Origin of the sequence: Allobosea sp. UNC402CLCol, assembly GCF_000745475.1 — a bacterium.
Classification (GTDB): Bacteria; Pseudomonadota; Alphaproteobacteria; order Rhizobiales; family Beijerinckiaceae; genus Allobosea; species Allobosea spartocytisi.
Genome location: NZ_JQJJ01000015.1, coordinates 57,672 through 171,547, shown reverse-complemented (window position 1 = coordinate 171,547; position 113,876 = coordinate 57,672). Strand labels below are relative to the sequence as shown.

Annotated in this window: 97 protein-coding genes and 10 pseudogenes (2 of these 107 cut by a window edge); 53 read left to right on the top strand and 54 right to left on the bottom strand. The window is 63.4% G+C overall.

Annotated elements, in window-relative coordinates:
• From GY40_RS20875 to GY40_RS20860, 5 genes are all read left to right on the top strand, one after another.
• On the top strand, positions 1–710 hold the 3' portion of the coding sequence (locus GY40_RS20875; protein WP_051988358.1) for a DSD1 family PLP-dependent enzyme. The gene continues 448 nt to the left of window position 1, outside the view; only the last 710 of its 1,158 coding nucleotides appear in the window; its start codon lies beyond the left edge, outside the window; its stop codon occupies positions 708–710.
• A 118-nt stretch (positions 711–828) separates the two neighbouring features.
• Positions 829–1,032 carry a hypothetical protein gene (locus GY40_RS27730; protein WP_156116026.1) on the top strand — a complete coding sequence of 68 codons (204 nt, stop codon included), beginning with the start codon at positions 829–831 and terminating at the stop codon, positions 1,030–1,032.
• Positions 1,033–1,236: 204 nt separating this feature from the next.
• Positions 1,237–3,039: a malto-oligosyltrehalose trehalohydrolase gene (treZ, locus tag GY40_RS20870; RefSeq protein ID WP_038366392.1), complete on the top strand. Its 1,803-nt coding sequence runs from the start codon at positions 1,237–1,239 to the stop codon at positions 3,037–3,039.
• Positions 3,036–6,995 (top strand): malto-oligosyltrehalose synthase, encoded by a 3,960-nt coding sequence (gene treY / locus GY40_RS20865; protein ID WP_038366389.1) that lies wholly within the window; start codon positions 3,036–3,038, stop codon positions 6,993–6,995. The genes treZ and treY overlap by 4 nt, the downstream gene beginning before the upstream one ends.
• A gap of 482 nt (positions 6,996–7,477) precedes the next feature.
• Complete coding sequence (locus tag GY40_RS20860; protein WP_051988357.1) at positions 7,478–8,083, top strand: Clp protease/crotonase-like domain-containing protein; 606 nt, start codon at positions 7,478–7,480, stop codon at positions 8,081–8,083.
• A 137-nt stretch (positions 8,084–8,220) separates the two neighbouring features.
• On the opposite strand, the gene GY40_RS20855 is transcribed toward GY40_RS20860, so the two are convergent.
• The 10 genes and pseudogenes from GY40_RS20855 to GY40_RS20825 all read right to left on the bottom strand — a co-directional run bounded on the left by GY40_RS20855 (position 8,221) and on the right by GY40_RS20825 (position 15,608).
• Positions 8,221–8,709 carry a hypothetical protein gene (locus tag GY40_RS20855; RefSeq protein WP_051988356.1) on the bottom strand — a complete coding sequence of 163 codons (489 nt, stop codon included), beginning with the start codon at positions 8,707–8,709 and terminating at the stop codon, positions 8,221–8,223.
• Between the two features lie 73 nt (positions 8,710–8,782).
• Positions 8,783–8,893 (bottom strand): annotated as a pseudogene (locus GY40_RS28355) (KGG domain-containing protein); the annotation flags it as partial.
• Between the two features lie 34 nt (positions 8,894–8,927).
• A pseudogene (locus GY40_RS28350) lies at positions 8,928–9,001 on the bottom strand (KGG domain-containing protein); the annotation flags it as partial.
• Between the two features lie 115 nt (positions 9,002–9,116).
• Entirely contained in the window at positions 9,117–9,437 is a 321-nt protein-coding gene (locus GY40_RS20845; protein WP_038366380.1) for a hypothetical protein, read from the bottom strand.
• 178 nt (positions 9,438–9,615) lie between these two features.
• Positions 9,616–9,771 (bottom strand): annotated as a pseudogene (locus GY40_RS27725) (transposase); the annotation flags it as partial.
• Positions 9,772–9,967: 196 nt separating this feature from the next.
• The gene (locus tag GY40_RS26720; RefSeq protein ID WP_051988355.1) at positions 9,968–12,475 is read right to left on the bottom strand and encodes a rhomboid family intramembrane serine protease; all 2,508 of its coding nucleotides are present in this window, start codon (positions 12,473–12,475) and stop codon (positions 9,968–9,970) included.
• A 354-nt stretch (positions 12,476–12,829) separates the two neighbouring features.
• A complete protein-coding gene (locus GY40_RS20835) occupies positions 12,830–14,149 on the bottom strand; it encodes an ATP-binding protein (protein WP_038366377.1) in 1,320 nt (439 codons plus the stop codon).
• Positions 14,146–14,886 (bottom strand): response regulator, encoded by a 741-nt coding sequence (locus GY40_RS20830; RefSeq protein WP_038366373.1) that lies wholly within the window; start codon positions 14,884–14,886, stop codon positions 14,146–14,148. Before GY40_RS20830 ends, GY40_RS20835 begins: the two co-directional genes overlap by 4 nt.
• A 138-nt stretch (positions 14,887–15,024) precedes the next feature.
• Positions 15,025–15,168 carry a hypothetical protein gene (locus tag GY40_RS27720; protein ID WP_156116025.1) on the bottom strand — a complete coding sequence of 48 codons (144 nt, stop codon included), beginning with the start codon at positions 15,166–15,168 and terminating at the stop codon, positions 15,025–15,027.
• Positions 15,169–15,194: 26 nt separating this feature from the next.
• Entirely contained in the window at positions 15,195–15,608 is a 414-nt protein-coding gene (locus GY40_RS20825) for an organic hydroperoxide resistance protein (protein WP_038366572.1), read from the bottom strand.
• A gap of 296 nt (positions 15,609–15,904) precedes the next feature.
• Between GY40_RS20825 and GY40_RS20820 the strand changes: the two genes are divergently transcribed.
• A complete protein-coding gene (locus GY40_RS20820) occupies positions 15,905–16,957 on the top strand; it encodes an alpha/beta fold hydrolase (RefSeq protein ID WP_038366370.1) in 1,053 nt (350 codons plus the stop codon).
• Between the two features lie 84 nt (positions 16,958–17,041).
• On the opposite strand, the gene GY40_RS20815 is transcribed toward GY40_RS20820, so the two are convergent.
• Positions 17,042–18,805: a cytochrome c biogenesis protein DipZ gene (locus GY40_RS20815; RefSeq protein ID WP_038366367.1), complete on the bottom strand. Its 1,764-nt coding sequence runs from the start codon at positions 18,803–18,805 to the stop codon at positions 17,042–17,044.
• 48 nt (positions 18,806–18,853) lie between these two features.
• Positions 18,854–19,270 (bottom strand): annotated as a pseudogene (locus tag GY40_RS27255) (uracil-DNA glycosylase family protein); the annotation flags it as partial.
• A gap of 107 nt (positions 19,271–19,377) precedes the next feature.
• On the opposite strand from GY40_RS27255, the gene GY40_RS28035 reads away from it, so the two are divergent.
• Positions 19,378–19,665, top strand: coding sequence for a hypothetical protein (locus GY40_RS28035; protein WP_197062794.1), 288 nt, complete (start codon positions 19,378–19,380; stop codon positions 19,663–19,665).
• Positions 19,666–19,692: 27 nt separating this feature from the next.
• Here GY40_RS28035 and GY40_RS20805 read toward each other — a convergent pair whose 3' ends face one another.
• Positions 19,693–21,060, bottom strand: a complete 1,368-nt coding sequence (locus GY40_RS20805) for a cytochrome P450 (RefSeq protein WP_038366362.1) — start codon at positions 21,058–21,060, stop codon at positions 19,693–19,695.
• Positions 21,061–21,157: 97 nt separating this feature from the next.
• On the opposite strand from GY40_RS20805, the gene GY40_RS20800 reads away from it, so the two are divergent.
• The 4 genes and pseudogenes from GY40_RS20800 to GY40_RS27715 form a co-directional block, all read left to right on the top strand.
• A complete protein-coding gene (locus GY40_RS20800) occupies positions 21,158–21,844 on the top strand; it encodes a TetR/AcrR family transcriptional regulator (protein WP_051988354.1) in 687 nt (228 codons plus the stop codon).
• 233 nt (positions 21,845–22,077) lie between these two features.
• Entirely contained in the window at positions 22,078–22,260 is a 183-nt protein-coding gene (locus GY40_RS20795; protein ID WP_038366568.1) for a hypothetical protein, read from the top strand.
• A 173-nt stretch (positions 22,261–22,433) separates the two neighbouring features.
• Positions 22,434–23,426 carry a DUF3991 domain-containing protein gene (locus GY40_RS20790; protein WP_349236411.1) on the top strand — a complete coding sequence of 331 codons (993 nt, stop codon included), beginning with the start codon at positions 22,434–22,436 and terminating at the stop codon, positions 23,424–23,426.
• 108 nt (positions 23,427–23,534) lie between these two features.
• Positions 23,535–23,654 (top strand): annotated as a pseudogene (locus GY40_RS27715) (DUF1419 domain-containing protein); the annotation flags it as partial.
• A 236-nt stretch (positions 23,655–23,890) separates the two neighbouring features.
• Here the strand turns inward: GY40_RS27715 and GY40_RS20785 are convergent.
• Positions 23,891–24,181, bottom strand: a complete 291-nt coding sequence (locus tag GY40_RS20785) for a HigA family addiction module antitoxin (protein WP_038366359.1) — start codon at positions 24,179–24,181, stop codon at positions 23,891–23,893.
• A 41-nt stretch (positions 24,182–24,222) separates the two neighbouring features.
• The gene (locus GY40_RS20780; protein WP_038366566.1) at positions 24,223–24,501 is read right to left on the bottom strand and encodes a type II toxin-antitoxin system RelE/ParE family toxin; all 279 of its coding nucleotides are present in this window, start codon (positions 24,499–24,501) and stop codon (positions 24,223–24,225) included.
• A 74-nt stretch (positions 24,502–24,575) separates the two neighbouring features.
• Here GY40_RS20780 and GY40_RS20775 point away from each other — a divergent pair, with 74 nt between their 5' ends.
• Entirely contained in the window at positions 24,576–24,776 is a 201-nt protein-coding gene (locus tag GY40_RS20775) for a hypothetical protein (RefSeq protein ID WP_038366356.1), read from the top strand.
• Between the two features lie 51 nt (positions 24,777–24,827).
• Here the strand turns inward: GY40_RS20775 and GY40_RS20770 are convergent, their stop codons facing one another.
• Together GY40_RS20770 and GY40_RS20765 are read right to left on the bottom strand one after the other, a co-directional pair.
• Positions 24,828–25,331, bottom strand: coding sequence for an RES family NAD+ phosphorylase (locus GY40_RS20770; RefSeq protein ID WP_038366353.1), 504 nt, complete (start codon positions 25,329–25,331; stop codon positions 24,828–24,830).
• A gap of 8 nt (positions 25,332–25,339) precedes the next feature.
• A complete protein-coding gene (locus GY40_RS20765) occupies positions 25,340–25,690 on the bottom strand; it encodes an antitoxin Xre/MbcA/ParS toxin-binding domain-containing protein (RefSeq protein ID WP_038366564.1) in 351 nt (116 codons plus the stop codon).
• Between the two features lie 332 nt (positions 25,691–26,022).
• On the opposite strand from GY40_RS20765, the gene GY40_RS20760 reads away from it, so the two are divergent.
• The 3 genes from GY40_RS20760 to GY40_RS20750 all read left to right on the top strand — a co-directional run bounded on the left by GY40_RS20760 (position 26,023) and on the right by GY40_RS20750 (position 30,168).
• Positions 26,023–27,687, top strand: a complete 1,665-nt coding sequence (locus GY40_RS20760; RefSeq protein WP_038366352.1) for a ParB N-terminal domain-containing protein — start codon at positions 26,023–26,025, stop codon at positions 27,685–27,687.
• A gap of 649 nt (positions 27,688–28,336) precedes the next feature.
• A complete protein-coding gene (locus tag GY40_RS20755; protein ID WP_038366350.1) occupies positions 28,337–28,918 on the top strand; it encodes a hypothetical protein in 582 nt (193 codons plus the stop codon).
• 326 nt (positions 28,919–29,244) lie between these two features.
• Positions 29,245–30,168: an ArdC family protein gene (locus GY40_RS20750; protein ID WP_038366562.1), complete on the top strand. Its 924-nt coding sequence runs from the start codon at positions 29,245–29,247 to the stop codon at positions 30,166–30,168.
• Positions 30,169–30,202: 34 nt separating this feature from the next.
• Here GY40_RS20750 and GY40_RS20745 read toward each other — a convergent pair whose 3' ends face one another.
• Positions 30,203–31,402, bottom strand: a complete 1,200-nt coding sequence (locus GY40_RS20745) for a DUF1173 domain-containing protein (protein ID WP_038366348.1) — start codon at positions 31,400–31,402, stop codon at positions 30,203–30,205.
• Positions 31,403–32,144: 742 nt separating this feature from the next.
• On the opposite strand from GY40_RS20745, the gene GY40_RS20740 reads away from it, so the two are divergent.
• Positions 32,145–32,456, top strand: coding sequence for a DUF736 domain-containing protein (locus tag GY40_RS20740; RefSeq protein WP_038366346.1), 312 nt, complete (start codon positions 32,145–32,147; stop codon positions 32,454–32,456).
• A gap of 398 nt (positions 32,457–32,854) precedes the next feature.
• Positions 32,855–33,019 carry a hypothetical protein gene (locus GY40_RS28030; protein WP_197062793.1) on the top strand — a complete coding sequence of 55 codons (165 nt, stop codon included), beginning with the start codon at positions 32,855–32,857 and terminating at the stop codon, positions 33,017–33,019.
• 33 nt (positions 33,020–33,052) lie between these two features.
• Here the strand turns inward: GY40_RS28030 and GY40_RS20735 are convergent, their stop codons facing one another.
• From GY40_RS20735 to GY40_RS20715, 4 genes are all read right to left on the bottom strand, one after another.
• Positions 33,053–33,331: an HU family DNA-binding protein gene (locus tag GY40_RS20735; RefSeq protein ID WP_038366345.1), complete on the bottom strand. Its 279-nt coding sequence runs from the start codon at positions 33,329–33,331 to the stop codon at positions 33,053–33,055.
• 440 nt (positions 33,332–33,771) lie between these two features.
• Positions 33,772–34,140: a helix-turn-helix domain-containing protein gene (locus GY40_RS20725; protein WP_038366341.1), complete on the bottom strand. Its 369-nt coding sequence runs from the start codon at positions 34,138–34,140 to the stop codon at positions 33,772–33,774.
• 177 nt (positions 34,141–34,317) lie between these two features.
• Positions 34,318–34,623 (bottom strand): hypothetical protein, encoded by a 306-nt coding sequence (locus GY40_RS20720; RefSeq protein ID WP_349236410.1) that lies wholly within the window; start codon positions 34,621–34,623, stop codon positions 34,318–34,320.
• A gap of 112 nt (positions 34,624–34,735) precedes the next feature.
• Entirely contained in the window at positions 34,736–35,437 is a 702-nt protein-coding gene (locus tag GY40_RS20715) for a ParA family protein (protein WP_038366336.1), read from the bottom strand.
• Between the two features lie 602 nt (positions 35,438–36,039).
• Between GY40_RS20715 and GY40_RS20710 the strand changes: the two genes are divergently transcribed.
• Together GY40_RS20710 and GY40_RS20705 are read left to right on the top strand one after the other, a co-directional pair.
• Positions 36,040–36,516, top strand: a complete 477-nt coding sequence (locus GY40_RS20710; protein ID WP_248311239.1) for a hypothetical protein — start codon at positions 36,040–36,042, stop codon at positions 36,514–36,516.
• Positions 36,517–36,857: 341 nt separating this feature from the next.
• Entirely contained in the window at positions 36,858–38,825 is a 1,968-nt protein-coding gene (locus tag GY40_RS20705; protein ID WP_349236409.1) for a relaxase/mobilization nuclease domain-containing protein, read from the top strand.
• A 16-nt stretch (positions 38,826–38,841) separates the two neighbouring features.
• Here the strand turns inward: GY40_RS20705 and GY40_RS20700 are convergent, their stop codons facing one another.
• The 3 genes and pseudogenes from GY40_RS20700 to GY40_RS20690 form a co-directional block, all read right to left on the bottom strand.
• Entirely contained in the window at positions 38,842–39,576 is a 735-nt protein-coding gene (locus tag GY40_RS20700; RefSeq protein ID WP_248311238.1) for a helix-turn-helix transcriptional regulator, read from the bottom strand.
• 341 nt (positions 39,577–39,917) lie between these two features.
• A pseudogene (locus GY40_RS20695) lies at positions 39,918–40,220 on the bottom strand (IS110 family transposase); the annotation flags it as partial.
• A gap of 260 nt (positions 40,221–40,480) precedes the next feature.
• A complete protein-coding gene (locus GY40_RS20690; protein ID WP_156116024.1) occupies positions 40,481–40,657 on the bottom strand; it encodes a hypothetical protein in 177 nt (58 codons plus the stop codon).
• A 466-nt stretch (positions 40,658–41,123) separates the two neighbouring features.
• Between GY40_RS20690 and GY40_RS20685 the strand changes: the two genes are divergently transcribed.
• A complete protein-coding gene (locus GY40_RS20685) occupies positions 41,124–41,378 on the top strand; it encodes a hypothetical protein (protein WP_133565031.1) in 255 nt (84 codons plus the stop codon).
• A 255-nt stretch (positions 41,379–41,633) separates the two neighbouring features.
• On the opposite strand, the gene GY40_RS20680 is transcribed toward GY40_RS20685, so the two are convergent.
• Positions 41,634–43,190 (bottom strand): ISL3 family transposase, encoded by a 1,557-nt coding sequence (locus tag GY40_RS20680; RefSeq protein WP_038366321.1) that lies wholly within the window; start codon positions 43,188–43,190, stop codon positions 41,634–41,636.
• A 111-nt stretch (positions 43,191–43,301) separates the two neighbouring features.
• Positions 43,302–43,526: pseudogene (locus GY40_RS20675) on the bottom strand (transposase); the annotation flags it as partial.
• Between GY40_RS20675 and GY40_RS20670 the strand changes: the two are divergent.
• Positions 43,462–43,908, top strand: a pseudogene (locus tag GY40_RS20670) (NAD(P)H-dependent oxidoreductase); the annotation flags it as partial. The pseudogenes GY40_RS20675 and GY40_RS20670 sit on opposite strands and share 65 nt — an antisense overlap.
• Before the next feature lie 44 nt (positions 43,909–43,952).
• Here GY40_RS20670 and GY40_RS20665 read toward each other — a convergent pair.
• On the bottom strand, positions 43,953–44,897 hold the full coding sequence (locus GY40_RS20665; protein WP_038366315.1) for a cation diffusion facilitator family transporter: 945 nt from the start codon (positions 44,895–44,897) through the stop codon (positions 43,953–43,955).
• 335 nt (positions 44,898–45,232) lie between these two features.
• On the opposite strand from GY40_RS20665, the gene GY40_RS20660 reads away from it, so the two are divergent.
• The gene (locus GY40_RS20660; RefSeq protein WP_038366313.1) at positions 45,233–47,329 is read left to right on the top strand and encodes a catalase; all 2,097 of its coding nucleotides are present in this window, start codon (positions 45,233–45,235) and stop codon (positions 47,327–47,329) included.
• A 216-nt stretch (positions 47,330–47,545) separates the two neighbouring features.
• On the opposite strand, the gene GY40_RS20655 is transcribed toward GY40_RS20660, so the two are convergent.
• Positions 47,546–48,073, bottom strand: coding sequence for a DNA-3-methyladenine glycosylase (locus tag GY40_RS20655; RefSeq protein WP_038366311.1), 528 nt, complete (start codon positions 48,071–48,073; stop codon positions 47,546–47,548).
• Positions 48,074–48,401: 328 nt separating this feature from the next.
• Here GY40_RS20655 and GY40_RS20650 point away from each other — a divergent pair, with 328 nt between their 5' ends.
• Positions 48,402–48,695, top strand: coding sequence for a helix-turn-helix domain-containing protein (locus tag GY40_RS20650; RefSeq protein ID WP_038366308.1), 294 nt, complete (start codon positions 48,402–48,404; stop codon positions 48,693–48,695).
• A 10-nt stretch (positions 48,696–48,705) separates the two neighbouring features.
• Positions 48,706–48,795: pseudogene (locus tag GY40_RS28025) on the top strand (integrase); the annotation flags it as partial.
• 115 nt (positions 48,796–48,910) lie between these two features.
• Here the strand turns inward: GY40_RS28025 and GY40_RS28345 are convergent.
• Entirely contained in the window at positions 48,911–49,435 is a 525-nt protein-coding gene (locus GY40_RS28345; protein WP_248311237.1) for a hypothetical protein, read from the bottom strand.
• Between the two features lie 130 nt (positions 49,436–49,565).
• Positions 49,566–49,814, bottom strand: coding sequence for a helix-turn-helix transcriptional regulator (locus tag GY40_RS27240; RefSeq protein ID WP_038366305.1), 249 nt, complete (start codon positions 49,812–49,814; stop codon positions 49,566–49,568).
• Positions 49,815–50,005: 191 nt separating this feature from the next.
• Here GY40_RS27240 and GY40_RS20635 point away from each other — a divergent pair, with 191 nt between their 5' ends.
• From GY40_RS20635 to GY40_RS20610, 6 genes are read left to right on the top strand one after another with little or no spacing between them, the layout of a single operon-like run.
• Entirely contained in the window at positions 50,006–50,551 is a 546-nt protein-coding gene (locus GY40_RS20635; protein ID WP_051988350.1) for a hypothetical protein, read from the top strand.
• 1 nt (position 50,552) lies between these two features.
• Positions 50,553–51,425, top strand: coding sequence for an ectoine/hydroxyectoine ABC transporter substrate-binding protein EhuB (gene ehuB, locus GY40_RS20630; RefSeq protein WP_038366302.1), 873 nt, complete (start codon positions 50,553–50,555; stop codon positions 51,423–51,425).
• Positions 51,426–51,433: 8 nt separating this feature from the next.
• Positions 51,434–52,093, top strand: a complete 660-nt coding sequence (locus GY40_RS20625) for an amino acid ABC transporter permease (protein WP_038366546.1) — start codon at positions 51,434–51,436, stop codon at positions 52,091–52,093.
• Positions 52,056–52,742: an ectoine/hydroxyectoine ABC transporter permease subunit EhuD gene (ehuD, locus tag GY40_RS20620; protein ID WP_349236412.1), complete on the top strand. Its 687-nt coding sequence runs from the start codon at positions 52,056–52,058 to the stop codon at positions 52,740–52,742. The genes GY40_RS20625 and ehuD overlap by 38 nt, the downstream gene beginning before the upstream one ends.
• 23 nt (positions 52,743–52,765) lie before the next feature.
• Positions 52,766–53,515 (top strand): amino acid ABC transporter ATP-binding protein, encoded by a 750-nt coding sequence (locus GY40_RS20615; RefSeq protein ID WP_038366543.1) that lies wholly within the window; start codon positions 52,766–52,768, stop codon positions 53,513–53,515.
• Positions 53,516–53,525: 10 nt separating this feature from the next.
• Entirely contained in the window at positions 53,526–54,539 is a 1,014-nt protein-coding gene (locus tag GY40_RS20610; protein WP_038366297.1) for a succinylglutamate desuccinylase/aspartoacylase family protein, read from the top strand.
• Here the strand turns inward: GY40_RS20610 and GY40_RS20605 are convergent.
• From GY40_RS20605 to GY40_RS27235, 4 genes are all read right to left on the bottom strand, one after another.
• Positions 54,506–55,030, bottom strand: a complete 525-nt coding sequence (locus tag GY40_RS20605) for a GNAT family N-acetyltransferase (RefSeq protein ID WP_038366294.1) — start codon at positions 55,028–55,030, stop codon at positions 54,506–54,508. The genes GY40_RS20610 and GY40_RS20605 overlap by 34 nt on opposite strands.
• A 237-nt stretch (positions 55,031–55,267) precedes the next feature.
• Positions 55,268–55,891, bottom strand: coding sequence for an acyl-homoserine-lactone synthase (locus tag GY40_RS20600; protein WP_038366292.1), 624 nt, complete (start codon positions 55,889–55,891; stop codon positions 55,268–55,270).
• A 72-nt stretch (positions 55,892–55,963) separates the two neighbouring features.
• Positions 55,964–56,689: a LuxR family transcriptional regulator gene (locus tag GY40_RS20595; protein ID WP_038366289.1), complete on the bottom strand. Its 726-nt coding sequence runs from the start codon at positions 56,687–56,689 to the stop codon at positions 55,964–55,966.
• Positions 56,690–56,837: 148 nt separating this feature from the next.
• Entirely contained in the window at positions 56,838–57,104 is a 267-nt protein-coding gene (locus tag GY40_RS27235; protein ID WP_081925570.1) for a helix-turn-helix domain-containing protein, read from the bottom strand.
• A 125-nt stretch (positions 57,105–57,229) separates the two neighbouring features.
• Here GY40_RS27235 and GY40_RS20590 point away from each other — a divergent pair, with 125 nt between their 5' ends.
• On the top strand, positions 57,230–58,600 hold the full coding sequence (locus GY40_RS20590) for a threonine synthase (RefSeq protein ID WP_081925569.1): 1,371 nt from the start codon (positions 57,230–57,232) through the stop codon (positions 58,598–58,600).
• Between the two features lie 11 nt (positions 58,601–58,611).
• Here GY40_RS20590 and GY40_RS20585 read toward each other — a convergent pair whose 3' ends face one another.
• Both GY40_RS20585 and GY40_RS20580 read right to left on the bottom strand, forming a co-directional pair.
• Positions 58,612–59,616, bottom strand: coding sequence for a PLP-dependent cysteine synthase family protein (locus GY40_RS20585; RefSeq protein ID WP_248311236.1), 1,005 nt, complete (start codon positions 59,614–59,616; stop codon positions 58,612–58,614).
• Between the two features lie 41 nt (positions 59,617–59,657).
• Positions 59,658–60,596: a GHMP family kinase ATP-binding protein gene (locus GY40_RS20580; RefSeq protein ID WP_038366283.1), complete on the bottom strand. Its 939-nt coding sequence runs from the start codon at positions 60,594–60,596 to the stop codon at positions 59,658–59,660.
• Positions 60,597–61,197: 601 nt separating this feature from the next.
• Between GY40_RS20580 and GY40_RS20575 the strand changes: the two genes are divergently transcribed.
• From GY40_RS20575 to GY40_RS20555, 5 genes are all read left to right on the top strand, one after another.
• Positions 61,198–61,590, top strand: coding sequence for a toxin-activating lysine-acyltransferase (locus tag GY40_RS20575; RefSeq protein ID WP_156116023.1), 393 nt, complete (start codon positions 61,198–61,200; stop codon positions 61,588–61,590).
• A gap of 983 nt (positions 61,591–62,573) precedes the next feature.
• Positions 62,574–69,812: a hypothetical protein gene (locus GY40_RS28510; RefSeq protein WP_282568294.1), complete on the top strand. Its 7,239-nt coding sequence runs from the start codon at positions 62,574–62,576 to the stop codon at positions 69,810–69,812.
• Between the two features lie 73 nt (positions 69,813–69,885).
• On the top strand, positions 69,886–71,622 hold the full coding sequence (locus GY40_RS20565; protein ID WP_248311235.1) for a type I secretion system permease/ATPase: 1,737 nt from the start codon (positions 69,886–69,888) through the stop codon (positions 71,620–71,622).
• Positions 71,619–72,938 carry an HlyD family type I secretion periplasmic adaptor subunit gene (locus tag GY40_RS20560; RefSeq protein WP_038366280.1) on the top strand — a complete coding sequence of 440 codons (1,320 nt, stop codon included), beginning with the start codon at positions 71,619–71,621 and terminating at the stop codon, positions 72,936–72,938. The genes GY40_RS20565 and GY40_RS20560 overlap by 4 nt, the downstream gene beginning before the upstream one ends.
• Before the next feature lie 274 nt (positions 72,939–73,212).
• Positions 73,213–74,334 carry a hypothetical protein gene (locus GY40_RS20555; RefSeq protein WP_038366278.1) on the top strand — a complete coding sequence of 374 codons (1,122 nt, stop codon included), beginning with the start codon at positions 73,213–73,215 and terminating at the stop codon, positions 74,332–74,334.
• A 166-nt stretch (positions 74,335–74,500) separates the two neighbouring features.
• Here GY40_RS20555 and GY40_RS20550 read toward each other — a convergent pair whose 3' ends face one another.
• Positions 74,501–76,744, bottom strand: coding sequence for an AAA family ATPase (locus GY40_RS20550; RefSeq protein WP_038366275.1), 2,244 nt, complete (start codon positions 76,742–76,744; stop codon positions 74,501–74,503).
• A 279-nt stretch (positions 76,745–77,023) separates the two neighbouring features.
• Between GY40_RS20550 and GY40_RS20545 the strand changes: the two genes are divergently transcribed.
• Together GY40_RS20545 and GY40_RS20540 are read left to right on the top strand one after the other, a co-directional pair.
• Positions 77,024–77,926, top strand: coding sequence for a hypothetical protein (locus GY40_RS20545; RefSeq protein WP_156116021.1), 903 nt, complete (start codon positions 77,024–77,026; stop codon positions 77,924–77,926).
• A 218-nt stretch (positions 77,927–78,144) separates the two neighbouring features.
• On the top strand, positions 78,145–78,486 hold the full coding sequence (locus GY40_RS20540) for a hypothetical protein (protein WP_156116020.1): 342 nt from the start codon (positions 78,145–78,147) through the stop codon (positions 78,484–78,486).
• A gap of 244 nt (positions 78,487–78,730) precedes the next feature.
• Here the strand turns inward: GY40_RS20540 and GY40_RS20535 are convergent, their stop codons facing one another.
• From GY40_RS20535 to GY40_RS20480, 12 genes are all read right to left on the bottom strand, one after another.
• The gene (locus GY40_RS20535) at positions 78,731–80,233 is read right to left on the bottom strand and encodes a tripartite tricarboxylate transporter permease (RefSeq protein WP_038366266.1); all 1,503 of its coding nucleotides are present in this window, start codon (positions 80,231–80,233) and stop codon (positions 78,731–78,733) included.
• A 1-nt stretch (position 80,234) separates the two neighbouring features.
• Positions 80,235–80,690, bottom strand: a complete 456-nt coding sequence (locus GY40_RS20530; RefSeq protein WP_038366264.1) for a tripartite tricarboxylate transporter TctB family protein — start codon at positions 80,688–80,690, stop codon at positions 80,235–80,237.
• 151 nt (positions 80,691–80,841) lie between these two features.
• Positions 80,842–81,810: a Bug family tripartite tricarboxylate transporter substrate binding protein gene (locus GY40_RS20525; protein ID WP_038366262.1), complete on the bottom strand. Its 969-nt coding sequence runs from the start codon at positions 81,808–81,810 to the stop codon at positions 80,842–80,844.
• 62 nt (positions 81,811–81,872) lie between these two features.
• The gene (locus tag GY40_RS20520; RefSeq protein WP_038366260.1) at positions 81,873–82,763 is read right to left on the bottom strand and encodes an ABC transporter permease; all 891 of its coding nucleotides are present in this window, start codon (positions 82,761–82,763) and stop codon (positions 81,873–81,875) included.
• Complete coding sequence (locus tag GY40_RS20515) at positions 82,756–83,574, bottom strand: ABC transporter ATP-binding protein (RefSeq protein WP_248311234.1); 819 nt, start codon at positions 83,572–83,574, stop codon at positions 82,756–82,758. Before GY40_RS20515 ends, GY40_RS20520 begins: the two co-directional genes overlap by 8 nt.
• Positions 83,574–84,578 carry an ABC transporter substrate-binding protein gene (locus GY40_RS20510; protein WP_038366259.1) on the bottom strand — a complete coding sequence of 335 codons (1,005 nt, stop codon included), beginning with the start codon at positions 84,576–84,578 and terminating at the stop codon, positions 83,574–83,576. Before GY40_RS20510 ends, GY40_RS20515 begins: the two co-directional genes overlap by 1 nt.
• A gap of 47 nt (positions 84,579–84,625) precedes the next feature.
• Entirely contained in the window at positions 84,626–85,633 is a 1,008-nt protein-coding gene (locus GY40_RS20505; protein WP_038366257.1) for an ABC transporter substrate-binding protein, read from the bottom strand.
• A 43-nt stretch (positions 85,634–85,676) separates the two neighbouring features.
• Complete coding sequence (locus tag GY40_RS20500; RefSeq protein ID WP_038366255.1) at positions 85,677–86,651, bottom strand: hydroxyacid dehydrogenase; 975 nt, start codon at positions 86,649–86,651, stop codon at positions 85,677–85,679.
• A 201-nt stretch (positions 86,652–86,852) separates the two neighbouring features.
• Positions 86,853–87,566 carry an IclR family transcriptional regulator gene (locus GY40_RS20495; protein ID WP_038366253.1) on the bottom strand — a complete coding sequence of 238 codons (714 nt, stop codon included), beginning with the start codon at positions 87,564–87,566 and terminating at the stop codon, positions 86,853–86,855.
• A 43-nt stretch (positions 87,567–87,609) separates the two neighbouring features.
• Positions 87,610–88,533: an SMP-30/gluconolactonase/LRE family protein gene (locus tag GY40_RS20490; protein WP_038366251.1), complete on the bottom strand. Its 924-nt coding sequence runs from the start codon at positions 88,531–88,533 to the stop codon at positions 87,610–87,612.
• On the bottom strand, positions 88,530–89,576 hold the full coding sequence (locus GY40_RS20485) for an amidohydrolase family protein (protein ID WP_038366248.1): 1,047 nt from the start codon (positions 89,574–89,576) through the stop codon (positions 88,530–88,532). Before GY40_RS20485 ends, GY40_RS20490 begins: the two co-directional genes overlap by 4 nt.
• A 6-nt stretch (positions 89,577–89,582) precedes the next feature.
• Positions 89,583–90,257 carry an RraA family protein gene (locus GY40_RS20480; protein WP_038366246.1) on the bottom strand — a complete coding sequence of 225 codons (675 nt, stop codon included), beginning with the start codon at positions 90,255–90,257 and terminating at the stop codon, positions 89,583–89,585.
• A 179-nt stretch (positions 90,258–90,436) separates the two neighbouring features.
• On the opposite strand from GY40_RS20480, the gene GY40_RS20475 reads away from it, so the two are divergent.
• Together GY40_RS20475 and GY40_RS20470 are read left to right on the top strand one after the other, a co-directional pair.
• On the top strand, positions 90,437–91,393 hold the full coding sequence (locus GY40_RS20475; protein ID WP_197062792.1) for an ABC transporter substrate-binding protein: 957 nt from the start codon (positions 90,437–90,439) through the stop codon (positions 91,391–91,393).
• Positions 91,394–91,636: 243 nt separating this feature from the next.
• On the top strand, positions 91,637–93,178 hold the full coding sequence (locus tag GY40_RS20470) for an ABC transporter substrate-binding protein (protein WP_038366240.1): 1,542 nt from the start codon (positions 91,637–91,639) through the stop codon (positions 93,176–93,178).
• On the opposite strand, the gene GY40_RS20465 is transcribed toward GY40_RS20470, so the two are convergent.
• Positions 93,168–94,082: a LysR substrate-binding domain-containing protein gene (locus tag GY40_RS20465; protein WP_038366237.1), complete on the bottom strand. Its 915-nt coding sequence runs from the start codon at positions 94,080–94,082 to the stop codon at positions 93,168–93,170. The genes GY40_RS20470 and GY40_RS20465 overlap by 11 nt on opposite strands.
• A 101-nt stretch (positions 94,083–94,183) precedes the next feature.
• On the opposite strand from GY40_RS20465, the gene GY40_RS20460 reads away from it, so the two are divergent.
• The 5 genes from GY40_RS20460 (at position 94,184) to GY40_RS20440 (ending at position 102,566) form a co-directional block, all read left to right on the top strand.
• Positions 94,184–95,122: an ABC transporter permease gene (locus tag GY40_RS20460; RefSeq protein WP_038366234.1), complete on the top strand. Its 939-nt coding sequence runs from the start codon at positions 94,184–94,186 to the stop codon at positions 95,120–95,122.
• Positions 95,123–95,124: 2 nt separating this feature from the next.
• Positions 95,125–95,985, top strand: coding sequence for an ABC transporter permease (locus GY40_RS20455; protein ID WP_051988346.1), 861 nt, complete (start codon positions 95,125–95,127; stop codon positions 95,983–95,985).
• Positions 95,986–96,018: 33 nt separating this feature from the next.
• Positions 96,019–97,080 (top strand): hypothetical protein, encoded by a 1,062-nt coding sequence (locus tag GY40_RS20450; protein WP_038366231.1) that lies wholly within the window; start codon positions 96,019–96,021, stop codon positions 97,078–97,080.
• Positions 97,081–97,339: 259 nt separating this feature from the next.
• Positions 97,340–99,172, top strand: a complete 1,833-nt coding sequence (locus GY40_RS20445; RefSeq protein ID WP_051988345.1) for a methyl-accepting chemotaxis protein — start codon at positions 97,340–97,342, stop codon at positions 99,170–99,172.
• Between the two features lie 871 nt (positions 99,173–100,043).
• Positions 100,044–102,566, top strand: a complete 2,523-nt coding sequence (locus GY40_RS20440) for a methyl-accepting chemotaxis protein (RefSeq protein WP_113253503.1) — start codon at positions 100,044–100,046, stop codon at positions 102,564–102,566.
• Positions 102,567–102,800: 234 nt separating this feature from the next.
• Here GY40_RS20440 and GY40_RS20435 read toward each other — a convergent pair.
• The 3 genes and pseudogenes from GY40_RS20435 to GY40_RS20425 form a co-directional block, all read right to left on the bottom strand.
• Positions 102,801–103,129 (bottom strand): annotated as a pseudogene (locus GY40_RS20435) (type 1 glutamine amidotransferase domain-containing protein); the annotation flags it as partial.
• A 131-nt stretch (positions 103,130–103,260) separates the two neighbouring features.
• Positions 103,261–103,617, bottom strand: a complete 357-nt coding sequence (locus GY40_RS20430) for a hypothetical protein (RefSeq protein ID WP_038366225.1) — start codon at positions 103,615–103,617, stop codon at positions 103,261–103,263.
• Positions 103,607–104,635 (bottom strand): sugar-binding transcriptional regulator, encoded by a 1,029-nt coding sequence (locus GY40_RS20425; RefSeq protein ID WP_248311233.1) that lies wholly within the window; start codon positions 104,633–104,635, stop codon positions 103,607–103,609. Before GY40_RS20425 ends, GY40_RS20430 begins: the two co-directional genes overlap by 11 nt.
• Before the next feature lie 153 nt (positions 104,636–104,788).
• Here GY40_RS20425 and GY40_RS20420 point away from each other — a divergent pair, with 153 nt between their 5' ends.
• The 8 genes from GY40_RS20420 to GY40_RS20385 form a co-directional block, all read left to right on the top strand.
• Complete coding sequence (locus GY40_RS20420; protein WP_051988342.1) at positions 104,789–106,150, top strand: NAD(P)H-dependent oxidoreductase; 1,362 nt, start codon at positions 104,789–104,791, stop codon at positions 106,148–106,150.
• Complete coding sequence (locus tag GY40_RS20415) at positions 106,147–107,148, top strand: thiamine pyrophosphate-dependent dehydrogenase E1 component subunit alpha (RefSeq protein WP_038366223.1); 1,002 nt, start codon at positions 106,147–106,149, stop codon at positions 107,146–107,148. Before GY40_RS20420 ends, GY40_RS20415 begins: the two co-directional genes overlap by 4 nt.
• The gene (locus GY40_RS20410; RefSeq protein WP_038366220.1) at positions 107,138–108,160 is read left to right on the top strand and encodes an alpha-ketoacid dehydrogenase subunit beta; all 1,023 of its coding nucleotides are present in this window, start codon (positions 107,138–107,140) and stop codon (positions 108,158–108,160) included. Before GY40_RS20415 ends, GY40_RS20410 begins: the two co-directional genes overlap by 11 nt.
• Positions 108,160–109,395, top strand: coding sequence for a dihydrolipoamide acetyltransferase family protein (locus GY40_RS20405; RefSeq protein WP_038366217.1), 1,236 nt, complete (start codon positions 108,160–108,162; stop codon positions 109,393–109,395). The genes GY40_RS20410 and GY40_RS20405 overlap by 1 nt, the downstream gene beginning before the upstream one ends.
• A 116-nt stretch (positions 109,396–109,511) precedes the next feature.
• The gene (locus GY40_RS20400) at positions 109,512–110,510 is read left to right on the top strand and encodes an ABC transporter substrate-binding protein (protein ID WP_051988341.1); all 999 of its coding nucleotides are present in this window, start codon (positions 109,512–109,514) and stop codon (positions 110,508–110,510) included.
• A 16-nt stretch (positions 110,511–110,526) separates the two neighbouring features.
• Complete coding sequence (locus GY40_RS20395) at positions 110,527–112,239, top strand: ABC transporter permease (protein WP_051988340.1); 1,713 nt, start codon at positions 110,527–110,529, stop codon at positions 112,237–112,239.
• On the top strand, positions 112,227–113,318 hold the full coding sequence (locus GY40_RS20390) for an ABC transporter ATP-binding protein (protein WP_038366214.1): 1,092 nt from the start codon (positions 112,227–112,229) through the stop codon (positions 113,316–113,318). The genes GY40_RS20395 and GY40_RS20390 overlap by 13 nt, the downstream gene beginning before the upstream one ends.
• Positions 113,319–113,328: 10 nt before the next feature.
• Positions 113,329–113,876, top strand: the 5' end (the start) of a protein-coding gene (locus GY40_RS20385) for an MBL fold metallo-hydrolase (RefSeq protein ID WP_038366211.1). It continues 601 nt past the right edge of the window; the window shows 548 of its 1,149 coding nt (coding positions 1–548); its start codon is at positions 113,329–113,331; its stop codon lies off the right edge, out of view.

Genomic DNA, 113,876 nt, shown 5'->3' with positions numbered 1-113,876 from the left:
TGGTCGATCTCGATGTCGGGCTGAGGCGCAGCGGCGTCGCGACGCCGGCCGAGGCGGTCGAGCTGGCGAGGCTCGTTTCCGGGCTGGACGGGTTGCGCTATCGCGGCGTCCAGGCCTATCAGGGCCGCGTCCAGCATATCGACGACTTCGCCGCGCGCCGCATCGCCAACCAGGAGATTGGCCGGCTGCTCGCCGCCATGATCGAGGCGTTACGCGTGGCCGGCTTCGCGCCGGAGATCGTCTCGGGCGGCGGCACCGGCAGCCATCTCCTCGACGGCGAGGACCGGTTGCTAACCGAGATCCAGGCCGGCTCCTACGTCTTCATGGACGAGGCCTATGACAGCGTCGACATGCATGGCCGGGGCGGGCCGGAATTCAAGCCGGCGCTGCGCATCGCCGTCACCGTGATCGGGCACAGCTCGCTCGGCTTCGCCATCACCGATGGCGGCAGCAAGAGCTTTGCGCTCGACGGCCCGCCGCCCCGTGTCTTCCGGATTGGCGAGCTGGTTGGGCGGATCGAATGGTGCGGCGACGAATTCGGCCGCGTCCTTCCGTCGGAAGGACAATCTGCGTTGCCGATTGGTACGGTGGTCGAATGCACGGTCCCGCATTGCGATCCGACGATCAACCTGCACGACATCCTGCATGTCGTGCGCGGCGCCGATCTCGTGGCGCAATGGCCGGTCGAGGCGCGGGGCCGCGCTGATTAAGCGGCGCGTCAAATAGGCTGCGAAGCGAGAAACGCGCCAGAAGCGGAACTTGGATCTCCGCCAGAAAGCGGACCTTCGCTGCTCAGCGGCGTCAGGACCGGAATCAACCTCAGCCGACATGGCGTTTCTCGAGCTATGTCAGGTTCGCACCGATCCAAGTTTCTACGTCCGTAACCGGGATGCCGTTTCGCTCATTGAACGTCCCGGCCTTTTCCTAAGTGTAGCCGCGCCCCATGGCGAAGGCCGCACGGTATTGCACCTTCGCGCCAAATCCGATGCGCTCACCGCGGTGAATGCCAGTTCGATTTCCGGAACGGTCTGATCCGCCCAACTCACGACAAAAGCCGCGGCTCGCCTGCTCATGATGGTGTCACAACTGTTTCCGGGCCGGTGACTGACCTGAGCCCTCGGCCAACCATGTCGCTTCCTGAAGGTCCCAATTGTACGGTCACGGCATTTCGGAAAGCCATGGAAACTCATTGGCTGCCGAAATCGTTGACCGGTCGCCTGCGACCTGGGACACGACATGCGACGATCTCACGAAATGCCTTTCGGCCCCCGCGTTCTGCGGAACGGAGTAGAATTCCGCCTTTGGGCGCCGTCCGCTCCCAAGGTGCGCCTCTGGACGCCGCAGGGCGAGTTCGACATGGAGGAAGCCGAAGGAGGTTGGCACCGGCACGTCCTCCAAGGAGCCGCGGCAGGCCAGCGATATCGATTTCGCGTGCGGGAGGATCTGCTCGTGCCCGACCCGGCATCGCGGTTCCAGCCCGAAGATGTCGAGGGACCGAGCCTGGTTGTCGATCCGGAGGCCTACGGCTGGGCGGACGGCGATTGGAAGGGGCGCCCCTGGGAAGAGGCGGTGATCTACGAAGCTCACATGGGCAGCGTTACGCCCGAAGGAACCTTCGCCGCGTTTGCCGAAAAGCTTGAACTGTTGCGCGATCTTGGATTCACCGCGATCGAGCTGATGCCGCTCGCGGATTTCCCGGGCAAGCGGAACTGGGGTTACGACGGCGTGCTCCATTTCGCGCCGGATCACGCCTACGGAACGCCGGACGATCTCAAGGCGCTGGTGGACCGGGCCCATGGCCTTGGACTCATGATGATCCTCGATGTCGTCTACAACCACTTCGGACCGTCCGGAAACTACCTGCCGGCCTACGCTGGCGCATTCTTTACGGACAGGCACCAGACGCTGTGGGGCGCCGGCATCAACTATGACGGCCTCGGCGCAGAGACCGTCCGCGATTTCTTCGTCCACAACGCGCTCTACTGGCTGGAGGAGTACCATTTCGATGGCCTCCGCTTCGACGCCGTGCATGCCATCGCGGATGACAGCAGCAAGCATTTTATCGCCGAACTCGCGGAGAGGATAAGGTCGGCCTCAGGCCAACGGCAGGTCCATCTCATCCTGGAGAATGCCGATAACGGGGCCAGATGGCTCGGCCGCGCCAGGGGGGTACCTAGCCTGCACACCGCGCAGTGGGCCGACGACCTGCACCACGCTTGGCATCGCCTGCTGACCGGCGAGTATGATGGATATTACGCCGATTACGCCGATCCGATCGCTCACCTTGGACGCTGCCTCGCGGAAGGCTTCGCCTATCAGGGCGAGATGTCGGTCCATGAGGGCAAGCCGCGCGGCGAGCCCTCCGCCCACCTCCCTCCGTCGGCCTTTGTCGCGTTTCTCCAGAACCATGACCAGATCGGCAACCGGGCCTTCGGAGAGCGGCTTGGCCATCTTGCCGATCCGAACAGGCTGGCGTTGGCACGCGCCTGTTTGCTGCTTAGCCCGCAGATCCCGCTCCTCTTCATGGGCGAGGAGTGGGGCGCGAGCGCTCCTTTCCAGTACTTTGTGGATTTTCCGGACGAGGAACTTTCCAAGGCCGTCCGAGAGGGGCGCCGGCGTGAGTTCGGAAGCTTCGGGCGCTTCAAGGACGAGACGGCACAGGAGCGCATTCCTGACCCAACGGCATCCGATACCCTGCAGGTCTCCTCGCTCGACTGGAGCGAGGCCAGCCGCAGGCCCCATAGCGAAGCGCTAGCCCGGACGCGCGACCTTCTGCGCATCCGCCGCGAGGTGGTCGTGCCGTTGACCAAGAGCGCTTTCGAAGGTGCGCGATGGTCAAGACCTACACCGGACGTGCTTGAGGTGACCTGGCATTTTGCTGGCGGCAGTCTGCGGTTCATCGCCAATTTCGGGAGCGATTCCTTCGCATACGACGTTGCGCAGGGCGAGCATCCGATCTGGCCGGGCGAAAACGCGCACCATGCGGCGGCTATCGGACTGCCGCCCTGGACTGGGGTGATGCTGGCGAGGGTGCTATGAGTTCGCACGATGCGAGACTTGCAAAACTGGCTGATCTGGCCGGAATCGCAACATCCTACATCGACGCCGCGGGCGCCCGTGTCGAGACCCCGCTACAGGCGCGCCGGGCGGTGCTGCGTGGACTCGGCATCGAAGTCGATACGGAAGCGCGAGCGCGCGAAGCCTTAGCCTGCTTCGAGCGGCGGCGGGCATCACCCTTGTCGCCGTTTTGCGTCGTGAGCACAGGCCTAACCGCGCGGGTGCCGTGGTTTGGCCAGGAGGTGCCGGATACGATCGATTCCGTGCTGACCGACGAGACCGGCGGCGCTCGTGCGGGCAGGGGACGCATCCAGTCGGATCGCTCCGGGCGGCATCTGGTCCTGCCGGCGCTGCCGACCGGCTACTGGCAATTGCGTGTCGCTTCGGGTGCCACCGCATGCGAGAGCCTGCTCATCAGCGCGCCGGCGCCGCCGCGATGCTATGAGCCCACATCGGTGACCGGCGGGGCCAAGCGATGGGGCGTGACGGCGCAGGTCTATTCGCTCCGCTCGCCGGACAATTTCGGGATTGGCGGCTACGGCGACCTCTCCGACCTGGCGGAGGGTGCGGCAGAACTGGGCGCCGATTTTCTGGGGTTGAATCCGGTCCATGCGTTATTCACTGCGGAGCTCACGAAAATCTCTCCTTACTCCCCGTCCTCGCGACGCTTCCTCGACGCACAACTGCTGGAACCGAGCCGAATCCCCAAGGTTGCCGAAAGTGGGGCGCCGGCGCTGTGGGGGGAGGCTGAGGCGCAGGCCTCAATTGCCACGTTGCGCGACGCCGTGCTCGTTGACTGTGCGGGCAGCTGGCGGGCCAAGCTGCCGCTTCTGGAATCCGTTTGGCGAGCCGGGGATCGCGATTTCGCAGAGTTCCAGGCCGCTGCCGGAAAAGACCTGGTGATGCACGCGACCTTCGAGGCGCTGTCGGAGCATTTCGCCGCTGCTGGGGCGTCCTCGGTCGGCGAATGGCCCGACGCCTTCCGCGACGCGGAGAGCGAAGCCGTCGACCAGTTTACGACATCGCATCGCGACAGGATCGATTTCCACGCCTGGCTGCAATGGCAGGCGGGCCGCCAGCTTGGCGACGCCCAACATGCGGCCCGGAAAGCGGGGATGGGGATCGGGCTGTTCCGCGACCTTGCCGACGAAGGCCGGACCGGCCGGCGACATGGCGGAATGGCGCTGGCGGCGCCGCCCCCGCGGGCCACATATCGCCTGCAGTTCCATGCCGGATTCACGTTCGACGACGCGATACCGATCCTGCCCTATCTGGATCGGCTGGGGATCAGCCATGTCTATGCGTCCCCGATCCAGAAGGCCCGGCCTGGCTCGACACATGGCTACGACATCGTCGACCACGCCGAGATCAACCCAGAACTCGGCGGCATGGACGGCTTTCTGCGCTTCTCCGACGCGCTGAAGAGGCATGGCCTCGGTCTGCTGCTCGATATCGTTCCCAACCACATGGGGATCGGCGGCGAGGACAACGCGTGGTGGCTGTCGGTGATCGAGTGGGGCCGGCTCTCCCCGCACGCGATCGCCTTCGACATCGACTGGGACAGGCTGGGAGCGGACGGAAAGCTGATCCTGCCGTTCCTCGCGAAACGATATGGCGAAGCCTTGGAGGAAGGCGAACTCGGGCTGACGTTCGATGCCGAGCAGGGCGGCTTCAGCATACGCCATTTCGAGCATCGTTTTCCCGTCAACCCGCTCACCTACCCGATCGTACTGGATCGCATCCTTATGGCGGTCGATGTGTCGGAACCATCTTTCCGCGAGGTGCTGGCGATCTCGGCGCGTCTCAGATTTCTCTTCGAGAGTGAACGGTCCATCGCCCCTGAGGCACTGATTGAGGAGTGCGAAGCTCTCAAACGCCGGCTATCCGCGGCGTTTACCGTATCGGACGCCCTCGGCCAAGCGGTCGCGCGAGCCCTGGAACTCATCAACGGCACTTGCGGCATCGAGGAAAGCTTCGACACGCTGCACCGGCTACTGGAGCTGCAGAGCTACCGATTGGCCTATTGGCGCGTCGCAGCAAGCGAGATCAACTACCGACGCTTTTTCGACATCAACACGTTGGCCGGCGTTCGCGTTGAAGAGCCTGCAGTCTTCGACAGGACGCACGGCCTGATCCTCGATCTCGTCGCGGCGGGCCGCGTTCAAGGGCTGCGCATCGACCACATTGATGGGCTGGCTGATCCCGAGGGCTACCTACGGGCCCTGCAGGCGCGAGTGGGGCCGGGCTTCTATGTCGTCGCGGAGAAGATCCTTGGGCATGGCGAAAGGCTGCGGGGTTGGCCGATGTCCGGCACAACCGGCTACGATGTGCTGAATCTGCTCGATGGTGCGCTGGTCGACCAGTCCGCCGCCACGGCCATAGAGGAGGCCTACGCGCAAGCCGCCGGCCCGCAGCAGGCGTATGGAGACGCTCTGCGGGGGGCAAAGCGCGAAGTATTGGAAGGCAGCTTTGCGAGCGAGCTCGAAGTCGTCGCCTCCGACCTCGCTCGGATCGCCGCGTGCGACAGGCGCACGCGAGACTACACGATCAACGCCATGCGCCGGGCGCTTACGGAGATCATCGTCGAGTTCCCGGTTTATCGGAGCTATGTCGGCATCGAAGCCTCGCCCGACGATAGGGAGTTGATCGAAGAGACTGTTGCGGCATCGGTCGCCCGTAGTGCGCTGCCAGACCATACTGTTCACGCTTTCATCGCGGAGACGCTCCTCGGCGATCGTCAAGCCAAAGGGGATAGTCTCCTCGCAGATCACATCGGTCGATTTAGACGTCGCTTCCAGCAGCTGACAGGGCCGGTGACTGCCAAAAGCGTCGAGGACACGCTTTTCTATCGGCGTGTGCCACTGCTTGCCTTGAACGAGGTCGGCGGGGAGCCCAGCGCCTTTGGATTCTCTGCCGAAGCGTTCCATGCCGCAAACATCAAACGCCAGAAGTCATGGCCGAATGCGATGATCGCCACCGCGACACACGACACAAAGCGTGGCGAGGATGCACGCGCGCGCCTCCTGGCGCTCAGCGAGATGCCGTCGGAGTGGACGCAGGCGGCCAACGATTGGCAGTCGATCAGCAGCAAACGCGGTTCAGCGGCCGGCCCCGACCCGAATGATCGGCACCTGATCCTTCAGCAGCTGCTCGCCGCATGGCCGATGGAGCTTCTCGATCAGGATGATCAGGACGAACTCGATGCATTCCGGGATAGAATGCAAGGATGGGCTGAGAAAGCACTTCGCGAAGCGAAGCGACATACGAGCTGGACCAATCCACGAATCGAATATGAGGCGGCTGCGAAAGAATTGATCGGCGCCGCCTTGGCGCCGGGCAGCCCGTTTCTTCAACGTTTCCGCGCGCTGGCTCAGGAGATGGCATCGCGCGGAATGGTGAAGAGCCTTGCCCGCACTGTCCTCAAGCTGACTTTGCCGGGCGTGCCCGATTTCTATCAAGGGACCGAATTCTGGGACCTGTCGCTTGTCGACCCCGACAATCGCCGTCCGGTCGACTACGCCGGTGCGCAAAGTGCGATCGCCGAGTCCGGCGACGTCGGAGACCTGATGGCGACCTGGCGGGACGGTCGCGTGAAGCAGCGCATCGTGCAAGCGCTATTGACGGACCGCCGCGAGGTACCCCGGCTTTACGCTGAGGGAGTGTACCGGCCCCTGGTTATCGAGGGCCATGCGGAGAACACGGTTCTGGCATTCGAGCGCCGCCACGGGCCGCAGCGCTTGGTCGTCATCGTGATGCGGCTCGGTGGCGGACGGTTCGACGAAGCACAAGCTCATCGTGCGCAATTGATCGCGACGCTGCCGATGCTCGAAGGTTCATGGCGAGACGTGCTCTGGGGCAACGAGCGGAAGTTCCACCGCCAGGGCGCGACCCTTGGCGAGGCTTTGGGCGAGTTGCCGGTCGCGGTTCTGCGCGGCTAACATCGACACCGATCACTCGCCATCGTCGTGAGGCTGCTTTGTGCGCGACCGCTTCGTTTTAGCGGGCTTGGATCAGAAGACAGAGAGCGCCGTTTCTCCTGCGCTCACCCCTGATGAGCACAGCTGCTCGGCCAACTTGCTGCCCAGCGTGTCGCGGCCGAGCAGCCAATTAAGGGCACGAAATGGAATGCCAAGTCTTTCGATGCGCGACCGGAAAACTGTTCGTGGTGGCCGAGAAGAAAAGGCTTCCGTCGAGCGGCGAACCTTACACTCGTTTGCGAACCGTCAGCATTATGCCCGACGGGGCCCATGCTTGAATCGGATTCGGCAACGATTCTTGAGACAAAACTGGGTTCTTGATCCGCCCCGAGAGCGGCCAGAACCGCCTGGGAACGAAAGCTTCACATCGTGCCAATGCTGTCGCATGGAACCGCCGAGTGGAGCGTCGAGTTTGGTCGCACCGACATTGCTAAGGTTTGACTATGAGCCTGCCATCGAACTCGAATGATGCCCAATCCGATCTTTTCCGACCATTGCAGCCGCGTGATTTCCTGAACCCGCCAATCCTGCTGGCGGGTACCGTGGATAACGTCATGTACGCGTTCTTTCGAGACCGACTTATGACGTCGCCATTGGAAGGTTTGGTCGTAATCGAACTCAGTACCTTGGGCGGGGACCCCGAGGTTGCGCGCATGATGGGAGAGGATATCCGGTTCCACAGCGAGCAGGAGCCGAACCGGCGCTTCGTCTTGCTCGGAAAGGCTGCGATCTACTCCGCGGGTGCGACCTTCATGAGCTTCTTCGCCCGCCCTAACCGGTACCTTACACGCGGCACGCGGCTTATGATCCACGAGCGCAAACTACAAGCCAACGTGATGCTGGATGGCCCGCTAACGGCGTGCATTGCGAATTTGAAAGCCAAGCTCAACGAAATCGAGCATTCAATTCAGATTCAGAACGAAGGCTTCGAAAACCTCATCGCCGGATCATCGGTGACCATGGAGCAGGTGCTGAAGCGCGCACCAGAAAACTGGTATATCGAAGCGAACGAAGCTCAAAGCCTCGGGCTTATTGAAGGCGTCATATAGTACCTGATCATGGACCGATCGACAGGCGTCAGGCCGTGAGCCGCGGCGCTGTCGCCAGCCAACGCCCCCAGCGCTTTGTCGTCGAACCGTCTCGGCCAGGACTAGTTCCCCGGACGCTTTGCGGCCGAGAATGGGCGTCAGGACACGACCCTGGCGAGGTCGGCCTGAGGATCCTCACCCGCTTCGACAGGCATTGCGGCATCCATGATCCGCGTTGCCAGCGCGATGTCGGGCTCCTCTACACGCACAGAGACCACAGACCGACCCAGCGCGTGTTCGCTGGCGTGACGTTCGGCGTCATTCGCTGGTACACCGGCATCGACCAGCGCGCCCATAACGCCTCCTGCCAATGCGCCGGTCACCGCGCCCGACAGGAACCAGCCGGTCGCAATGATCGGTCCGACGCCCGGAATGGTCAGGGCGCCCAAGCCAAGCGCGAGCCCCGTTGCCGCACCAGCAGCGCCTCCGACTCCCGCCGCTGCAGCCGTATTGTCGTCTCCGCCGGCTTGCTGTCCGAGAAGGCCGATCCTCTCTAGCTGAATGCCAGCCTCGGCCAAGCGGACCGCGACATTCCGTGCATCTTCGAACGTCTTATAGGTTCTGGTAATCGTCTGGACTTGAAGCATGCTGGCCTCCCTGCTGCGAAAAGGGCGAGCCCCGAAGGACCCGCCCACCCAATTCGCACTACGACGGTGACTAGTGCTGGCCGCCCTTGCGACCTGCTTCCGACGCGCGCCCGCGATCATTGGCAAAGTTGCCCGATCCGCCACGCTCGGTGCCGTGCGATCCGCTCTGGGGGCGATCGCTGATCGACGCGGACTGCTGCCCGCGTTCGTTCTGGTGGCTGTGCTCGCCTCCCTTCTTGCCCGCGTCGCGGGCCCTGTCGGGGTTGTTGGCGAAGCCTTGGTTATGAGTCATCACTCGCTCCATAGGTTGCTCTCCGAAGAGCCGGAGAATCTCGGTGTGAGGTGAGTTGACCGACTGACCGGTCTTAGAATGAACGACCCAGACGCAGGGCTGTTCCAACTTCTTTTCAGTGGTTAGCTCTGTGCTCGGCATTGCGCTTTCGCGTCGCCGCCGCCTTCTTTGCCGATGCCGATCGATCGGCGGCGCTGCGCTCTGCAGAAGCATTACCGCCCTTCTCGCCGCCCCTGTGCGCGGCGGGATGGCCGGTTTCCTTCCCCCGCCCGGATCCGCCCGCCTTCTTCCCACCGCCATCATCCTTGTTGACGGTCGCCCACGCCCGCCGCTCGGCCTCCTTCTCGGAAACTCCGCGCTTCTCGTAGCCCTCGGCGATGTGGTCGGCCTTGCGCTCCTGCTTGTCGGTGTATTTGGATTTATCACCCCGTGGCATGCCTGCCTCCACAGTTTGGGTGGTTAAACCCTGCGAACAGCAGACAACGGCAAAGGTTCCAGCCTACCGCAGGCTCTGCGATTGTCGCTGGAGGCTTGCCTCCGCGCTTGGCAGCGGCACCGAAGATGCCCTCCTCGCGCAGCTGCACATAGCCTTTCGGCCAAGCCTTGCATTTGGCTCTGAGGCGCCGGATCTCGACCCTTCCCATCCCGGAAAACTGCTTCTTCCAGCGGTGGACGCCTATCTTCCGGCAGTTCTCCGCCACCGTCGTGCCGTTCTTCGCCTGCCGAAGGGCAAAGGCGATTTGCTCATTCGTGCATCGATCGCGTGGCATGGCATCTGTCCTCTAGGAGGCTCAGAGTGCCCAAAAATTGCACGACAACAGGATCCGTTTCCAGGGTCAGGACCACAGGGTTCAAATGCTTACTTCACGGAGGAACACCTTTCAGGGGCGGCCAGAAGCACGCTGAACCTGATACCGTTCTCAGTGTGAGCTTGCCCTTCAAGCTGAGAGACGCTGCTTTACGCACCTAGTCGATCTTCTTGGAGAGCTCCACGCCAGCCCCAACCCACTCATAATACCTTTTTGGGCAAATCTCTCGCGCAGCGCGGAAGTTCGTGGCAGCTTCGGCAGGGTCATGTGCGAGAAGATTTTCGCCGATATAGAAGTTGGCTTCGCACCGTTGGTTTTGATCGCGGACGGCATCCTTGCTCGCTGCAAGTGACCGCAGGGCTGCCACATCGATTTCACTGCGAAGATAGCGCATCACGGGACCAGGCCATTTGGCCAGGTCGAGTTGCTGCGCAACCAGATCGATGCGAGGGCCCAGACCCGCCCGCAGTGACGCCAGATGAACCCAGATTGCCGCGTAATGGTCTTTGGGATCGAGTTCCCGCGCCTTCTCCAGCTCGACCAATGCCCTCTCATAACGGCCGTCGAGATAAGAGAACCAGCCGCGCTGCCGATGGGCACTGAAACTTTTCGGATCGTGGAGCAGCGCGATGCTGCTGAAATTGATCGCAGCAGCCTGGTCACCGGTCGCCGACATCACAAACGCAAGTGCTATCCAGCCGGGCACGTTTCCAGGTAAGGCTGCTAAAAGCTTCTGCAAGTCATCCTTGGCGGCAGACCATTCTCCAAGCCCTTGCTCGGCGTCAGCGCGCAGATAGAGCAGTTCGGGATCGAGCGGGAGTTGGAAGGCCAATGCCTCGGTCAGCTTCAGCTTGGCTTCAACGAAATCATAGGCCGCTATGCGGGATCGTCCGACAGCCTTCAGCGCATTACGGTAAATCGTCAGCGCGAAGGTCTGGTCATTCCGCCTCAGCGCCGCGGCTGTGACTTTTACCCCCTGAAGCGCGCGATCTCTTGCAGAAACATCCGAGCCGGCGGCCAGGGCCAGCGCCATCTGCACTCTCGGATCACGTGGATAGCGTCTTGCGAGCTCGTTCGCCCGGGCCCCCCATTCCGCGTCGCTCTTCGGCATGACTTGCGCAGGCACGAGAAGACGATCCAGCGAGAAGTCGCCAAATCCTGCACTTGGGATCGATGCGGCTGTGGCAGCAGAGGCGAGAACAGCAGCCCCGACGGCGAATCTCCCGAGTGCTGGAAGGCGGTCCGATCTGTAAAAGAGCATAAAAATCGCGCCAACGGCGCTTCCTGCCAAGGCGCCGCCCAGATGCGAAGCATGATCTGAACCTAAATCCGGAAGCCCACTGCCTTGAGCCAGGGAGCCTCCGAGAACCACGATGCTGACAGCTTGCAACCAAAGCCGACGCGGTCCCTCAGCCAGCCGAAACGAGAGGATCAAGCCGGCGGCCATGAGGCCGAGGATGGCTCCCGAGGCTCCCATGCTCATCGTGTTGGGCAGGTTTTGCATGATCGAGAGGCCGGCTCCCGCTAGGCCGCTCAGCAGAAAAATCGCAACGAACCACGCAGCGCCGATGATGGGCTCCAGCAAGACCCCGACCGCAAGGAGCGCGACGAGGTTGGTGGCGAGATGGTTCAGGCTCCAATGCAGGAATGAGGACGTCGCGAGCCTGTACCACTGCCCGCCTTGGGCGGTTGCCTCATAGGACACGCCGCCGAACAGACCTCCTGTCTGCCAATCGACCGAAAAGCCCTGCACCCGCCCGGCCAAACGCGCATTTACGAGCTCCGCCGCGAATATCAGCACCAGCAACAGCGCCAACCCCAACGCGGCCTTAGAGGTGATTGCTGAAGTTCTCAATGAAAATGGGACGCTCTTCGTTGATGGCGGCTCTGTCGACCGTGCCTCGACAGACTGCGGATCGACGACCATCACGACGCGCGTCCTAGCCGCCTGATCGTAAAAGCTGTCACGCCGTTTGAAGATCGCGATCACTGCGGCAACGAGTGCGATCGTCGGCAGCCAGCCGGCGATACTCAACAGCCCCATCATGACATCGCTCGGTTTTAAGAAGCCCAGCCAAGCCGCGCAGACTGCAACGGCGGCGAAGCCGACTGCTGGCAATCCAGCCGCGGCGAACAGCAGATATCGTATGGTCAGGTCTTTGCCGCTCGCGATCTCAGGAACCTCAAGCCGCCATGACACGACCTGGAGACCCGCCGCCAGTCTTCCAGGTGATCTCCAGCCGTGGCGCTCTAAGGCCCATCGCAAGAATGCGAGCAGCGGCCATTGCATCAGCGTGAAGTCGAAGGCTCTGATCGGTGTATCGGTCGTGTCGAGGGTGAACCCGACGGTCTGCCTCAACGGCGAATCCGGCATCTTGCGCTCGAAGACGTAAGATCGCGCGACCGGCTTGCTGAAGAAATATGAGATGCATATCGCTTCGCCCGTTGGAGTAAATCCAGCCGGCAGAGACACGCCGACCGGACGCTCCTTGGCCATCGAACATTGTTTCTGAAAGGCGCCGCTGTCCTGAATCCGTCCGCCTGTCAGGTCAAAAACGCTCGCCACGAGTGCCTGCGTTAGCACCATGATGATCAGGTAGTCGATGAGAAGTGCGGCGCCACGTCTTGTGATGCCTGCTCTGACCCAGAACGGATTTTCCGTCATGCGAACGCCCCCGGCCGGTTCGGCACCAGCGTCGAAACGACTAGGCAAGCGAACCGAGTGCAAAATGGCATAAGTAATGTCGTAACGTCGCGTAGACCGTCATCACCAATTCGTTGAGGTAGCATCGATTGGTGACCGGCTGCTGCCATGGCTAAGCCGACGTTCGCCTGAGGTCGCGTGTTTCCGGCACATGCGCCCCACGGCGTCTTGGCAGATCGATCGAATTGCGCCAATCGCGGACGTTAGCTTCTCGACTGAAACCAGACATTAAAAGTTGGGAAAACCGCTTTGGATGTCGATCGCGGCAGGAACATCCGAAACACCCCGAGCCAGAAATTCGCACGTCGCGAGGGCTCAAGGAATGATCACTTCCGCCGCCAAACCGCCACCGACGCGATTGGAGAGCCTGACCGACCCGCCGATGGATGAGGCCAGTTGCTGGGCGATGGCGAGCCCGAGCCCGGCTCCGCCGGTCTCGCGGTTGCGCGATGGCTCCAGGCGAAAGAAGGGCTGCATGGCGGCGGACAGCATCTCCTCGGGGATGCCGGGGCCGCAGTCCAGCACGGTGATCGCGATGGCGCCGCCGTCCCTGCGCTCCATCGCGATCTCCGCGGCGCCTGCGAATTTCAAGGCATTGTCGATGAAGTTCGACAGGATGCGCCGCAGTGCGTGCGGCTTGGTAGAGGTGATGCCGTCGATCCGGCTGGCCACCGTCACCACCTTGCCGGTGTCCTGATAGTCATAGGCGATGCTGTCGACCAAGGAGGCAAGGTCGATCCGCGTTTTCTTCTCGCCATTGCTATGAGCGCTGCGTGCATAGGCGATGCCGTCCTGCACCAGCCGCTCGATCTCGCGGAGGTCGTTGACGAGCTTATCCCGCTCCGGCGAGTCGTCGGCCATGTCGGCGCGTAGCCGCATGCGGGTGATAGGGGTTTGGAGATCGTGCGAAATCGCTGCGAGGATCTGCACGCGCTCTTCCAGATAATGCGCGATCCGGTCGCGCATCGCATTGAAGGCCCGGGCGGCATGAACGACCTCGCTGGGGCCGGCCTCGCTCAGGGGCGGACTCTTCGCGTTGGGGTCGAGCGCCTCGGCGGCGGCCGCGAGTTCGCCGAGCGGACGGACCGCCTGCTTGACCGCGAACCAGACACAAGCCAGCAAAAGGACCATCTGCGCCACCAGAACATAGGGCAGCCAGTCCGCGACCGGCATGATACCGCGCGGGGTGATCTCAATGGTCAGCGGGCTGCCGTCGCTCAAGGTCAGATGGGCCTGCAGGCGGCCGTCCTCGCCCGGGATCGCCTCGATCCGCAAAGGAAAGCGCGGACCGGCGGCGCTTGCCAACCTGGCCGCGATCTCCTGGCCATGGCGTGAGGTGTTGGGCACGCCGGCAAGGCCTGGTCCCAGGGCGAGCGAATAGTTGCCACGGCTGAGCCATTCGAGCAGCTCGGGTCGCTCGGTTGCCGGCGTCCGGTCGAGGACTGCGATCGAGGTCGCAACATCGTTCTCCAGCGTGCGGAACATCACCGCCGTCGCCGATAGGGTGCGCTCCGCGTAGAGAACGCCGAAGGAGAGCCCGTAGGCGATCGCGAGCCCCGCGAGCAGGATCAGGAACAGGCGGGCGCGCAGCGTCCGGGGCAGGAAGCGAAAGCGGAACGCGGCGTTCGCGGTCACGACCTGGGTTCCGTGATCTCGACGGGGACCGCAAGAACGTAGCCCTCGCTACGTACGGTCTTGATATAGGTCGGCTCGCGCGCATCGTCGCCGAGCCGCTGGCGCAGTCGACTGACCAGTAGGTCGATCGAGCGGTCGAACAATTCGGCATCGCGCCCCTGCGTCAGGTTCAGGAGCTGGTCGCGGTTGAGGACGCGCTGGGGATGATCGATGAAGACGCGCAGCAGCCGGTATTCGGCGCCGCTCAGCGCCACCTCCGTGCCTTGCGCGTCGAGGAGATGGCGCCGCACGGTATCGAGCCGCCAGGAGCCGAAGGTCAGGATCTGGCCGGCTTCGCTGATCTGCAAGTTCGGCGGCAGCATCCGGGTGCGCCGCAGCACAGCATTGATCCGCGCCAGCAATTCGCGAGCGGCGAAGGGCTTCGAGAGATAGTCGTCGGCGCCCATCTCCAGCCCGATGACGCGATCCATCTCGTCGCTGCGGGCCGTCAGCATCAGGATCGGCGTCGCCTTGTGCTTACCGGCGCGCAATTCGCGGCAGAGCGCGAGCCCGTCCTGCCCTGGCATCATCACGTCGAGCACGATCAGGTCGACGGTGTTGGCGTCGAGGAAGCTGCGCATCTGGCGCCCGTCCGCGGCGATCGAGGTCCTGAGCCCGTTCTTCGCGAGATAGCTCGATACCAGATCGCGGATCTCACGATCGTCATCGACGATCAGGATATGATCGACATGTTCCATGTCCAAACTTTCAGCTTCTACTGAAGGCCCTTCGTAACAGGCATTTCTCATAGCCGGCGGGCGGGTTCCGGCGAAGCCCCGAAAGCGGTCTCAGGGGACACCGGGCGCTGGAATGACGCCCGGTATCGGCCTGCCGCTCTATGAACCCGCCAGCGTCGACGCCACGGCCGGGAGCCAGGACGCGACGCTGGTATCGCTTGCGTCCCAGGCGCACGGCACGGCGGCCAGCGCGGTGATCGCCAGCAGGATGAAGGCGATCCTTCGTTTGCGGACGGTGGTCATGTCATCCCCTCCTTGCGACGGCGTGCTCAGACGACGCTCAGGTCCACATTGATGTTGCCACGCGTGGCCTTGGAATAAGGGCAGGTTTGGTGGGCTTCGTCGACGAGGCTCTGGGCGAGCTCGCGGTCGAGACCGGGCAGGCTGACGCACAGGCGCGCCTGCAGGAAATAGGCGCCGTCCTTCGTGCCGAGATCGACCTCGGTATCGACGGCGAGATCGGCGGGGAGCGCGACCTTGCGCTTGCCGGCGGCCAGACCGATCGCGCCGACGAAGCAGGCCGACCAGCCAGCGGCGAAGAGCTGCTCGGGATTGGTGCCGGCGCCGGCGCTGCCGGGAGGCGACAGCTTGATGTCGAGCCGGCCGTCGGTGCTGCGCGAGGCGCCGTCGCGGCCGGTGGTGTGGGTGCGGCCGGTATAGAGAACCTTGTCGATCTTGGTCATGGAACGCTCCATCTGTGGCGCCGCCATGAGCGGCGGCGGGTGATGAAGCGTTTCCCAGGCAGAGTTGTCGGGATTGTTTTGCGAACCGACCGATTTGTAACGCAGCGTATGTGCAGGGCGTTTCGACATGTTGCGCCACGAGGAGGCGTTCGCGGTTCAGGTCGGGCCGCGGATTGTATCGGCCTGTATCGTCGCTCCTCCAGGCGAGGGAACGCTTACAATTCCCGCCATCGCCGAAACAGCGGGGACACAGCCGCCGGGCTTATCGCGATCTCTCGCCACTAAGGACGAAACTCATGTCAGAACAGATCGATCAGCCCCGCCGCAGCCTCCTGAGTGCCTTCGCATTGGGAGCAACGCTTCTACCCTTCGCGGGAACCGGCGTTGCCCATGCCCAGGCGCGTTCGCCGTCCTCGTCCGCTTCGCCGGCTGCAGGGCAAGGCGGCCACGCAACCTTCGCCGCGCTCAAGCAGGTGAAGGCTGGCGTGCTCGATATCGGCTATGCCGAGGACGGCCCGGCCGATGGCCCGCCAGTTCTGCTGCTGCATGGCTGGCCCTACGACATCCACAGCTATGTCGATGTCGCGCCGATCCTGGCCCAGGCCGGCTATCGCGTGCTCGTGCCCCATCTGCGCGGCTACGGCACCACCCGCTTTCTCTCCGCGGATACCCCACGCAACGGCCAGCAGGGGGCGCTCGCCACCGACATCATCGCCTTCATGGACGCGCTGAAGATCGAGAAGGCCGTCATCGGCGGCTATGACTGGGGGGCGCGCACAGCCGACATCATCGCCGCGCTCTGGCCGGAGCGCGTCAAGGCGCTGGTCTCGGTCAGCGGCTATCTCATCGGCAGCCAGGACGCGAACAAGCCGCCGCTGCCGCCCAAGGCCGAATTGCAGTGGTGGTACCAGTTCTATTTCGCCACCGAGCGGGGCGCGGCCGGCTATGCCAAGTACACCCATGACTTCGCCCGGCTGATCTGGGAGCTCGCCTCGCCGCAATGGAAGTTCGACGACGCGACCTTCGCCCGTTCGGCCGTCGCCCTCGACAATCCCGACCATGTCGCGATCTCGATCCATAATTACCGCTGGCGCCTCGGCCTGGCGCAGGGCGAGCCGCAATACGACGCGCTGGAAAAGAAGCTCGCCGCCTTCCCGAGCATCGGCGTGCCCGCCATCACCATCGAGGGCGATGCCAATGGCGCCCCCCATCCGGAGCCGGCGGCCTATGCCAAGCGCTTCACCGGAAAGTACGAGCACCGGCTGTTTAAGGGCGGCATCGGCCACAACCCGCCGCAGGAGGCGCCGCGCGAGTTCGCGCAGGCGATCATCGACGCCGACAGGCTCTGAAGCCGAAACCTCGACGCGAAGAAAGGCGCCCGGGCGAGAGCCCGGGCGCCTTTTTGATGGCCGGCTGTGCCGTCGGGACAGCGTTCACCCGAAGGTGAACGCATAGGCTTCCGCACCGGCATCCAGGAAGCGGATCTCGAAGACGCGCTCTCGAACCTCCCCGGCTTGGCGAACGAGCTGATAGAGCCGGGTTTCCGAGAGCGTGCCGTTTCCGGCCGCGTCGATATCGGCTCCGTGGTCGGCGGCGGGCGGCGCCCCATCGACCGTGACCTGGAAGCGGATCGACTTTCCTGCCGGGCCCGACCCGAGCACGAGATGCAGGTCGCGCGCGCTGAAGCGGAGGGCGATGGCGCCACCGGCGCGGGAAAGTCGGGCGCTTTCCGCGCCGACCGTCCAGTTGCCGTCGAGCCCCCATTGATTGAGGCTGAGCTTGCCCACGCTGTAATCCTGCGGCCGGTCGCTCGTGATCCCTTCCGGCGAAGCGAAGCCCGACGCCTTGGAAAAGCCGAGATAGGCTTCGCCCGAGCGGATATTGGCCAGGTCAGGCGCAGCCTGGGCGCCGGATGCCTGCGGCGTCACGAAGTTCGACGCCGCTTTGCGATGGCCGGCAGCCTCGGCGAGGAGATCCTGGATGGCCCGATCCGAGAGCGCTTCGCCGCCCTCACCGAACTGGGTGTGGCGGATCCGGCCCTGCGCATCGACGAGATAGATCGCCGGCCAGTAGCTGTTGCGGAAGGCGCGCCAGATCCGGAAATCATTGTCGACGGCGATCGGATAGTTGATCCCGAACCGAGCTGCCGCCTGCCGAATGTTCTCAACCTTCTTCTCGAAGGCGAATTCCGGGGTATGGACGCCGACCACGACGAGACCGTGATCCCGGTACTCCTCTGCCCAGGCGCGGACATAGGGCAGGGTGCGGATGCAGTTGATGCAGGAATAGGTCCAGAAATTCACGAGGACGACCTTGCCCCGCAGCTCCTGCGCTTTTAGCGGAGCGGTATTGAGCCAACTCACCGCGCCGTCGAAGCCTGGTGCCGCGCCGAGATCGGGCAGCCTGCTGCGATAGGGCTGGGCCGGCATTCCGGAGCCGCTCGACGCGCCATTCTCGGCGACGCGCAACGCGGCCGCACGATCGTGACCGAGACCGTCGAGGAGGCTCTGCTCGATGCCGGTGGTTGCCGCGAAGGAAAGCCTCGTGAGCAGCCCGGTGTCGAACCCGAAGCCGATCGCCAGCACGCTTCCCAGCACCGCGACGCCGACGCCCCGGCGGACGCGCTCGCCGAGACCCAGCGCGCGCTTCATCGCCGCCAAGACCTCGCCACCGACCAGCACGGCGAGCGCGAGCGAGGTCGCTGCTCCCGCCCCATAGGCGGCCAAAAGGAGGACCGTTCCGGCATTGGCGCCGTGCAAGGCGGCGCCGGTCAGCACGAGGCCGAGGATCGGGCCCGCGCAAGGCGCCCAAAGCAGTCCAGTCGCGACGCCGAGCAGGGAGCCGCCGATGGATCGCGGTCCGGCGGTGTTGCCACCGGACAGCCGCTGTCCGAGCGCGACGAGGGGCCGATGGAAAAATTCCGCTGCGCGGGTCGAGATCAGGGTTACGCCGAAGACGCCCAGCAGCAGGAGCGCCATGTAGCGCCCGGCTTCGTTGGCTTGCACCACCCAGCTGCCTCCGATTGCGGCGAGGCTGGCGACGGCCGCAAAGGTCAAGGCCATCGCGAGCAGCATCGGCAATGCGCTTCGCCGGAAAGGGGGGTCGGAGCGGGAGAAGACGAAGGGCAGGATCGGAAGGATACAGGGGCTGAGGATGGTCAGCACGCCGGCAAGATAGGAGGCGACGAACAACGTCATGGCAGGTCCTCTTGAAGGCGGGACCGCTGCTTGTCGCGCTCGCCGCCGCTATGCCTGCACTTGAACCCTCAACGTATCCTCATTGTTTTTTCCGCGGACCGGTCTGTAACCCTGTGTAGTCCGCAGCCGGCGCGGACGGAGATCAGCGACAAATGGGTCGTAAGCCTGTGTTCGATCCTTTTCCTGCGGCAGTCGCAACAGGAAGGAGGGGTGAACCGTGATGAAGCCCAGCCGCTCCCCGAAATGGGTCGCGCCGCGATTGCGCGAGATCGGCAAGGCCTTCCCGGCCAAGGCCAGGACGGCGGTTGCACCCAAGGCGACGACGAGATGCGGGTTCACGAAATCCAGCTCCCGCTCGAGCCACCAGCGATAGTGCCTGACCTCCCCGGTTGTCGGCCGCTGGTGTATCCGCCGCTTGCCGCGCTGCTCGAACTTGAAGTGCTTGACGGCATTGGTCAGGTAGCTGGAGCGCCGTACCGTCTGAGGATCGAGGGGGTCACCTCACCTCAGACGGGAGCCTCCCATGAGCCCTGACGCCATCTCTCCGCTGCGCCGGCGGATGCTCGAGGGACATGACCGTCCGCCGATTTGGCGAGCACACGCAGCGCGACTATGTGCGGCAGGTCCGTGAGTTCACGGCCTTCCTCGGCTTGCCGTCGGACCGGGCCGAGCCCGAAGATCTGCGGCGCTATCAACTTCACCTGGCTTCCCTCGGTCCCGAGCGCGGGCCTGCTGCGCGCGGATATCTCTCTCGCTTCGGCCTCGTTGGCGCCGAAGCCGCCCAAGAATCGTTTCCAGTTCTAAGTGCAGATCGTGATCCGACAGCGGTTCACAGCCGCCGTTTGTCTTCGGCAGGGTGAAGCAAGCCAGGCTTCCTGAGATACTCCTCAGCGCAATATCAGGTTCATGCGCTGCGGCCGGTTCGACCGAAGCGTCACCTTCATGACGGGCTTGGGTGGCTCGGGCTCGATCGTCGTGAGCCGGACCTTCTGAAGCAGCACAGCCAAGATGGCGACCGCCTCCATGACGGCGAAGGCATTGCCGATGCAGACGCGTGGACCCGCACCAAAGGGCATGTAGGCATAGCGGTGCCGTGCCTTGGCCGCCTCCGGGCTGAAGCGATCCGGGTCGAACGCCTCGGGATCCGACCACAGGGAAGCGTGGTGATGCACCGCGTAGATCGGTACGATCATCACCGTTCCGGCCGGAATGAGATACCCCCCGAGCTCGAAGTCCTTCAAAGCGGTCCGCGTGATGATCGGCGCGGGGGGGTAAAGGCGCATGGCTTCCGAGAAGGCCTGCCGCGTATAGACCAGTTTCGAGACATGCTCCGCGTCCACCGGCTCGCCCATCGTGACCACATCGATCTCGGCGAGAACTTTTCCTTCGATCTGCGGATGCCGCGCCAGCAAACCGAATGTCCATGCCAGCCCGAGCGCCGTCGTTTCATGTCCGGCCGTGATGAAGGTCATGAGATTGTCGACGACTTCCGGGTCGCTCATCCTGCGCCCGCTTTCCGGGTCAGAGGCCGACAGAAGCATGTTCACAAGATCATGGCGGTCATCCGGGTGCTTGCGCCTCTCCTCGATCACGCTCAGAAGACTGGACCGCAGGAATGCAACGGCGGCTTCGGCCTTGCCGCGACCGGGATAGGGTATCCACTCCGGGGCGTGCAAAAGTCCGAGCGCGAACGTCCAGCCGGTCGGCTTGAGGAAATCCGAAATACCTTTCTCGACCCGCCCGACATCGATGCCATGTCCGCCGGACATCATCGTCTCGACAATGATGTCGAAGGTGGTGCGCATCATCTCGTGGCTGACGTCGACTGTTCCGTTGCCCACCCCGATCCACCTGTCGCGCGTGCGCCGAGCCGCTGCGATCATTGTCGGCTGGAGTTCGAGAAGCTTGTCGTGCCGGAAGGCGCCGGCAACCGACTGCCGTTGCCATTTCCAATGTGCCCCGTCCGCCGTCAGCAAGCCCTGGCCGAGCGCCGGTCCAAGGGCTCGCCTGACTTGATCCCCTTTGCCCAAAGCTTCTGCATTTTTGACCAGGGCCTCGTGGATCAGCGCAGGATCGGCCAGGTAGACCTTCAATTCTCCGGCGGATTTCGAAAAAACCAGGGGTTCCGTGAAGACCGATGGGGGAAGCGCGTCGAGCGGGTTGCGCACGATCGCCAGCAGGGTCGCGAGCGTTGACTGCGGCGTCAGCGGAAACGTGGTCTTCAGCGTGCGGTCATTTTGAGCCGAGCTATCCATAATGCGCATCCTTGCTCGCTAACCGTCCACCTCGTAGATGTAAGGTGCGTACCTTAGACGATCTAAGGTGGGCACCTTAGATATGCAAGGGAGGCATATGAAAAGGGCAGGGAACCTCGATGCGAAAAAGGCCGATCGCGTTGGCACCCGGGACCGGATCCTGGATGCCACTCTGGTGCTGTTCAACGATCGGGGCCCGGATCGGGTCACGACCGCCGAGATCGCCCGAACGGTCGGCATCAACGAAGGCAACCTTTATTATCACTTCAAAACGAAGGAAGCGCTTCTCCAGGCGTTGTTCAAAAGACTGGAGGCCGACGCGACGGTTTTCATGGAGGACGCAGGCTCGAACACCGCCACCGATCCTGACGTTTTCTCAGGTTTCTTGCGGCGCTGGTTCTCGATCGTCTGGGACCATCGCTACATTTTCCGGGATCTGCCGGGCATCATCGTCATTGCTCCCACCCTGCGTGAGCCAATCCGTGTGCTGAGTGCGGCAATGCGCCTCGTCGTAGACGGGGCACTTCGCCAGATGAGAGATGCGAAGCTGATCGACGTTCCAGACCAAGACGCACCACTATTGCTCGCCAATGTCTGGATCGTATCGACCTACTGGGCGGTTTATCTCAGCCTGCAGGAAGGTATCGAGGACCTGGGACAGCAGCATCTCGATTGGGGGCTGAAACAGGTCGCGAGCCTATTTCGACCGTACCTGTCGGATGCGGCAAAGAGCGAGTTGAACGCCATGCTCCTCGGTCGCCCGGGCATGCAAAAGGCGGTTTGACAGCGCCCGGTTCGCGCGAAAGAGGCGTTCCGCGAAGCGCACAAGATCGGGCTTCAACGCCCGGGCTGTGGCGCGAATGCGTTCGACATCGGCGGGCGAGGCCTGGTCATCGGCGACGGCATTTACTGGACCAGATCACCGCCGCGCGGTCGGGCATGGTGATCGCGTCCGGGTCCGGACACCGTCGGAGCCATCGAGCGGGAATGGGCCCGTTCCCGGATGGAGCCTTCACGATGTCACACGATCCGTCGGTAGCCCGGAGCCACGCCTTCCAGCTCGCACAGACCCTCATGGTTCCGGTCACGGTCTTCCGGTCGAACGGGGCCTTCGGCGTTCTGCCCTTCGCCGAGCTCGACGATGGCGAGGCCGAGCTCATCGCTGAGTTCGATCCGTTCGAAACCCGGCCGGCTCGTTGAGCCGGCGCTTTTTCCCTGCGGGTGCCGCTTGCGAGCTGCGGCGGCAAGGGAAGCTGACGCCGCTGGCGCGCCCTTGCCGCCATGGCTCTTCGCGGCCTGCGGAGGTTGCTCCGCGAGATGCGGGGACAAGGAAACAGGCAAGGAAAGGCGGACGCGAATGCGCCGGCACGACTATGAAACGGACCGAATTGGAGGCGTTACGGGAGCGTGTGCCCTGCGCGGCGGTGCTGGAGAAGGCCGGCTTCGCGATCGATCTGCCGGAAACCACGCGCAAGGCGGTTAAATACCGCCGCGGTGACGCGATCGTCATCGTGATCCATGCCGGACAGGGTTGGTTTGATCCGTTGTCCGAGGCCAAGGGCGATGTCTTCAGCCTGGTCGAACATCTCGATGGCGTTACCTTTGCCGAAGGTCTCGATCGCGTCGCCGCACTCGTCGGCTACAAGCCGAAAGATCCGATCTTTTCCCGGCCGCCGGGCGCTTCGAGACAGATCCTGCCCGTGCTCGCGCGATGGGCGAGGCGGCGCAGACCCTGGCCAGGCTCGGCGACCTGGCGCTATCTGCGCGACGAGCGCTGCCTGCCGGAGGCTCTGATCCGCGCCGCTGTCGGAAACGACATCCTGCGCGAGGGGCCGCAGGGGAGCATGTGGGCCGCCCATCGCGACGAGGTCGGGGCAGTCACGGGCTGGGAGGAGCGCGGTCCGCAGTGGCGAGGCTTCTCGACCGGCGGCAACAAGCGTCTGTTCCAGTTTGGATCGGCGGGGGCAAAACGCCTCTGCGTTACCGAGGCCGCCATCGACGCGATGAGCCTCGCTGACCTCGAGAACGGAGGGGCCGACAGCCTCTATCTCAGCACCGGGGGCGGGTGGTCGCCGGCAACCGACGCGGCGATCCGTGCGCTCGCGGCGCGCGCCAATGCGCTGCTGGTCGCCGCGACCGACAACAACCGACAGGGCGAAGCCTATGCAGAGCGGTTGCAGGCGATGGCGATCACGATCGGATGCGGCTTTGAGCGCTTGCGGCCCGCCCAGACGGACTGGAATGCCACGCTGCAGGCGAAAGCGGCAATGGAGAAGGGGGAAGGAAGGAGGGGGCAACCGGCTGCCGCATGCCCGCCGGCGGCGTCAAGGGAAGCTTCGCCCGCGCTTCGCGACCCCGACCCTTGACGCCGCCGGACGGAGAGGCGGCTGCGGGGAGGGCTCGCAGGGCAGAAGATGATGGTGAAGCCGAGGAGGTGAGCCGCGCTTCAGCCCGACGGCGCAAGGAGCCTGCCCATGACCCCGACTGCCATCCGCAAAGTCTTCGAGGGCGTCGCCGAGCGGCGCCAGATGTTCCGGATGTTCGACCGGCATGCACAGCGACCGAACCGTTTCAAGGATGATGCCGGCGCCGTGAGGAGCACGCCGAGGCGCTTCAGGCTAAGCGTCGATGGCACGCCCGGTGGATTGCGGCGCGCGGCAATCTCATCATGGTTGGCACTATGGCCACGCACGCCTTCACATCGTGCGGCAAGGCTGTCGTGCGGATTTGGAAGCTGACGCTCTAAGCAAAAAGCCCCCGGCGCGGGGGGCATCCGGGAGCTTCTCTGTGGGTCCTTGACCGACCCGACTCGCAGTCTAGCAGATATCCGTTATGCCGCGACGAGCCGATCTAGCTTGGCGTAGATTTCTGCCTTCGCGTCCTGCTCGTGCGATAGATCGAAGCTGCTTTGCAGGTTGAGCCAGAAGTCAGCCGACATCCCCAGCACCTTCTCAAGCCGAAGTGCCGTATCAGCAGTCATTCCGGTCTGCGCCTTCAGCAGCTTGGTCACACGGGTCACCGGCACCTTCATGGCGCGCGACAAAGCGCGGGCCGAGATGCCCATGGGCTCCATGAATTCCAAATAGAGCATTTCGCCGGGGTGGGTGGTGATGCGAGCCATGTCGTATCTCCTATCATTCATTCAAGCAGGCAGTCATTCATTCAGTGGTAGTCAGTTATCTCGATCCTCATCGCTTTGGTTCCATCCCAAGTGAAGCAGACCCGATATTGGTCGTTGATGCGGATGCTGTATTGCCCTTCGCGATCCCGTTCGAGCTTCTCGAACTTGTTTATCGGCGGGATGCGAAAGTCGTCTAGCCGCGCAGCATTCAGCACCATGTCCAGCTTCCGGGCAGCGACACGCTCGAAAGCCTTCCATTCAGCGGGGCATTTCCCCGTCTGATGAAAAGCCCGGGTCGCTTTGTCAAAGAACCTAGCCATCGTGGGGTGTTGCATAACATGAAACACTCCACCGCGCACTTCGGCAGGGCTGCGCGGCATGACGGATGGCGGCGATGGTCGCCTTCTCCGGACGGATGTCCGCGTCGCATCCTACGCGCGGCGCGCCGCAGGCTCGCTTCCTACCGGTCGCGCGGTGGGGCGAATTCGCTTTCGCCTGGGAGAGAGCGGAGAAGCGCCGCCTGCTCGCGGAGGTCGATGCGGCGCTTGCGACGGACATCGAGGGCGTCGGTGCGATTGACGCGGTTGTGGCCTGATCGGCCTGGGCTGGCCTCGCCCGAGGGCTAGGCCGGCCATCGACATGTTCGTCAGGGCTGTCGCGAAAGACGATGCTCGTCGTCGATCACAGTCAGGCGGCACGGTGTCGTATCGCTCCACCTCCAGAGAACGAGGTTGAGGTCGTCGCGGGTTGCCCCCGGCGCGAAGCTCCTGACCAGCAAGGCGTGATAGCCAGAAGCAATGAGCCTGCGAGCGAAGGTCTGGGTTTTCGCCTCTCCCGAGGTTCTCATCTGATCGCGCCAGGCCGGATCATCGAACACTCCGACATCCACCCCCTCAGCCCGAAGGGCCTCGTCGTCCCGTGTATCGAAGATGCGTTCGATCTGTGCGTCGTAGGCGACCAGGGTGGTCGGCTGCAGGCTGCCGACCTGGTTGGCTTCCCGCAAAGCCGTCATGATCGACAGCGACGTGTACAGCGCCACTGTGCCCTTGCGGTTGAAGCGGCCGCCATACAGCTCAGCGCCGCGGCCTGATAACGGCTCGCGTGCATAAACCGGGTTCAGCGCCCGATAGAGGACACCCTGGAAACGCATCAGCCGGGTTATGCGTGAATGCCGGCGTCGACCGCGTCGATATAGTCGAGCACTTCGTCGGCGCGGCCGTCACGGACGAGCTGCATCGCCGTCAGGCCGGAAAAGCCGGACAGGGGCTCGGAGCGATACCAGGCATAGGCCATCAGCGCCGAGCCGAAGCGCGGTTCGACCTTATTGATGATTTCCGTCACTTCGCGCAGCCGGCGTTGCGTCTTGTCGGAGCGGATGCGCTCCTTGCGCTGGATCGCATCCTTGCCGAGGCCAGCCGTGCGGGCGATTTCCTCGCTCGTCGTGCGCAGGGTTTCCGCGATCTTGCGCGGCGAGAACAGCCCGCCATCAGCATATTGGGCAAGCCCCATGGCGTTCACCTTCATTGAGAGGTGCCAATCATTCTGACGCAATATAGCGTCTAAACAAGCGCGGTTCAATCCAGTCGGCAAAAGAGAGGGGAAGCGAAAAAGCGGCTCGCAGACCGGGCGGGCCGCTGCCGCTGCCGCTCAACCGCGCCGCTCGCGATCCCGGCCCGGCGTCCCGCGCAGGGCTTCACGCGCCCCGCTTGGCCGCCCGGCCGGGCTGCTCGGCCGCAATTGCTTCGGCCCACCCGCTCCGCGGTTGCGAGGGGGTCTTCGGACAGAAAACGGAGAAGGGCCGGTGCCAGACCGCGCCCACACCCCCTGAACAGGAGCCTGCCATGCAACTCAAGAAGGTCGATCCGCGCGCGTTGAAGGACAATCCCGATCGCTCTCGCCGGACGAAGTCCACGCCTCGGGCCGATGCCCTGCTGCTCGCCACCATCAAGCTCGTCGGCATCCTGCAGCCGCCGGTCGTCGTCCCGGAGCAGGGCGGCGGTAACGGCCATGTCATCGAGTTCGGCCACCGTCGCGTGAAGCAGGCGATTGCCGCCGGTCTCGACGAGATCGAGGTTCTGGAGGTCGAAGCTTCGGACGATCACGGCGCGATGCGCTCGATGATCGAGAATCTGGCTCAGGAGCCGCTCAACCCAGTCGATCAGTGGCGTGGTATGGAGCGGCTGGTCGTGCTCGGCTGGACCGAGGAAGCGATCGCTGCAGCGCTGGGGCTGGCGCTTCGCCGCGTTCGGCAGCTCAGGCTTTTGGGCAGCGTCCTTCCCGCCATGCTCGATCACATGGCTAAGGGCGACATGCCCAACGAGCAGCAGCTCCGCATCATCGCGGCGGCCCCGGCCGGCGACCAGAAGGAAGTCTGGAAGAAGTACAAGCCCTCCAAGAACGATCCGAAGGTCACCTGGTGGAACGTCTCGAATGCGCTGACCAAGACCCGGATGTACGCCAAGCATGCCAGCTTCGACGACGAGCTCGCGCGCGCCTACGGCATCGAATGGGTCGAGGACCTGTTCGGACCCGCCGACGAGGACGGCCGCTACACCATCGATGTCGAAGCCTATCTCGGCGCTCAGCAGGAGTGGATGACCAACCACCTCCCCAAGCGCGGCATCATCGCCGAGGTCAATAGCTGGGGTGAGCCGGTTCTCCCGCCGAAGGCGGAGCGCGTCTACGGCAAGGCGGGCAAGAGCGATCGCGTCGCCATGTATCTCGATCGCAATGGCACGGTTCAGAGCGTGGCCTATCGGATGCCGGCTCCGAAGACGGCGCAAGGCAACGGCGCTTCTCCTTCCGACGGCGCGGCGGAAACTCAGGGCCGTCCCGATGTCACGCGCCGGGGGATCGGGATGATCGGCGACTTCCGCACCGATGCGCTCCACGAGGCCTTGAGGCGGGCGCCAATCACCAACGACACCCTGCTGGCGCTCCTCGTGCTGGCGCTCGCCGGGCGCAACATCTCCATCGCATCGGGGACCAGCGACGATGTCTATGGCTTTGCCCGGATGGATCGCCACGCCGTGCGGCTGATCGGCCAGGACGGCAAGCTCGGCTTCGATGAGAAAACGCTGCAGCAGGCTGCGCGCGGCGCATTGATCGAGGTGCTCTCGTGCCGGCAGAACCGCTCCGATTCCGGGATCGTCGCCCGGATCGCCGGCGAAGCAATCGGTGCGGACGCGTTCCTGCCGAACATGGGTACCGAGGAGTTCCTCACCTGCCTGTCGCGCCCGGCGCTCGATGGCTCGTGCAAGGATACCTCGGTCCTGCCGCGCCTGCGCGTCAAGGAAACCCGGGCCGCGCTCGTGGCGCATTTTGCCGGAGGCCGCTTCGTCCATCCGTCGGCACTGTTCGCGCCGGACGCGGCCGCGCTGGCGAATTGGCTCGCGAAGCACGAGGCAATTCCCGAAAACGAGAAGGATGAGCCCTCCGCGGAGCAGGACAACGCTGGCGCCGCGCCCCAGGGCGATAAGGCGGGGCCGTTCCGCGAGGCTGCCTAGTGGCCATCCGCATCATGCGTCGAACCGACTCCCCGCCGCCGGCTCGTCCGGCGGCGGTTTCGTTTCCGCCAGGACAGCAATCCTCGCGTTCAGCGCAACGTCAAGCACGCGGTGCGGCGATCCTGTCGCACTTGGCTCGCCGCCCGATCGCTTGCCGGGGCCCCGGATGCTTAATCGTACCGGGATCGAGGCGACCATCCGCCCGTGGCGGCCGGAGATCTGGGCGCGCGCTGGGCCGACGGCCTGACCGGGGCTTGTTCGAGGTCGCAACCGTCGCGGCTTGGCTGGAACGTAGCCGATGGTCGTGGAACGATCGCTGGTGCTGTGTCCTCCTATCGGTAACCTCTTTCGTGGACGGTCCCCGCCGGCCTTCCCGTCGGCCGGGTCTGCGCTCTTAAACCGGCGGCCGGCCGCTTCAAGGCCGCGTTCCGCGCCGCTTTGCGGCCGGTTCGACCGTTCTCGGCAGGCCATGCCTGCGGGTCGCGCAGGGCCGTTGGCCCGGCTTTGCCCGCAGACCTGCCCCGCTCGTTTTGGTCGCCCCGGACCCTGAAGCGCCCGTCTCTGCGCCGGTTTCGTCCGAGCGCGCCCGAAGGGAGGGCCGGCAGGGGCCGGTCCGGTTCTTCGGCACAACCGAAGAAAGGAAGTTCGCATGCCCAGGACCGCCCCCCGCCCGACCGCCCGCGTCGTCCAGCTCCGCAAGGGCACGACCCTCGACATGGTCCGCCTTGCCTGTCCCGATGCGGCGCAGGCCATCCTCATTGCCGAGAGCTTTGGCCTGCCCGTGCTTGACAGCGAAGCCATCCGCGACCTGCACGAACGAATGATCGTCGAGACCGCTGATGTGCTGCGAGAAGGCCTCGCCGAACGCGCGATGCAGATCCATCTGCAGCGGATCGTCGGCTCCTATGTCGGCTCCGCCCATGGCGCCGGCCAATTCTACAGCCGGGCCGTCAGCGAAGCGCGCGACCTGACGAGCAAGCTTGCCAACGAGGCCCGCGACGAGGATCTCGACGGACCGGTCGGCTTCGAGAGCGTCGCGCAACGCAAGCGCGAGTTCGCAGCCGACATGGGCGTCCAGGCCCATGCGCTTCGCATGGCGGCCGAGGGCGCCGTCGCGGCCTATGAGCAGGTCATCGGCGAGCGCTGGAAGCCCTTCGAGCGTGCCGTCGAGAATCCCGGCCATGCCGTCGACCGCAAGGCGGCCGAGATGCAGATGGCGGCTTTCGGCTGAGCCTCCGCCGGCGGGACCTCGGCCTCGCCCGTCAATCCCGACCAACCAGGCCGGTCCCGTTCGGGGCCGGCCATTCCGGTTCGCCGTCTGCCGCATCCAGGCGAGGGAAGGAAGGGCCAGGACCCTCCGTCCGGTCCCGGACGGGGTCCTGCCGGGGCCGGCCGTCCGCGCAACGGCTTTGCCGTCCTCCACTGCGTTTCGGCCCGGAACCACCCGCCGCGCCGGCGCGGGCTGGGTGGCCGGGTGCGCGACCCTCCTGATTGCCCCGGTGCTGGACCTCCGTGACCGGCCGCGATGGGCGCGGCCCCGAAACGGAGGACAAGGTCATGACAGGCAAGGACAAGGGAGCCCGCGCCGATATCTACGCGCGCATCACCGAACGCATCGTGGCGGATCTCGAGAAGAACACCCGTCCCTGGGTGCAGCCTTGGAACGCCGGTACGGCGGCTGGCGCGATGACCCGGCCGCTGCGCCACAACGGCCAACCCTATACAGGGCTCAATGTCCTGCTGCTCTGGTCGGAGGCGATGGCGCGTGGGTTCTCTTCGGCGATCTGGATGACGTTTCGCCAGGCGAGGGAGCTTGGCGCCCATGTGCGCAAGGGCGAAGGCGGCTCGACCGTCGTCTATGCCAGCCGCTTCACCAAGACCGAGGTCGACGCGGCCGGCGGCGAGATCGAGCGCGATATCCCCTTTCTCAAGGCTTACACCGTCTTCAATTGCGAGCAGATCGAAGGCCTGCCCGATCACTATTGTCAGCGCCCGGAACCGCCAGTCGATCCGCTGGTTCGGATCGAGCATGCCGACCGCTTCTTCGCCAATACCGGTGCCATGATCCGGCATGGCGGCTCGAAGGCGTTCTATGCCGCAGGGAGCGACAGCATCCAGATGCCGGATCTGAGGTGTTTCCGCGATGCCGAATCCTATGTCGCCGTGCTCGGCCATGAGTGCATCCACTGGGCCGGAGCGCCGCATCGGCTCAACCGGGATCTCAGCCGCTATCACACAGACCGGACCGAGCGGGCCCGGGAGGAGCTGATCGCGGATATCGGCGCGAGCTTCCTCTGCGCCGATCTCGGCATCGTGCCGGAGCTGGAGCCTCGGCCCGACCACGCCAGCTATGTCGCCTCATGGCTCAAGCTGCTCGATGGCGACCGCCGGGCGATCTTCCAGGCGGCCGCTCATGCCCAGCGCGCCGTCACTTACCTTCATGACCTGCAGCCACAGAAGGAGCGACAGGCGGCGGCGTGAGCATCCTCAGGCCGGCTGTCGTCTTGCCTTGCGTCTACCGGACCGGGAGGGCCGGCATCTCTCCCTGGCCGGCATGCCAGATCCAGCTATCCATCTCGGGCCGGGAAGCGATCATCTCCTCGAGCGCGGCTTCATAGGCGTCGTCGGCGCTCGCGGGCACGACGAAGAGGGCAAGCGGGCGTGGCCGGTGCTGCATCAGCAGTGCCGCTGCGATCGGCTGATCGGCGGGCGAGGCATAACGCAGGCCCTTGATGCTCTGCTCGCGGAGCTTGGCCAATGTCTCGACGAGGCGCAGCTCCTGGGCGGATTCATAGGGGATCCAGTTCTCCGCGACGACCATCAGCGCGATCTCCTCGATGATCGCGAGGCCGGCAGCGTTCAACCCGAAGGTCGCGACCGTAATCAGATGCGAGGTATCGTTCGCCGCCCACAGCGCGAGCTCGGCCTCGAACCGAGCCTGCACGCGCGTCCAGGCGCGCTCGTCGAGCAGGATCGGAAAACCGGGCCAATGCTTGACCACCAGCCGGTGGCCGCCGCGCGCCGCCTGGAATTCCTTGACCTCCCCGACCAGCACCATGAGCTTCCGCGGGCCAGTCTTCTGCGGCTGAACCCCGCTCAGCGCGATGGCGCGCCGTTGCTCGATCGCGTCCTTGTTCTCCGCGCGGAAGGGTTCCGGGACCAACAGAATTTCGCTCAGCGGTGCACCCCTTACCAGCATGGTCTTCGCTGCCTCGATCAGATGCCAGCGGATATTCCACCAGTGGCGCTTGCCGGCCCAGGCCGAGGTCCATTTGGTCAGGCCAGCCTCGTTCCAGAGCAGGTGCAGCAACCCGCGCAGCGATAGCCGGCGCCCCTCGCTCTTCACCGACGTCGATTCCGACGCACCCGGCGTCGGCGCGGCCCGGCTGCCGGTTCGCGTCAGGCTGAACTCCAGCCGCAACGCGGCCATACCGCTCGCGGGATCGAGCCGGATTGCGCTGCCCATCAGCGGGCCGAGGCCCGAGAGATCGAGCGGCGGCTCATAGGAGTCGCAGGCCGGGTCGTGCTGGCCGCCCGAGAGCGGCATGCGCTTGACGACGAATTGCTCGCCCATCGCCGCGACATACATCGGGATGCCGGGCTCGCGGCACAGACACAGCGGGCGCATCCGATCGCGATAGGCCGCCGCGATCGCCGTTGGCAGCGCCGGATCGTTCTCGTTCAGAACGGCGCCTGCGATCTCGAACCGGCGCATCCATCTCCTCCTCGCTTGCCGTCGAAGTTTCGCCCGACCGGACCGGCGCCGCAACCCATGCCGGTAGCGCGCGCCGCCAGGCGAGCTCGCCATGACGCGCTCCGTCCCCCACGTGGCAGCGGGTTGGCCTGTGGAGCGGCCTGCGATGGTTGGCTGCCGATCTCGAGAGCCAGCCGATCCCGTCGGGGCGAGGCTTAAAGCTGCTTGGGTGGCGCTGGCGGAGATGCCGGCTCTGCCGATTTCGGAGATCATTCGTGGCGCAGCCATCTCCGACCCTCGCGATCCGGGGCGGGGCGGCATGGCGTGGCTGGAGACGTTGGCGGAACGGACCAAGCAAGATCGGCGCGGACAGTGCCGAACAGGGCCGACGATGTTGTCGAGGTCGGCGCACCCCTTGAACTCCGACGATGAAGGGGCAGTCCGGGCTCCCTCCTGTTTGCGTCACGGTTGCGCCCCATGCGGTCTCGATGGATTGGGTGTGACCGGGGGACGACCTCGTCTCGATCGCCCATCCGCAACGGCCGGTCCCGGCTTTTTTCCGCCGGCGGCTGCGCCGCCTTTGCAGCGCGAAGCAAAAAAGCCGGGATCGGCCGCCCTCCACTGCGTTGCGGCCCCAAGAACCACCCCATTGCGCGAGCGCAACAGGGACCCCGGTGGGTGCGGGCTCGATCGCCCCCGGTCCTGACACCGCCATCGAGGCCGCGATGGGCGCGGCCCGAGCAAAACCGGAAAGGATCCCACCATGGCTGTCATCGGCGAATTCAAGAGCAACGGCAACGGCATCGTCGGCAATGTGCGCACCCTCAGCGTCCGCTTCCAGGCTCGCCTGCAACCGATCGAGCGTGTCTCGCGCGACGCCCCGGACTTCCGCGTCATCGGCAACGGCGCCGAGGTCGGCGCGGGCTGGAATGCGGTCTCCGGCGACGGCGAGCCCTATATCTCGCTCAAGCTCGACGATCCGAGCTTCAACGCTCCGATCACCGCGGCACTCTGGCCGGGCGAGACCGAAGGGGACTACACCCTGATCTGGAACCGCCCGAAGCGGGAGGCCTGATCCCCGCCGCGAACGAGCCCCGCCGCCCAGGCGGGGCTTCCTCATCTCAGATCGCGCCGGACGACGCCGGCGCCACGGCACCATTCCGCACAGCAGGTCTCGGATCGCCGATGGACCGCCATATCGCGTGTCGAAGCTGAAGGTCGGCATCGAGCCGGCCTTCAGCTTTCTGGCGCCGACCCGAGCTAAAAAGCCTGCTCAGATCGTCCGAGCGTGTCATGGCGGCCCGAAGGCCTCAAGGACGAGCGGTGCCTCCCATTTTCAGCCGCCGCCCAAGTGCGTCGCCAGAAAATCGGCTCCCCCGCTCGCCGCCTGCGGCGGTCGCTGCGCGATCCCTGACCCCTGCGGCCCGCCATGACCGCTGGCGTCGTCTTTCACACTCAATCGAGGAGGCGACGATGCCGAACGAACAGCACATCGAGGAACTGCGCGCCGAGCTGCGGGATGCAACCGACCGCGCCGAGCGCCGTCAGATCGAGGCGGAGCTGGAGCTCGCGCTGGCCGAGCGCGAGGCGATGCTGGCCGAAGCCGAGGGGCGTTACAGCAGCGAGCCGCCCTTCTAGGGAGGCGTCGTGCTCCCCACGCGCTTGGCGGCCTCAGCCGTTGAGCGCGTCCTTGACCGCCTTCGCCGGCGTGAAGTTCAGCTTCTTCGATGCGGCGATCTTGATCGTCGCGCCGGTCGCCGGATTGCGGCCCTCGCGCTCCGGTGTCTCCTTCACCTTGAACTTGCCGAAGCCCGGGATGTTCGTCTCGGCCCCACCCTTTGCCGCGGCGGCGATCTGGCGAAACACGCTCTCGACGATGGCCTTCGCCTGCGCCTTCGTGAGCTTCTGCTCGCCGGCGATCGTGTCGGCAATCTCGGTCGCTGTCGTCATGGAAAAGATACCCTGTGAGGTTGATGACCTCGACCAGTATCGCAGTGGGTGCGCGACGACGGTAACGCGAAGGAAGCCGCATCTCCCGCTATCCACCGAAATTTCTCGATGTCGCCTGGTCTCGACCTCGCCAGCCGGGCCGAGGTCTTGGCATCCGCCTTCATTCTCGGCGCAAAACACGACGCCATCGTCGTTGAACCCGCGAAAATCCGCGTTACGGCAGAAATGACAATTTCGGGGGCGACTTGCGAAATCACGCCGCTGGCCGCGGTCAGGTTTTGCAGTTCCGATCGACATGGTGGGGCAGACCGCCCGGGCGAGCCCCTCCAGGACCGGCTCTACGCTCGCCTAAGAGGCGTCCCCGCAGCCTGCAAGCGGTCGCCGCGCAGCCGCGTGACGATCCTTTCGCGGCGCCCGGCGCCAGCGCGGAATTTCTAAAGCTATGACGGAAGCTTGCGCGAGCGTCCTTCACGCGCGAGCGCGCGCTGAGCCCGGTTCCTCTTGGCGATGGCCGAGCTCAGATCGTCATAGTCGACCCCACCCTTCTGCAAGGCCCGGCGGGCGTCGTCGACTTCGAAGCCGAGAAGCTCGAACACCGTCATGTTCAGGCTGGAGGCGACGCGTTCGATCGTCTTCAGCGTCGGATTCCCGATGCCACGGAGCAGCTGGTAATAGGTCTGACGCGCGAGACCCGTCTTCGGCAGGAGCGCTTCCATGCCGCCGTTCTCGATTTCGAGCTGCTGCAGCCGGATCGCGATCATTTCGTTGAGGATCGAGTGATCGATCGGCTGGGGTTTGCGCACGGGCATCGGAGATCGGGGGGAGGTTGGCAGTCGCGATTATGGGGACGCTATATCAGGTCCCAACCTCCGGGATAATAGATATTCGAGGCATTCAAAGAGATGCCGTTGATGGTGCGCGCTCGCTTGTGCCGGCGTTCGACCCGTTCAGTCCTCAGCGATGCCGAGTATCCTCCTCCGGCCGGTCTATGTCGGAGGCAGGCGTCCGATCCGGCGGAGATGATCGTACAAGATCCGATCGATCACGCGCAGCGGATGCGTCCGCTCCTCGGCGGCGATCTGGCGAAGGACGAGATCGATCGCGTCCGGCAACCGCAACGCGTAAGGTCTGGACGATGAGCGTTCGCCATAGGCCCCGAACGGATTCCGCTCGGGTCTTGCTCGCATCTGTCGACGCGCGGGCATCGCGGGATTGTCGTGCCGAGGCGGCGAGACGCCGTGAGGGCGAGGATCGCCGGCGTCGGTGTCGTCATAGGCGGGCGTCACGACCACGGGCCTTGGTCCAGGGGCTTCAGCGCTGGACGCGTTGACACGCTGCGATCGGAACACGTCGCGGGGCAGGGCAGGCCGCTCCGGCCTGTTGTTGGAATCGGAGCCGCTCATCTCAGGCGGCCGCTTCGTCTGGTGTCGTGTCCTGGCTTGCAGAGAGCAGTTCCCGCACGACCTGGTCGGCATTGTAGCGCGCCTTGCGGACGGACTCGTCGCCATCGCTCATCTGGTAGAGCGTGCCGTGACCGCTGGTCATCGTGCGGAAGGTGACACGGCGGTAGAGCGCGTTCGAGCAGATCGGCACCTGTTCAGCATCGAGATAGGCGACGACCTCGCGCAGCGGGCGCGTGTTGCGGTCGAGACCGTCATACTCGTTGAACAGCACGCGATGTCGGCTCATCGGCAAGGCGGATGCAGCCGCGTGCTGTTCGAGATTGCGGATGGTCCGCACGACCTGCGAGGCATCGAACGTATGGACCTTGCAGGGCAGCACGACGAGGTCGGCCAGAAGCGCCGATTGGATCAGGACATTGCCGTAATAGCCGGGCGTGTCGATCACCACGACGTCATGACGGTCGAGATCGGCGATCGCCGCGAACAATGCCGCCTCGTCGGCCGCACGGACCAGATCGATTCCCCGTGGCGTCATGCCCCGCGCCATGCTCGACGCATGCCATTGATAGGACGACCCTTGCGGATCCGCGTCGATGATCGCCACCGCATAGCCGTGGCGCGCAAACTCTCCGGCGAGGATGATGGCGACGGTCGTTTTGCCGCTGCCTCCCTTCGGATTGGCGACCGCAAAGATGCTCGGCATCGGTAGTCCTCGGGCATCGCATATCGTTAGAGCATTGTACATTATAATAGATATCAGACAATCATGTATCGTCGCGGGAACGCGGTCCGCCATTTCCGAATGAACGCAGCGTACCGATGCAGTGATGGGTGATTGCCGCAATGGCGCATTGCGCCAGATCGGCAGTATCCCATTGCCGCGAGGCAGCTTCACCGGTCTGCAGAGAGGCCGCATTCCACGACTGAGGCTTGCGCGGTATAGCGGAAATGCCGCGATGGCGTAGAACCGCACTGACTCAGCGTGTTATTGGCATAACACCACAATCCTTTATCCCGTGATATCCGTAATGTCGGATCGCGGCGTCGTGACAAGGCCGTGCCATCGACATGCGTTGAAGCGATATTGCGGTAACAGCGAATGCCAGGCTTGCGATGCAAGGAGGAGGGATGTCGCGCCGGGCGAGCCGGCTGAGGGGCGCGCCTCCATGCTGGTGGGCGTTCTGGCTGGTGTCGATCTATTATAATAGATGTTGGTTGACAAGATACCGGTTTGTGGGCCACAAACCAGAGGCGGCTGCGGGACGCAGCCGTAGAGCGCCGAGGCGCTGATGCCGGCATCCGGCGATGGCGGTGGTTCCGGCGGATCTGGCGATCCGCCATTCGGCCGGACAGGAGAGGGCGATGGCTCGGTCAGCTGCCGTTCCACGACGCAAGGCCCGGCTGCGGACCGAGCTCTCCGCAGCCGACGAGCAGCGGCTGCGGGAGGCGGTCGTGCTCTTTGGTCTGCCAAGAGCAGAGGTGGTGCGCCGGTTGATCCGCGCCTCGGTGCAAGCGGGGCCGGCACTGTCGGCCGAGAACACCGAAGCAGTGGTTCTGCTGGCGAGCCAGGTTCGGGCGGTCGGGCGGAACCTGGCGCAGCTTCTGCGGGCCGTCCGGGCCGGGCAGGCCATCGGACTGGATGACACCGAGGCGGTCTGGCAAGGGCTCCACGATGCCGTCTCAGTGATCAACGAGGAGCTTACCGAAATCACGGTTTCCCATGGCTCCCGGCTTCGGCGCATCGCGAAGCTCGCGCTTCCGGTCGGGGACGATCCGCGATGAGGCGGGCCCGCCAGATCGCCTGGTGGACGGAGCAGGTCGCTGCCGCGCGCGACGGAATAGCCCAGGCGCGTGAGGAACGGCGCCGGCCGGGAGCCATGTGGCTGGAGGAGGACCTTCGTCGAAGTCGCGGCCTCTCGACGCGCCCCTGCGCGATGCCCCACGCCCATCAACTCATCCGAGGCGAGACGATCACAGGCGGGCACGATGCCGAGCGCGAGCGGGAGCTTCCACCGGGGCCGAAGGGCCGCGGACACGGTCCGGGCGGGAGGAGCCGGACTGGACCTCCGGCAGCGATCGCAGGCGGCCTCTCCGGCAGGGGCAATGCCGTCGGCCGGGCCCGCTTGCTCGCGGCCGGCTATCAGCCCGCCGTCATCAAGGTGGTATCCTATGCCAGTGGGGCCGCCCGCGCGACGGCGACGGGCCAATATGTCTTGCGCGAGGACGTTCCGCTCGAGACCCATGACGGACGGATACTGGCGGACCGGGCGGCGGTCGCCGACGAGATCAAGGCCTGGTCGGCGGGCTTTTCGAAGCGTGCGGAGAGCCAGGATGTCGGTACGGTACGGTTGGCGCTCCACGATGTCGCCGACAGCCCGGAAGGCCGGGCGGCCTATGACAAGGCGATCGCCGCCGCCTTCGAAGGCCATCGCCACGCCTATCGGCTCGACGCGGCCTCCGATGGCACGCTGGAGGCGCGCGTGGTCGTCGCGATGGCTGGGGCCGCGAGGGAGCGGTTTCGCTCTCGGATGGCGGAGGGCGGTGCGCCAGCGAGGGAACTGAGACAATTTGACAGGGCGTCGGAGGCGACGATCAAGGACAGGATCGCTGTCGCGACGGGTGTTGCGGCGGACCGGATCGGCATCGTTTTGAAAGCGACCGGGCATGGCAGAGATGGCGTTGCCTATCAACTGGATCGCCTGGTCGCGAAGGGAGCCGCCGTCGACGACCGCGGTAAAACGCTCGCCAACGTCGCAGATGTCAGAACTGCCGCGCGGGAATGGGGGCCATCGCTGCGCTCGCAATCGACCCGCGACACCCTGCACCTGATCCTTTCGGCCAAAGCCGGGGCCGATGTCGAGGCGTTGAGGCGAGCCGCCCACGCCTTCCTGCATGACCGCTTCGCCGATCACAAATTCATGTTCGGCGTCCATACCGACAAGCAGGCGGAGGGGCATATCCACGTCCATGCCGTCATCACGGTGAAGAGCGAATCCGGCCAGAAACTGCATCCGGGCCGGGACACTTTCCGTGAATGGCGCCAGGCCTATGCGGAGCACGCGCAGGCCGAAGGCCTGAAGATCGTGGCGACGGGCGCGCGCGAGCGCGCCTCGTCGCAGAGCTATGGTCCGAAGGACAAGGCGATCGTGCACGTGGCGGACCGGCCGCGGCCCGGACGCGCGGCACGGGATCGCGCCTATGCCTCGGATCCGGCAAATCGGGCGATGATCGACAAGGCGCGCCAGCGCATCGCCGTAGCGCGGGCCAATCCGATCAGGATGGCGATGTCGGAGGCCGATCGGCGCGTGCTGAACGACAGCATCGAGGGCTGGCGGGTTGTTTTGCGGGACCAGCCCGGCAGCACGCTCGCAAAGGATATGCTCGAGCGACTGGCTTTAGCTCGCCTGGTCGGTGGCATCCTCGGCACGATCGCGCAACGCGTGGAGCTTCTGACGAAGGAGGGATCAGACATGGCCGTGACAGCCGAGCAGATGGCCAGGGATTTGCGCCTGATGAACGAAGCGGTGTCGCGGACGCGCGATCTGCTCGACGGAGCAACGAAACAACAGTTCCACGAAGCTTCGGCGCGCTATCTGGAGACCTTGGCCAATCGGCTCGATCTGCAGCGTCTCGCCGAACGCGGCGTCGAGCGGATGACGCGCGCGGAGGTCGAGGGCATCATTGGCGTCAATGCCGACCGGTTGATCGAGCGCGCGAACAACGTTCGGGCCAAGGAGGAGGGGGAAGCGCAACGGGCCGCCAGACAGGCAGATCGGGCCGTCGAAGTCGAAAGGGGAGACCAGGCGAGAGCTGGCATTGATCCAGCGTCCCAGCGAGACCTCGCAGCCAACAGGCAGATCGTGACGGGGGCTGAACGCTCGGCCGCGCAGGAAGCGCGTGAAGCCAGAGCCGCGACTGAGGCGGCGCGCATGCTTGCTCGGCATCCGGGGGATCGGCTCTCGCCGGGGTTGGTGAAGACCGATGCGCTCGCTCAACTGCGCGCCGAACAGGAACGCGTCATCCGCGAGATCGAGGCTAGCGATCGTCTGGAGGCCCAGAAGGGTCAAAGAATGGGTCCAGGAAGGGGCTAGCGCCGCTGATCATCCTTTACCGGAGGATTTTCTCGCGCAAGGCGATCGCAATGGCATGCGCCTTGGTGACGGCGCCGAGCTTTTCGCGGACGGAAAGAATGTGCTTCGTCACCGTCGATTTCGAGATGCCGAGGATGACGGAGATTTCCCAGTCGGTCTTGCCTTCGGCCGACCAAAGCAGGCAATCGTATTCGCGGGCCGAAATGCGCCCGTAGGCACGGCTGGCGCTGAACCGCCGCTGCAGCAAGGTGCCGAGCGCGTAGCTCGCCGCGAAACCGAGCAGCGATCGGTCATCGGGGCTGGGATCGATCTGCGCTCCGCCAAAGGATATCGCCGCGACGTTTCCATCCAGAAGCGAGATTGGCACGACATATCCATTCTCCAGGCCGAACTCACTGGCTTCCCCGCCGATGAGCAGAACATCCGCGGAGGAGGCTGCCGCGTCATAGGCCTCGCGCCATGAAAAGGGCGATCGTTCAGTTTGCAGGCGCTCGACGACGGGATCACGATAGACATAGCCGCGCGAGTTATACCGATCGGCCCAGTCGCGCGGGAATTCCTGGATAAGGATCCTCGAAGCAATGGCCCTTCGAGGAAGCGTTTGGCTCGGGACGATTCCTCCGAAAATGGCCGAGATGCCGAACGCGGCGCTGGCGCGGAGCAAGGCTGCCGCGACTTCCTTGCTGTCAGCAGCGGTTCCCATCGTGTGCACGAAGCGCCAAGTCTTCTCTAGAGAAACATGGTCGGCCATTGTTGAGGAAAGGCGAGTGGTGAACGACGTTAGCCAATATAGAGGACCTGTGAAGCTTTGTGTAATTCGTAAAAAGGCGGATTCTGCCCGAAAACATGGCAAAGAGCCCACGCGTTGTTTATCTTTCCGGCGCTGATCGCTCGCAATTCAACGCCCCCCAGCTGAGCGCTGTTGCGCGGACCGGTGGCGGGTGATGCCAGGCCGCGCTCCTGGCCGGGGCGGCGTTGGCGTCCGCTGGAAAGTCAGCTCGATTGCAGAGTTGTTCAGGGCGTGCTCCGTCGCGCGGGCCCGTCATAACGATAGGGCGAAGCTGCGCGCCGTGTGCAGGCAGCCTGCTCGGCTGCGATCTTCCCGATCTCGGCGGTAATCGTCTCGATCCGCTCGGGCCATAGCCAGTCCTCGTAGAGGCCGACGATCAGATCGCTCATGCGCGGCGGTATCTCATCGGCCCGGTTCTTCAGGATGTCGAAAAGCGAGGTGCGCAGGGCCCGTAACCAGGGCGATCCCTGTTGGAACGCCCGGATCTGATTGACCGTCGCGGTCCGGCGCGAGACCAGCTGCGACCGAATACGGTGATAGGCCTGCAGGTCGAGCTCGTCCCGCGTCTTCTCCCGCACCACCCTCAGGTTCGGTCGCAGCGCAGCCATCCGCGATCGACAGCCCGGGGATCAATCGATCCCCGCTGCTGCTGAAGAGTTCACGCGTTACATTATCCATTGACGATGAACGCCGGTCGGAGTGTGTTACCGCCCAGCCTCGGGAGAAGATCAGATGATGCGCGTTGCTTTGAGGGTCGCCGCCCTGATGCTTTGGACCGGTGTGGCTGGTGCTCAATCGATCACCGCCGAGTCGAAAGCGATGGGGGGCCGGTGGGGCGTGACCCAAGACGAATGTCGGGTGCAGGTCAAAAGGACCGGCGCTTATCGCCCGCGATACGCTTGCAGCCGAATACGCCCAAGGGGCGTAGAGCCTGAACTTTGGCAAAGAGCGGCAAATCTACCAGCGCGGCTTGCTGTAACCAGACATCGACACCGGGGCGTGGCGGCTTGACGACCTGCCGCAGGCGGATGTCCTTGAACATGCCGCTCATCGATGTGCTGGTCGACATACCTGGCGGCGCACCTCGGAAGTTCACATCCAACGTGGCTGCACCTTCCATCTTGCGGTCGGCGTTCTCCCGATCGCGACGCTCGCGTTGGATCGATTTGCGGGAAGCCTCTGCCGCTGCCGCTTCCCTGCTCTTGAGCTCGAAATGAGGACGTCAGCCCGTCGCACCAGGTGATCGCTTCACATACTCATCGAGGACACCGAAATCCTTGCCGTCCCGCAGACCGGAAGCGCGAAGCATCTCGCGCGCACGTTCAGCCATTGCGGCGCTTTGCGAAAATCATCCGTGCCTTGAAGCGGGTTCCCGCGCTACTCCCCGCGTCCACCCCTTTCGAAGGTCCCAAGGTTACGCTCAATGGGGTGGTCGCACTCGATCCGGAACCGCCCGCATCCAACGCCGTTGCGAGAGGGCGGGTCAGCGGCACCAAGGAGCCATGGCGATGACGACGGAAGAGGCGACTGAGATCCTAGGCGTTCATGGCAGCATGCCCTGTACGGTTCAGTTCTGGGGGACGGATACGCCCGCCCGTAGCTTCGATACGCTGCATGATGGCCTTAGATTCATCGCCGATGTAGGCAAGGAGGAGCCGCTTCCGGACCTGCATATTCACGGCAACGATGGCGATATGGCCATCAACGGGCCAGACCTTGAGCAGCTGCTCGCTGTGTCCCGCGCTATGAGGTCGCCGCTCTAGAAGCTTGAGGTCTGGTCGCTACCGCCCTTGCCATCTGGTTCGGGAAGGATCGCCTCACCTCAGCTCCACCAAGGTTTTTCAAGAACAAATAACATAGCAAAAACAGCTGTTTACGAGAATCGCGAAATTCCTGCGTACCCCACGTCGTACCCCGCTGCTTACCCAAAAATGTGTTTCGGCGTGCAAGTTTGACCCCGTGAGGCGGGGGATCGGCGTCCAACTTTGGGTCTGACGCAATCTCGCTGACGTTTGGGATCATTGCGCGCCGATCAGACGCGCCTGGAGAAGATCGATCTTCCCGCGCCCGTACATCTGGCGTTTGACGAGCTCGAGACGGGTGATCTGGCCCTCGGTTTGACCGTTTGACCAAGTCGAGAGGATTGCCGCTCGCACTGCGGCCTCGTCTCGTTGAACGCCATTCGTCAATGAGGCGACGAGGCTTTGGGAGGCGCGCTCGATCCAGGAAGCCAAGGGCTCGGCCCGCCTCGCCCTGATCATGGCATGGAAGTTGGTGATGATCTCGCGGGTCTCGACCAAGGCCGGCACGCCGTTCTCGATTGCCGCGATCGTAACAGTTTCGGCCTTGGTGAGATTGTCGCGACCGGTGGTCATCAACCTCGCGATGGTCCGGGCCGATGGGACGCGCGCAAGGCTGCTTGCGTCCGTTTTCTCCGCGCGCCGTCGGCGTGTTGCCCATTCGGAGATGACCCTGAGGCTTCCCCGGAAGCCGCTCCTTCGCATTGTGCGCCAAAGGGCTGATGCATTACGGGCGCCTGCATCCCATTGGGCATCCAACCAGGGTAGATGCGCTTCCAGAGAACTCTGGCGAGGTCGGAAGACGTCGCTCCGCTCGCCGCGGACGATCCGCCTGACGGTCTGGCGGTGATGGCCCGTGCGCTTGACGATCTGCTTGATCGGCACGCCCTCCCGCCAGAGGGTGAGGACCGCTACGTTCGTCTCCTCGCGCCGCAGATATCCATCATATTGCAGCTTCTCCGCCGCCGTCAGGAGCGCGGGATTGACGACGGTGGCGCCGATAGCGCTGTGGATCTGGCGCATCGACTTGCGCACGGCGTCGAGGAAAGCGCGGCTGGCATTCTCCATCAGGTGCCAGCGGTCGGCAACCTGGGCGGCCTGCGGCAGGGCCCGCGCCACGGCCTCTCCGTAGCCCCCGCCACGGTCACGGGCGACTGTATGAACCAACTGCTGATGGCGGAGCCAGGCTTCCGATGTTGCCGGCTCCCGGTCGGAAAGCAGCACGACCGGCCGACGCCTCTCCAGGTCGCAAACGATCGTGCCGTAACGGTGATTGCGCCGCCATGCGAAGTCGTCAATGCCGATCACGCGCAGCGGCTCGCTCGGCACCCTGGCACGCTGCCGGACCACGCGCAGCAGCGTATCATTGCTGACCGGCAGCATTATCCTGGCGGCAAAACTCGCTCCGGGCCGGCCGCCCAACACGAGCCCCAGATGCTGGACGATATGATCGAGACGATCGGTCCGGCGCGCTCGCGGCGCAAGGACCCGGTCACCAAAGCGCTCCGCGAAGATCTGACGGCCGCACAGGACCGCATCGCAGCGAAATCGCCGGACGAGGACCTGGAGCTCGACGCGTCGGCCGCTGAGAGGCAGGTCCTTTGCTCGCCGGAAATACCGGCTTTGGATCCGTTGCGAGAACACCCCGCAGTCAGGACATGGACAGGCGCTGGTGGCGGACCGGGCTCGGACAACAACACGATCGCCTTCGATCGCGATACCGTCGACCATCAAACCTGTGGGAACCAGGCTGGCTGGTCGAAATCGCTTCTTCATCGCGCTGATTCCTTCTGGAAACCAGCATCAGAACAGCCCCTACCTGCAGCAGATTTGAGTCAGACCCAATATTGGACGCCGATCGAGGGGCAACTTTGCAGGCCGTTTGACATTCTCGTCCTCGAGCTGCTTCAGCCGGCGCATCTCAGCCGGCAGAAGCCCCTCGTACTTCTTCTTCCAATTGAAATAGGTCGCCTGGCTGATCCCGGCCCGCCGGCAGATCTCCGCCACCGGAATCCCGTCCACACCCTGCTTCAGGATGAACGCCTTCTCCTCCGACGAAGGGAAAGGCGACGACTGGCCGGCGCTCAGGCGCAAGATCGATGCTTGCGACATTCTGCTCATCGGCACCCCGATCTGGCTAGGCCAGCCATCGAGCGTCGCCAAGCGCGTTCTGGAGCGCATGGATGCCTTCCTCGACGAAGCGGACGATCAGAACCGAACGCCTGCTTATGGCGAGGTCGCTGCCATCGCCGTCGTGGGCAATGAGGATGGAGCCCATCACGTTTCTGCTGAAATCGCCCAGGCATTGTTCGATGTCGGGTTTACGATCGCGGCGGGCGGCCCGACCTATTGGGTCGGCGAGGCGATGGGCAGCGTGAACTTCATTGATCTCGACGAAATTCCTGAAACCACCGCCAAGACGAACCGAATGCTCGCGCGCAATGCAGCACATCTAGCCGGCTTGCTGAAGCGGCATGCCTATCCGGGCTATTGAGAGAACAGAACGCCAAGAAGCGCTGCCTCCGGCGAGACCGAATCCTACTCGACCAGCTTGGCACGCCTTTCCCGCCAAGCGGCAGAGGTCTGCGGTTTCACAAAGATCGAGACGATGTCCGAGCGGCGTTTCTTCAGCCTCGCTTCGATGCGCTCCACGCAATCCTCGATATCCCCCGTGGAGCGGTCATCTTTGAATTCGAGGCTCAGAGCCACGACGATCTGATCGGGCCCCAGATGAACCGTTGTCATGCCGTTGACACGCTCGACATCGGGATCACCCTCGACTGCAGCCCTGATCTCTTCCTGCACATGGGGCAGAGCGGCTTCTCCGATGAGTAGGGCCTTGCTTTCCCGTGCGAGAAGCATCGCGGTGGCAGCGAGAATGACGCCGATCAGGATCGAGGCCACGCCATCGAGCTCCGGCCGCTCGAAATAAGCCGCTGCCGTGATGCCGATGAATGCGATGAGTAAGCCGAGTAGCGCTGCGGTGTCTTCGAACAGCACCGTGAAGACGCTCGGATCCTTGCTTTGCCGGACGGCGGCGAAGTAGCTCAGCGAGCCCTTGGCAACCTTGAATTCCTTCAGCGCGACCCCCCAGGAATAGCCTTCGAACAAGGCCGAGAGGCCGAGCACGAAATAGTTCGCGGTCAGGTTCGTTGCTGGATGCGGCGTAATGACATGCGTCACGCCCTCGTACAGCGAAGCGCCGGCCCCAATCGCGAAAACCAGCAGCGCGACAATGAAGCTCCAGAAATAGAGTTCACGGCCATGCCCGAAGGGATGCGTGAGATCGGGTGGCCGAGCGGCCCGGTTCAAGCCATAGAGCAGAAGCGCGCCATTGCCCGTGTCGACCAGGGAGTGAACGCCCTCCGACAGCATCGCCGAGCTGCCTGTCCAAGCCGCGGCGATAAATTTCGTCACCGCGATCAGGAAATTCCCTGCCAGCGCCGCGTAGATGACTTTCCGTGATCCCGAATGCGCCGCCATGCCGCCCCCGCCTAGGCGCAACGAGCTGTCATGACGAGGGTTCCCGGCGCGGTTCGAGGACCCCAAATCGAGGATGGTCTCCCAACCCGCGCGCTTTGCATTGATCGGCAAACCATTCCTGTCTTGCAGCGAAGCTTCCGTGTCGCCCTCAGAAACCACAAGACTGAGCGGGAACTTAGAAACCTTCCACGTCGTTTTCACAGGACTATGCCATGGCGGGTTCACTCTGCCTGGTCTTCGTCCAACCGATCGCGCGTCGTTCCCAGCGCTTGGCATGCAGCCGCGATTTCGTCACGCGGATCAGCGGCTGGCTAGCCAATGAAGGATAAAGTTCGATGGCCCGCTCCCCCCGCGACGATGCTTCCGGTTCCAAAGCCAAGGTCGGCAATGGCGGCGAGCTACATCAAGCAGCTTCTGCAGCCGATGCGCGGATCACCACCAATCATGGTGTTCCCATCAGCGACAACCAAAATTCGCTGAAGGCCGGCGGTCGCGGTCCGACGCTGCTGGAAGACTTTATCCTCCGTGAGAAAATCCAGCATTTCGACCACGAGCGCATCCCTGAGCGCATCGTTCACGCCCGCGGCTCGGCCGCCCATGGCTTCTTCGAACTGACGGAATCACTCGGCGATTTCACCCGCGCGAAGGTGCTGACCGAGGTCGGCGTCAAGACCGAGGTCTTCACGCGCTTCTCGACGGTGGCCGGTGGAGCAGGCTCGGTCGACACGCCCCGCGACGTGCGTGGCTTCGCAGTGAAGTTCTACACGAAGGAAGGCAATTGGGACCTCGTCGGCAACAATATCCCGGTCTTCTTCATCCAGGACGCGATCAAGTTTCCCGACCTGATCCATGCCGTGAAGATGGAGGCCGATCGCGGCTACCCGCAGGCCGCCAGCGCCCATGATACCTTCTGGGACTTCATCGGACTGATGCCGGAAGCGACCCATATGATCATGTGGGCGATGTCGGACCGGACCATCCCACGTTCGCTTCGGATGATCGAAGGCTTCGGCGTCAACACCTTCCGCCTGCTGAACGACAAGGACGAGCCGACCTTCGTCAAGTTCCATTGGCGCCCAAAGCTCGGCACGCAATCGACATGCTGGGACGAGGCGGTGAAGATCGCCGGCGCCGATCCCGACTACCATCGCCGCGATCTGCATGAGGCCATCGCCAAGGGGGACTTCCCGGAATGGGAATTCGGCGTGCAACTGCTCAGCCAGGACGAAGCCGACGCGCTGCCTTTCGACATCCTCGACGCAACCAAGGTGATCCCGGAGGAGCTGGTGCCGATCCGCATGATCGGCCGCATGGTGCTGAACCGCAACCCGGACAATTTCTTCGCCGAGACTGAGCAGGCCGCGTTCCTGCCAACCAATATGCCGCCTGGCATCGATGTCTCGGAAGACCCGCTCCTGCAAGGCCGGCTGTTCTCCTACCAGGACACGCAGCTCTCGCGGCTCGGGACCGTGAACTTCCACCAGATCCCGATCAACAGAGCCAAGGGCTGCCCCTTCCAGAACCTGCAGCGCGACGGACATATGCAGACGCAAGTCTTCACCGGCCGCGCGAACTACGAACCGAACAGCCTTGCCGAGGCTGGCGAAGACGGAGGCCCGCGCGAGGACCCTGTCGGCGGCTTCCGGACGGCGGCGATCCCGGTCGAGGAGCATAAGGTGCGTTTGCGCGCGGAGAGTTTCGCTGACCACTACAGCCATGCGCGGCTGTTCTTCCGCTCGCAGAGTGAGATCGAGCAGGCCCACCTCGCGAGCGCACTCGTCTTCGAGCTGTCAAAGGTCACGCTGGAGCATGTCCGCAACCGCGTGATGTCGAACCTCGTCAATGTCGACGAGGCCTTGGCGCAGCGCGTTGCAGACGGACTCGCCATGCCTCTCCCGAAGGGTTCGAAGCCCGCAGCGATCCCGATGGACATGGAGCCATCGCCGGCACTCCGCATCGTCGGCAAGTACCCCGAGACCCTGAAGGGCCGGACTGTCGGCATACTTGTCTCTGATGGGGCGGACGGAGTCCGGATCACAGCCGTCAAGGCTGCCGTCGAAGGCGATGGCGGAGCCGTCAAGATCGTCGCGCCGAAGATCGGCGGGGTGAAGCTCAAGGATGGCAAGACTCTCAAGGCCGATGGCCAGCTCGCTGGCGCGCCCTCTGTGCTCTTCGACGCGATCGCGATCATTGTCTCGGAGGCCGGTTGCGCCGCGCTGCTGAAAGAGGGTGCGGCGATCGACTTTGCCAAGGACGCTTTCGGGCATCTCAAGGCGATCGGCTACAGTGCAGAGGCCAAGCCACTTCTCGACAAGGCCGGTGTAGTGCCAGACGACGGCGTGGTCGCGCTCGGCAATTCAGCGGCTGATTTCCTGCAGCCCGCGCGCACGCGCCAATGGGCCCGCGAGCCCAGTGTCCGCACTCTGGCCTGAACGGACAACAAGGCTGCCGTGTCCGCTCGGGATGAGATGGGTCTGCCGGTCGTGGCCAGCTTTGTGTGGGCAGTCTCACCGCAAGTGGAGGGGCGTTTTTGCAGCAAAGCTAGCTTCGCGCTGGGAACGCCAGAGAAGATCGCACAGCGAAGGCGCTGCCGCGAAATTGCCGGCCGTAATCTGGTCCGCGACGCTGGCCGCCGACCGGCGGGGCGGCTACGCAAAGGGCCGGCTTAGGTGAGGGGACCCGGCGAGGCCGAAGCGCCAGAGGCGGTCCAGGGCTCTCGAAATTCCGATTCTCGGGCCGCACACCAGCATCGGCGGGCTGCTCCTATCGATCAGAAGAAATGGCGGCTCCGATAGGCTCAGTCCATTGTGGCTGGCATTGACGCCGAGGGCTTGCGCAAGCCGCCCGGGACCCGAGCAAAGGTTTTTTGGGCCGCCGCGGCGATCCGCCATCCGATCGATTCCTCGCTCCGGAGCGAGCGCGCGAATGAGAACCGCGCCTCCGTCGACCGCGACGGCGTTGAGGCACCAATGCAGGCCATAGGACCGGTAGACGTAGGCGTGAAGAGACGCGCCGAACATGGCCGCGTTGGTAAGAGTGGGCCCTCGGAAGCTGTGCGAAGCCGGATCGTCGCGCGTGTAGGCCTCGGTCTCCACGATCGTTCCACCCACGCCGTCGACCAGCAATGCGACCCCGATAAGCCGCTGTGCGAGGGCAGGGGCATCGAGTTCCGTCATGGCAGAGGCTGGGCGTGGTTTCGTGACATGGAGGCAAGCGTTCGCGCCGCCGCAGTAGAAAATCCCGGGTCCTGGAAATTGCTCGGGCCGATCCGGCTAGCGAGAAGCCGTGGAGATCGTCACCAGCGTAGCAGACCTCGGCCGCAGATACACGTGTCTTCTGATACCCGAAGAGGAGGACCGGCGCTCCCGCGTTTCCGGCGGCGTCTATCACTCCGTCTCTGGCGGATAGGCCTCCGCCCGTTTCCGTGCCTCGCGTTAAACCTCTGGAACGCAGATGCCTAACCAACGTTGAGTTGCCGGCGCACGGATCAATTGGGAGGCAATCATGACGCTTGGCGAGATCATGGTCCTGCGCAAGGCGATGGGCATGTCTCGGAGTCAGCTGGCCGAGGAGCTGGGCATTCCACCCCCAGATTGGCAAGCCGTCGAATGCGGGAGAGCCGAGCTGCAAAGGATCCACATCTTGGCCATCGAGCGTCTCAGCCTAAGGTTCGCCGCTTCCACGGGATCGACCGAGGCCATCCCGGCTGACGTAAGGGACGATGCCTGTGCGGTCATCCGGAGGGAACTCGATGACGAGAACTTCCGAAAACTATTTCTCAGTGATCTCGAGCGGTAGCGGTTGCGCGGGGGGAGCGGGTCTCCCCCGAGGGATCATGGACACCGTCGGCCATACAGATATCAAGCACGCCGAGCTCTACTCGCGCGAAGCGAAATAGGCGCTCTTGGCGAGCCGGCATGGGTAAGGTTGTGAAGTTCGTCAAAAGGCCGAAAAAGGTGGCTGAATACCGGTGGGCGAACCATGCCGGCAACCCGGCCGGGAATCCTTTGAAATCAATCAATCCGCCGTCCTCGGCTGATAGCCAATATTTGAGAGCGATAGTGCTGGCGAGCTAGCTGCCCACTCGGAGCGTCTGGTAACGCGGACTGATCGGTCCATTCTGGCAGCGAGGGCGGGGCGATGAGCTTGAACTTGCGCTCGCCACCGCCGAGAAGCACCGCAACCGATCCGGCATCGTCCAGGGCGGTGTGATCTGCGCATTGGCCGATCGTGCGCTGGGAACGGCGTCGCGTGCACTCACCGGCAATCGGCCACAGGTCACGATCAAGCTCGACATGACCTTTCTCGACCGCATCGAGATCGGTGACCTGATCGTGGCCCGGCCCAGAATCCTTAGGCCATCGCCGAGCCTCAGCTTCGGCGAAGTGGGATTGTTTGCCGCCGACAGGCTCTGTGCCAGCGCGACAGGCGTCTTCCGACTGCATTAAACGCAGCATGCGGGCGGCAGTGCGGGGCGGAATCTTAGAACTGCTGGAACGCCGCCATCCGAGTCTGAAGCTCGACAAGCCCAGCTTCACGGCCCCGTTTCTCGCGCGCGTCTTCAAAGACGGCTACAGCTCACCAAGTCTCCGCGGCATTGCCGAAACAGGTACCAATGGCGCGATCCACTTTCGCCTGACATCCTCCGGTCGAAAGTTCTGGACCGACTCAGGTCTGATCGGATCGCTTGGCTAAACGCAGCCCAGCTCCGCCACCGTTCTCAGGGATAAACTCTATCCCTGCCTTCTCGAAGGCTCGCGTAATTGCGTCGAGGTTATTTCGGTGAGGCGTTCGGAGGCCGCGTTCAAAATCGACGACGGTTGTTCGAGATACTTTGGCCGCATCTGCCAAATCTCCTTGGCTCCATCCAAGCATGGCTCTCGCCGCCCGACATTGCGCGAGGGAAATCAAAATCATTCTGAATGTCGTTCTTTTTGGTTGACAGTGGTCAAAAACAACGGCTTTATGCTCGTGTCGGCTGATGCTGGCGGCGGTTGCGCGAGCGACTTCGCATGACACTACCTCACGACGTTGTTCGGAAGCCGCTTTCCGGCTGATTCCGACAATACCACGACTTTGTCTTCCGTCACCCTTGGGCGGGAGAATGGATGACGTCCATGCCCCGTCCTACGCATTTCGAGTCGACAGGCACAGCGACATTGGCGGACCCGGCCTTGGCGTTGTCATTGGCATGGACCGAGGCTCACGCCGTAACGGCCGAGCGGTGTTTGAAGCAGCAGCGGCTCGAGATCGCACTGTTGGAGCGAGGGCCTTCTTCGGAGTGCGTCGACGGAAAACCTGCGAGCAGGGCAGGGGGCCGCGATGGCCTGAGCCGGGCCTACTCCAAAGCAAAGGCCGCCGAGACGCTGGCTGCCGAGCACCAACAAGAGCTCCTGGAGCGCCTAGCCCGGACGCCCGCTAGCTCGCTGGCTGGGATCGCCGCGAAGCTCTCCGTCATCGCGATCGAAGCGGAGGACAATACGGACCTGGCGGATTTTCCAGTATCGCACGTCCGGTCCGCTCTGGAGGATCTCCGGCGTTTGATGGGCCGGACGATCGCCGATTCATGCCCGGCTCCGAAGAGCGACCGCGAAGACGTCGGCGGGACCGACCTTTGCCGGGCGCAAGGTCAAGTCATCCAACGGGAGAGGTGAAATGGCAGCACGGGCTGTGAAAGGGATCGGGCTGTTCGGGATCGCGGCTGCCTTGCTGTTGATCTCGAACGCAAGCAGCGCGTTTGCCGAAACGACCAAGGAACGAATCCTGCGCGAGGGTAGGATCGTCGTCGGTATCCATAACCGCTCGCCTTGGGGCTTTCGCGACGAGAAGACAGGCGAACCCACCGGATGGCACCCCGACATTCTCAAAGCTGCCTTCGCCGATCTCGGCGTGAAGAACCTCGAGTTCCAGGTGACCGAGTTCGGAGCGCTCATTCCGGGCCTTCTGGCGGGCCGTTTCGACGCCGTCGCATCGGGTCTCTCGATCACCCCTGACCGCTGCAAGCAGGTCGCCTTCGGTGCGCCGGATCTCCAGGCCCCGGATGCGGCCATCGTCCTGGCTGGCAATCCAAAGAAGATCCATGGCTATGCCGATATCGCCGCTCGCGAAGACATCGTCATGGGAGCCGGTCGCGGCAGCGTCGTCACCACCAACGCCGGGGCGGCGGGCGTGCCCAACAGCCGGATGCTGCTGTTTCCGGACATCGAATCCAACCTCTCCGCGCTACGCGCCGGCCGGATCGACACAGCACTCATGGCATCGCCGACGGTCATCGGTCTTCTGGCCGGCAAGGGCGCGGACGGCCTCGAACGCGTCGCGCCATTTGACGTAGGCAAGGCACATACCAATTTCGCGGCGATCGCCTTCCGAAAGCAGGATGTCGATCTGCGCGCCGTCTACGACGAGCAACTGGCCAAGCTGAAAGGCACCCAGGCCTTCGCCTCGATCATGAAGAAATACGGCTTCGGCGAGCAGGAAGCCGTTCCGCCGGGCATCGCCACCGCCGACCTCTGCAACCGGAGGCAATAGGGATGCCGATGAGCCTCTTCGACATCTGGCTGGGCATTCTGCAAGGGCTCGGCACAACGGCGGCGGTTACCGCCTATGGCCTTGTCTTTGCCGTTCCCTTCGCGCTCGTGTTCGGCGTCGCCCAATATCTCACGCAGGGCATCACCCGTCTGCTGGTGACCGGCGTTATCGAATTCTGGCGCAGCTCCGCCGTCATCATCCTGCTGTTCGTCTTCTATTACGCGCTGCCTGTCGTCGGGATCACCTTGTCGGCCCTCACGGTGAGCGCCATGGTTCTCGGTCTGAACGCCGGCGGCTACGCCAGTCAGGCGGTGCGGGCCGGTCTGCAGGCGATTCCGACCGGGCAGAAGGAGGCCGGTGCGGCCCTTGGTTTGTCGCGCCCGGCGATCCTCCTCTTGATTGAGCTGCCACAGGCGCTGATCGCGATGAGCCCGACCTTCGTCAACACGCTCATCCAGTTGGTGAAGGCAACAGCGCTGGTCTCGCTCGTGACACTGACCGACATGACGTTCCGCGCCAAGGAAATCGCGCAGGCCGAATACAATCCCGTCGCGATCTACACCGCGCTGCTCCTTGCCTTCTTTGTTGTTTGCTACCCGATCGCCCTGGCCGGACGCTGGCTGGAGGCGCGTGTCGCCGCACCCGGGAGCCGCTCCGGTGGGATTTGATCTGGCCTTCGCCTTGTCCAGCGTGCCGACAATTCTTGGCGCGGTCGGGATAACCCTATGCGTGGCGCTCTTAAGCTGCATCGGTGCCGCCGCAATCGGCTTTCTCTTCGAGATGGTGCGACGCGGCGGTGGCGTCGCCGGCCTCACGACCGGTTTCGTGATCGACTTCATCCGGTCGACACCTGTGTTGGCCTGGCTCTATTTTCTCTACTTCGTCCTGCCATTCTACGGCATTCGCCTCGGCTCGATGACAGTCGGCGTCATGGGCCTCAGCCTCTATTACAGCGGCTATCTGGCCGAGGTCTTCAAGGCGGGGATCGACGCCATTCCGAAAGGCCAGTCGGAGGCGGCCCGGGCGCTGTCCCTCAGTCGGCGCGATGCGGTCATCTACGTGATCGCGCCACAGATGTTGCGCAATATCGTGGCCCCGCTCGGCAATTATTTCGTCTCGATCCTCAAGGCGACGCCCTATCTGGCAGTGCTGGCGGTTCCCGAAATGCTGGGACGCGCCTTCGATATTGCCTCGGAAACCTATCGCTACACCGAGCCGCTGGTCGTTGCGGGTCTCATCTTCCTGGTGCTCGCATTGGTCATTTCCCATGGCGTCAAGCGCCTCGAACGGCGCCTGCTTGCAGTCGGCGCGCGATGACTTACCGCAAGCCGGATCGGAACATGAGCGCGGAATTGGATGCTATCGTCGATATCCAGGGCCTCAACAAATGGTTCGGCGCGCTGCACGTGCTGAACGACATTGACCTTGCTGTCGCAAGCGGCGCGCGCGTCGTGGTGTGCGGACCGTCGGGTTCGGGCAAATCGACCCTCATCCGCTGCATCAACGGGTTGGGGAGCTATCAGAAAGGCACGCTGCGTCTGGCCGGAACGACGCTTGGCGTCAATGCCAGGGAGACGGCCGCCGCGCGCCGCCTGACCGGCATGGTATTCCAGAGCTTCAACCTGTTTCCACATCTGACGGTGCTGTCCAACTGCACGCTGGCGCTGCGGCGCGTCGCGGGCCGCAGCCGCGGCGAGGCGGAAGACATCGCCATGGCTCATTTAGAAAAGGTCAGGATACCGGACAAGGCCATGTCCTATCCCGGGCAGCTCTCCGGTGGACAGCAGCAGCGCGTGGCGATTGCCCGCGCACTCTGCCTCAACCCGCGCATCATGCTTTTCGACGAGCCGACCTCGGCGCTCGATCCGGAGATGATCAAGGAGGTGCTCGACGTCATGGTCGCGCTGGCCGGTGACGGCATGACGATGATCTGCGTCACCCACGAGATGGGTTTCGCCCGCGAAGTCGCCGATCAGGTCGTCTTCATGGATCAAGGATGCATCATCGATCGCGCATCCGCGCGCGACTTCTTCGGCATGTCGGGCCACCCCCGCTCACGACTTTTCCTCGAAACGATCCTGAAGCACTGAGAGAACGTCGATGACGGGTTACACGCAGGTTTGGACGCCGCTCGACTTCGAGGCGAATGGAAAGCAATGCGACTGGCTGCGTGTGCCCCATTCGACGGATTTGTCGGGATATGGCGTGGTGCCGATCCCCATCGTGTGCATCCGGAACGGAGCGGGTCCCACGGCCCTGCTCATGGCTGGCAGTCATGGCGACGAATATGAGGGGCAGATCGCGCTCGCCGCGCTGGCGCGTCAAATCGATCCGGCCGATGTGAGGGGCCGGATCATTATCCTGCCCGCGCTCAACACCCCTGCCGTCGAGGCCGGCCGGCGCGTCTCGCCGCTGGACGCGGGCAACCTCAACCGCTCCTTTCCAGGCGATTCCGTTGGCGGCCCAACGGCCATGATCGCGCATTACGTCGCCACCGTGCTCCTCCCCATGGCGGAGCTTGCGATCGACCTTCACGCCGGCGGACGCTCATGCGACTACGTGCCATGCGCCCTGATCAGAAGCGGTGGAAGCGAGAAGGAGCAACGGGAGCTTGCCGACCTTGCGGTTTCGTTCGGCGCTCCGATCACCTCTATCAGCGACGGCTCCGGCGGCGGCGGCAGGACCACATTCTCGGCCGCCGGGCAGAGGATGGGGGTGCCGGTGCTCACCGCCGAACTTGGCGGTGGCGCCGCGCTGTCGAGGGCCGGCCTGGCGATCGCGGAGCAAGGACTGCGCCGCGTTCTGCAACGCTATGGCCTGTTGTCCGGCACGAGCGCCGATCCTGGCTCGCCAACGCGATTCATGCGAGTTCGGGGCAGGGGGGCCTTTGTCTACGCCATGCGCAAGGGGCTGTTTGAACCGGCAGCGGAACTGGGCGCTGACGTCCAGGCCGGCCAGCTTGCCGGTGTCATCCATGCCATCGATCGGCCGTGGCAGGAGCCGGAGCCCGTCTCCTTCACCGAGAGCGGGATGGTTGCCTGTCGGCGTGCTCCGATGCTGACCGAGGCCGGCGATTGCCTTTACAAGCTCCTCATCGACATTGACCCGGGCTGATCGCCGCAAAGGCGCTCGACCGGAGCCATCATGATCCGCTGGCGACCGATACGCCCTTCGACGACCCGTCCGGTGGGAGTCAAGCCACAGGCCAGGTTCAAGTTGAAGGCGGCGAGGTTGGCGACGTTCACGCTCGACATGACATGTGTGACGGCCGGCCGTTCCCGTGCGATCCATTGCGCGGCGAGGCGGATGGCCGCCTTGCCATAGCCACGACCCTGGAGGCGCGTGTCGATCCGCAGATTGTTCAGCGTCATGCAACCTTTCTCCGCCCAGATGGGCAGAGCGGCTTCTTCCCGCGCGACGATGAAGCCCACGACTCTGCCGCCATCGCAAAGTGCAAAAGGAATCTGGCGCGGCGGCGAGGCTCGCAGCTGGTCGAAGACGTCGCCGATAGGCCCGCCGGAATAGGGTTCCTTGTCTGGATCGATGGCGATGCCGGCGACGGCAGCCTCATCGTCAAGACCGAGCTCACGCAACGAGACCGCCATTTTGATCCCCTCCGAACCGTCAAATCGGTGATCAGTCTTGCGCGCATTGTTCCAGCTCAGCCTGACGGAATCCGGAGATGGACTTGACGTGCTGCCAATCGGGGCCGAAGTCGCATCTGGCTGGCGGATCGTGCAGATGACATTATGGCCGATGTCCAGGAAAACTCTGGCTCCGGAAACCGATCACGCGCTCCGTAACTCTTCCAGCTCTCAGGGACAGCATGCCCAGCTGCCGGGTCAGCCCGTCGTCGCGGCTTCCGCGAGTATCGGCTCCCGAATGCCATAGGCTCGGCGGGTGCTTGCGATCGCTTCCGGTGTGACGTCGATCAGCAGCGCGATGATGTCGCCGTCTTGGTGCTGCAGGATATCGCCCAATTCTAAAATGCTCCACCCGAAGGCCCGCAGACGCTTCGGCCAGAATGATTCACATACGACGCTGATCTGCCGGATGCCGAGTTTGTGAGCGACCTCCAGCACGCCGCATAGGACGATGCCGGCAATCGGAGACGATCTGCCGCGGCTGCGCAGGGCGGGGCTGACGAAGAAGCGCGTCCATTCGAAGATGTCTGGCGCCCGCGGCGCCCCGGCGGGCGCGAGCCCAGGAAACACATCGCCGAGCAGGTGGGGCTGCAGCGTCGGTACAAGCCGCGACCCGCCGACGATCTTGCCGACGCTGTCGAGCGCCAGCAAATAGACGGCATGCTCGGTGTCGAATGCATCCATCTCTATATTGATGGGTCGCGCCAACGCATGCCATTGCCGCCGTTTGACATAAATATCGTAGCGGATGCGAAAATATCGCTCCAGCTCACGTCTGTATTGCCGTCTGTTGTTCCAGGTGACAACGTGAATTGCAGCCATTATCCCTCCCGACGATACAGGAACCGGGTAGGTCGGCGGCGCTGGAAAATTTATGCCAGAATTCCGGTATTGCTAGATCTGAATTTCGTACCTGCGCAACGCCTTTACGATGGCGTGGGCGACGTTGATCGCGTCGAGCTTTTCGCGAATGTTGCGTTGGTGACTCTCGACTGTGTTGGTCGATATCCCAAGAATACTGGATATGTCATCCGTCGTTTTGCCTTGCGCGCTCCACTGCAACAGTTCGCGCTCCCGCGGCGTCAAGGGCGAACCCTCCTCGTTATCCGATTTGCTCTTCAAGCCCACTTTGCGAAACATGTGGACGCAAAGTGCTTCGATCAGAGGCATCGCGCTGGGTGGTACCTCGACGCGGTCACTGCCTGCCGTCACCACGGCTGGGCCGGCAAGCGGGACATGGATCGGAACACAAATTCCATCTTTCATACCGAATTCAGCGGCCTCATCCATGACGAGACGGCCTCGCGGCGTCAAACCGCCCCTGGGCAATTGATGCCAGAGGAATGGCTGCGCCGCGAGGCGGCAGTGAGCGGCGCAAGGGTCGTGAAGGAAGTGGCCGGCGGACTTGTAACGAGCGAACCACTCACTCCTCCATCCATCATGCAGGATCGCACGATGCCACTGCCTGTCGTGAGGGACCGGCAACCTGGCGATCAAGAAACTGTGTAGGCCGTAGCGCCGGAGAAGCCCCTGAAATATTTCGACGGCGCGTTCAGATGAATGGGCGGCGTCGATCTCGGTTATCGCCGCGAAAAGCTCCAAAACGGTCGCGTTCTTCATCGATAGACCTCGGCAGGTCTTGCAATGTCTGCTTCAACCTAAGCGTGTTTTGCGATTGGCCTCAATGCCGTGGACGCCGATTGTCCAATGTAGGAGTCAAGCCGGCTCACGATCTTTGGCCGTCATACAGCGGACCGGAGACTGAAGATCAGTCCGTCGCAGGTGAGGTCGACCGCTTGGCTGAACGTCCAGCGCGTCTCTCCGGCGCTTTTGCGGTGATCAGATCCTGAGGTTCGACGCCCAACGCTTTCGCCAGGATTTCCAACGTGTCCAGAGTAGCGTTACGCCGTCCGGCTTCCACGCTGCTGATATAGGCCCGCGTGCGCCCCGAGACGAAAGACAACTGCTCCTGCGAGAGCTTTCTTTCCCTTCGGAGGCGCTGCACGTTCAGACCAAACACGGCGCGAAGTTTCATCCCTGAAAGGTGCGGTGACGCACACTATGGTGCGACACACTCTAGTGAACATTCCGCGTTGACAGAGAGGTAGGCGCCTGTTTGAACCGGTTGGCGACCGAACGATCCTTTACAGAGGAATTGCGATGGCCAGCCAACCTGTTAGCGCGCTCCCAATAGGCGGCTCGGACCCTGCAACCAGCCATCGATACGAGCTGGAGAACAGGCCTCCGAAGGATCACGCAGTACCTGGCTGTGCGAACATCATCGCGCTTAGCTGCATCCGCTGCGGCGCCTGCTATTCCGCCAGCACCGAGATCGATTCGAGGGGCTGTCCGGCTTGCCGCGAGGCTGCGCCGGTCAATCTCAAACCCGTCTACGCTTCGCCCGTCGATCCGCTGTCGATCGCCCCAAACGCGCCGCGATCAATGTGGCGCTATGCCCATGCGCTGCCATGCTCGCTCGACGATGCCGTGTCGCTCGGAGAGGGGCAAACGCCTTTGATCGAGGCCGCCCGGATCGGTCGAGCAGTTGGAGTTCCGAACCTGTTCATCAAGGACGAGGGCCGAAACCCGACCTGGTCGCATAAGGACAGGTTCTCGACGGTTGCGGTGTCGGTGGCGCGCGCTCAAGGTTCAACGGTGGTGGCGACGGCCTCATCCGGCAATGCTGGAGCCTCGCTGGCCGCCTACGCTGCCCGCGCTGGGCTTGGCTGTGTTGTCGCGACGTTCGGCGGGGCGGCCAATGCCATGCTGGCTCAGATCAGGAAATGCGGTGCAACCGTTCTGCCGCTCGCCAACAAGATGGATCGTTGGACCCTGCTTGCCGAAGCCGCGACACGCCATGGCTGGTTCATCGCATCGCCCTATCATGCGCCCGTTGTTGGCAGTCACGCCCTCGGCATCGAGGGCTACAAGACCATCGCTTATGAAATCGTCGAGCAGTCGGGTGGCATCGCCCCCGACTGGTGTGTTTTGCCGGTGTGCTATGGCGACGCGCTGTTTGGTGTCTGGACGGGATTTCAGGAACTGTTTGCGCAAGGCGCGATCTCCAGACTGCCCAGGATGGTGGCGGCCGAAGTGCATGGATCGCTGGCGCAAGCGCTCGCCACCGGTAGCGACAGGCTTGAAGAACGCAGCCCAGCATTCGAAAGCCTTGCTGTTTCGATCGGAGCGGCACGCAGCACTTACCAGGCCCTGAAAGCCTTGCGCGAGTCCTCCGGCCGTGCCGTACCGGTGAACAATGACGGGCTTGTGGACATGCAGGAGCGCCTCGCCCAGGATGAGGGGATTTTCGCCGAACTGGCCTCGGTCACACCGCTTCTTGCGATTGCGCGATTGCGTGAAGAAGGTGTCATAGCCCCGGATGATCATGTGGTAGCAGTTGCCACCGCCAGTGGGTTGAAGGATCTGGATCGATCGTGCCAACCGGGAGATGAAACGATCTTTCGATCGACGGGCGAAGCCTGGGATTGGCTTGGCCACAATGGCGCCACGCTGGTGGCTAGGCAAAGGTAGACGGCTCCCGATTAGTGCGGGCGTCCTTCATTCCCAGATACATCATGAACGATCTGGTCGAGGCTGCGTCTTGCCCACTCGAACCGCGTCCAGTCTGCCTCGGACCCGGGCTCGATGATCGTCAGCTCACGGGGCTCGGAAGGCGGCGAGCTAGGCCAGCCCGGTAACGAGCCGAGCCACGCGTCATCGAAGACCGTCTCCGCGTATCGGTGGCCCTCATCCGCCATGATGACCGCGACCCGGGCTCCGGGGCGGGTGCTCGCAACCCACCTGCCAACGAGGGCCGCAGCTCCGCTGGTCGGCCCCTGAAAGATGCCATGCTCACGCAACAGGCGGCGAGACTCGCTGAATGCCGGATATGCCCCGACCCAGTGGACTTCATCGATGAGGTCGTGCCGGAGATTGCCTGGCAAGATGCTGTTGCCGAGACCGCGCAACAACCGCTTGCCGGCAGGTTGTCCAAAGAGGATGCTTCGGTGAGTGTCGACCGCAATGACAATGAGATGCGGAAAGACCTCGCGCAGAAACATTCCCGTCCCGCACAGCGAACCGCCGCTGCCGACACAGCCAACAAGACAATCGATCTCGCCGACCGTTTGCACAAGCTGTTCGGCCAGCCGCGCATAGGCGAGCGAGTTCCCGAGATTGTCGTATTGCCTCGGCCAGAAGCAATCTGGTTCCTGGCGGCGAATGTGCTCGAGCCGCTGCAGACGCCTCGGCTGATCACCGTCGCCAGCGCGATCCTCCGTGATAATCATCTGCGCGCCCAACCCGTCGAGGCGCGCCCTGTACTGCGCGTCGACAAGGCTCGAGGCGGAGACCAGCGTGAGCCGATGCCCCCGCGCCGCCGACAGCAGCGCGAGCGCCATGCCGAATGTGCCGGATGTCGTCTCGACGATGCGCATCCCGGCCTCGAGTGCGCCATCGGCGACTGCGCGGTCCAGGATATAGCGCGCCGGCATGAGCTTCATCAGCGGGAAGGCTGCCGCGATCAGATTGGGAGCCAGCGCGGCCATGCGAGGCCTCTCGAGCGCGCGGAAATAGTCATCGTCCAAGGCTACCATTTCGCGCCGTCGTCGTTGATTTGGTGAAACTCGACGTCGCAGAAGCCGCATCTTTGCACCGATGCCGCGACGCTTTCCGCGCGCTGGCGCAAGTTCTTGCCGGTGTGGTCGAAGAGGATGCCGAGCAGTGAACCGCTATGCGCCACCTGGACGCCGCACGCGCCAGCGCCTTCCGCGATTTCGATGACCCGTTCCAGATACTGTTTGGGCAGATGCCGCTGGCTGAGCCGCGCGCTGGCGGTTGCCGCACGCCCAAGGCAGTTCGGATCCTGGTAGCGGACCGCATAGGCGATCAGTGCGCGCAGGACACGGAATTGCTGAATCTCGATACTATCGTAACGTGCTGGCGGCAGATGCAGCGTATCGATAGGTCGTGCTCCACTCGGCTTGAAGCCGACCAGCAACAGAGGTGGTAGTGCGCCGCCGAAATCCTCCAGGACGGTACCCTCTCGCTGCGCGAAGAGGACGGCGTGCCCATCGAAGGCGATGGCGTCGCTGGCTCGCTCCGCCGAGACCGCCAGTTTGCTGACACGAGAGGATTGCAGCTGGACATTGTGGGCTGCTGCCACAGCGCGAATGGCGGCGACAACGTCCGCGGTCGAGGAGCCGTAACCATGGCCGATTGGAATATTGCTCTCGATATTGAGGAAGCCTCCTTCGGCAACGTCCAGATGCTGCAGCGTCTTGCGGGCAGCCAAGCCTGCTTTCGCCTTGTCGCCCGGACGCACGGTGAGGTCGCGCGTAGCCGCACAGGTGAACGTCGCCTTCGATACCAATTTTGCGAGCGGGAGGGTGACCAGGCCGCGATGAAGTTGCCCGTTCCGATCTTCAAAGACCCCTTGAAGCAGCTCTCCATGGTGGCCGTTTGCAGCGCCGACACCGATCCCCGGCAGCGGATTGCCCATTGGTGCTGTTTCGGAGACTGCAGCCACGATCCGCTCCTAGCGATCGGCGTCCGGCGTAGTGATGGCTTCGGCGGTGCCAATCCGCCGTCATCAAATTCCGGCATTGACTGGCGCCGGCCGCCTGCGGCTTGGCCGTTAGGCGACCAAACCCAATGCTGTGCCGTCCCGCTTGCGGCTCGCCGGGCCGAGGCAAGGATGCCTGTATGCCGGCGCCATCCGATAGCGGTATTTGGGGACTACTGGCCACCTGGCACCTGAACCGGTGCTGGTCAGGCCCCTGGGAGGAGGGCAGTCTCCTTGGCAAATCGCCAACGGGAGACATTGCGAATGCGTCACTTGGCCAATGCCGTGGGAGCCAGGAGAGACTGCGATAACCGGCAGCGCGGCCAGCTGTGCTATCCTCCCCTGGCAATACGTATGTCGGCGGGTGTGAAGGGAGCACTCGATTATTGCGCTGAATTACACAATGAAAACAAAGATGTGCATCAAATCCGCAACAGATCCCTGAAACGCGCGCTCTCACGCCAAAGTTGTATTGCGGCTTTTTTGTGCCTCGGGCAGGGATAGTCAACTCCGCATCTGAGGGGTCGGTGGCGACCGGGATCTGGAGCTGCTATGCGGTGCTGCCTTGGTTGCCGATGCTGGGAATGGTGCCCGACCCGAAGCTACGGATGTGCCTTCGGGAGCGGACAAAACGGTAGCCACGATCCTGGGCGAGATCGTCTGGCTGATGAGCCAAAGCCCGGAATTCAAGCAATATCTGATCAGCGATCTGGAGTGGTTGGTGATGCCGCCGATCCTGCTGCGCCAGTTCCGGCTGTTCTATCATGAAGGTCGTCCGGCGGCAGTGGTGCTTTATGCCCGCGTCTCGCCTGAGGTGGACGCGCGACTCGAGGCAAGCGCCCCGACGCTGCGACCGGAGGACTGGAAGTCAGGTGATACCGTTAGGGCGATCAGGACAATAGCTCCATTCGGAGGCGCGGAAGAGTTTTACCGTGAATTCCTTAGTCATCGCCGATGAGAAGCTAAAAGAGAGTAATATAACTTCCGTCATATTGCTTGCTTGCCCGCTTAATGGCTCAGCATAGGGCGCGATAAAGCGAAGTATGTGTTCTTGTGAGGTGACGTATGTTCGTTAAATCAAAATGCGACCTCATGGAGATTAAAAGAATTGGGAATCTAATTCAGTATATATGTCAGCTCCAAATTATTGACGATCTCAGTGAGGCGCGCCGCTCCGATTTTGAACGAGGGGTGTCGCGCGATATGTTTTATGAGGCGAATTTGGTTATAATGCGGAGTGAAGTCGTCCTGTATTCTGGCATATCTGTACTCCTCATTCCAAAAATTACTAGGAGTGTTGCCAATACGATTATCTCAGATCAGGCATATGCTTCGTTTATGCATGATAAAAAACTTGATAACGGCAATGTATATCTCCAGGAATTGATCATTGGCAAAGAAATACCCGGAATCTCGACGAGTGATGCCTCTGACCTTTCGTACTTGAAGGGTCTTTATCCGAATCTCGTGGTTTAACCCAGTCTATCAAAGGTAGATGGCGCCATGTCTGAGACTTCTGCGGCCGCTGCGATAATGATTGCGGCTAGAGCTCTAATTCAAGATCGTACCGCTGTAATATCTCTTAGGGGCGTGATTACCACCGTAAGATTTTCCGACGGAAATGTGGCGGACGCTGAAGCTGCTCATAACGTCCTTGTTACGCTGGCGAATATCGCAACTGCAGAAAGTTTTAGATTCTATTTGGAGAATTCTGTACCGTCTACCGTAACAATTGTAATTACGACAGATCCAAACGGAGCCGAATCAGGTGGCAGATATATGTTTGGAGTAGGTATCGTAAATATTAATACAAATGATCCAAATATTAGACAGTATCAAACCACAGACGGTTCCTGGGTCCCTTTCACTCTTCAGCATGTCGTAAATCATGAATTGATGCACGCGATTGCAAACGTGGATGACGGCCCAGAACATAATGCCATGGTGAATGATACATTGGCCGACACGCAGGCTGGTCCGCACAGATATAGCTACGAGGCGGCTAGATGCTTTTTGGCCGGGACCCCGATCCAGTTACCTGACGGATCCACCGTTCCAATTGAGCTGATCAAGCCAGGACAATTGGTTGCTACTTTCTCCGGAGAGGGCTCTCTTAGGTTGAGTGACGCGATAGAGTCGCCAATTGTCCCTGGTAAAGTTGTTCGTCTTTTCGAGAATATTACAACAGAAATTATCGCACTCTCTGTTCGCGGCCGCGTAGATCATGAAGCTACTATCTATTTGACGCCGGGGCACGTCATCCTGACGGCGTCTGGCCGATTTATGGAAGCCAGAAAAGCGCTATTATTGAACGAGAAATTTATTGGCGCAGATGGGCACGCCGTCGATGTCGAGTATGAGCTTGTGCACTTTAATTCAGAGAAAGGATTAAGACTTAGTGCGGAGCGCGTAGAATTTGAACCTGTAACACGGTTGGTGAGATGCGATGAACATGGTCTCGCGGTTGCTCCGCGCGAGGTTACTGGCTGGAAAACTTACAATTTTGAAGTGAAGGACACTCATACTTACATTGCTGGAGGGTTACGAGTTCACAATTGGTCTATCGGCGATGAGCTTGATCGACTCGCCTTCGAGCATCCCGATTTATTCGGCTACAATGCCGATTTAGGATACCAAGCTATCAATGAGGCGATTACTTGGCGTGACAGCGACGGGATCGCGCGCAGTGCCTACATCGTCGATAATTTTGGAGACACACATTTTTTGACAGGCGAGCCGGATGCGTTTGGCAATACCGTTATTGTGCGCGACCGAGTGGTCGCAAAATGGGCGGACACGGGCAGAGAGTTTGAGTATGAGAATGACGTCCGCCGTACCATCGAAAATGGAACCTTAGTCAAAGAGGCCAGCTGGGCTCCCGACGGCTCTCGTATTGAGGACTTTTTCAACCCTGATGGCTCGCTGAAATTCAAACTAAATATCAACTCGGCAGATGAGGTCATGTCTGTCGAGCAGCCCAGCGGCGCGGTCATATTGGCTGGCTCCATCGGGGCTTCGTTAGGCTCACAGTTGGGACGGGCGTTAGCGGGCGATAACGTCGTTCTCCAAATTGGCAGCTCGGCGCTGCTTTCCACCTTGCTAGGCAATCTCGGGGCCGCTCTCGCCGGCGGTAAATCAGCATTTGATGTTACATCGCTCGTCGTGGGAGAGAATGGTGTCTCTACGCTGACAACTTCTGTCGGTGGCTCTCTCGAAACACTTGCGGGTCAGCTGGGCAACAATCTTCGCGGTGAGATCACCAGCTATTTGAGTTCCTTCGTTGTCGGAGAGATTGCCGACGCGCTCGGCCTTGAGGGGTTTGAGCGAGGTTTATTTACAACTGTAGGTAACACAGTTGGAAATCAGTTCCTGACAAACGTAACGAATATGGCGTTAGGAAATCTGGTTCGAGACCCCGTTACTGGCCTGATGAGGGCTGCTGAACTTTCAGACGGGTTCGGCTTTTCTCAAATGGGAATCAACATCGGAAATATGCTGGGATCTTACTTCGGATCCCAACTTGGCCAAAAGATCGTTCAAGCAAAAAGCGAAGAGGCGGCCCTTTTTGGTTCGGCCATGTCGAGCATTGGCGCCACAGTCGGCGCTGCGGTATTCAGTGCTATTCCAATCATTGGACCATTCATCGGCTCGGCAATCGGTCAGATCATCGGCACGATGCTTGGTAATGTCTTTACCGACAATGATGACGTCGCTACGGCAGATATCATCCTGGATCAAGCAACAGGGCGCATGACGACCGGGAACTGGCTCGTCATGGATGGTGGCAAGATCATCTTTGCCGACACGATGGCGAAGACCGCCGCCAACAATATCAACGCGTTCCTGGATTCACTAGGCGTGAAGGCCGTGGCCGCCGCGGAGTATGGCCCGACCAAGGTCGGCTACTTCGTCAACCACATGAACCAGCGCTATGTTTTCGCCGTCGATCCGGTCGGCAACAATGGCGAGCTGAATCAGGACAACACGACGGCTGCGATCGCCTATGCACAGAATGCTGCATTGGCCGGTCTTAGTTTGGTCGGCGGCGATGTGGTGGTTCGCCGCGCCTTCCATGCGTCGCGCGACGAAGGCATGGTGCAACTCGCCTTCGACGTCCAGATTGCCAAGGATTATCGTTACTATCTGGAGAACGTGTCGCTGATCAACACGTTGATCGCGGCGCAGCCTCAGAGCGAATTCGCGGCCGGTTGGCTGGTTACGCTACTGCGCGCCCAAGAGCTCGGCCTCAATCAGGGCTCGGCCAATGACTTCCGCGGAGGCATCACGGCGCATCTACTTGGCATCGCGGACAAGCTGGCCTGGACGCCGGATTTCGATCCGAACAACCCCGATACGCTGATCCTGCGCCAAGGCGGCCACGTCGTTAAGATCGACAACGCCTTCGGCCCGGGCGCCACGCTGCATCAGATCGGCACCGACGGTGCCGACAACGTCAACTTTAGCGGCCAGGCGATCCAATCCGTGTTGCGCTATGACGGCGGCGCCGGCAACGACAGCATTGTCGGCCACCAGGGCACCGATCTACTGGTCGGCGGCGCCGGCGACGACACCATCGATGGCGGAGCCGGCCATGACTGGATCAATGGCGGTGACGGCAATGACACGCTCTATGGCGGCGCCGGCGACGATCTGGTGGTCGGCGGTGACGGCGACGACTACCTGAACGGCGGCAGCGGCGCCGATACCCTGATCGGCGGTGCGGGCAACGATACGATCGACATCGACGCGACCGAGGCACGCGACACGATTGTGGCCTCCACGACGAACTCGGCGTCCGAATACGACATCGTCCGCTTCGGCGTGAGCATCGACCAGCAAGGGTCGCTCTATGCCCGGCGCGGCGCGGATCTCGTCATCACGACGCGAGCGGGCGCGATGCAAACGATCCTCCGGCCCGTGCTCATCGGCACCGATGAGGAAGGGCGCGGCATCTACGAGAACCGGCCGTTCGAGGAGTTCGTCGAGACCGGCCGCGGCGAGGTCATCGTCCAGAATTTCTTCCTGACGCAGTCGGCGGTCGACAGCTTCCAGTATCTGAAGAGCGGAACCTCGGTCGCTGGAGCCGATCTGTGGCGGCAATTGACGCCTTATGAGCAGGTCGTGGAGAGCTACGCCCTGGCCAATGGCGGACATCGCCAGCTCAATCTCGACGGCCTTGCGGTCGAGACCTGGACGGCCATCGACACCGAGTTCGACGCGCAGGGCCGTGTCGTTCAGCAGACGATCTATTACGACACGACGCTGAGCGTGACGATCTACGGCGAAGCGGACAACATCATCTATGCCGATGACAACGTCCATCTCGTCAACGGCATGGGCGGCAATGACCGCATCTATGGCACGCTCGGGGCCGACAGCCTTTATGGCGGAACCGGCGACAACATCCTCGTCGGCTATGCCGGCAACGATGTGCTCTATGGCGAGGACGGCAACGACACTCTCTATGGAGAAGCCGGAAACGATACGCTCTACGGTGGAGCTGGCGTCGACAAGCTCTATGGCGGGGCAGGCGCAGACCAGCTTTACGGCGGCGAAGGCGACGATGAGCTCGATGGTGGCGATGGGGACGATGAGCTCAACGGAGGCGAGGGCCGGAACACGCTCCGCGGCGGGAGCGGCAACGATATCCTGATCGGCGGCAGCTCGGCCGACACGCTGCAGGGCGATGCCGGCAATGACGCCCTCTACGGCGGAGCGGGCGTCGACACGCTCTATGGCGGTGACGGCGATGATCTGCTCGATGGCGGAGATGGATCAGACAAGCTCTACGGCGGAGCTGGTCACGACCGGCTCTTCGGTGGTGAAGGCGACGATGAGCTCGACGGCGGTGACGGCAATGACGTGCTCGACGGTGGCGAGGGCCTGAACACGCTACGCGGCGGCAACGGCAATGACATCCTGCTCGGCGGCAGTTGGGCCGACACGCTCTATGGCGATGACGGTGACGACGAGTTGCGCGGCGCTGCGGGCGCAGATCAGCTGTATGGCGGTGCCGGTGTCGATAGCCTCTATGGAGGAGATGGCAACGACACGCTTGAAGGGGGCGCCGGAGCCGACAAACTCTGGGGTGACGCAGGGGATGACATCCTGCGTGGTGGCGCCGGAAATGACGAGCTCGCCGGCGGAGCCGGCAATGATCAGCTCGACGGTGGCGATGACGACGATCTGCTCCTCGGCGACGAGGGCGACGATATTCTCATCGGCGGCGCCGGCAATGATCGGCTGGAGGGTGGCGAAGGAACCGACGTTCTCAATGGTGGTCTCGGCAACGACCTGCTCCATGGTCAGGCCGGCAATGACACGCTGAACGGTGATGACGGCGACGATGAGCTGTATGGCGATGACGGCGACGACACGCTGCGTGGCGGAGCCGGGGTCGACAAGCTCTATGGCGGGGTCGGGACCGATGAACTCTACGGTGATGACGGCGACGACATCCTCGATGGCGGAGCAGGCGACGACCGTCTCTGGGGCGGCGCAGGCGCCGATCAACTGATCGGCGGTGCCGGCAATGACGTCCTAGACGGCGGTGCCGGTAACGATACCCTTTTGGGCGGCGCAGGAGACGATCAGCTTACTGGCGGCGACGGCGACGATATACTCGACGGCGGGGAGGGCCACGATGTCCTCCTTGGCGGCGCAGGCAATGACCGCCTGATCGGCGGTGGCGGCAATGATGTCATCGACGGGGGCGACGGCATCGACACGGTCGTTCTGTCCGGTGAGAGGACCAATTATGAGATCACGCTGCAGGTGGCGATCGATCGCTTCACGATCGTCGACAAACGCGTCGGCTCGCCCGACGGCACCGATCTGGCTGCCATCGAGATTTTCGAGTTCTCTGACAAGACGGTAACGGCTGCGGATCTCGACTATTTCGTCAGCACTGACAGGGCGGTCGCCTGGAATATCGACAATGCTGACGGTTCGAAAACGAGGTTGGGCTGGGATGCCGACGCGGCCAGTGGCGTCGAGGTTTACGTCAAGAACTTCGATGCCCAATCGCGGCAAACGAGCGGTACGACCTTCCACGGGAACGGCGCGCGCACGGTTTATGCTTGGGACGTTGCGAACACGCAGCTGTGGGCTTCCTATGTTCAGAGTTATGATGTCGCCGGCCGCTTGGAGAAACAGGTCAATATCAATGACAATGGCACGCGGACGGATTTCTATTGGGATGCCGCTGGTACAGCAGACTGGTCGATGCGGACGGATGAGTTCAATGCTGCTGGTCAAAAGCTGAGCCAGGAGACAAAATTCGACAACGGCACTCGCTCCACGATGGAGTGGGATGTCTCAAACGTTCAGTCGTGGTCACGGCTGGACAAGAATTTCGACGCTTACGGCCGACATATCTGGCAACAAGCCTTCTACGACGATGGAAGCCGATCCGACTGGACTTGGGATCACGCCAATACACAGGACTGGTGGCATCTAATCAGAACCTTCGATGCCGCCGGTCGACAGACATGGCAGGAAATCTCATACGACGGTGGTAACCGAACCGTTTGGCATTGGGATCAAGCCAATGTGCAAGGCTGGTGGCATCTGGTGCAGACCTTCGACGCTGCGGGCCGGCAGACATGGCAGGAGGCTTATAACGACGACGGCACACGAAATGGCTGGTCTTGGGATCAAAGCAACACCCAGGACTGGTGGCATATCGTCCAAACCTATGACACTGCGGGCAGGCTTATCTGGCAGAGGGCCCACTATGATAACGGAACGCGAACCGATTGGAATTGGGACCAGAGCAATGTTCAAAGCTGGTGGCATCTGGTTTACAATTTTGATGTATATGACCGTCTAGTATATCATTATATTGCTTGGGATGATGGGCGAATCGAAGAACAAAGGTGGGATCATTCTGGTTCCGATTCGTGGAGCTGGATGCAGTATATTCACGATTCTGCGGGAAGACTTTACTATCGTGCTATCAATTGGGACGATGGCCGTCGCGAGTATCAAAACTGGGATGTAAATAATACCAGCGACTGGGCCTCGTGGCAGGATATCCACGATTGGTCTGGACATGTGTCGAGAGCGATCGATTTCGATAACGGCTCGCATCAAAGACATTTCTATGACCCTGCCAACCAGCAAAACTGGTCAACGGTCATTGAATTCTTTGATTGGGCTTGGCGCCTAAACGACAAGCATGTCAATTATGACGACGGGTCGCGCACTGTTGAGAATTACGATCCCCGAAACGAGCAGTGGTGGGATTACGTCTACTGGCATTACAACGCCTGGGGCTATCTCGATTTTGCTTGGTCACGAGATGATTGGGGCTTCATCCGTTATGCCGCCGCCCCGATCGCGTTGGATTTGGATGGGCAGGGGCTCGACCTAATCGGATTCAATGATTCGAGTGCTGCCTTCGATTGGGACGGCGACGGCGTGCGTCAACAGACGGCCTGGATAGGTCCGCAAGATGGCTTCCTGGTCATCGATCTGGCAGAAGGGGGAGATGCTGGCCCCGACGGCGTGATCGACCAGGCCAAGGAGATCGCCTTCACCAATTGGGCGGCAGGCAGCAAGACCGACCTCGAAGGTCTCCGGATCGCGTTCGACACGAATGGTGACGACGTGCTCGACAGCTCTGACGAGCGCTGGAGCGAGTTCCGTGTCTGGCAGGACATCAATCAGGACGGAAAAACCGACGCTGGCGAGCTGAAAACCCTGGCCGAATGGGGCATCTCCTCGATCTCGTTGACAGCTGGACCGGGGGATTCCGTGCCGCGCCCGGACGGCTCCTACGTCACCGGAACGATCAGCTACACGCGCGACGATGGCAGCATCGGTGCTGGCGCCGACGTCTCCCTGACGATCGAAGTTCCGGAGATGGTCGGGTCCGCGAATGACGATATCCTGACCGGTGGTCGGAGCGCCAACGTCTTTACCGGCGGCGCCGGCAACGACGTGTTCGTGTTTGGATCCGATTTCGGCAAGGACACGATCACGGACTTCGTGGCGGGTGCCGGCACGGATGACGTGATCGAGTTCGACGACGCGGTCTTTGCGGATCTTTCGTCCGTCCTGGCCGCCGCAAGCCAGGTCGGCTCCGACACGGTCATAGCCTATGACGCCAATAACACGATCACGCTGAAGAACGTCGCGATGTCGAACCTGCACCAGGACGATTTCCGCTTCGTCTGAGGTTGCGATCACGGCCGGCGCGGGCCTTCCGCGCCGGCTCTTTGTCTCGATTCATGATCTTTGAGCGCATCCCGTGAGCCGCCCTGCGTCCGCCTCGTCCCACTCGATCGTCGCCCAGGCTTTCGCGTCCTGCCGCGGCGCCTTCATCGCTGTTGCGATCTTCTCGGGCCTGATCAATCTGCTGATGCTCTCGGGCTCGTTCTACATGCTGCAGGTCTATGACCGGGTGCTGAGCTCGCGTTCGGTGCCGACGCTGATCGGCCTGTCGCTGCTCCTGCTGGCGGCCTATGTCCTGCAAGGCTTCCTCGATTCCGTGCGGGTCAGGATGCTGGCGCGGATCGGGGCGCGCTTCGACGATCAGGTCTCGCTGGCGGCCTTCGCGGCGGCACAGCGCCTGCCCTTGATGGGCTTCCGTACCGAGCAAGCGATGCAGCCGATCCGTGATCTCGACCAGATCAGGGCTTTCCTGTCGTCATTGGGCCCGACCGCCCTGTTCGACATGCCGTGGATGCCGATCTTCCTGGCCGGCTGCTTCATCTTGCATCCCTGGCTGGGGTGGCTCGCGATCGGTGGCGGCATCATCATCTTGTCTTTGACCTGGCTGACCGAACGCAGCAGCCGTCTTGCGACCAAGGCGCATATGGCCAGCGCGGGAGCGCGCCAGGCGGTCGCTGAAGCCAGCCGTCGCAACACCGAAGCCTTGACCGCCATGGGTATGGCGCCAGCTTTCCAGCGCCGCTGGCATGAAGCGAACCTTCGCCATGTCAGGGATTGGCTGGCGAGTTCCGACTCGACCAGCGGGATCGGTTCCTTCGCAAAAGTGTTCCGCATGGTGCTGCAATCGGCAGTTCTGGGCCTCGGCGCCTATCTCTCGATCCATGGCGACGTCTCTGGCGGCGCGATGATCGCGGCCTCGATCATGACCTCGAAGGCCTTGGCGCCGATCGAGACCGCAGTTGCACATTGGAAGGGCTTTGTCGGAGCGCGCCAGGGCTATGCCCGGCTGAAGCAGGTGCTCGACTCCCCGGCCTTCGCGGGTGAGCGCAAGACAGCGCTGCCTGAGCCGTCCCAGAGCCTCACGGCCGAGAACCTGATCGTTGCCGCGCCCGGCCGCCAGAACCCGATCCTGCACGGCGCTTCGCTGAAACTCGAAGCAGGGCAGGGGCTCGGCATCATCGGCCCCAGCGCTTCGGGAAAGTCGACATTGGTTCGTGCGCTGGTCGGTGTCTGGAAGCCGCTCAAGGGAGAAGTGCGGATCGACGGTGCCGCGATCACGCAATGGGATTCGGCAGAGCTTGGCCGGCATGTCGGCTACTTGCCACAGGACATCGAGCTCTTCGATGGGACCGTCGCCCAGAACATCAGTCGCTTCCTTCCCGATGCGATGGATGACGCGATTGTCGCCGCGGCCAGGGCGGCCGGAGCTCATGAGCTCATCATCAAGTTGGAGAACGGCTACGACACGGTCATCGGGGAAGGCGGCGCAGCCTTGTCAGGCGGGCAGCGGCAGCGGGTCGCCCTGGCACGTGCCCTGTTCGGCAATCCCTTCCTGGTGGTGCTCGATGAGCCCAACTCCAATCTCGACCATGATGGCGATGAAGCGCTGACCCGCGCCGTGCTCGGTGTTCGCGAGCGCGGCGGCATCGTGATTGTCGTGACGCATCGCCAGACCGCGATCGCTGGTGTCGATCACATCGCGATGATAGCCGATGGTCGCATCCAGGCCTTCGGGCCCAAGGACGAGATCCTCCAGAAGGTCATGCGCCAGGGCGGTCTGCCGAGCGTCCAGCGCCAAACGGTGGCGTCATGAGCGAGAAGGCAGCCATCGAACAGCCGGACTTCGGCGGGGCGCTGCGACGGCTCGCGATCGTGGGCGGCGCAGGCGTGGCGCTGTTTGCCGGCACGGTCGGAGTCTGGGCCGTCGCGACGACGCTGTCCGGAGCCGTTGTCGCCACGGGGCAGTTCGTCGTCGACGGCAACGTCAAGAAGGTCCAGCATCAGACCGGCGGGGTCGTCGGCGAACTCAGAGTCCATGACGGCGACAGGGTCGAGCAGGACCAGATTTTGATCCGGCTCGACGACACCGTCACGCGCTCCAACCTGCAGATCATCACGAAGCAGCTCGATGAGTTCGCCGCGCGCCGCGCCCGGCTCCAGGCCGAACGGGACAGGAAGACTGCGATTGCCGTTGCACCGGAACTTCGCGCGCGCCAAGGCGAGGCGGAGGTCGCGGAGCTGATCGCAGCCGAGCAGAGCCTGTTCGATGCGCGTCGCTCGGCTCGTGACGGCCAGAAGGCGCAATTGTTCAAGCGCGTCGGCCAGTTGCGGGACGAGATCCTTGGTTTGAAGGCACAGCAGGTCGCGCGCGACCGGCAGGCGGCCTTGATCGAGGAAGAGCTCACCGGCGTCCGTGGGCTCTATGAGAAGAGCCTGGTCGCGATCAGCCGCAAGACTGCTCTGGAGCGCGAGGCGGCCAATCTCGACGGCCAGAAGGGCCAGCTCATCGCCTCGGTCGCTCAATCCGAGGGGCGCATCGCCGAGACCGAGCTTCAGATCATCCAGATCGACGAAGTCCTGCGCGAGGAGGTGATGAAGGAGCTGCGCGAGATCCAGGGCAAGACCGCCGAGCTCACCGAGCGTCGCGTCGCTGCAGAGGATCAACTCAAACGCATCGACATCAAGGCTCCGAGCGGCGGCTTCGTGCACCAGCTCGCGGTCCATACCGTCGGTGGCGTCATCTCACCGGCGGAACCGGCCATGTTGATCGTGCCGGCCGAGGATTCTCTGCAGCTCGAAGTCCGGATCAATCCTCCAGACATCGACCAGATCGTGCTGGGCCATCACGCTCAGATCAAGCTGCATGCCTTCAACCAGCGCACGACGCCGGAGCTCAGGGGCACGGTCCGTCGCATCTCGGCCGATACCACGCGTGACCAGCAGACCGGCGCGACCTTCTACACAATACGGGTCTCCGTCCCGGCCGAGGAATATGCTCGCCTTGCGCCCCAGCGGGTCACCGCCGGCATGCAGGCGGACGTCTTCGTTCAGACCGAAGACCGCACGCCATTCGAATACATTATCAAGCCGCTCAGAGATCAGATTGCCAAGGCGTTCAGAGAAAGGTGAGATTTCAACAGCGGCCGCTCGCTCGTGGATGCCGAATGGTACCGGTCTCTCGCTGGGATCGGTCTATTCCAAGGACCCGCTCTGGCCCCTAGCCGACGTCTGGAACTTCTGCTTCTGGGCAGTCTGCTGAGGCTGGCAGTCAAGCAGTCGAGGGTGGCCCTTAGCAGATTCCGGGAGTGTCCTGCTTCGGGTGGCTCAAATTCGTTGTGGGCCCCGCAGCCAGAGTTGGCCCATAATCGGGTGGAGGTTCAACGGGGACGGGGACGATCCGGCCATGTCGCTTCGCATGATCGGCGATGTGCTGCGCCTGCGCGACATTGCCACGCACTGCCCGCTTTGCGGCCGGTCAGCGCAGCGATACGTCCATACCGAGGAGCATATCGTCCCGCTCTGGCTGCAGCAGAAGCACGACCTGCTGAACCAGCGTCTGACCATTCCCAACTTCATCGACAAGCGCTATCGCAGCGTGAAGATCGGTATTTGCGCCCGCTGCAACAATCAGCGCTTCGGAGCGATCGAGAGCCGGCTCGCTCCGGCTTTCACGCATCCCGACCCCTATGCCGCGCTGGCCAGGGTGGATGACGCCGTATTGGCGTTCTGGCTCGGCAAGATCCATTGGCTGCTGGCGCGCAAGAGCCATTCGGCACAGGACCATCGCCAGCGCGACGATCCGGCACCGGGGCGGATCCTGCCGACCGAGGTGCTGGAGGGCCAGCGCTTTTGCGGGATGGTCCTGCGCTGCTTCGCGACGGGCAAGAGCATGGTCGCCTGCCACCGAGACGATCCGCCCGTTCCGCAGTTCTTCTATGAAGCGCCCTACACGCTCTACCGCTTCAGGATCGACGAGCGGGATCAGCGCATCGGCGCCTTCGACCTGATCGACAATGCGATGCTGGCCGGCATTGCCTTGCGCAGCGGCAGCGTCGGCCTGATTTGCCTGTTCGACGGCGGCATCCACGGCCGCTTCCTGACACAGCGCTACGCCTATCTCGACGGAAACGCACTTCACCCGCGGCAGTTCTCGGAGCTTGTCGGCCAGCTCTTCTACGACCAGACGGTCCGCGATCCGAGCGCGGCCTGGGTCGACTATTTCTGGAACATGCCACTGCGTGCGGTCGTCGCCCGGCTCGGCAGTCCGCGCCACTGGGACCCCTATCTCGCCAAGCACGACGATCCGCAGCGCCGGGCCCATATGCTGGGCTTCTACACCCAGCAGGATCCCGCCAGCGTCATGACGGACGACGGGCGCTTCTTCACCTCGCTGCGGCGGCTCGACGGCAGCTTCCTGCCCTTCGCCGTGACCGAGGCGGAGCTTGAGGCAGCGCGCCTGGATCCGACGATGGAATTGCGCCCTCCAATCAACCCGACGATCCGGCGTCGCCTGTTCGAGAGCTGAACCGCCGGCGCCGCGGAGACCCCATCCGGCGGGCAGGACGCGCGGCGAGGTCGATTCCGCAGATCGCACCGGTCGCGTAGCCATGGTCAAACAAGGGCCTTGTGGGGCAATGCGCCAGTCGCAAGACGAACTTTTGCGGTGTCCATGTTCAGTCTGGCAATCGATCCTAATAGCTCCCGACGATAGCCACGACCTTCCTGCAGTGCGCTCGTAGCTCTGTCGGCTGCGGGTTTGTCCCGCCGCCATGCATATTCGGTCGCGTGTACTCATTCAGGGCAAAAAGGTCGCTCACGTGAGCCGCCATCGGATCACTAGACCCAGCCTTTTGAATTTCGACCGCCATGTCAGAAATGAAGCACTGATCTGGAAACCGCCCCGGGAAGCGAAGCCTCAGATAATCTTCCAGGAATGGCCGGATGGATTGATGGACGCTGTTGAGTGTTAGTCCAGGCAACAAATTCTGGTGCGAGGCATACTCACGTATCGCCTGCGACTGCTGCAGATACAGGGACTTGAGCTCATCATCGCTGCTCCATGCAGCGAGGGTCCCTTCTCCGGCATCGTTGCTCCGTAGCTGGAAGGTCCGCAACGGAAGATGACGACCGTTCTTTTCGATCAGTTGCAGGAAGCGCGGGTCATGGGAAAGGACGAGCGTCTGACATGCCTTCTCGCAGACGGATCGGATATGGCTGGTGGTTTGAAACTGCCGATCCATGTCCTGGCTGTTGAATGGGTCGTCGAAAATGACCACCGCGTCCTTCAGATCGAGATCCGCTTCGATCTGCGCGATGAAGAAGGCCAATGCGAGCGTCGTCTTATCGCCGCTGCTGAGCACTGTCTTGAAGCTTGGCTCAGTCGCCGACTTGTCCCCCGCCCTGACCTTATGGGTGCCGAGTTCCAAGGCGAATTCGGTGTTAGGCTCGCGACCAGCAAAGCTGGTTTTCGCATCGACGATCCGGAAGCTCGCCCCGAAATCGCTCAGCAGATCGTTTACGGCGGCCTGGCGGGCATCCATCGTCGTCTGGGTGTATGATTTCAACGCCGCCTGAGCGGTAGATTTCTCTCCCCGGATCGCTTCAAGCCTGGTCTCAGCGGCCGAGTAGGCAGCTACAGCTGACTTAACCGGCTCGCTCGCCTTTTCCTCCATTGCCAGCCATTTCAGATGCACGTTCTCGACGCGGTGTACATCGGCCTCATCCGTTTCGGCGCGAGCAGCCTCGATGATAGCGTTGCTTTCGCTGACCTGATGATTGTATGCGGCGAGCAACCCGAGAGCCCGCTCGATATTTTCGCTGTCATCGCCAAACCCGCACGCTTCCAAAGGATTGCCGCGCTTGATGTTGACGACCGCCTTCAACCGAGAGAGCGCCGCACCGACGAGTTCCTGCTGCATTGCGCTAAGGCTGGGCGGCGATGGCAGATCGCAAACCTTGGCCCAATATGCGTACTCGGCATCATTGATCCGAATCCGCTCTTCGAGTGCCGCGGACGTAAGCTGATCGAGTATGTTCGAAACCTCGTCGATCCGCTCTTTGAGCTGCTTGAAGGCCTCGCTGAAAAACGCTCGATACGCAGAGACCAACGGCAAACCAACAGTACCTTGCGCGCAATATGGGCACTCCGCTACTGGCGAATGGCGCGTCCCATACTCCAGCCAGGCGTGAGCTTTTTCACCCAGATGATGTGTCGCCAGGTGCCGAGCCACGAGGTCGGCAGCGTTCTCGTTCACGCCGTCCAGCGTTTGTGAGAGCGTTTCGGCGACATTTCCCAGGTCGCCGAGCGGAAGCGGGTTCGGGTTACGCTTCTGCTTGATTACGGCGGCTTGCTTAGCCAACTCGACGCGTTGGACAGCTCCTCGAATCTTCTCCCCTAAATCAGCGGGCACCTCGGCCTTGCAAAAGGCAGCCATCTCGGCATCCGAGATCCCCTTACAACGGGCCATGATGATGCGAGCTTCAGCACGCCTTTTGTCGTCGACGTCACGCTGCTCCTTGTCCAAAGCATTGACTTGGTTCGCCAGAGCCACGCCGTGATCGCCGAGAACGATGGGCAGCAAGCTTCTCTTGTTATCTCGGGTTACACTGTCTCCGACGTGAAGATTCTTCGAGATGAACTCCTGGTCGAAGATGTGGATTTTACCCGGACAACCGTTCCACTTTCCCGCGCTGTACGCGAACGTCCCAGTTGCCCAGAGCGACTCTACCCGGGAGTCTGCTAGAGCCCCGAGCCGCCGGCGCGCCGTGATGTGTTCGGACTTCCCGTCAGCTGCTGACCGAAGGATTGAGCACAGCGTGCTCTTTCCATGGCCGTTCAGTGCGAACACTAAAGACAGCTTGGCCAATGGCTCCGCCCTCTGTGTAAGCTTCGAGAAACGACCAATTTGTTCAACGGACTTAAACCTGAGAAGCATCAGCCCTATTCCACCTCTGGGATGAAGCTACGGTCGAGATTGCTTAATCTCAAGGCGCGGCAAGGATCACCCAAGGGAATCCACAGGCGAACGAGGGCAAACTTCAGCGATTGACGAATCTCTCCGACTCACGAACCATCAGAAGCAGCGGAGCAGTCTCCCGCACCGTCCACGTGGTGAAGCCTCCGGGGCAAGTACGGCTGTTTGTCCCTGGCACTCTTTCGAGCGCGCCGCAGGGCGAGTGGACCGACCCATGATTAGCGCCCTTGGGAGATTGGTATGAGACTGCATTTTCCGAACACAACACGTGCGAAGAAGGCGGCAAAGCGCCTATCCGGAGCCTTTGGCGTCCCACTAGGCCGCGTGCACCAGGCTCTCGCTCAAGCTTGCGGCTATCGCGACTGGTTTCAGTTCGAGCATCAGGCCGCGGACGGACCTCTATGCGCCCTGGATCAGCAATTGACGCTCGAAGAGTTTGTCGAGCGCCAAACGCACCTGATCCGGTCGCTTTCTCAGAGCCTGAACCTGCCGGATAGCGACATTCACTTCCATCTGCCCAGCGCGAGACTGACAGGGGATCGGCCAACTCGGTTAGAGGAGCAGATCGCGATCAAACTTGCCTGCTGGCGTTCCAGCAGCCTGCCCCTCGTGGCCAGCCGGGAGACGGGTGCGATCGGAACGCTGAAATCCCCCGGTCGTAACGGCGAGATCGTCATTCTGAGGCGCTTTGGCAGCCCCACCTACGCGATCTCCGACAGGGCGCTGAGCATGGTCGGAAACTTCGAGTATGTTTCGCCGCGCAAGCCGCCGCCGCTCTTTCTGCCGACCCGGCTCTATCTGCCCTACGGCTATTGGGTCGAAGCCGACGGCGCACGCGTGGTCTTCTCCCGCGACTATCTCGCGATTTGGAGACTGCGCGATGGCCAGCCGCCCGAGCGCCTCAATCCATGGGATTCTCTGGAAACCGATGACCGGCACCTCCTGTCGGACGGCTTGGGCACGTGGAATTTCGACCGGTTGCAAGTGCTGCAGCATGCCTTTGTCGACGAGCACCTGCTTCAACAACTCCCGGTTTTGGCGGACCTCCTGCCGATCCTGGTCCATTCCGATCCGGACATCGGCCCTCACCCATCTGACTACATCAACCTGATGAGGCCCCAGGCACAACGGCAAGCTGCCTGACTCCGCCGATGCAGTAAGAGCTGCGCTGCTCGATCGAGGCGCGGATAGGAACGGGCAGGCGCAATCGTCAGTCGGTGCGCCTGCGCCGCCATGAGCAACGTACGACGGATGAAGCAGCTTCTCTTTCGAAGGTTGGCTTTGAGAGGCTTCGCGACGCGGCACTCCAGAACATCGAATACGCTTCTGAACCTGAGTGATTCGGCATGAGGAACGCTACGGTGGCATCCCTGAAACAGAGGTTCGCTTTCACAACCCTGACGGAGTCGGAAGATCGGCTCGCTTACGCGGTGCTTAAGACGCTGTCTTCCGATGGTCACGGCAACTATGGGAGCTGTGGCGTCGCCGAGTTCGACCTCATCGAGTTTGCGGAGGCCCTCGACTGGCCCCCTGGTGAGACGCTGCGGCGGTTGAAGCGGATCGCGTCCGAGTTGGGCGCTGTCTGTGTTGAGCATCAGGATGTCATCCTGTTCGCAACAGCCGGCGCGCAGCAAGAAGGCTTCGATCACCTGTATAGGACGCGCGGCTTCGAAGGCCGCCCGCCTGTTTTGCGCCGAAAGTGACGCTGAATCCGAACTGCTGGGATGAGTTTCGGGAAGGGTGCGGCGAGTCGTGCTCATCGGCACGTCTCGCGGGCACGACTGCGCCGAAGCTAACCAGACACTGCCAGCTAAGGTAGCAGGGCCTTCTCGGTGAAAGGGCTCAGCCCTCAGCCTGCTCGCGTCAGAAGCCACAATCTCGTGGCTGCGGAACTTCCGGTTCCGGGCAGGCGCTCAATGTCAGCAAGTAGCGCAAAGGGCACCCAACCTAACCTTCCGCGTAGGCCTGTTCCTTCTTAGCGCGGATCGCCGGCAGGATCATGCTGATCAGCAGCAATCCCGAAATGACCAGAAGCGTCGCGCTGATCGGGCTCTTCACGAAGATCGAGAGATCGCCCTCGGAGAGCAGCAGTGCGCGTCGGATGTTCTCTTCCATCATCGGCCCGAGCACATAGCCGAGAATCAAGGGGGCGGGCGGGCAGCTCAGCTTGGCGAAGACGTAGCCGAGGATGCCAACCGCTGCGCAGAGATAGACGTCAATTGAACTGTTGTTGAGGCTGTAATTGCCGAGCGCGCAGAACAGGATGATCGCGGGGAAGAGCCAGCGATAGGGGATCGTCAGCAGGCGGACCCAGATCCCGACGAGCGGCAGGTTCAGGGCGACCAGCATCGCATTGCCGATGAACATGCTGGCGACGACGCCCCAGAAAAGCTCCGGATTGCGGGTCATCACCGAAGGCCCGGGCTGGATGCCGTTCATCACCAGCGCGCCGAGGATGAGCGCCATCGTTGCAGTACCGGGGATGCCTAAGGTCAGCATCGGGATGAAGGCGGTCTGCGCGGCGGCGTTGTTGGCCGCCTCCGGCGAGGCGACGCCTTCGATCGCACCCTTGCCGAAGCGCGAGGGGTCGCGGGCAAGCTTCTTCTCGACCATGTAGGAGGAGAAGGAGGAGATCGACGGCCCGGTGCCAGGCAGGATGCCGAAGAAGGAGCCGATCGCGGTGCCACGCAGCGTTGGCAATGCGGCGGTCTTGAGGTCGCTCCAGCTCGGCAGCAGTCCGCCGATGGTCTTGGTGAAGACCTCGCGGGTTTCCTTCTGCTCCAGGTTCGAGACGACCTCTGCCACTGCGAAGATGCCGACCGCAAGCACGGTGAAGCCGATGCCGTCGGCTAGCTCGGGCAGGCCGAAGGTGTAGCGCTCGATACCGGAATTGACATCCGTACCGACGAGCCCGATCAGCAAGCCGAGGATGACCATGGCGAGCGCCTTGAGAAGGTCGCCATGGGTCAGGACCGATGCCGCGACGAGGCCGAGCAGCATCAGCGCGAAATAGTCCTCCGCGCCAAAGCGCAATGCCCAGCCCGCCAGCGGCACGCCGAGCGCGACGATCAGGATCGTGCCGATGCAGCCGGCAACGAAAGAGGACAAAGCGGCGATGGCGAGCGCGGCTCCGGCGCGGCCCTGGCGTGCCATCTGGTAGCCGTCGAGGCAGGTGACGGCCGAGGAAGTTTCGCCCGGCAGGTTGACCAGGATCGCCGTGGTCGAGCCGCCGTACTGCGCGCCGTAATAGATGCCGGCGAGCATGATGACGGATGCCACCGGCGAGAGCCCGAAGGTGATCGGCAGCAGCATCGAGATGGTGACGAGCGGACCGACGCCCGGCAGCACCCCGATCAGCGTTCCCAGCAGCACGCCGAGAAAGCAATAGGCCAGGTTCTGCAGCGACATCGCGACGCCGAAACCCAGCATGAGGTGATCGAGGAATTCCATCTCAGAGGTTCCAGGCGAAGAGCGGGTAAGGCAGTCGCAGGCCCCAGACGAAGACGGCCGTCGCGAACACCGCCATGATCACGGCCAGCACCGAGACCTCGCGCAGCTTGAACTCGTGGCCGGCATAGGCCGAGGCCGCGACGAGCAGCATCACGGCCGGTACCAGGCCAAACCGCTCGATCGTCGCACCGAACAGGACGATCGAGAGGGTGATGAAGGCGAGCGGCAGCCACGCCCAGATCCCCTCGAGCGTGACGCCGCTGCGCAGGCCGCGGATGAAGATGAGCGCGCCGAAAGCGATGAGGATGATGCTGAGCGCGCGCGGGAAATATCCTGGCCCCATCTCGACGGAGGTGCCGAAGCTGTAGCGGAGCGCGATGACGAGCCCGATGGCCCCGAGCGCAATGAAGATCAGGCCGGCAATGGCGTCCTGGTTCGAGATCGATTTGAGCTTCATGGAGCCTCCCGGCGCGCCAGCGACAGCGGCGGCCTCATGGCGTGTCTTGAATGAGAAAGCGCAGATGGGCCGGCTTGGGTCCCAGGATCGACGTGTCCCAAGCCGGCACGGCGCGTCAGGACGACGGGCGCCTGGAGCTGCCGCCCGCAGCTCAGTCGGCGACCTTGATGTCGGCCGTCTTGATCACGGCGGTCCATTTCGGCACGTCGGATTTGATCAGCGCCGCGAACTCGCCCGCGCTGCTACCCGTCGCCTCTGCACCGGCCGCGCGCAGCTTCGCCTGCGTGTCTGAGTCCTTCAGCACCTTGTTGAGCTCGGCGTTGATCTTGGTCACGATCTCAGCCGGAGTGCCTGCCGGAGCGGCCAGGCCCCACCAGGTCGCGGCATCTGAGTTCTTGATGCCCTTCTCGTCGAAGGTCGGCACGTCCGGGAACTCGGCATCGCGCTTGGTCGCGAACAGCGCGATCGGGCGCAGCACGCCCTCCTTGATCTGCACCGAGACCGAGGGAACGGAGGAGACATAGAAGTCGACGCGACCGCCCATCAGATCCGGCAGCGCCTGCGACGCGCCCTTGTAAGGAATGTGCCGGAACTTCACCTGCGCGAGCTGCTGCAGCAATTCGCCGGCCAGATGCGAGCTCGTGCCGATGCCGGGGGACGCAAAGGTCAGCTTGCCGCCCTTGTCCTTGGCCGCCTTCAGCAGGTCCTCGACGGTTCTGATCGGCGAATCCTTGGCGACGACGAGGACCTGCGGCGCCGAGGCGCTGAGCCCGATCGGCGCGAAATCCTTGATCGGGTCGTAGTTCGCCTTGCCGAGGATCGGGTTGATCACGAGGTTGGCGTTCTGCGCCATCACGATGGTGTAGCCGTCGGCGGGCGCCTTGCCGGCGAGGCCGAGGCCGACGCTGCCGCCGGAGCCCGGCTTGTTATCGATGACGATGGTCCAGCCCGTCGCCTCGCCGAGCTTCTGCGCGACCACGCGCGAGACCACGTCGGTGCCGCCGCCGGGCGGGAAGGGAACGACCATCCGGATGGGCTTGGTCGGATAATCCTGGGCGACGCCAGGCCCCGCCAGCAAGGCCGTCAGCGCGGCTGCCGCGAGAGTGCGCATGGGCTTCATGATGTTTCCTCCGTTTATGTTTGTGGGAGACAGCCGGCCGCCCGGCCTTCTCCTTCGGGTGGTCAGTGGTTCTGCATCCCCCATTTGCGGATCGTCGCAGCCTCGATCGAGCGGAAGACGATGCCTTCGACCGCGAGGCCGATGAGGATGACGGTGAGCAGGCCGGCGAAGACGGTCGCCGTCTCCAGCGCGTTGCGGGCCTCGAAAATGTACCAGCCGAGGCCTGCCGCATTGCCGGACACGCCGAAGACGAGCTCCGCCGCGATCAGCGTGCGCCAGGCGAAGGCCCAGCCGATCTTCAAGCCGGCGAGGATCGAGGGGAACGCGGCCGGGATCAGGATGAAGATGACGAGCCGCAGGCCGCCCAGCCCGTAATTGCGCCCGGCCATGCGCTGCGTCTGGCTGACCGAGAGGAAACCGGTGAAGGTGTTGAGCGAGACCGCCCACAACACCGAATGGACGATGACGAAGACGATGCTGGAGGTGCCGAGCCCGAACCAGAGCAGAGCCAGCGGCAGGATCGCGATCGCCGGCAGCGGATTGAACATCGCGGTCAGCGTCGCCAGCAGGTCGGTGCCGACGCGGGTCGAAACGGCCAATGTCGTCATCACCGCCGACAGCGCGATCGCGGTGCCGTAGCCGATCAGCAGCACGCGCAGCGAGCTTGCGGCGGCGCCCGGCAGTCGGCCCGACGACATGTCCGCCCACCAGGCTGAGAGCGTGTCGCTGAGCGAGGGGAACATCAGCGGGTTGCCGACCCAGCGGGCGTAGACCTCCCAGGCGATGCCGAGCCCGACCAGGACCAGAGCGCGGCGCACCGCCGTGATCGCGAAGATGCCTTCCCACAGACCGATGGGCCGGCTGATCTCGCCGATCCGGCTGATGTCCTCCGGCTCGCGCTCGATATCCGGGCGCGGCCGGTTGCGCAGCTGCGTGACGGTGGCGTCAGTCATGGGCCGTCTCCTGCATGCCGAAGAGCATGCCGTTGATCTTGCGGTTGAAGGCCATGAACTCCGCGTCGCCCTGGTGCTCGTGGCTGTAGGCGGTGGCATCGAGCTCGGCGCGGACCTGGCCGGGATGCGGCGTCAGCACCAGGATGCGCGAGCCCAGGATGATCGCCTCCTCGATCGAATGCGTGACGAACATCAGCGTGAAGCGGACATCGTCCCAGAGTTCGAGCAGTTCCTCCTGCATGCGCCGGCGCGTCAGCGCGTCGAGCGCTGCGAAGGGCTCGTCCATCAGCAGGATGCGCGGCTCCATGGCGAGCGCCCGCGCGATCGCGACGCGCTGCTTCATGCCGCCGGAGAGCATGTGCGGATAGACGTCCTGGAAGCGCTCAAGGCCAACCTTGACCGTCGCGCGGCGGGCGCGATCCCGGATCTCGTTCTTGGGGAAGCGGCCGGAGCGGCGCATCGCGAACATGACGTTATCGAGCACCGTCAGCCAGGGCATGAGCTGGTCGAATTCCTGGAAGACCATCATGCGGTCCGGGCCGGGGCGGTCGATGACGCGCCCGTCGAGCGTCATCGTGCCTTCGGTCGGGCTCAGGAAGCCGGCGACGCATTTCAGCAGGGTCGACTTGCCACAGCCCGAGGGGCCCAGCAGGATGAAGCGATCCTGCTCCTTGACGTCGAAGGAGACGCGATAGGTCGCGGTGACCAGCCGGTCGCGGGTCTTGTATTGCAGGGTCACGCCATCGACCTGCAGCAGCGTCTGCACTCCGGCCCGGACGGCAACGCCCGGCATCTTTTCGGTCGCGAGCATCAGCTTCCCTGTCCTTGGCTGACCGGCGGGAACATGATGTCCTGCCATTTGGCGGGCGCTTCCTTGAGCTCCCCGTTGCGCTGCATGAAGCCGGAAAAGGCCATCATGCCCTGCGGTTCGACGGTGAAGGTCTGGGCCTTGATCGCGGCCTCGACCTCGGCGGGGGTGAGTGCGGTCTTCTCGACCTCCATGTAGAGCTTGGCCGCCTGGGCGGGGTTCGACTTGATCAGATCCATCGCCTCGCGCAGGCCCGCGACGATGGTGGTGACCGCGGCCGGGTTCGCACTCGCGAACTTGCTTGTCGCGCCGAGCAGCGCGCCCGAATAGGAGCGGCCGATGATGTCGTTGCCGTCGACGACCTTGAAGCATTTGCCCGACGATTCGAGCGTCGAGATGAAGGGCGGGGCGGCGAAGTAGAGCTGGATCGCGGCCTTCGAGATCAGCGCCGCCGTCGCATCCGGATGCGGCATGATCACCATCTGCTTGTCGAAGCGTCCGGCCTGGCCGGGTCCGAAGGCCTTCTCCGCTGCCATCCTGAGCAGGATCGCCTGCGGCGCGGTCGTTGCGGTGACCGCGATGCGCATCTCGGGCTTGATGTCGGAGACGGACTTCACCGAAGGATCGTTGGTGTAGAGCGTCAGAACGGCTTCGTTGCAGGCGGCGATGCCCTTGATGTCGAAGGAGCCGCGCGTCTTCAGCCAGGCGGCGAGCAGCGCGGTCGGGCCATAGGCGCCGACCTCGAGATTGCCGCTGAAGATGCCGTCATTGATCGCCGGCGAGCCGCTGACGCGCTGGACGGCGAAAATCGTGTCGCTGATGCCGTTCTCCCTTGCATGCTTGGCGAAGAGCGAGAGCTTGTCGGCGACGGTGGTCGCCAGATGGCTGGTGCCGAACTGGATGGCGATGGTGACGGACTTCTTCGACTGGGCGCGGGCGGGCAACGCCAGGCCGCCAAAGGCGGCGGCACCGAGCGTGAGCGCGGTGCGGCGTGAGGGGTGGATCATCCTGCTTCCTCCTCGTCGTTTTTTGCTTGTTGCTTTGGCCTGCCGGCTCAGTCGCCGGCACCGTTCGCGACCGGCGCGAAGAAGGTGTCCTGCCAGCGTGCGGGGGCCTTCTTCAGCATGCCGATCTTCGTCATGAAGCTCGCATAGGCCATGATGCCGTGCGGCTCGGTCGACCATTTGTTGTCGCGGATCATCGCGGTCAGCGCGTCCTTCGAAAGATTGAAGGGCTCCGACTTCAAATAGATCTCGCCGGCCTCCGCGGGCTTTGCCTTGATGAAGTCCTCGGCCTGCGCGATCGCCGCGACGATGCCTTTCGCCACCGCCGGCTGCTCGGTCATGAACTTGCCTGTGGTGGCGAGCAGCCCGCTCGTCGCGGGATGTCCGAGGATTTCCTCCGACGTCGTCACGACGTGCAGCTTCGGATTGGCCTCCAGCACCGTGATGAAGGGGTCGTTGGCGAAATAGCCGTCGATCGCCGTCGAGCCCGAGGCCATCATGGTCGCCGCATCCGGATGCGGCAGGCTGACCATCATCTTGTCGAAGCGGCGGATGCCGGCTTCGCCGAGCTGCTTCTCCGCGGCCATGCGCAGCAGGATCGCCTGCGGCGTGTTGAGCGCGGTCACGGCGATGCGGGAGCTGTCGGGGAAGTCGGCGACGGTCTTCACCTCCGGCTTCGATGTGTAGAGCGCGTAGCGCCCCATCGAGAGCGGCGTCAGGCCGCGGATGTCGTAGGAGCCGCGCGTCTTCTCCCAGGCGACCAGCATGCCGGGCGTACCCATCGCGCCGAGCTGGATGGTGTTCGACAGCAGCCCGTCATTGATGGCGGGGGCGCCGCTGAACTTCTTCACGACGACCTGCGTGCCGGGCGCGCCGGCCGCCTCCACTGCTTTGCCGAAGAGCCCGAGAGCGTCGGCGACGATGATCGGCAGATAGCCGATGCCGTTCTGCATCGCGATCGTCACGGTGGTGGCTGCGCGTGCCCGGATCGGTAGCGCGCCGACCGCGAAGGTGGCGAGGCTGCCCTTCAAGACACTGCGACGCGAGATCTGATTCATCAGTATCCTCCCAAAGTAGAGAGCGGCTTCTCGAGGGCGCTCTTCAGGCGGCAGCCCCCGCGTAGTCCGGATTGACGTTGGCGCGCGGATCGAAGGGCTTGCCCTCGATCACATCGAGCGCCTGCTCGATCGCGCGCACGCCGACACGCTCGGCCGCTTCTCGGGTGTTGGCGCCGACATGCGGAGTCATCACCACGTTCTGCAGGCCTGACAGCGGGTTCTCCTTCGGCGGCTCGACCGGGAAGCAGTCGAGGCCGGCTCCGACGAGCGCACCGCTCGTCAGGGCCGCCGCGAGCGCCTCATGATCGATCAGGCCGCCCCGGGCAGTGTTGATCAGCATGGCGCCGCGCTTCATCAGCCCGAGGCGGCGGGCGTCGAACAGGTTGCGGTTCTCGGCCGTCAGCGGAACATGAAGGCTGACGATGTCGCTCTCGCGCAGCAGCGCATCGAGGTCTTCGACGATCTCGACGCCGTCGAGCTTGCCGCGGAAGAAGGGATCGTAGCCGCGGATGGTCATCCGCAGCGGGCGCACCAGTTCAATCAGCGCCGAGCCGATGCTGCCGAGCCCGACGACGCCGAGCGACTTGCCCGAAAGCTCGCTGCCGAAGCTCGTCGCCTTGTCCCAGTGGCCGCCGCGCATGCGGGCGTCGAGCCAGGCACTCTGGCGCGCCACGGCGAACATCAGCCCGAAGGTGTGCTCGGCGACGGATTGCGCGTTGGCGCCATGGGTGATCAGGACGGGGATGCGGTGGCGCGTCGCGCTGGCGAGGTCGATCGTGTCGACGCCGATGCCGTGCTTGACGATGACCTTGAGCGAAGGCGCGGCCTTGATCACCTCCTCGGTGACATGGGCGGCGCGGACGATGATCGCGTCCGCCTTCTCGGCGACCGCCAGCGCGGCGATCTCGGCCGGCGGCGTGTAGGGCGCGACCGTGATGATGCGGGCGCCGCGCCGCTCCGCGGCATCCATCGCCGGCTTCGCCAGCGCCGCACCCGTGACAATGATCGTGGCAGCCATGTTTCCCTCCAGCCTCGCAGCCCGATGGCAGGAAGGTGTGGTCGGCGCCCTTCTGCGGCGGACCTGGCGCTTCTTCCCTGCGGCATCGGGCGCTTGCTGCGCCTCTTCGCCGGGCGGCTTGCAGACCGTCCCATCTGCAACGACCTAGCACGGCCGAGCAGGGAAGCAAAGATAAAATGAAACGGCGTTTCAAAAAAATCGTTATGGATCGAGTCCGCCGCCGAGGGCATGAGTCAGCACGCCGGCCGATTGCTTGAGGACCGGGGCGATCTTCTCCGCGCTTTCGCTCGTCAGGCGTGAGGCCGGCCCCGTCAACGCAAGCGCGCCGAGCAGCCGCCCACCGGCCCCGAAGACCGGTGTGGCGATCGAGGCGACATGCGGATCGGTGACGCCGCTGGAATAGATCGGTGTCTCGACGGCCTTGTCTTCGGCGCTGCTGGTGGGATCGAAACGACGCAGAACCTGTGCGATCGAGGAGGCATCCATCGGCCGCAGATCGCCCGGCCGGACATGCATCCGCAAAGGCGAGGGCGAATCGACCCGGAACAGGCACAGGCGCTGGTCGCCGCGGCGGATATAGAAGGAAGCCGTCTCGCCGGAGGCGGCCACCAGAGCTTCCAGCGCCGGCATGACATGGGCTTCGAGCGCGAAGGATTGGAGATAGACCGAGCCCAGCCGCGCGATCTCGGTGCCGAGCCGATAGCGGCCGTCGTCGAGCCGCTCCATCAGCCCGAAACGCTCCAGCGAGATGCACAGGCGCATGATGGTGCTCTTCACCAGCTGCGTGCGCTGCGCCAGCTCGCTGAGTTCCAGCGCATCGTCGCCACGGCGGAACGCGGTGAGAACCGTCAGCAGCCTGTCGGCCGATGCGACGCCCTCCAGCTTCGGTCGCGCCTTCGCCTTCTTGTCGAGCATGGTTCCAAGCCTCCGCGACGCCGCTTCCAGGTCGCGGCCGCCTTCAGTCTTGATGCGAGAACATCGCCGATCCTGCAACATCGAGCTTGGCGCGCAGGATCGAGCCCGTCTGCGATTCCGTGATGAAGAGATCGCGTCCTTCCGGTCCGCCGAACGCCAGATTGGTGGTCGAGATCCCGGCGCAGGAGCGGATTCGCAGGAGCGGCTCGGCCGCGCGTGACAGGCGCCAGACGGAACCGAAGCCGGTATGGGCGATCATGAGCCCGCCTTCGGCATCGAGCGCCAAACCGTCCGGCCCGCCGAGCCCGCCATGCAATTGTGCGAAGACGCCGACCTTCGTCGTCAGGCCGCTGTCGTTGAGTGGCAGGCGCCAGATCTGCTGGGCCCGCGTCACGGCGATCAGCAGATGCGTCATGTCGGGATCGATGACGATGCCGTTGGGGCTGGGGATGGTATCGAGCAGGCGCGTCAGCCTGCCCTCTGGTGTCAGCCGATAGACGCGGCCGGTGGCGTCGTGCAGCCCGGTCTGGCCCTGATCGGTGAAATAGAGGTCGCCGTTCGCCGCGAAGACGAGATCGTTGACGCCCTTGAAGCTCTCGGAGGCTGCCGTCTCCAGAAACGGCGTCACCGCCCCGCTTTCGGGCTCGAGCAACATGATGCCGCGCTTGTAGTCGGTGATGAAGATGCGGCCGTCGCGGTGGATCTTCAGCCCGTTCGGCCAGCCATCATATTCGGCGACGAGTTCCCACTCGCCCGCAGGGGAGATGCGGAATATGCGGCCAAACGGTATATCCGTGACATACAGCCGGCCCCGCCGGTCGAAGCTCGGGCCTTCGAGGAAGGAGTCGATCGCAAGCCCGCCACGATTGGCCGCGGCCCAGGCCGTCGCACGAGGCTTGCGGAAGCGATCGGGCAAGCGCGTGAACACGGTGGTGGCGACCTCGGGTGGCGGCGCAAAGAACATCAGCCTGTCTCCGTGAGCGAGAGGTCGAGACGATAGGTTTCCATCGCCGCGCGGTGAAACAACCAGGCCCGCTCATGAGGGGAAAAGCTTGCGACGATCCGCTTGAAGCCGTTCCAGAGAACGCCATAGCCGACCATGCCCTTGTCGACCGGGAAATTGCTTTCGAACATGCAGCGCTGCGGCCCGAAGAGCTCGATGCAGCGCAGGATATAGGGCGACCAGGCCTCTGCCAGCCGTTCGGATGAAGGTGGCAGCAGCGCCTCGTGGAAATCGAAGCCACCGACCCGCATCGCCAGACCGCCGAGCTTGACGCGCAGGTTCGGCCGTCGAGCGAGGGCAGCCATGGCGGCCGACCATTGCGCGAACACCTCGTTGCGACGCCCGCGATAGGGGCCTGCACCGAGAGGGCCTCCGCAATGATCGAGCACGATCTTCGTCTCCGGGCAGGCATCAGCGAGCGCCGCCACCTCGTCGAGCTGTGTGTGGTAGGCCCAGATATCGAGGACGAGACCGCGATGAGCGAGTTGCCTTACCCCAGCGGCAAAGGCCGGATCGCGCATGACGCCCTCCTCGGGCGGAACCGGGTTCGAGGCGATCGCTGGATCGGAATGCCAGGCCGTCTGATTGCGGATGCCGCGCAAGCGGCTGCCGCCGGCGCGCGACAACGCTTCGAGCACGGGCTCCAGCCGCTCACCGAGCCGCAGATCGGCATGCGCGACGATGCCGGCACAGGCCTGATGCCGGCCATAGAGCCCACTTGCTGCCTGGGCCGCGACACCATTGGCGAACTCAACCTCGCCGACGGGCTTGAACGCCTCCGGCAGGTCCGGGCGGTACATCGAGCGGCTCTGGACGAAGACCGTGGCCCGGATATCGTGGCCGCTTGCCATATCGGCGAGCAACTCGTCGAACAAATAGCGCTGGCCCTGCGGCCGATCCCAGAGATGATGGTGCGCATCGACGATCGGCAGGCCCGAGTCGAGCGCCGCCTCATCGCGCAGCGCCAGCCAGTCCGGCCGCACCGGGACATGAGTCGGCGCAGCCATGGCCGATCAGGCCTCGATCTCGCAGCCCAGCTTGGCGAGCGCGGCATCGACCCAGCTGCGATCGTTGCGCCCTTCATGGATCGCGGTCATCTGCTTGGTCTCGGCCTTGTGCTTGGCGTCGGCAGCGGCATAGACCGCCTCGACCTCGTCATAAGGCACGCAGAGCAGGCCGTCATCGTCGCCGATCACGAGATCGCCGGGCGCGATCACCATGCCTTCGATCGCAATCGGGACATTGATCTCGCCGGGGCCGTTCTTATAGGGCCCGCGATGGCTGACGCCGGCGGCGAAGACCGGGAAATCATGCTCGCGGATCCAGGCGCTGTCGCGGATCGCGCCATAGATGACGATGCCGGCGAGGCCACGCTTCTGCGCGTGGGAGATCATCAGTTCGCCGATGAGCGCATTGGTGAGGTCCCCGCCGGCGTCGACCACGACAACGTCGCCCGGCGATGCGACATCGAGCGCCTTGTGGATCATCAGATTGTCGCCCGGACGCGACTTCACCGTAACCGCCGGGCCGGCGAGGACGCCGCCGCCATGCAGCGGCCGCAGCTTCGCTCCACCCGCCGTCATGCGGGACATCGCGTCGCTGACATTGGCGACCGGCAACGCGCGGAAGCGCTCGACGACGTCTGCAGACACCTGGCGGCGCCGCTTGAGAACACGAAATCCGACCATCCCTTGGCTCCCTGATCCGCTCGGCGGTGCCCGGTGATCGTCGCCGATTGACAGGGCGCCGCGATGCGGAATAGCTTTTTTGAAACGACGTTTCAAAAATAACTTTCGGAGGAAACATGCAAGCTCTTTTTTCGCGCCGGGCCCTATTGGCCGGCTCAGCTGCCGCGACGGTAACCGCCATGACGATGGTGCGTCCCCGCGCGGCTGAAACCGCGACGGTGACGATGGCGATCCAGTACGGATATGCCTATTTGCCAGTGACGGTCGCGGAGAAGCTCGGCCTCTTCGCAAAGCAGGGGGCGGCGGCGGGGCTGCCTAATCTCACCGTCAAGACCCAGAAGATCAGTGGCGCTCCGGCGATCAACGACGCGCTGATCAGCAGCTCGATCGATATCGGCGCCTATGGCCTGCCCGGAATGCTGATCGCAGCCGAGAAGACACGAGGCTCCATCGAGATCCGGGGACTGGCTGCCCTGGTAGCGGGCGATAACGGGCTCTACACCAACAAGCCCGAGATCAAGACGCTTGCCGACTTCAAGCCGACGGACAAGATCGCGGTGACCTCGACCACGGGCCAGCAGGGCCTCCTGGTCCGCATGGCGGCGGCCAAGGCCTTCGGCGAGGGCCAGTCACGCCGTCTCGATACCAACATGATCCAGCTGCCGCATCCTGATGCGACGTCGGCCTTGATCACCGGCGGGACGATCAGCGGCTATGCAGCGCCTCACCCCTATAGCGACATCGTCGAGAAGAGCACGAATGTCCGGCGACTGTTCTTCTTCTCGGACTATCTCGGCGAGCGCGTGACGAGCGGCCTGCTCGCCAGCAAGCGCTCCTTCGTCGAGGCAAATCCGCAGGCTGCCAAGGCGATCGTCGCCGCCATCGATGAGGCCGGAACCTACATCAAGGCAAACCCGCGCGAGGCGGCCGAGATGTTCCTCGAATCTGAGAAGTCATCGCTGGATCTCGACGAGACCGAAAAGATGCTGAAGAGCGTCTCGGAGGAATGGGGCGTCCAGCCCAAGGGCGTGATGAGCTTCGGAACTTTCATGGCCAAGGTCGGCCTACTGAAAGCGCCGCCAGCCAAATGGCAGGACACGTTCTTCCCCCCGGTCGCGGCGGGCGAAGGCACCTAAACGCAAGTCACGGACCGGCTGGAGCGAATGTCCGGTTCAGGGCACGGACCGAAGGTCAGCTATTGGCGCTGGCCGGCCAAGGCCGTGACTAGGGGCTCGGGATAACCGGTGGCTAACTGAGACCGGGCGCCGACGAACTCATGACAGAGCCGCCTATGCCGTTTGGTTATAGGTGAGCCGAAATATGTCAATTGACCTCATCTCGCCGGGCCGGCCTTGATAAGCCCGTCAGGGAGAGCGCAGATGAAGACAACCACGTGGGCATTCTTAGCAAGCCTCGCGGCCGCGACAGCTTTGCTGTCGCCGCTCAGGGCCGAGACGCTCCAGGTCGCCGCTGGCACCTCCGATATCACCAACATTGATCCTCATCGCGCCAACGGTTTCGACTCGATGCTGATTGCGAACGTGTTCGACGGCTTGGTTCGGTTCCCGCCGGGCAGTGCCGATCCTGCGAAGATCGAGCCCGATCTCGCGACGCGATGGGAAACCTCGCCCGACGGAAAGTCATGGACCTTTCACTTGCGCAAAGGCGTCAAGTTTCACGGCGAGTTCGGTGAGCTCACTGCCGACGACGTCGTCTTTTCGCTGAAGCGTGCGGCTGACCCGAGCACATCGTCATTCGCCGCGAATTTCGCGGGCATCGCGGACGTGGTGAAGCTCGATGACCTGACCGTCAGGATCGACCTGAAATATCCCGACGCCGGCTTGCTCGGCCTGCTCTCCAACTTTCACGGCGGCATGATCGTCAGCAAGAAGGCGGTCGAACAGCTGGGGCGTGAATTCGCTGCCAAGCCCATCGGGACCGGCCCCTACGCCATCGCCGAACATGTGTTGCAGCAGCACGTCAAACTTGTCGCCAACAAGGGCTATTTCCGGGGCGCGCCCAAGATCGATGACATCCTGTGGCGCTTCGTCCTTTCCGACAGCAGCCGCGACCTGGCTTTTCAATCCGGGCAGCTCGACCTGATCTATGGCCGGCGGGATCAGCGCTGGGTAACCCAGGTCAAGGCGCGCCCCGAGGCGATCGTGGACATCTTCGGTCAGGGCGAGTTCCGCACCTTGCACATCAACAAGAGCATCAAGCCCTTGGATGATCTGCGTGTGCGTCAGGCGATTGCGCTCGCAATCGACCTTGATCAGATCGTTCGCTTCGTCGGTCCTGACGTCGCCAAGAAAGGCTGCTCGGTGGTCCCGCCTGGCTATCGCGGCGAGGACTGCTCCTGGACCGTCAAGCCCGACATCGCCAAGGCGAAGGCCCTGCTCGCCGAGGCCGGGCATCCGAACGGCATCACGCTCAGCGTCGTCGTCTCAAACATCTCCTCGCAATTGCCGATCATGGAAGTGATCCAGAACCAGCTCGGCAAAGCTGGCATCAAGCTGGATATGAAAGTCGTCGATCACCCGACCTATCAGCAGCAGATCCGACAGAATGCGAGCGCTCTGGTGTTTTACGGCGCAGCGCGGTTTCCGGTCGCCGATACCTATCTCACTGAGTTCTACCATTCCGCCGCCACGGTGGGGAAACCGACCGCGATCACCAACTTCTCGCATTGCGACGTGGCGGACGTCGAGATCGAGCAGGCCCGAAAGGAAGCCGATCCGGCCAAGCAGATGGCGGACTGGAAAATCGCGCAGGACAAGATCCACAAGGATGTCTGTGCGGTGCCGCTGTTCGAGCTTCAGCAGGTCTGGGCGCGGAGCAAGAAGGTCGATTACGGTTACGAACTGAAGGGTGCGATCAACATTGCGCCGCAGATCACGGAGAAGACGAGCGTTACGCGATGAGCGCCTCACGCATCAGTTGATCGCCGCATTCCCGGGCGTGCTGAATGAAAAGATCGACAAGGCCCGCATTGCGGGCCTTGGTTGCTTTGGCGAGAAGGAAATGGTTATCGATAGCCGGCTCGAAGCGCCGGATCACGACGCGCCCTTTGACGGGGCCTGCCATCAGCGGATGGACAAGCGATAGCCCCAGGCCATGCGCGACGAATTCGCACAGCGTTGGAGCTGTGGTCGCCTTGAGAACGAGCCGCGGCTCGCAGCCGCGGCTCGCCATCACCTCATCGACCCTCCGCCGGATCTCGACCCCCTCGTCGAAGCCGACAAAGGGTTGTTCATGGAGATCTTCGGGGCGGATCACCGCCTTGCGAGCGAGCGGATGCCCGACCGGCATGATGCAGACCAGAGGATGGTTCAGGAACGGCTCGGTCTCGAGATCGGGGTGCTCGACCCGCGCATTTAGAATTCCGACGTCAACCTGCCGTGTCACCAGCCAATCCGCCAGGCCTGGTGAACCACGCACGATCAGCGACACGAAGACATGCGCCTCGCTCTCCAAAAAGCGCATCGTGACGTGTTGGATGAAATGGCCCGACAGCGCCGGCAGGACGCCAACCAGCAGCCGGCCTTTTTGCTCGCGGCGGACCGTCTCGATGGCGCGCTCGATCTGGTGCAGCCCGGAAAAGACCCGATCGACCTCTTCATAGAGATGCGCGCCCTGAGCGGTCGGAGTCAGCTTCCCCTTCAGCCGATCGAAGAGCCGCAGCCCCGTGTCGAGTTCGAGATTGGACACCAGCTTGCTGACGGCCGGCTGGGTGACGTTCAGAGCGGCCGCGGCCGCACTGACCGTGCCGTTTTCCATGACGGCGCGAAAGGCTTCCACCTGGCGTAAGTTGATCGAGCGAGGCATGAGGGTTTGGAATACCCTTGGCTGAATTAATCAATCGACGTTTTAGCATGGCCTGTGGATAGTTGCCACGAACAGGCCGCTCTCCGCGCCCGGAAATCCTCATGAAATACGCATTGAAACGCATATCGCTCGGCTTGCCGACGCTTCTAGCGATGTTCACGACGATCTTCGTGATCATCCGGATCGTCCCCGGCGATGCCGCAGCGGTGATCCTCGGTGATCAAGCCAGCGCCGGTGCTTTGGAAGCGCTCCGGCAGCAGCTCGGCCTCAATGAGCCACTTTCACAGCAGTATCTCGGCTTCCTGACCGGCCTGCTTCAGGGCGACCTGGGAACGTCGCTGGTCACCAAGCGGCCGGTTCTCGATGAGGCGCTGCGGGTTCTTCCGAACACGATCGAACTTGCGGTCGCTTCGATCCTCGTCGGACTAGCGATAGGGCTGCCGCTCGGCGTCTACGCCGCGATCAACCGCAACGCCTGGCCCGACTATGTCGGGCGGTTGTTCTCGCTCGTGGGACTGTCATTGCCGGCCTTTGTGTCGGGCATCCTGCTGCTCCTAGCCTTCGCGATTCAGCTGCGCTGGTTTCCCGTCATCGGCACTACCCAAAATGCCGGGCCCTGGGACCGTCTGCTGGCGGTAGCCCTGCCGGCGCTCAATCTCGGTGTCATCATGAGTGCCTATGTGGCGCGAGTCACCCGGGCGTCCATGCTCTCGACATTGGGCGAGGATTACGTGCGCACGGCTCGGGCCAAAGGCGTGGCGCCGACGACCCTGGCCTTGCGGCACGTCCTGTCGAACTCGCTGCTGCCGATCATCACGGTCGTAGGGCTGTATTTCGGCACGCTGATCGGGAATGCGGTTCTGACCGAGATCGTCTTCAACCGGCCCGGTCTCGGCCGCCTGATCCTCGGCGCTCTCAACACCCGTGATTATACGATGTTGCAGGGGCTCATGATCATCTTCGCCTCCTTCGTCGTGCTCGCAAACATTCTGACCGATCTCGCCTATGCCGCGGTCGATCCGCGCATCCGGACAGCCTGACGATGAGCGCGATCATTCTCCGTTTCTCCGAGACCGGCCGCTTCGTGTCACGTGGTGGCGCCTTCGCCTGGGTTGGGCTAACCCTCCTGGCAGTGATCATACTCGTCGCGGTCCTGGCGCCGGTCATTGCTCCGCACGACCCGCTCACGCAAGACATCGTCAACCAGTTCCTGCCGCCTTCGTCGGAATTTTGGTTAGGCACGGACTCCTATGGCCGCGATGTGCTTTCCCGGATCATCTACGGGGCCCGGATTTCGCTGATCGTCGGCCTGCTCTCGATCGTGATCGCGATGACCGTCGGCACCATTCTCGGAGTGCTGTCCGGCTATATCGGCGGGCGCTTTGACGCATTCGTCATGGCGGTCGTCGATCTCATGTTGTCTTTTCCGAGCCTGCTGCTCGGCATGCTCGTCGCCGCCGTCCTGGGCGCCAGTCTGGAGAACCTCATCATCGCAATAGCGGTGACCGAGATCGCCCCTTTCGTCAGGCTGGCACGGGCCCCGACGCTGGTGCTCAAGGAGCAGGACTTCGTCCAGGCGGCCCGCTCTGTGGGCTGTAGCCATGGACGGATTATGCGCGTTCACATCCTTCCGAACTTGATCTCCGACATCCTGGTGATGGGTTCGCTCTGGATGGCGACGGCGATCCGCACCGAAGCGTCGCTGAGTTTCATCGGCCTCGGCGTCAAGCCGCCAACGGCGACCTGGGGTGGCATGATCAGAGAAGGGTTCGAGAACATCCTCGACGCCTGGTGGCTGGCCGTCTTCCCAAGCGTCTTCGTCTTCCTGACCGTGCTCGCGCTGAACCTCCTCGGAGACGGCCTGCGCGATGCGACCGATCCCAAGCTGCGGCAACGCGACTGACAGCCGGTAACAGATGACCCACGGAGCCTTCTCATGAGCGAAGCTAACTTCATCTATCTCAGCCAGGAGGACGCGGTGCGCTGCGGTGCCGCCGACGTTCCCGCGACGGTTGCCGATACCGAGCGCACTACGCTGCTCGCTTATCAAGGCAAGGCGATAGAGGCGCCCACCGCGACCCTGTTCTGGGGCGTTCCGGCCGAGAAGCTCAAGAACTTCGTGGGCTACCCCAGCAAGAAGCGCGCGAACATCCATGCAGGATATCTCGAGGACAACGGCGTAATGAAGGTTGCGCTGAAGAACATCCCAAGCAACCCGGACAACCCGATCAACGGCAAAGGGCCGCGCGCCTCAGGCCTGGTGACGATCCTCGATCCCGAGACAGGCTACCCGCTCGCCTTGATGGACGCGATGGTGATCAGCTGCATGCGCACAGGCGCGCTTGGTGCCATCGGCGTCAAGCATCTGCGCCGGCCGGGCTCGCGCAGCATCGGACTGATCGGCGTGGGCCCGATCAACCAGGCTGCGATCGCCTGCACCGCCGAGGTGATGCCGGAGCTCGAGGTCGCCTATGTCTATGATCTGAATACCGAGCGCGCCGAGACCTTCGCCGCGGAGTTTTCGCGCAAGCTGAACATCGATGTCCGGGCCGTCGATTCCGCCCGTGCGGCATGTGCGGATGCCGACGTGGTCATTCCCGCGACCAATGTTCAGACGATCGACGATGCGTATATCGCCCCGGACTGGATGAAGAAGGGCAGCCTGCTGGTCGATCTCTCGATATGGGACGCGACCTTCGAGACGCTCGCGCACGCCGACGGCTATGTCATGAACTCGGCGATCAGTATGGAACGCAAGACGATGACGCCGAGCGTCATGGTCGACCGAGGCCTGGCTAGGGAGGAGGAAATCATCGATCTCGGCAAGGTCATCGCCGGCGAAACCAGCGGACGCCGCGACGACGAGGATGTGATCGTGTACTTTGCCCGCGGTATGGCGATCTATGACGTGATGTGCGGCTATCGCGTTTACGAGAACGCTCTTCAGAACGGCGTCGGCGAGAAGCTGAGCCTGTGGCAAAGTGCATTCTGGAGCTGAGAGCGAGATCAGGTGCCGCCACTCTGGCGATAGATCGAGCTTCTGTCTGCTGGCACGTAGCTTAGAAACCACGACGAAGCGATTGATCAGAGTTCCCTGGATCGGCGAAGCGACGGAGGGTCCAATGTCCGCTTCCTGGCATTGTTAATGTCAGGAAGTGGCGCAAGGCGAGCATAGTGCCCCCGCCGGCCGCTGACCTTAGGTAATTAATTATCAATCAGAATGAGGGAGAAAAAATTAATCATAGAGGTGGGGTGTCATGCTCTTCAACCGTATCAACAAGCAAGCAGCTGCCGAAGCCGCATCAATCCGCCGTTGGCAGGCCGTCATCGAGTTCGACCTCGACGGAAAGATCCTCGAGGCCAACGATCTTTTCCTTCAGACGGTCGGATATGCTCGCCAAGAAATCGTCGGCCAGCACCATTCGATCTTCGTTCCGCCGGAGGAGCGTTCGTCGGAGCACTATCGAAATTTCTGGCAAGATCTGAAGTCTGGACAGGCATTTCAGGCGCAGTTTGCGCGGGTGGCAAAGAATGGCGAACGGGTTTGGCTGCAGGCGACCTATACCCCGATCTGCGGAACTAACGGAAAGCATCCCTTCAAGGTCATAAAATACGCCACCGATATCTCCGCCATCAGGGAGGCGGTTTCGAATGCGGAGGGTCAGCTCGCTGCGATCAGGAAGTCGCAGGCGGTCATCGAGTTCGACCTGTCAGGCAAAGTCCTCAACGCTAATGACAACTTCTTGCGCGCGCTGGGTTATACCCTCCCGGAGATCAAGGGCCAGCACCACTCGATTTTCGTGGAACGTTCGGCGCGAGATTCTGAAGGGTATGCCCGGTTCTGGGAAAAGCTGGGGAGAGGGGAATACGACGAAGGTCAGTATCTCCGGATCGGCAAGAACGGTCGAGAAGTCTGGATTCAGGCGAGCTACAACCCGATCCTCGATGCCCTTGGCCGACCTTACAAGGTCGTGAAATATGCCACTGACATCACTGCCTCGAAACTGAATGCAGCCGCCCTTGAAGCCGCCGTCGCGGACACTCGCTCCGTCATCACCGCCACCCAATCAAAGGATTTGACCCAGCGCGTTCCGCTTAATGGCAAGTCCGGAGAGATCGTCGAACTTTGCAGCGGCATCAATGAACTGCTGGATTCCTTTTCGAACGTTGTCGAGACCGTCACAGGCATCTCGGAACGCATCAATCTAGGTACGCACCGTATCGGGGCAGACAGCAAGGACCTGGCTCAGCGAACCGAGGAGCAGGCGGCCTCATTGGAGGAAACCGCGGCAACGACCGAGGAACTGGCGGCATCCGTGAAGCAGAGCTTCGAACGCGCCTGCGAGGCTACCGAACTCGGAATGGCCGCCACTGAAGTGGCCAATCGCGGAGGCTCGATTGTAGGTGATGCCGTCGTTGCCATGGGAGGTATCGAGAAGGCCTCTGTCGACATTGGCAACATCATTCGTGTCATTGACGACATTGCGTTCCAGACCAATCTGCTGGCTTTGAATGCGGCGGTGGAGGCGGCACGCGCCGGCGATGCCGGCAAGGGCTTCGCCGTCGTCGCATCAGAGGTCCGCACACTGGCTCAAAGATCGAGCGAGGCCGCAAATGATATCAAGACGCTGATCACCAACTCCGGCGAACAAGTGGCCAATGGCGTCAAGCTCGTGCAGCAGGCTGGTTCGGCGCTGTCCGAGATCGTCGATTCGTCGGCGAGCGTTGCCGCAGCCCTGGATGAGATTAAGAGCGCTTCCCGCGAGCAGGCCAATGGTATCGAAGAGGTCGCCAAGGTCGTCGCGCATATGGACGAAATGACCCAGCGCAACTCGGCCATGGCCGACAAGAGTGCAGGGATCGCAGCCGAGCTTCAAACCTCGACGGACGCGCTCAAGCGCCTGGTTGAAGGGTTCCGCGTACCCGGAACTGGATCGAGGTCAAGCGGCATCGACAAAGACATCGCACAGCTCCGCGATACCGCCGCTGAGATGGGACGCTTTTCGCAACAATCTTCGCGGCGCATGGCCACGCCGCCGAACACTCGTAGAATAGTCAATGGTGCCAATCAGGGGTGGGAAGAATTCTAGGGCTCGCTTTGGCTTCAGAGGAAATTTGTCCCAAACTGAAAGGTCTGGTTTGGGGTGGAGCCTCAAGGTTGGCTTCTGGTGCGGGTCTGAGGGCTTACAACGAAGATTACCTATCTTTGGCTTGGGCGGGAAGCCTTCAGCGGTAAAGTGACACTGCTTCCACACGATGCCCTAAAGCACCCAGCTTGCCATTCATTCGCACATTTCCAAGTGCGCAGCGCGTCTCGGCAGTGAAGGGCATCCAAGCCCGCAAATCGTCGAGCAGGGCGTCGCACATCAAATCTTCCAGCGGACCCGCGCCGAGTTGACCCAAGTGTCAGTTGGTGATCGCGCAGTCGCGCCTGCCCAATAATCGCGAGAACCCGCCTCAATACGATCTCTCGTGGATCATTCATATTCGTGGACCAATGCCATGTGATTGGATCAGCAAGATGAGCGTGCACAAAGGTTTAGGCGGTCACTGGAGGCTCGTCAGGAGCAGCCATATCCCGCACCCACGAAAGATCCCTCGCAATCGCGGCCGGCGTGAAGACATACATGGGTAAGGGCTCGAAAGTTGCTTGAGCGACACGTTTGGCAGGCTATCCATTTGGTTGATCTTGCAAGACGGCGCAGGCCGAGTTCCGCGAAATGATACATTGTTGCAATGGCTGGGAGCCGACGCCTGTCATATCAGCCATGCGTCGCTCCCGGCCTAGCTCAGGAGGCTTTCGTAGGTCTCCTTTTCGGAGTAGATCGAGAATCTTTTGGCGCTTTTGGGGCCCCGACAGGTTGTCCGATTGGGCTGGATTAAACGGAGTATAAAGGCTTATCGCGCATTTTAGTTGTAAAGCGCCCAGTCAGGAGGCGCTTTACAAATAATGGGGCTCGGGTGACGAAACTGTTTGCCAATTTGTCCATCCGGACGACGCTTGCTTGCCTGATCGGCCTGATGGGCTTGATTGTTGCCGCCCTTTGCGGGCAGCAGATGTGGACGTCGTATTGGCAGCGCAGTGCCGCCGTGAAAGCAGCTGAGCTGGCAAAGCTCGATCAGGACCTCTTTAATGCGCTTGTCAGCGCGCGTTATGAGCGCGCCTCTTTGCAGACGGCCGTAATCCAGTCGCTCGACAAGAACCAGAGCTCGATCGCGACTTATCAAACTCGCCGCAAGGAAGTCGACGCTGCCATGGCGGCGGCGCGCGAGACGCTGGAGACGACACCATTCCCGGCGTTGAAGTCGGCAGCCAATACACTGTCGGCGCGCTTCACCGATTACAATGCGCTGCGGGATGCTGTCGACCGCGATGCAAAGCTGGTTCCCGCTTCGCGCGACAAGACACTTGTCGCGAAAGTCCTGTCGGTTGGTGATGCCTATCTGCAGAGCTTGGAAGAGGCGGCTTCAGCGGCAGAGATCGAGATCCGCGCTCTGAATCCGCGCCTGTCGGAGCTGATCATCACGCGCAACCTCGCCTGGTCAGTGCGGGCCGCGATCGGCACCTCTGGTCAGATGTTCAGCTCGATCCTGGCGCAAAGTCGTCCCTTCGATGAGAAGGAGGCCAAAGCGTTGGTATTGGCTGAGGCGCAGGGCGCCTTCGGCTGGTCTTCCGTCAAAGCCGTCGCCAACACGCCACAGACGGCGCCCGAGATCCGCAGCGCCATTGCTCAAGCCGACACCAGCTACTTCTCCGGATCCTTTAAGGCTCTCAAGGACGAGATGATCCAGAAACTCACCTCTGGGCAAACGGTCGCGATGAGCACCGAGAAGTGGCGGGAAACCGTTATTCCGGCGCTTGATTCCGTTAGTGACGTCGCCAGCGCAGCGCTCAAGGCGCTGAATGAGAGCGCTGCGGCCGCAGCTAGCCGCGCTTCGTACGTTTTGGCCACCTACTCAGCGCTGTTCATTGGAGCACTACTGCTCTCGGGCTTTGGCTTTGTTGTCGTGCGATCGCGTGTCACAGGACCCATAGCCGACATGACCGACACGATGCGCGCTATGGCCGCAGGTGATCTGTCAATCGATGTGCCGCATGGGTCGCGCCGCGATGAGATCGGTGCAATGGCTGTCGCTCTCACGGTATTCAAAGAAAACGGCTTGCGCGTACGCGCGCTTGAAGAGCAGGAACGCGAGGCTTCGGCAAAACGGCTTCACGCTGCGGAGTCGATGGCTCTCATTGTCTCGGATGTCGGAGAGGTGGTCGCGGCGGCGGCGGCCGGCGATTTCTCGGCCCGGCTCCAGATCGACGATGCCGACGAGCAGATGCAGCGGCTGGTCGCCGGCATCAACGAGATCAACGCGGTGGTCGACGGTGCGACGACGGAGTTCGCGGAGATCTTGCAGGGGATCGCGGGCGGGGACCTGACGAGCCGGGTCGAGACGGCCTATCGGGGCCGCTTCGCCGATTTGAAGGGCGCGATCAACGAGACGGTCGATCGCCTCTCCGACACGGTCGCGACGATCCAGACGACCTCGGCCGATGTCGGGCTGGCCGCGCGCGAGATCAACATGGGTGCCGACGATCTCTCCAAGCGCACCGAGGAACAGGCCTCTTCGCTGGAGGAGACCGCCGCGACGACCGAGGAGCTCGCCGCGTCCGTCAAGGCCTCGGCCCAGGCCTCGAAGGATGCCGCCCGCATCGCCGACGAGGCGATGCAGGCGGCCGAGAACGGCGGTGCCATCGCCGGCCAGGCGGTCGACGCCATGGCCCGGATCGAGACCGCCTCGCAGAAGATCTCCGACATCATCCGCGTCATCGACGACATCGCCTTCCAGACCAATCTCTTGGCGCTCAACGCCGCGGTCGAGGCGGCCCGCGCGGGCGATGCCGGCAAGGGCTTTGCGGTCGTCGCCTCGGAAGTCCGCACGCTGGCGCAGCGTTCGAGCGCCGCGGCCAAGGACATCTCCGGGCTGATCTCCTCGTCCAATGTCGAGGTCAGCGACGGCGTGAAGCTGGTGCGGCAGGCGGGCGACCAGCTCGCCCGCATCCTCGCGGCCTCGCAGAAGGTCGCGGCGACGATCGCCGATATCTCGGCCGCGTCGGGCGAACAGGCCAACGGCATCGACGAGATGAGCCAGGCGGTGGCGCATCTCGACGAGATGACGCAGCAGAACGCGGCCCTGTCCGAGCAGAGCGCGGCCTCGGCCAACTCGCTGTCCGGCCGGATCGAGCAGCTCAACGCGCTGGTCTCGGCCTTCAAGATCCGGCGCGAGCCCGCCGGTCAGGCGGCTTATGCCCAGCCGGCCGCGACGGCAGCGCGCGCGGTCAAGGCGCCGATGCGGCCAGCTCCCGCCGGCGAACCGGCGCGTCTGCGCCAGCTCGCCGAGACCGCCTTTGTGCAGTCCAAGGCCATGCCCGCCCCGCGCAAGGTCGCCAATGGCGGCGGCCGGGCCAGCGATTCGGGATGGGAGGAGTTTTAATCCTATCCCCACAGCCAACGAGCTCTCGCGGCCCGTTGAGGTAGGCAGTCGAAGGGTCAAGACCGCGCCTACTGACCACCGGCATCGAGCACTTCGTCTGCTTCGGGGCAGAATGCCAAGGTCAGCTTGATGGCGCAGAGGGCGCGCGCCGCAAGTAAGGCAACGGCCCATTGACAGGCCAAGAAACAACGGCGGTGACGTCTTCGTCACCACCGCTGGTTGATATGGGCGCACTCATTTAAGCCGCTTGAGAGCCTCCAGTCCTACCTGCGAAGCGGAAGCCGGGTTCTGGCCCGTGATCACCTCGCGGTCCGTCACGACATGCGGCGTCCACGGCGTTGCGTTGCCGCTGAAGCGACCGCCTGCCTGTTCGAGAGCGGTTTGCGGGTAGAACTTCATCTCGCCGCCCTGCAAGAGCGACTTGGCCTGCTGCTCCTCCTGGTTGCTGATCACTGTGAAATTGTAGCCCTCGTAGATCCAGGCGCCGGGATTGGGCTTCTCCCCCGCTTCGAGCTGCTCAGGGTCGACATCAGGGCGATCGGGCCATGACAGACAAGCGCAGTCCAGATCAGCAGCGCAACGCCGCCGGCCAGATCAATCAGGATCGCGGTCGCGCGCTCGCCATTGGCCATTTTCGTGCGGTCTTTCCCCGGGGGCGGGTCGAGAAGATAACCCGATCCCGGTCTTTCAGCGGTCAGGGCAGTTTTTGGGCTTCGAAGAAGCCATCCAGGGGAATCTGTGTGGTTTTCTCGAAATCATCCATCGCATCGACCAAGCGCCGGCGATAATTCAGAAGGGCGAGCAGCAACTGCGCGGCGTCCCGGGACAATCCATAGCGAGCCCAGCTTTCCGCCGTCCGGGCCTCCAATCCTATGTGCTTTCCAAAGGCCTCCACCGTCTCGAAGCCCAGCCCTTTGACGACGTCCAGCAGTTCCTCAGCCGACATCCGGGGCTTCACGACGTGCGAATGCACCCGCTCCAGCATCAGCCTGATGTCCGAGGGACGGAACTGAAGCGAGTTGCGAGCAAAGAGCTCGAAGTTATTGGCCATAACCTGCCTCCCCTATGTCGGTATTCGTCGTTCGCTGACCTGCGAAATCCGTGGTGCTCAAGAGCGCCTCGGCAGCGCTTTCATCCGTGATCAGGACCTTGGCATCGCTCGCCCGCAAGGCCGCTCGGATAGCCTTTGCCTTGTGGGCTCCTCCGGCGGCGATGGCCACCAATCCGATCCCTTTGAGGTCGGCAGGGCTCACGGCCATCACCCGTTGATTGACGGGATGATCGACCTGCTCGCCTTCGGCGTCAATGAAATGGCAAACGAGGTCGCCAACGGCGCCGGCCTTCTCAAGCGAAGCCAGATCGGACTGGGGCAGCAGCCTTTCCCGGAACAGTGTCGAGTCGGCGACAAGGTCGCCGACGCTGACTAGGGCGATATCGGCGGCACGCGCGCGCTCCAGCAGCTCGCGTAGGGTCGGCTCACGCCATAGCGCCTCTCGCAGCGCCGCATCCGAGACGAAGACCGGCGCGGTGAGCTGGAAGCAATCGGCACCGAACATGTCGGCGACCCGTCGCGCCACCGCCGATGGATTGATGCTGCGCGAATGGGTCAGGCCGCCGAGCAGCGACACCACTGACATCCTCTCAAGATGGCGCGGCTGGATGCCGCGCAAGGCTTGGTGCAGCGTCTGGCCCCAGCCGACCGCAAGGGCGGTCCCGTTTGTCAGTTTGCCGGAGAGCCATAGCCCGGCCGCATATCCCACCATGGCCGCGATGTTGGCGGGATCGCGGGCCGCTGGCACCACCACCGCTTCATCGAGGCCCAAACAGGTAACGAGGCCGCGCTCCAGCCCCGCCTGCCGCGCCGAGCGCGCGTCGATTCGGATCTTTACCAAACCCTCGGTGCGAGCCGCGGCCAGCATGCGCACCACCTTGATCCGGCTGAGACCCAGCGCCTCGCCAATCTGCTCCTGCGTCAGCCCCTCGACGTAATAGAGCCATGCCGCGCGGACCTTGGCGTCTGCGATCGGTTCCTCGCGGTGAGAATGTCCGAAGTCGATGATGTCTTCCAACGTTCCGTCGCCTAGCTGCACAGCCTTATTTGCATCATCGCAGGATCGGGGCGGGAAAGGCAACCGACTTGAACATATGTGCGCTTGACAGAACGAAAGATCTGATCTTCTGTTCCTACAAAAGAACATATGTCCTAGGGAGATGCCACGAGAATGGCCGCGATCCTGACGCAACCGCCTTTGGCGGCACCCGCTGCCGGCTTGTCATTGGCCGAGGCGCTCGAACTGCGTGGCAAAGCCGGCAAGCCAGTCCGCGTCGGCTTGATTGGCGCCGGCCAGATGGGCACCGACATCGTCGTTCAAATCTCCCAGATGACCGGTATCGAAATCGCCGCCGTCGCCGATATCGCGCCGGATCGCGTCGCGGAGGCCGCCGCACTCGCCGGGCGCAAGGGCGAGGTCGATAATGTCACCGACGAGGCCGGGCTCGATGGCGCTCGCCGCAAGGGTCGAATTGCCGCCACGACCTCGCTCGACCTGATCTGCCGCTCGCCCGACGTCGACGTCATCATCGACGCCACCGGGAACCCGGAAGCCGGCTCGCGGGTCGCGCTGACCGCCATTGCCGCGCGCAAGCATATCGTGATGATGAATGTCGAGGCCGACATTACCATCGGCTCCTATCTCGCGGTCGAGGCGGCGAAGGCGGGCGTCGTTTATACGCTGGGCGCCGGCGACGAGCCTGCCGCCGCGATGGAGCTGATCAATTTCGTCCGCGCCATGGGTTATCCGGTGGTCGCCGCCGGGAAGGGCAAGAACAACCCGTTCCGCATCGACGCGGTGCCGGCCGATTATGTCGAGGAAGCCACCCGCCGGAACATGAACCCGCGCATGCTTGTCGAATTCGTCGACGGTTCGAAGACGATGGTCGAGATGGTCGCCATCGCCAATGCCTGCGGCTTCGTGCCGGATATCCCCGGCATGCACGGTCCGGCCGCGCCGAAGGACGAACTCCAGAACTATTTCTGCCCGAAGGAAGAGGGCGGTCTGCTCTCGCGGAAGGGCGTGGTCGATTTCTCGGTGGCCAAGGGTGTCGCGCCCGGCGTCTTCGCCGTCGCCGAGATGCGCCATCCCCGCGTCCGCGAGCGGATGAGCGACCTGCATCTGGGGCCCGGCCCCTATTACTCCTTCTTCCGGCCCTATCACCTGACGAGCCTGGAAGTGCCGCTTTCGGCCGCCGCCGCCGTCATTTTCAACCAGAGTCATATGCGCCCGCTGCCGGTGCCGACCTCCGAGGTCGGCTGCGTCGCCAAGCGCGATCTCGCGGCCGGCGAGACGCTCGATGCCATCGGCGAATACGGCTATCGCGGCTTCGCGCTCTCCCGCTCTGACGCGCAAGCGCGCAAGGCGCTGCCGATCGGTCTCGCCCAGGGGGCGACGATGACGCGGCCTGTCGCCAAGGGCGAGCTCATCACGCTCGCCGACGCCACCCCCGACGAGCGGCTGAAGATCGTCGAGGTGCGCCGCGCCCAGGACGCGATGATCGCCGCGCTGACCTCCGGAGCCCAGGCATGAGCCCTGACCAGAAGCCGAACCAGCGGCCGGAACTCGCCGCGCTCGACGACGCGACGGTGGCGCAGGCGCTGACCCGCATGCATCTGATCCGCAAGTTCGAGGAAGCCGCAGAGGCGAGCTACATGCGCGGCCTGATCCACGGCACGATGCACCTCTCGATCGGGCAGGAAGCCAGCGCCGTCGGCACGACGCTGCCGCTCGAAGCCCACGACTACATCCTCTCGACCCATCGCGGCCATGGCCACTGCATTGCGCGCGGCGCCGAGCCGAAGCTGATGTTCGCCGAGTTCTTCGGCAAGGAGACCGGCTACTGCAAGGGCCGCGGCGGCTCCATGCATATCGCCGATGTCGACGGCGGCAATCTCGGCGCCAACGGCATCGTCGGCGGCGGCCTGCCGATCGCAGTCGGCGTCGGCATGAGCATCAAGGCCCAGAAGAACGGCCGGGTCTGCATGGTCTTCTTCGGCGACGGCGCCTCGAACGAGGGCGCCTTCCACGAGGCGCTCAACATGGCTTCGATCTGGAAGCTGCCGGTCGTTTTCGTCTGCGAGAACAACAAATACGGCATGTCGATGGACATCTCGCGCGCCATGGCGGTGACGAATGTCGCAGACCGTGCCGCCGCCTACGCCATGCCCGGCCATTGCCTCGACGGAAACGACCTTGCCGGCGTCGCGGCCGTGGCGCGCGAAGCGATTGCGCGGGCCCGCTCCGGCGAAGGCCCTTCGCTGATCGAGTGCAAGACCTATCGCTGGCGCGGCCACTCCAAGAGCGACCGCAATCTCTACCGGACAAAGGAGGAGATCGAGGAGTGGCGGGCGCAGGACCCGATCCGGCGCCTGGAGGACGAACTCAAGGCGCATGACCGGTTCGATGCTGCGGCGCTGATGAAGCTGGAAGAGGATGCCCAGCGCGACATCGACGCCGCCGTCGAATTCGCCCGCGCCTGCCCGGACCCCGATCCGAAAGACCTGACCCGTGACGTCTATGCCCTCTGACACCCTTGAGGCCGCGGCCGAGATTCGCGAACTCTCCTATGCCGAGGCCGTGCGCGAGGCGCTCGGCCAGGCGATGGAAGCCGACGAGCGCGTCTTCCTCTTCGGCGAAGACGTCGGCGTCTATGGCGGCGCCTTCGGCGTCTCCGGCGATCTCGTCCACCGCTTCGGCAAAGAACGCGTGATCGACACCCCGATCAGCGAACTCGGCATTGCCGGGGCCGCAGTCGGCGCCGCGATCACCGGCATGCGGCCGGTGCTAGAGATCCAGTTCTCGGATTTCGTCACGCTTGCCATGGAGCAGCTCGTCAACCAGGCGGCCAAGATCCGCTTCATGTTCGGCGGCAAGGCGAGCGTGCCGATGGTGGTGCGCCTGCCCGGCGGCTCGGGCACCGGCGCGGCCGCGCAGCACAGCCAGAGCCTGGAGGCCTGGTTCGCGCATGTCCCGGGCCTCAAGGTCCTGCAACCGAGCACCCCGCATGACGCCAAGGGCATGCTGCTTGCCGCGATCGACGACCCCAACCCGGTCCTGATCTTCGAGCACAAGCTGCTCTACAAGACCAAGGGCCATGTCCCGGCCGAAGCCTATCGCGTGCCGATCGGCCAGGCGGCGATCCGCCGCGAGGGCACGGACGTCACCATCGTCGGCTCCTCGATCATGGCCCGCAAGGCAGAGGCTGCAGCCGAGCGCCTTGCAGCGGACGGTATCTCGGCCGAGGTCATCGATCTGCGCTCGATCCGCCCGATCGACTTCACCACCATCGCCGAGAGCGTGCGCAAGACGCACCGCTTGCTGGTCGTCTACGAGGGCGTCAAGACCATGGGCATCGGCGCCGAGATCTCGGCGATGATCGCCGAGAGCGAGGTCTTCGACTTCCTCGACGCGCCGATTATCCGGCTCGGCGGTGCGGATGCGCCGATTCCCTACAATCCGGTGCTGGAGAAGGCCGCCGTCCCGCAGGAGGACGACATCGTTACCGCCGCCACCAACCTCGTGCGTCGCGGGGAAGCCTGATGCCGGTCGAGGTCATCCTTCCCAAGGTCGACATGGACATGGAGACGGGCACGATCGAAGCCTGGCATGTCAAGGAAGGCGATCTTGTCCGCCAGGGCGACACGATCTTCGAAATCGGCACCAACAAGGCCGTGATGGAGGTCGAGGCGCCGGCCAGCGGCGCGATCCGCGGCATCAAGCTCGAGACCGGCGTGCCGATCACGGTCGGTACGCCCGTCGCCTGGATCTACCTCGACGGCGAGGCCGCCACCACGCCGTCCGAGCCGGCAGCCGCTGCGGCTTCCGTGGCGGCTGCCACCTCCAACCCTGAGGGCGCGTCCCCGGCGTCAGGCGCCTCTGCGGCTCAATCTGTGGCGCCGGGCCTGCGCGCCACGCCGCTCGCCCGCCGTATGGCGCGCCAGAATGGCCTCGATCTCAAGGCAGTGGCCGGCACTGGACCACGCGGACGCATCGGGGAAGCCGATGTGAAGCGCCATCTGGAGCAACGCCCACGTTGCGCCCCCGCGCAGGAGACACGTCCCGCGCCGGTCCCGGCCGCGAGCAATTCCGAGGGCCGGCTGCAGCCCTTCTCGGCGATCCGCCGCATCGTCGCGAACCGGCTCTCCGAGAGCATGCGCACGGCGCCGCATTTCTATCTCACCTCCGAGATCGAGATGAGCGCATCCCGCGATCTGCTGCGCCGCCTCGCTGCCCGTCACGAGCGCATCGGCGTGCCTAAGCCCAGCATCACCGTGCTGATCGCCCGCATCGCTGCCCGCATCCTGCGCGACCACCCGGTCATCAATGCATCCGCCGAGGGCGAGGCGACGCGCTTCCACGAGCGCATCGATATCGGCATCGCCATGGAGCGCGACGGCGATCTCGTCGTGCCGGTGCTGCGCGATGCCGGCAACATGGATATGCCGGCGATGACGCGCGAATTCGCCAGATTGCGCGACGGCATGGCCAGGCGCACGCTGACACCGGCCGAGCTCGGCGGCGGCACCTTCACCATCTCCAATCTCGGCATGTACGGCGTCGACAGCTTCACCGCGATCATCAATCCGCCGCAGGGTGCGATCCTCGCGGTCGGCCAAACCGTCGACAAGCCTGTTGGCCGAGACGGCCAGATCGTGCTCAGGCCGATGGCGAATTTCACGTTGTCCTCGGATCACCGGATCGTGGACGGCGTCGCCGCCGCCCGCTTCATGGCCGATCTGCGCGAGGCGCTGGAAAGCCCCGAGGTGCTTTTGTGATTGAAGGGCGGTCGCGGCCGCGCAAGGCCGTGAATTGCCAGCTATAGACCATCAGAATGCAAGATCGGCCACCGCAACGGGCGCAAAGGTCGACGGCGAATAACGGAGGAGACGAAATGATGACCCAGACGAGACGCAAATTCGTGATGGCCGCAGCCTTCGGCGCGCTGCTCGCCGCCGGCCCGGCCTTCGCGCAGGCCCCCTCGGGCAAGCTCGTGCTCTACACCTCGCAGCCGGAGAAGGATGCGGCCCAGACAATTGCCGCCTTCAAGAAGGCTTATCCCAGCGTCGACGTCGACATCTTCCGCTCCGGAACGACCGAGGTGATGGGCAAACTCGCCGCCGAGATATCGGCCGGCCAGCCCGGCGCCGACGTGCTGCTGATCGCCGATGCCGCGAGCATGGAGATCCTGAAGGCGCAGAAGCAGCTTCTCGCCTATCCCGCCGCCAAGACCGACGGCCTGCAGCCCGGCTCCTTTGACGCCGACAAGACCTATTTCGGCTCGAAGCTGATCACCACCGGCATCGCCTACAACACTGCCGCGAAGGAGAAGCCGAGCTCGTGGACCGATCTCGACAAGCCCGGCTACAAGGGCCAGATCTCGATGCCGAGCCCGCTCTATTCGGGCGCCGCAGCGATCATGCTCTCCACCATGACGGCGCGTGCCGATCTCGGCTGGAAGCTTTTCGAGGGGCTGAAGGCCAATGAAGCGGTCGCCGTGCGCGGCAATGGGGCCGTGCTGCGCTCGGTCGCCACCGGCGAGAAGGCCTATGGCGTGCTCGTCGACTTCATGGCCTACAACGCCAAGAAGCAGGGCTCGCCGATCGACTTCGTCTTCCCGAAGGAAGGCGCCCCAGCGGTGACCGAGCCGGTCGCGATCGTGAAGACGACCAAGAACGAGGCCGCCGCCAAGGCCTTCGTCGACTTCATCCTCTCCGATGACGGCCAGAAGCTTGCGCTCGCCATGGGGTATATCCCGGCCAAGCCCAGCGTCGGCGCGCCGTCCTGGCTGCCGGAGGGCACCAAGATCAACGTGATGCCTTCCGACATCGCAGCCGTGGTCAAGGTGACGGAAGCCGACAAGGCCCGCTTCGCCACCATGTTCGGCAACTGAGCCCGGACGGGTGCGCATGTCACTCGCTGATACCGCGACGCTGCGCACGCGCGTCGAGGAGACGGGGCTCCTCTGGGGCCTCGTCGGTCTCGTCGCGCTGCTCTCGCTGCTGCCGATCGGGCGGCTGGTCGTCGAAGGGCTGGCCCCCGGTGGCCAGCTCTCGGCGACGGCGCTCGGGAAGGTGTTCGCCAGCCCGGCGACCTGGACGGCCACCGCCAACAGCCTGGTCACTGCGATATCCGGCACAGCGTTCGCGGTGCTGATCGGCGGGACCGTTGCGCTACTGGCGACGCTGACCGACATCCGCGCCCGCAACGCCTTCACCTTCTGCTTCGTGCTGCCGCTGATGATCGCACCGCAGGTCACGGCACTAGCCTGGCTCCAGCTTTTCGGCCCGTCGAGCACGCTGCTGAAGCTGATCGGCATGGCCCCGCCGCTCGGCAGCCGCAATCCGCTCTATTCGCGCGAGGGCATCATCCTGCTGCTCGGCCTGCAATATGCGCCGCTGGTCTTCCTGACGCTGCGTGCCGGCCTGCGCGCCCTGCCCAAGGAATTGATCGAGGCCGGCCTTGCCGCCGGCGCCAGCCCGCTCACCGTGCTGCGCACCGTCGTGCTGCCGCTGATGACCCCGCCGCTCGTCGCCGGCATCGCGCTCTGCTTCGTCTCCTGCCTCGGCAATTTCGGCATCCCGGCCTTTCTCGGCATCCCCGGCAACTTCCTCGTCCTGCCGACGCTGATCTACCAGCGCCTCGCGGGCCTCGGGCCGGGCGTGCTCTCGGAAGTCGCGATCCTGTCGCTGCTGATCGGCGTCATCGCCATGGCCGGCATCCTGCTGCAGGATTTCATGATGCGCCGTCGCGACTTCCGCATCACCACGACTTCGAGCGCCGCGCGGCCCTTCGAGCTCGGGCGCTGGCGCGCGCCGATCGAGACGCTGCTCTGGACCTTCGCGATCCTCGTCCTGGCTCTGCCGCTGCTCGGCCTGCTCAGCACGTCGCTGATCCCAGCCTTCGGCGTGCCGCTCAATGCGGCGACGGCGACATTCGGCAATTATGCCTATGTCCTCTTCGAGCACGCCGCCTCGAAGCGCGCCTTCGTCAACAGCTTCCTGATGTCGGCGGGAGCAGCGATCCTGATCGTGCTGATCTGCGTCCCGCTCGGCTACTTCATCGTCTGGAAGAAGTCGCGGGCGCTCAGGTTGCTCAACCTCGCCGCCGAGCTGCCCTATGCCATGCCTGGCGTGGTGCTCGCGATCGCCGCGATCCTGCTCTTCCTCAAGCCGCTGCCGGTGCTGGGCGTCTCGCTCTACAACACGGTCTGGATCATCGTCTTCGCCTATCTCGCCCGCTTCCTCGTGCTCGGCCTGCGGCCGATCGTCAGCGGTTATCTTCAGATCGACCGCACGCTGGAGGAGGCCGCGCAGATTGCCGGCGCCGGCCTGCCGCGCCGCCTCGCCACCATCATCTTCCCGCTGGTTGCGCCGGCGGCGGTGGCGGGCGCGCTCTTGATCTTCCTCACGGCCTTCAACGAGCTGACGGTCTCGGCGTTGCTCTGGTCTTCCGGGGCCGAGACGCTCGGCGTCGTCGTCTTCTCCTTCGAGCAGGGCGGCGACTCCACCTATGCCTCGGCGCTGGCGACGATCACCGTTCTCGTCACGGTCGCCCTGATGGCTTCGACCACTCTCTTCGCCCAAAAACTGCCCCAGGGAGTCCTGCCGTGGCGCGACTGACCATCGACCGGGCGCAGAAGCGCTTCGGCTCCTATATCGCCCTGGACGACGTCTCGATCGATGTCGAGGACGGCGAGTTTCTGGCCGTGCTCGGTGCGTCCGGCTGCGGCAAGACCACGCTGCTGCGCCAGATCGCCGGCTTCGACAAGCTCGACGGCGGCGCGATCCGCATCGGCGACCGGCTCGTCTCCTCGTCCGAGCAGCACGTTCCGCCCGAGCATCGCAAGCTCGGCATCGTCTTCCAGTCCTATGCGCTCTGGCCGCATATGACGGTGGCGGAGAACGTCGCCTATGGCCTGACCGTCGCCGGCGTGCGTGATCCCGAGCGGGCTCGCCGCGTCGCGGCGGCGCTCGATCTCGTCGGCCTGAACGGTTTCGCCGAGCGTCGACCGGGCATGCTCTCCGGCGGTCAGCGCCAGCGCGTCGCGCTCGCCCGCTGCCTCGTCACCGAACCCTCGCTCGTTCTGCTCGACGAGCCGCTCGCCAATCTCGACGTGCATCTGCGTGCCTCGATGGAGGAGGAGTTCTCCCGTTTCCATAAGCGCACCGGCACGACCATGGTCTACATCACCCATGATCAGGCCGAGGCGATGGCGCTGGCCGATCGCATCGCCGTGATGGATCGCGGCCGGCTGCTGCAGCTCGCCACGCCCTCGATGCTGTATCGCGAGCCTGCCAACATCACCGTCGCCGGCTTCATCGGCGACGGCATGGTGCTGCCGGCGACCGTGCTGTCGACGCCCCGGGCCGGCCGCTGCAAGGTCAGCGTGCTCGGTGTCGAGGCGGTGGTGCGCTGCCGGCCGGATCAGGCCGTTACCGACCAGGCGAAGCTCTGCCTGCGGGCACGCGATATCGGCATCGCTCCCTCCGGACGGGAGGGGCTTTCGGCCATGGTGGAACGGCTCTCCTATCAGGGCGGCTTCTTCCGGCTCGAGGCACGCCCCGCCGCCAGCAACGACCTCGTGCTGCATCTCGATGCCGCCGAGCCCGCGCCGGCCCAGGCCGGCGATGTGATCCGCATCTCGATCCATGATGGCTGGGTCATCCCCGAAGCCGGGATCATGGACAAAGCCGCATGAGACCGGCCGCATGAAAATCAAGATCCATGGCGGGGTCGGCGAGAAGGGTCGGACCTGTATCGGTATCGAACATGGCGGGACCCGGCTTCTGCTCGATGTCGGCGTCGACACCAGCGCGCCGCGGGGCCCCGACTACTACCCCGTGATCACGCCTGACGAGCTGAAGCGGCTCGATGCGATCATCGTGACCCACGCCCATGAGGACCATGTCGCGGCGCTGGGCTGGTGCCTCACCCACGGCTTTGCCGGCCGCATCCTCATGACCGCAGAAAGCGCCGCCGAAACCGACGCGACGCTCGCGGCTTATGCGACGCCGCAGGAGCGCGCGGTGGCCGCGGAGAGCACGCCCGAGATCATCGCCGCTGGCGAGGATTTCAGGCTCGGCCCGATTGCGATCCGGACCGGCCGCAGTGGGCATGTCGTCGGCGGTGTCTGGTGCCATCTGAGCGCCGAAGGCCGCAGCGTCGGCTACTGCGGCGACGTTGTGCCGGCGAGCCCGGTCTTCGCCATGGATCCTCTGCCGCCTTGCGACCTCTTGCTGATCGACGCCTCCTATGG

What these genes read in the sequence shown, in the direction of transcription:
- GY40_RS20525 (WP_038366262.1), bottom strand. Translation starts at nt 81,810, where the DNA reads ATGAAGCCCATGCGCACTCTCGCGGCAGCCGCGCTGACGGCCTTGCTG.
- ehuB (WP_038366302.1), top strand. Translation starts at nt 50,553, where the DNA reads ATGGCAGCACGGGCTGTGAAAGGGATCGGGCTGTTCGGGATCGCGGCT.
- GY40_RS20555 (WP_038366278.1), top strand. Translation starts at nt 73,213, where the DNA reads ATGTCGCTTCGCATGATCGGCGATGTGCTGCGCCTGCGCGACATTGCC.
- GY40_RS20745 (WP_038366348.1), bottom strand. Translation starts at nt 31,402, where the DNA reads ATGCGCCGGTTCGAGATCGCAGGCGCCGTTCTGAACGAGAACGATCCG.
- GY40_RS20795 (WP_038366568.1), top strand. Translation starts at nt 22,078, where the DNA reads ATGTCACACGATCCGTCGGTAGCCCGGAGCCACGCCTTCCAGCTCGCA.
- GY40_RS26720 (WP_051988355.1), bottom strand. Translation starts at nt 12,475, where the DNA reads ATGACGGAAAATCCGTTCTGGGTCAGAGCAGGCATCACAAGACGTGGC.
- GY40_RS20420 (WP_051988342.1), top strand. Translation starts at nt 104,789, where the DNA reads ATGGCCGCGATCCTGACGCAACCGCCTTTGGCGGCACCCGCTGCCGGC.
- GY40_RS20635 (WP_051988350.1), top strand. Translation starts at nt 50,006, where the DNA reads ATGACGTCCATGCCCCGTCCTACGCATTTCGAGTCGACAGGCACAGCG.
- GY40_RS20725 (WP_038366341.1), bottom strand. Translation starts at nt 34,140, where the DNA reads ATGCCCGTGCGCAAACCCCAGCCGATCGATCACTCGATCCTCAACGAA.
- GY40_RS20660 (WP_038366313.1), top strand. Translation starts at nt 45,233, where the DNA reads ATGGCCCGCTCCCCCCGCGACGATGCTTCCGGTTCCAAAGCCAAGGTC.
- GY40_RS20680 (WP_038366321.1), bottom strand. Translation starts at nt 43,190, where the DNA reads ATGAAGAAGCGATTTCGACCAGCCAGCCTGGTTCCCACAGGTTTGATG.
- GY40_RS20765 (WP_038366564.1), bottom strand. Translation starts at nt 25,690, where the DNA reads ATGGGGCTTGCCCAATATGCTGATGGCGGGCTGTTCTCGCCGCGCAAG.
- GY40_RS20780 (WP_038366566.1), bottom strand. Translation starts at nt 24,501, where the DNA reads ATGGCTAGGTTCTTTGACAAAGCGACCCGGGCTTTTCATCAGACGGGG.
- GY40_RS20710 (WP_248311239.1), top strand. Translation starts at nt 36,040, where the DNA reads ATGGCGGTGGTTCCGGCGGATCTGGCGATCCGCCATTCGGCCGGACAG.
- GY40_RS20665 (WP_038366315.1), bottom strand. Translation starts at nt 44,897, where the DNA reads ATGGCGGCGCATTCGGGATCACGGAAAGTCATCTACGCGGCGCTGGCA.
- GY40_RS20650 (WP_038366308.1), top strand. Translation starts at nt 48,402, where the DNA reads ATGACGCTTGGCGAGATCATGGTCCTGCGCAAGGCGATGGGCATGTCT.
- GY40_RS20510 (WP_038366259.1), bottom strand. Translation starts at nt 84,578, where the DNA reads ATGATCCACCCCTCACGCCGCACCGCGCTCACGCTCGGTGCCGCCGCC.
- GY40_RS20740 (WP_038366346.1), top strand. Translation starts at nt 32,145, where the DNA reads ATGGCTGTCATCGGCGAATTCAAGAGCAACGGCAACGGCATCGTCGGC.
- GY40_RS20860 (WP_051988357.1), top strand. Translation starts at nt 7,478, where the DNA reads ATGAGCCTGCCATCGAACTCGAATGATGCCCAATCCGATCTTTTCCGA.
- GY40_RS20495 (WP_038366253.1), bottom strand. Translation starts at nt 87,566, where the DNA reads ATGCTCGACAAGAAGGCGAAGGCGCGACCGAAGCTGGAGGGCGTCGCA.
- GY40_RS20415 (WP_038366223.1), top strand. Translation starts at nt 106,147, where the DNA reads ATGAGCCCTGACCAGAAGCCGAACCAGCGGCCGGAACTCGCCGCGCTC.
- GY40_RS20460 (WP_038366234.1), top strand. Translation starts at nt 94,184, where the DNA reads ATGAAATACGCATTGAAACGCATATCGCTCGGCTTGCCGACGCTTCTA.
- GY40_RS20785 (WP_038366359.1), bottom strand. Translation starts at nt 24,181, where the DNA reads ATGGCTCGCATCACCACCCACCCCGGCGAAATGCTCTATTTGGAATTC.
- GY40_RS20770 (WP_038366353.1), bottom strand. Translation starts at nt 25,331, where the DNA reads ATGCGTTTCCAGGGTGTCCTCTATCGGGCGCTGAACCCGGTTTATGCA.
- GY40_RS20690 (WP_156116024.1), bottom strand. Translation starts at nt 40,657, where the DNA reads ATGTTCAAGGACATCCGCCTGCGGCAGGTCGTCAAGCCGCCACGCCCC.
- GY40_RS20550 (WP_038366275.1), bottom strand. Translation starts at nt 76,744, where the DNA reads ATGCTTCTCAGGTTTAAGTCCGTTGAACAAATTGGTCGTTTCTCGAAG.
- GY40_RS20750 (WP_038366562.1), top strand. Translation starts at nt 29,245, where the DNA reads ATGACAGGCAAGGACAAGGGAGCCCGCGCCGATATCTACGCGCGCATC.
- GY40_RS20825 (WP_038366572.1), bottom strand. Translation starts at nt 15,608, where the DNA reads ATGACCAAGATCGACAAGGTTCTCTATACCGGCCGCACCCACACCACC.
- GY40_RS20805 (WP_038366362.1), bottom strand. Translation starts at nt 21,060, where the DNA reads ATGGATAGCTCGGCTCAAAATGACCGCACGCTGAAGACCACGTTTCCG.
- GY40_RS28035 (WP_197062794.1), top strand. Translation starts at nt 19,378, where the DNA reads ATGACCGTCCGCCGATTTGGCGAGCACACGCAGCGCGACTATGTGCGG.
- GY40_RS20475 (WP_197062792.1), top strand. Translation starts at nt 90,437, where the DNA reads ATGACGATGGTGCGTCCCCGCGCGGCTGAAACCGCGACGGTGACGATG.
- GY40_RS20820 (WP_038366370.1), top strand. Translation starts at nt 15,905, where the DNA reads ATGTCAGAACAGATCGATCAGCCCCGCCGCAGCCTCCTGAGTGCCTTC.
- GY40_RS20585 (WP_248311236.1), bottom strand. Translation starts at nt 59,616, where the DNA reads ATGGCCGCGCTGGCTCCCAATCTGATCGCGGCAGCCTTCCCGCTGATG.
- GY40_RS27235 (WP_081925570.1), bottom strand. Translation starts at nt 57,104, where the DNA reads ATGAAACTTCGCGCCGTGTTTGGTCTGAACGTGCAGCGCCTCCGAAGG.
- treZ (WP_038366392.1), top strand. Translation starts at nt 1,237, where the DNA reads ATGCGACGATCTCACGAAATGCCTTTCGGCCCCCGCGTTCTGCGGAAC.
- GY40_RS20595 (WP_038366289.1), bottom strand. Translation starts at nt 56,689, where the DNA reads ATGAAGAACGCGACCGTTTTGGAGCTTTTCGCGGCGATAACCGAGATC.
- treY (WP_038366389.1), top strand. Translation starts at nt 3,036, where the DNA reads ATGAGTTCGCACGATGCGAGACTTGCAAAACTGGCTGATCTGGCCGGA.
- GY40_RS20545 (WP_156116021.1), top strand. Translation starts at nt 77,024, where the DNA reads ATGAGACTGCATTTTCCGAACACAACACGTGCGAAGAAGGCGGCAAAG.
- GY40_RS20450 (WP_038366231.1), top strand. Translation starts at nt 96,019, where the DNA reads ATGAGCGAAGCTAACTTCATCTATCTCAGCCAGGAGGACGCGGTGCGC.
- GY40_RS20400 (WP_051988341.1), top strand. Translation starts at nt 109,512, where the DNA reads ATGATGACCCAGACGAGACGCAAATTCGTGATGGCCGCAGCCTTCGGC.
- GY40_RS20560 (WP_038366280.1), top strand. Translation starts at nt 71,619, where the DNA reads ATGAGCGAGAAGGCAGCCATCGAACAGCCGGACTTCGGCGGGGCGCTG.
- GY40_RS20520 (WP_038366260.1), bottom strand. Translation starts at nt 82,763, where the DNA reads ATGACTGACGCCACCGTCACGCAGCTGCGCAACCGGCCGCGCCCGGAT.
- GY40_RS20395 (WP_051988340.1), top strand. Translation starts at nt 110,527, where the DNA reads ATGTCACTCGCTGATACCGCGACGCTGCGCACGCGCGTCGAGGAGACG.
- GY40_RS20500 (WP_038366255.1), bottom strand. Translation starts at nt 86,651, where the DNA reads ATGGCTGCCACGATCATTGTCACGGGTGCGGCGCTGGCGAAGCCGGCG.
- GY40_RS20830 (WP_038366373.1), bottom strand. Translation starts at nt 14,886, where the DNA reads ATGGAACATGTCGATCATATCCTGATCGTCGATGACGATCGTGAGATC.
- GY40_RS20700 (WP_248311238.1), bottom strand. Translation starts at nt 39,576, where the DNA reads ATGGCCGACCATGTTTCTCTAGAGAAGACTTGGCGCTTCGTGCACACG.
- GY40_RS20815 (WP_038366367.1), bottom strand. Translation starts at nt 18,805, where the DNA reads ATGACGTTGTTCGTCGCCTCCTATCTTGCCGGCGTGCTGACCATCCTC.
- GY40_RS20410 (WP_038366220.1), top strand. Translation starts at nt 107,138, where the DNA reads ATGCCCTCTGACACCCTTGAGGCCGCGGCCGAGATTCGCGAACTCTCC.
- GY40_RS20505 (WP_038366257.1), bottom strand. Translation starts at nt 85,633, where the DNA reads ATGAATCAGATCTCGCGTCGCAGTGTCTTGAAGGGCAGCCTCGCCACC.
- GY40_RS20405 (WP_038366217.1), top strand. Translation starts at nt 108,160, where the DNA reads ATGCCGGTCGAGGTCATCCTTCCCAAGGTCGACATGGACATGGAGACG.
- GY40_RS20775 (WP_038366356.1), top strand. Translation starts at nt 24,576, where the DNA reads ATGGTCGCCTTCTCCGGACGGATGTCCGCGTCGCATCCTACGCGCGGC.
- GY40_RS20625 (WP_038366546.1), top strand. Translation starts at nt 51,434, where the DNA reads ATGAGCCTCTTCGACATCTGGCTGGGCATTCTGCAAGGGCTCGGCACA.
- GY40_RS20455 (WP_051988346.1), top strand. Translation starts at nt 95,125, where the DNA reads ATGAGCGCGATCATTCTCCGTTTCTCCGAGACCGGCCGCTTCGTGTCA.
- GY40_RS28510 (WP_282568294.1), top strand. Translation starts at nt 62,574, where the DNA reads ATGGTGAATGATACATTGGCCGACACGCAGGCTGGTCCGCACAGATAT.
- GY40_RS20470 (WP_038366240.1), top strand. Translation starts at nt 91,637, where the DNA reads ATGAAGACAACCACGTGGGCATTCTTAGCAAGCCTCGCGGCCGCGACA.
- GY40_RS20615 (WP_038366543.1), top strand. Translation starts at nt 52,766, where the DNA reads ATGAGCGCGGAATTGGATGCTATCGTCGATATCCAGGGCCTCAACAAA.
- GY40_RS20600 (WP_038366292.1), bottom strand. Translation starts at nt 55,891, where the DNA reads ATGGCTGCAATTCACGTTGTCACCTGGAACAACAGACGGCAATACAGA.
- GY40_RS20485 (WP_038366248.1), bottom strand. Translation starts at nt 89,576, where the DNA reads ATGGCTGCGCCGACTCATGTCCCGGTGCGGCCGGACTGGCTGGCGCTG.
- GY40_RS20610 (WP_038366297.1), top strand. Translation starts at nt 53,526, where the DNA reads ATGACGGGTTACACGCAGGTTTGGACGCCGCTCGACTTCGAGGCGAAT.
- GY40_RS20855 (WP_051988356.1), bottom strand. Translation starts at nt 8,709, where the DNA reads ATGCTTCAAGTCCAGACGATTACCAGAACCTATAAGACGTTCGAAGAT.
- GY40_RS27720 (WP_156116025.1), bottom strand. Translation starts at nt 15,168, where the DNA reads ATGACCACCGTCCGCAAACGAAGGATCGCCTTCATCCTGCTGGCGATC.
- GY40_RS20605 (WP_038366294.1), bottom strand. Translation starts at nt 55,030, where the DNA reads ATGGCGGTCTCGTTGCGTGAGCTCGGTCTTGACGATGAGGCTGCCGTC.
- GY40_RS28030 (WP_197062793.1), top strand. Translation starts at nt 32,855, where the DNA reads ATGCCGAACGAACAGCACATCGAGGAACTGCGCGCCGAGCTGCGGGAT.
- GY40_RS20845 (WP_038366380.1), bottom strand. Translation starts at nt 9,437, where the DNA reads ATGCCACGGGGTGATAAATCCAAATACACCGACAAGCAGGAGCGCAAG.
- GY40_RS27240 (WP_038366305.1), bottom strand. Translation starts at nt 49,814, where the DNA reads ATGATTTTGATTTCCCTCGCGCAATGTCGGGCGGCGAGAGCCATGCTT.
- GY40_RS20445 (WP_051988345.1), top strand. Translation starts at nt 97,340, where the DNA reads ATGCTCTTCAACCGTATCAACAAGCAAGCAGCTGCCGAAGCCGCATCA.
- GY40_RS20530 (WP_038366264.1), bottom strand. Translation starts at nt 80,690, where the DNA reads ATGAAGCTCAAATCGATCTCGAACCAGGACGCCATTGCCGGCCTGATC.
- GY40_RS20715 (WP_038366336.1), bottom strand. Translation starts at nt 35,437, where the DNA reads ATGCCGAGCATCTTTGCGGTCGCCAATCCGAAGGGAGGCAGCGGCAAA.
- GY40_RS20735 (WP_038366345.1), bottom strand. Translation starts at nt 33,331, where the DNA reads ATGACGACAGCGACCGAGATTGCCGACACGATCGCCGGCGAGCAGAAG.
- GY40_RS20760 (WP_038366352.1), top strand. Translation starts at nt 26,023, where the DNA reads ATGCAACTCAAGAAGGTCGATCCGCGCGCGTTGAAGGACAATCCCGAT.
- GY40_RS20755 (WP_038366350.1), top strand. Translation starts at nt 28,337, where the DNA reads ATGCCCAGGACCGCCCCCCGCCCGACCGCCCGCGTCGTCCAGCTCCGC.
- GY40_RS27730 (WP_156116026.1), top strand. Translation starts at nt 829, where the DNA reads ATGGCGTTTCTCGAGCTATGTCAGGTTCGCACCGATCCAAGTTTCTAC.
- GY40_RS20590 (WP_081925569.1), top strand. Translation starts at nt 57,230, where the DNA reads ATGGCCAGCCAACCTGTTAGCGCGCTCCCAATAGGCGGCTCGGACCCT.
- GY40_RS20790 (WP_349236411.1), top strand. Translation starts at nt 22,434, where the DNA reads ATGAAACGGACCGAATTGGAGGCGTTACGGGAGCGTGTGCCCTGCGCG.
- GY40_RS20430 (WP_038366225.1), bottom strand. Translation starts at nt 103,617, where the DNA reads ATGGCCAATAACTTCGAGCTCTTTGCTCGCAACTCGCTTCAGTTCCGT.
- GY40_RS20480 (WP_038366246.1), bottom strand. Translation starts at nt 90,257, where the DNA reads ATGGTCGGATTTCGTGTTCTCAAGCGGCGCCGCCAGGTGTCTGCAGAC.
- GY40_RS20655 (WP_038366311.1), bottom strand. Translation starts at nt 48,073, where the DNA reads ATGACGGAACTCGATGCCCCTGCCCTCGCACAGCGGCTTATCGGGGTC.
- GY40_RS20515 (WP_248311234.1), bottom strand. Translation starts at nt 83,574, where the DNA reads ATGCTCGCGACCGAAAAGATGCCGGGCGTTGCCGTCCGGGCCGGAGTG.
- GY40_RS20800 (WP_051988354.1), top strand. Translation starts at nt 21,158, where the DNA reads ATGAAAAGGGCAGGGAACCTCGATGCGAAAAAGGCCGATCGCGTTGGC.
- GY40_RS20535 (WP_038366266.1), bottom strand. Translation starts at nt 80,233, where the DNA reads ATGGAATTCCTCGATCACCTCATGCTGGGTTTCGGCGTCGCGATGTCG.
- GY40_RS20685 (WP_133565031.1), top strand. Translation starts at nt 41,124, where the DNA reads ATGACGACGGAAGAGGCGACTGAGATCCTAGGCGTTCATGGCAGCATG.
- GY40_RS20465 (WP_038366237.1), bottom strand. Translation starts at nt 94,082, where the DNA reads ATGCCTCGCTCGATCAACTTACGCCAGGTGGAAGCCTTTCGCGCCGTC.